Raw genomic sequence first — 114,759 nt, forward strand, 5'->3', positions numbered from 1 at the left:
AGCGAAAGAAGGTGAGCTGCTGATGCAGGTTGAGCCAGAAGATCTGATCAAGTTTGGTCTGATCCCTGAGTTCATTGGTCGTCTGCCGGTTGTGGCCACGCTGACTGAACTGAGCGAAGATGCGCTGATTCAGATCCTGAAAGAGCCGAAAAACGCCCTGACCAAACAGTACCAGGCGTTGTTCAATCTGGAAGGCGTTGAGCTGGAATTCCGTGATGAAGCGCTGGATGCGATTGCCAAGAAAGCAATGGCACGTAAAACCGGTGCGCGTGGCCTGCGTTCTATCGTTGAAGCAGCCCTGCTCGATACCATGTACGACCTTCCTTCAATGGAAGAGGTCGAAAAAGTGGTTATCGATGAGTCCGTCATTGCTGGCCAAACCAAGCCGCTGCTGATTTACAGCACGCCGGAAGCGCAGCAGGCATCTGGCGAATAATTCATCAGATCATACAAGCAGTTAATCAAAAAGGGGGGATTTAATCCCCCCTTTTATTTTTCCGTAAACATGGCGTTGAATGTGTGGGAAACATCCCCATATACTGGATTACATGTTAATGGTTATGTGAAGCACAGTCTCATGACCAGCTTACCTGGCGGACACTAAACTAAGAGAGAGCTCTATGAATCCTGAGCGTTCTGAACGCATTGAAATCCCCGTATTGCCGTTGCGCGATGTGGTGGTTTATCCGCACATGGTCATACCCTTATTTGTAGGGCGGGAAAAATCTATCCGTTGCCTTGAAGCCGCCATGGATCATGATAAAAAAATCATGCTGGTTGCGCAGAAAGAAGCATCAACGGATGAGCCGGGTGTAAACGATCTTTTCACCGTCGGGACCGTGGCCTCTATTTTACAAATGCTGAAGCTGCCTGACGGCACCGTGAAGGTGCTGGTTGAGGGGCTGCAGCGTGCGCGTATTACCACGCTGTCGGATGATGGCGAACACTTTGCAGCAAAAGCGGAATACCTCGACTCGCCTCAGCTTGATGAGCGTGAGCAGGAGGTGCTGGTACGCACCGCGATCAGTCAGTTTGAAGGCTACATCAAGCTGAACAAAAAAATCCCACCAGAAGTGCTGACGTCGCTGAACAGCATCGACGATCCTGCGCGTCTGGCAGACACTATCGCAGCGCACATGCCGCTGAAGCTGGCTGACAAACAGTCCGTGCTGGAGATGTCCGACGTTAACGAGCGTCTGGAATATCTGATGGCGATGATGGAGTCTGAAATCGATCTGCTACAGGTTGAGAAACGCATTCGCAACCGCGTTAAAAAGCAGATGGAAAAATCTCAGCGCGAGTACTATCTGAACGAGCAGATGAAGGCCATTCAGAAAGAGCTCGGCGAGATGGACGACGCGCCGGACGAAAACGAAGCGCTGAAGCGTAAGATCGACGCGGCAAAAATGCCGAAAGAGGCGAAAGAGAAAGCGGAAGCCGAGCTGCAGAAGCTGAAAATGATGTCTCCGATGTCGGCTGAAGCGACCGTCGTGCGCGGCTATATCGAGTGGATGGTGCAGGTTCCGTGGAACGCCCGCAGCAAGGTCAAAAAAGATCTGCGTCAGGCTCAGGAGATCCTGGATACCGACCACTACGGTCTGGAACGTGTGAAAGACCGCATCCTTGAGTATCTCGCGGTTCAGAGCCGTGTTAATAAGCTCAAGGGCCCAATTCTGTGCCTGGTAGGGCCGCCGGGGGTGGGTAAAACCTCTCTGGGACAGTCCATTGCTAAAGCCACCGGACGTAAATACATCCGTATGGCGCTGGGCGGCGTGCGTGACGAAGCGGAAATTCGCGGTCACCGTCGGACCTACATCGGTTCCATGCCGGGCAAACTGATCCAGAAAATGGCGAAAGTGGGCGTTAAAAACCCGCTGTTCCTGCTGGATGAGATCGACAAAATGTCGTCCGATATGCGCGGCGATCCGGCTTCTGCCCTGCTTGAAGTGCTGGATCCAGAGCAGAACGTGGCGTTCAGCGATCACTACCTGGAAGTGGACTACGATCTGAGCGATGTGATGTTCGTGGCGACCTCTAACTCCATGAACATCCCGGCACCGCTGCTGGATCGTATGGAAGTGATCCGTCTTTCTGGCTATACCGAAGACGAAAAACTGAACATCGCCCGTCGTCACCTGCTGTCGAAGCAGATTGAACGTAACGCACTGAAAGAGAGCGAACTGACCGTCGATGACAGCGCGATTATCGGCATCATTCGTTACTACACCCGTGAAGCGGGCGTGCGTAGCCTGGAGCGTGAAATCTCCAAGCTGTGTCGTAAAGCGGTGAAACAGCTGCTGCTCGACAAGACGTTGAAGCATATTGTGATCAATGGCGACAACCTGCACGAGTACCTCGGTGTTCAGCGCTACGACTATGGTCGTGCGGACAGCGAAAACCGCGTAGGCCAGGTGACCGGTCTGGCGTGGACGGAAGTGGGCGGCGATCTGCTGACCATTGAAACCGCCTGCGTACCGGGTAAAGGCAAGCTGACCTACACCGGCTCGCTGGGTGAGGTGATGCAGGAGTCCATTCAGGCTGCGCTGACCGTGGTGCGCGCGCGTGCGGAAAAACTGGGTATTAATCCGGACTTTTACGAAAAACGCGACATTCACGTTCACGTGCCAGAAGGGGCGACGCCGAAAGATGGCCCAAGCGCGGGTATTGCGATGTGTACCGCCCTGGTGTCTTGCCTGACCGGTAACCCGGTGCGTGCCGATGTAGCCATGACCGGTGAAATCACCCTGCGTGGTCAGGTATTGCCGATTGGCGGCTTGAAAGAAAAACTGCTGGCAGCCCACCGCGGTGGCATTAAAACGGTCCTCATCCCGCATGAGAACAAGCGCGATCTGGAAGAGATTCCGGACAACGTTATCGCCGATCTGGAGATCCATCCGGTGAAACGTATTGAGGAAGTTCTGACACTTGCACTGCAGAATGAGCCTTCAGGAATGCAGGTTGTGACCGCAAAATAGTGACCTCGCGCAAAGAGCGTCAATAAAAACAAGGCTGGTGAGCTATTTCGGGCTTGCCAGCCTTTTTTTGTATAGCTAATTTAGATTGCTGATTGGGCCAGCCATCAACAACGGGTGTTGTAAGGTCATGGCAGGCCTGATATAACTGCTGCGCGGTCGCGTTGTGAAGGATTCAGACGCGATATAAATTATAAAGAGAGGAAGAGAAGAGTGAATAAATCTCAACTGATTGACAAAATTGCTGCGGGTGCTGATATCTCCAAAGCTGCGGCTGGACGTGCGTTAGATGCTTTGATTGCTTCTGTTACCGAATCTCTGCAGGCTGGGGACGACGTAGCGCTGGTAGGTTTTGGTACTTTTGCTGTTAAAGAGCGTGCTGCCCGTACTGGCCGCAACCCTCAGACCGGTAAAGAGATCACCATCGCTGCTGCTAAAGTTCCGGGCTTCCGTGCCGGCAAAGCGCTGAAAGACGCGGTAAACTGATCGCTTTCTTACTTCAGGGAAGTTGAAAAGTACAAGGGCGCATCATTTGATGTGCCTTTTTTGTTTGTCCAGACCTGATTTATGTGAGTTTATGCGAGTTGTGGGCTGACAATAGCCCCGGTTTCTTGTCACAATACGCCTTTACGCGCTGCGGTCAGGATTCCCGCCAGCGTCAGGTCACCAGTCACCTACAGCGGAGTGTGGTTACACCATGATGGACAGCTTACGCACGGCTGCTAACAGTCTCGTGCTCAAGATTATTTTCGGTATCATTATCGTGTCGTTCATTTTGACCGGCGTGAGCGGATACCTGATTGGCGGTAGTGCAAACTACGCCGCAAAAGTGAACGACCAGGAAATCAGCCGTGGGCAGTTTGAGAATGCATTTGCCGGTGAACGCAACCGCATGCAGCAACAGCTGGGCGACCAGTTCTCTGAACTGGCGGCGAATGAAGGGTACATGAAAAACCTGCGTCAGCAGACGCTGAACCGTCTTATCGACGAGGCGCTGCTGGATCAGTATGCCCGGGAACTCGGTCTGAGCATCAGCGATGACCAGGTTAAGAAAGCAATTTTCGTCACCCCTGCTTTCCAGAATAACGGCAAATTCGATAACTCCCGTTATACCGCCATCGTTAATCAGATGGGGATGACGCCGGATCAATACGCTCAGGCGCTGCGCAATCAGCTCACCACTCAGCAGCTTATCAACGCTGTCGTGGGCACCGACTTCATGCTCAAAGGCGAAGCGGATGAACTGGCGACGCTGGTTTCTCAGCAGCGCGTCGTGCGCGAAGCCACTTTCGACGTCAATGCTCTGGCTGCTAAACAGCAGGCGAGCGATGAAGAGGTGAAAAGCTACTATGAGCAGAACAAAAACAACTTCACCGCACCGGAGCAGTTCCGCGTGAGCTACATCAAGCTGGATGCGGCTGCGATGCAGGAAAACGCCACCGATGCCGAGATCCAGTCTTACTACGATCAGCATCAGGATCAGTTCACTCAGCCACAGCGTAATCGTTACAGCGTGATTCAGACCAAAACCGAAGCCGACGCTAAAGCGGCGCTGGATGAGCTGAACAAAGGCACCGATTTCGCGACGGTCGCAAAAGAGAAATCCACGGATATCATCTCTGCGAAAAACGGCGGTGATATGGGCTGGCTGGAAGACGCGACCACCCCGGACGAGCTGAAAAATGCCGGCCTGAAAGAGAAAGGCCAGCTTTCTGGCGTCATCAAATCCTCCGTTGGCTTCCTGGTTGCGCGTCTGGATGATGTTACCCCTGCGACCACCAAACCGCTGGCGGATGTCCACGATGAGATCGCCGCGAAAGTGAAGCAGGAGAAAGCGCTGGATGGCTTCTATGCCTTACAGCAGAAAGTGAGCGACGCGGCCAGCAATGACAACGAATCGCTGGCGGGCGCAGAGCAGGCTGCAGGCGCGAAAGCGGTGACCACCGGTTGGTTTGGTCATGACAACCTGCCGGAAGAGCTGAACTTCAAGCCGGTAGCAGATGCCATCTTCAATGGCGGTCTGGTAGGCGAAAATGGCACCCCGGGCAGCAACTCCGACATCATCTCTGTTGACGGCGATCGCGCTTTCGTACTGCGCGTGAGCGAGCATAAGCCAGAAGCGATCAAGCCGCTGGACGAGGTGAAGGATCAGATTACGGCGCTGGTGAAACACAACAAAGCCGTGCAGCAGGCGAAGCTGGATGCTGAAAAGCTGCTGGCTGACCTGAAAGCCGGTAAAGGTGATGAGGCGCTTAAAGCGGCTGGCCTGAGCTTTGGTGAGGCGAAAACCCTGAGCCGTACCGGTCAGGATCCGATTAGCCAGGCGGCATTCGGCCTGAGCCAGCCGGCGAAAGACAAGCCGAGCTTCGGTATCGCCAACGATATGCAGGGCAACGTGGTCATTCTGGCGCTGGACGAAGTGAAAGCGGGCACCATGCCGGAAGCACAGAAGAAAGCGATGGTTCAGGGTATTACCCAGAACAATGCGCAAATTGCTTTCGAGGCGCTGATGAGCAACCTGCGTAAAGAAGCCAAAATTAAGCTGGGCGATATCATGACTCAGCAGTAATTACGGCGCTGCTCGCAAGTTTAAGCAACGTACTGCAATACCAAAAGGCCGCTTTCGCGGCCTTTTCCATTTCTGCAATCTGCTGTTTGTTCCTGAAATGCGGTCCGACTAAGGTGAGGGGGCTGTCAACAAACAAGGAGAAAACAGCATGAAACATGGAATCAAAGCCCTTTTCGTCACGCTTGCCATCGTTACGGCGGGGATGAGCCACAGCGCGCTGGCGGCGACACCGGCGGCCAAAACGCAGGTGTCGCAGAGTAAGGCCGATGCACCACCCGTAGCCACGTCTCCTCAGCAATCTAAGGTGGCGGAAGAGGATAAGACACGGGTTAGCATCAATACCGCATCGGCGGAAGATCTGGCAAAGGTGATGAATGGCGTGGGTATGAAGAAAGCGCAGGCGATTGTCAGCTACCGCGAAGAGTACGGCCCGTTTAAAACGCTGGACGATCTCAGGCAGGTACCGGGTATGGGGGGAGCGCTGGTGGAGCGTAACCTTGCGCATCTGACGCTGTAATAACTTGCACAGTGGCAAAAATTTGCCAGGATAAAGAGGTCATACCAGTTATGACCTCTGAATCTTATAATTAACTACCCTGAAGGCTATTGCGCTATGCAGACCCAAATCAAAGTACGCGGCTACCATCTTGATGTTTACCAGCACGTGAATAACGCCCGCTACCTGGAGTTCCTCGAAGAGGCGCGCTGGGACGGCCTGGAAAACAGCGACAGTTTCCAGTGGATGACCGCACACCGCATCGCTTTTGTGGTGGCGAACATCAATATCAACTATCGCCGTCCCGCAGTGCTCAGCGATTTACTGACCGTGACCAGCCAGTTGCAGCAACTCAATGGTAAAAGTGGCGTGCTGAGTCAGGTGATAACCCTGGAGCCGGAAGGGCAGGTGGTGGCAGATGCGTTAATTACCTTTGTCTGCATCGATCTGAAAACGCAGAAAGCGTTGCCGCTGGAAGGGGAATTACGTGAGAAACTGGAACTATTAATCAAATAACCTGCCGTGTGACGCCGGGCGAAGCAACGCTTTCACCCGGCAGACTGGCGCAGATTATTTCAGGCCGGTTTTCTTTTTCAGGGCCGCCATCACCCCGGCTTTATCCGCCAGATAGTGATTCAGGCCGTTGGCGCGCAGGTTACACGCCGCGCACTGTCCACAGCCATCGCCTTTGATACCGTTATAGCAGGTCAGGGTTTCGGTACGCACCAGATCCAGCTTGCCCCAGTAGTCGGCCAGGGCCCAGGTTTCGGCTTTATCCAGCCACATCAGCGGCGTTTCAAAGCGGATATCTTTGGCCATACCGAGGTTCACGGCGTGGTTGAGGGCTTTAACAAACTCATCGCGACAGTCCGGATAGCCCGAGAAGTCGGTTTCACACACGCCGGTGATCACCGCTTCGGCTTTCACCTGGTACGCGTAGATTGCCGTCAGGGTCAGGAACAGGATGTTACGCCCCGGCACGAAGGTATTGGGAATACCCGCTGCGTCCGGCTCATAGTCGGGTACCGGGATGCTGTCGCGGGTAAGACTGCTCACCGCCAGTTCGTTAAGCAGGGTAACATCCAGCACCTTATGCGCCCGCGCGCCGAGCTTAACGGCCAGTTTCTGCGCCACCTCGATCTCTTCGCTATGGCGCTGGCCATAGTCAAAGGTGACACAATGGACTTCATCATATTGCTGCAGAGCCTGCACCAGACAGGTGGTGGAATCCTGGCCTCCACTGAACACGACAACAGCACGTTTCATAAGACTTCCCAACGTTGAAGATTAAAGACATATGGTAACGTCTGCCCGTGGTGGCGACCAGCTTCTTCACGTTTTTGGTGCGGGTAGCCAGGCCTCGGTAAAATCAAACCAGCCGCGCGGATTCAGCCGGATACCGTTTACCCCCGGCGGGGCGCTGATCTGGTACTGATAGTTGAACAGCGGGGTCAGCACGGCCTGCTCCATCAGGCGGGAGTAAACCTCCTTCAGCGCCAGATGGCGGGCAGAGGCGTCGGGCTGCGTCTGCACAGCATCCAGGGTTGCCATCAGGTGCGCAAACTGCGGCGCGCTGAGCAACCAGGACCACAGCGTGTCGCAGCGCAACCACTGCTCAAGGGTGTACTCTGGCGCCTCGCCAATTAATCTGTCCCCCATCATGATATCGGCGTCCGCGAGCGCGGTGCAGCCATCCCAGGTTTTCGCGTCGTGAAAAATCACCCTGAGCTCGCACCCTTCCTGGGCCAGATAGCGTTTAAGCTGCTCCGCCATGGTATGCAGTTCCACCGGCAGGTGATAAAGCAGGGTTAGCGTCTTCGGCAGAACGGTTTCCTGTTCCCGGGTCCACTGGGGGATCGACCAGCCAGGCAGTAACTCCTGGGTCGGGGTGATGAGATTCTCGTCCAGCGGCAGGGTATGCAGAAGCGATGTGTGATGAATAATATCAATCACCCTGCGGGCCTGCGCTTCGCTTAGCCGGTCACTCTGCTTCAGGGTGAGGTAGCAAAAACCGAGGCTAATACTGTTACTGACCAGCCGCAGGCTGGCAAGCTCCTCCGGCTCGCCAATAGCTATCTGCACCGGATGACGACAGCTGGTGCCTAAATCCTGGTCAAAAAGCTGGGGGGTGATCCAGAATTCGATCGCTTTCAGCAGCGGGTGGCCGAGATGATACTGCTCGTGGCTTTCCAGCCGGACAAGGTCGGGATCGAAGATCGCCAGGCGAAACGGTCCGCTGCCGATTAAAGGCTGTTCAGGATGGGCAAGATGGCTGCAATAGCTTGCCAGACGGTGCGCCAGCCAGTAGTCGGGGTGATGTAACACAATGGTCAGGCACTGGGGATGCGTGACCTCTATCTGCTTCACGCTGTTAAACAGTTTGCGCAGGGCGGGAAGGGTCAGCAGCTTCGCCAGCTGGCTCTGGAGCTGGGCGGCCTCGATTTTATCCCCGTTATGCCAGTGCAGGGTTGAGCGGAGGTAGAAGTGCCAGCGTAATCCGTCAGATGCGATCTCCCAGTGATGCGCCAGATCGCCCGCAGGCTCGCTGCGGGTGTCGTTGAACCGCGTCAGACCGGAAAAGATCTGCCCTACGAGATGCTGTTCAGCGCGGCCCGGTAAAAAGCCCGGCCGGAGCGGATCGAGCGGGCGATAATACGGAATACGCAGCGTCGGGGTATCGTTCTGCCACTGTCCGCCCAAAAAAGGATGCAGCAGGGCACGCAGAGCCTGGGGGGCCAGCTGGGCCAGCGCGAGCGCGTTGTGCTGCTGTCCGCTCTTCAGCGCCTCTTCCATCATCGCGTTACGTAACGACTCCGGCGTGACGTGGAATCGCAGCTCGCCGCGTTTTCCGCGTCCGGATTGCGCGTGCCAGCTCAGCCACCCAGCCTCCTGCGCCTGTCGCAGCAGCGTGCGCACATGCCGTTCACTGCAAAAACAGCGGCTGGCCAGTTCGGCCACGCTCACCTGCTGAGGCGCACCGGCAGAGGGTTGCCACAGGCGCTGGAACTGATTAAGTCGATTAAGCTGGCGCATCGTAAACCCGGAACAATAATTTCCATCTATTCAGTATTACTTCCGTATATAACAGGCAATACTGATGCACAAGTTAATCCCCTTCACATTTTCGGAGTTCCCATGGCGCGGCTGGCTGCATTTGATATGGACGGCACCTTATTAATGCCGGATCACCGTTTAGGTGACAAAACGCTGAGCGTCCTTAAGCGTCTGCACGAACGTGACGTTACGCTCACCTTCGCCACGGGCCGACATGTGCTGGAGATGCGCCATTTAATGGGCGCTCTCTCCCTCGACGCCTTTTTGATTACCGGCAACGGAACGCGTATTCACTCGGTGGAGGGTGATGTGCTTTATCGCCAGGATCTCGCCCCGGATGTGGCTGAACAAGTGCTGCACAGCACCTGGGATACCCAGGCCAGTATCCACGTTTTTAACGACACCGGGTGGCTGACAGGAAAAGAAATCCCGGCGATGCTCGAAGCGCACGTCTACAGCGGCTTTCAGTATCAGCTGACCGATCTGCGCCGCATTCCGGCCCATGCGGTAACCAAAATCTGTTTCTGCAGCGATCATGACGATCTGTGCCGCCTGCGCATTCAGCTCAACGAGGCGCTGGGCAACCGCGCGCATCTCACCTTCTCGGCGATCGATTGCCTGGAGGTGCTGCCGGTCGGATGCAACAAAGGTTCCGCTCTGGCGGTACTGAGCGAGCATCTCGGGCTGAGCATGCAGGAGTGTATGGCGTTTGGCGATGCGATGAACGATCGCGAGATGCTGGGCAGCGTAGGGCGCGGCCTGATTATGGGCAATGCGATGCCGCAGCTGATCGCCGAGCTCTCGCATTTACCCGTTATTGGACACTGCCGCAACGAGGCCGTGTCCCATTTCTTAACCCATTGGCTGGATACACCCGATCTTCCTTATTCCCCCGAATAGTGAGACCCTTCCAGCAAGCCAGACGAAAGTCTGGCTTTTTTTATTTCACCAGCCGGGCAATTTCTGCCAGCCACGGCGCCACATCGCCAATATTCGTTTTTACCCATTCGGCGTTGTAGTAGGTGTCCAGGTAGCGCTCGCCGCTGTCGCACAGCAGAGTAACGATGGAGCCGGTTTGCCCCGCGTCACGCATCCGCGCCGCCAGCTGCAACGCGCCCCACATATTGGTCCCGGTGGAGGCACCCACCTTGCGACCGAGCTGGGTTTCCAGCCAGTGAGCGGTGGCAACGCTGGCGGCATCGGGCACGCGGAGCATCTCGTCCACTACATCCGGGATAAACGAAGGCTCGACGCGCGGGCGGCCAATCCCTTCAATTTTGCTGCCCACCGGGCTGCGCAGGGCCGGATCGCGCTGCTGCCAGTAATCGAGGAACACCGAGCTCTGCGGGTCCACTACCATCAGGCGAGTATCATAACCCTGGCAGCGAATATAGCGGCCAATGGTGGCCGAAGTGCCGCCGGTTCCGGCGCTCATCACGATATGCGTCGGCACCGGGTGGGGTTCATTTTGCATCTGCCGGAAGATACTGTCGGCAATGTTGTTATTGCCGCGCCAGTCGGTTGCCCGCTCCGCGAAGGTAAACTGGTCCATATAATGGCCGTTCAGCTCCCGGGCCAGCATCTCTGACGCGGCATAAATTTCACAGGCGCTTTCCACAAAGTGGCAGCGTCCGCCATAAAATTCGATCTGTTCGATTTTGCGTTTTGCCGTGCAGGAGGGCATAACGGCGATAAACGGCAGTCCAAGCAGGCGGGCAAAATAGGCCTCAGAGACGGCGGTTGAGCCGGAAGAGGATTCAATAATGGTGGTGCCCTCATTGATCCAGCCGTTACAGAGCCCGTACAGGAACAGAGAGCGCGCCAGACGGTGCTTCAGGCTGCCGGTCGGGTGGGTGCTTTCGTCCTTCAGATAGAGCTGGATACCCGGAAAGCCGGGCAGGGCGAGGCGAATAAGGTGTGTATCCGCCGAGCGCTGATAATCGGCGTTAATTTCACTGATGGCGTTTTTAACCCAGGTGCTATTCATCGAAGTAATCCGTTTGTCATTTTGTGCCCAGCATAGCGAAAAGCACAGAAAAAATTGTTGCTATCTGGCCTTTAAAATAGAATGAGAAGAGAAAATTTTTCTCTGCGGGGGTGGGTATGCTAGATAAAATTGACCGTAAGCTGCTGTCCTTACTGCAAAGCGACTGCACCCTCTCTTTGCAGGCGCTGGCGGATGCCGTTAATCTGACCACCACGCCCTGCTGGAAACGCCTTAAGCGACTCGAAGACGAAGGCATTTTGCTGGGACGCGTGGCGCTGCTCGATCCTGAAAAACTGGGGCTTGGCCTGACCGCGTTTGTGCTGATAAAAACGCAGCACCACAGCAGCGACTGGTACTGCGGATTCGTCAGCGTGGTATCACAGATGCCGGAAGTGCTGGGCTTCTGGCGCATGGCGGGCGAATACGACTACCTGATGCGCGTTCAGGTGGCGGACATGAAGCGCTATGATGATTTCTATAAACGGCTGGTCAACAGCGTGCCAGGTCTGTCGAATGTCACCTCCAGCTTCGCGATGGAACAGATAAAATACACCACCGCCTTACCCATTGAATAACTTCCCGGCGCTGCCGGAATACGATCCTCAGGAAAAGACCGCGTGCGATTATTTGCTCAATTAAGCTGGTACTTTCGCCGGGAGTGGCAACGCTATCTCGGTGCAGTGGCCCTGCTTATTATCATTGCCATTCTGCAGCTCATCCCGCCGAAAGTGGTGGGCTACGTCGTGGACGGCGTTACCCAACAGCATTACACCACCGCACGGGTGATGATGTGGATCGGCACGCTGGTGCTGACGGCGGTGGTGGTCTATCTGCTGCGCTATGTCTGGCGCGTGCTGCTGTTCGGCGCGTCATACCAGCTCGCCGTTGAGCTGCGGGAAGATTTTTACCGCCAGCTCAGCCGCCAGCATCCGGAATTTTACCTGCGTCACCGCACCGGGGACCTGATCGCCCGCGCCACTAACGATGTCGATCGCGTGGTCTTTGCCGCCGGGGAAGGGGTGCTGACCCTGGTCGACTCGCTGGTGATGGGGTGTGCGGTGCTGATCGTCATGTCAACGCAAATCAGCTGGCAGCTCACGCTGCTGGCGCTGCTGCCGATGCCGATTATGGCGCTGGCGATCAAGCGCTACGGCGACCAGCTACACCAGCGCTTCAAGCTGGCTCAGGCGGCGTTTTCTACCCTTAACGACCGTACCCAGGAGAGCCTGACCAGCATCCGGATGATCAAAGCCTTCGGCCTGGAAGACCGCCAGTCGTCCCTGTTTGCCGCCGATGCGGCAGATACCGGGGCTAAAAACCTGCGCGTCGCCCGGATCGATGCCCGTTTTGATCCCACGATTTACATCGCCATCGGCACCGCCAACCTGCTGGCCATTGGCGGCGGGAGCTGGATGGTGATTAACGGCTCACTGACGCTCGGGCAACTGACCAGCTTTGCCATGTATCTCGGGCTGATGATCTGGCCGATGCTGGCCCTGGCCTGGATGTTCAACATCGTCGAGCGCGGCAGTGCGGCCTATAGCCGGATCCGCGCCATGCTCGCCGAAGCGCCGGTGGTCAACGATGGCAGCGAGCCTGTGCCGGATGGGCGCGGCGAGCTGAAATTCTCCGTACGGGCCTTTGCCTACCCCCATACGGAAAAAACGACGCTCGAAAATGTCCATTTCACGCTGCAGCCGGGGCAAATGCTGGGCATTTGCGGCCCGACCGGGGCGGGGAAAAGTACCGTGCTCTCGCTGATCCAGCGCCACTTCGATATTGACCAGGGCGAGATCCGCTTCCACGACATCCCGCTGACGCAACTGCAGCTGGATAGCTGGCGCAGCCGCCTGGCGGTCGTCAGCCAGACGCCGTTCCTCTTCTCCGATAGCGTCGCCAACAATATCGCCCTCGGTTGCCCGCATGCGACCCAGGAAGAGATTGAGCACGTCGCCCGTCTCGCCAGCGTTCATGACGACATCCTGCGCCTGCCGCAGGGGTACGAAACCGAAGTGGGCGAACGCGGCGTAATGCTCTCGGGAGGGCAAAAACAGCGCATTTCCATCGCCCGCGCGCTGCTGCTGAATGCCGAGGTTCTGATCCTCGACGATGCCCTTTCTGCGGTCGATGGCCGCACCGAACACCAGATCCTGCACAACCTGCGCCAGTGGGGAGAAGGGCGCACGGTGATCATCAGCGCCCATCGTCTGTCGGCTCTGACCGAGGCGAGCGAAATTCTGGTGATGCAGCACGGGCATATTGCCCAGCGCGGCCAGCATGAACAGCTGGCGGAACAGCCGGGCTGGTATCGCGATATGTATCGTTATCAACAACTGGAAGCGGCACTGGATGACGTGCCGGAAACCGACGAGGAGGCCGCCGATGCGTAGTTTTTCCCAGCTGTGGCCCACCCTTAAGCGCCTGCTGGCGTATGGTTCGCCGTGGCGCAAGCCGCTGTCGCTGGCTGTCGTGCTGCTGTGGATTGCGGCGATTGCCGAAGTAACCGGCCCGCTGCTGATCAGCTATTTCATCGACAACATGGTGGCAAAAAATTATCTCCCGCTCGGTTTAGTCACCGGGCTGGCGGTGGCCTACGTTGGCCTGCAGCTGCTGGCGGCCGGGCTGCACTATGCCCAGTCGCTGCTGTTTAACCAGGCTGCCGTCGGGGTGGTGCAGCAGCTGCGTACCGACGTGATGGATGCCGCCCTGCGCCAGCCCCTGAGCGCGTTTGATACCCAGCCAGTCGGGCAGATCATCTCCCGCGTCACCAACGATACGGAAGTGATCCGCGACCTGTATGTCACCGTGGTGGCTACGGTACTGCGCAGCGCCGCCCTGGTGGGCGCGATGTTGGTGGCGATGTTCAGCCTCGAATGGCGCATGGCGCTGGTGGCGATGGCGATTTTCCCGGCGGTAATGATTGTGATGATCATCTACCAGCGCTACAGCACGCCGATTGTGCGTCGCGTGCGGGCCTATCTGGCGGATATCAACGATGGCTTTAACGAGGTCATCAACGGCATGAGCGTTATCCAGCAGTTCCGCCAGCAGGCGCGTTTTGGCGAGCGGATGGGCGAAGCCAGCCGCTCCCACTATATGGCCCGCATGCAGACCCTGCGTCTGGACGGTTTCCTGCTGCGCCCGCTGTTAAGCCTGTTCTCGGCGCTGGTGCTGTGCGGGCTGCTGATGCAGTTTGGCTTTGCCGCCGGTGGCACCATCGAAGTCGGGGTGCTGTATGCCTTTATCAGCTATCTCGGGCGTCTTAACGAGCCGCTGATCGAACTCACCACCCAGCAGTCGATGCTGCAACAGGCGGTGGTGGCCGGTGAGCGCGTCTTTGAGCTGATGGATCGCCCGCGCCAGGCGTATGGCGATGACGAGTGCGAACTGCAAAGCGGGACAATTGATTTTGACAACGTCTCCTTTGCCTATCGCGACGATCGGCTGGTGCTGCAGGATATCAACCTGACGGTGCCGTCCCGCAGCTTTGTGGCGCTGGTGGGGCATACCGGCAGCGGTAAAAGCACCCTCGCCAGCCTGCTGATGGGCTACTACCCGCTCACCGAAGGGGAAATCCGCCTTGACGGACGTCCGCTGTCGAGCCTGAGCCACAGCGTACTGCGTAAAGGGGTAGCGATGGTGCAGCAGGATCCGGTGGTGCTGGCTGATACCTTCTTTGCCAACGTGACGCTGGGCCGACCGTTCAGCGAGGAGCAGGTCTGGGACGTACTGGAGAAAGTGCAGCTGGCGGAGCTGGCGCGCGGTCTGCACGACGGCATTCATACACGGCTCGGCGAGCAGGGGAATAACCTGTCTGTCGGGCAAAAGCAGCTGCTGGCGCTGGCCCGGGTGCTGATTGATACCCCGCAGGTGTTGATTCTGGATGAAGCTACCGCCAGCATCGATTCCGGTACCGAGCAGGCTATCCAGCAGGCGCTGGCCGCGGTACGCGAACACACCACCCTGGTGGTGATTGCCCACCGTCTTTCGACCATCGTAGAGGCGGATACCATTCTGGTGCTTCATCGCGGCCAGGCGGTTGAGCGCGGCACCCATAAGCAACTGCTTGAAGCAAAAGGGCGTTACTGGCAAATGTATCAGCTGCAGCTGGCCGGGGAAGAGCTGGCCGCCAGCGCCCGTGAGGAATCTCTCAGCGCCTGATGCACTAAAATTAAGCAACCAGCCAGCCGCTGAATCGGTTGGTGCAAAAATGAAACGCACCTTGCACTGTCATGGTGCGTTTTTTTTCGTCACGCCTTCGCCGTGCCTCGTATTCCCTCTCTTTTCACTTTTGGCACACCCCTTGCAATACCTCTTTCGTTGGCTCGCCAAAACCGAATTCTGACTGGAGGGATATATGAAGCTGGTTACCGTGGTAATCAAACCATTCAAACTCGAAGACGTGCGCGAAGCACTCTCTTCAATGGGTATTCAGGGGCTGACCGTTACCGAAGTGAAAGGCTTCGGTCGTCAGAAGGGGCATGCAGAGCTTTACCGTGGTGCGGAATACAGCGTCAACTTCCTGCCAAAAGTGAAGATTGACGTAGCGATTGCCGACGATCAGCTGGATGAAGTCATCGACGTAATTAGCAAAGCAGCCTACACCGGCAAAATTGGCGACGGCAAAATTTTCGTTGCTGAGCTGCAACGCGTTATTCGCATTCGTACAGGCGAAGCCGACGAAGCGGCACTGTAAAACAGCAGGCACACAGTGATAGGGATCGAGAAAATGAACACAACAACACTTAAAGCAGGTCTGGGGTCTCTGGCGCTGTTGCCGGGCCTGGCAATGGCTGCACCCGCGGTAGCAGACAAAGCCGATAACGCCTTTATGATGATTTGCACCGCGCTGGTGCTCTTTATGACCATTCCGGGGATCGCGCTGTTTTACGGCGGCTTGATCCGCGGCAAAAACGTCCTCTCCATGCTCACTCAGGTAACGGTGACCTTTGCGCTGGTTTGCGTGCTGTGGGTGGTCTACGGCTATTCGCTGGCCTTCGGGGAGGGCAACGCCTTCTTCGGCAGCTTTAACTGGGCAATGCTGAAAAATATCGAACTGACCGCGGTGATGGGCAGCTTCTATCAGTACATCCACGTGGCGTTCCAGGGTTCGTTCGCCTGTATCACCGTGGGGCTGATTGTCGGGGCGCTGGCGGAACGTATCCGCTTCTCCGCCGTATTAATCTTCGTGGTGGTGTGGCTGACCCTCTCCTACGTGCCGGTGGCGCATATGGTCTGGGGCGGCGGTCTGCTGGCTTCTCATGGCGCGCTGGACTTTGCGGGCGGTACCGTTGTGCATATCAACGCCGCGGTAGCTGGGCTTGTCGGTGCTTACCTGATTGGCAAACGCGTCGGTTTTGGCAAAGAAGCGTTCAAACCGCACAACCTGCCGATGGTCTTTACCGGTACGGCGATCCTCTACTTTGGCTGGTTTGGCTTCAACGCCGGTTCAGCCAGTGCGGCAAACGAAATCGCGGCCCTGGCCTTCGTGAACACCGTTGTCGCGACGGCGGGAGCCATCCTCTCCTGGATCTTTGGCGAGTGGGCGGTACGCGGTAAGCCTTCTCTGCTGGGCGCCTGTTCCGGTGCGATTGCCGGTCTGGTAGGTATTACCCCTGCCTGTGGTTTTGTTGGTGTCGGTGGCGCGCTGATCGTCGGTATCGTGGCGGGTCTGGCCGGTCTGTGGGGCGTGACGGCGCTGAAACGTGTTCTGCGTGTGGATGACCCTTGTGACGTGTTTGGCGTCCACGGCGTGTGCGGTATTGTCGGCTGCATCATGACCGGCATCTTCGCTTCAACCTCTCTGGGCGGCGTAGGCTACGCAGAAGGCGTGACCATGGGCCATCAGGTTCTGGTGCAGTTGGAAAGTATCGCCATCACGGTAGTCTGGTCGGGCGTGGTTGCCTTTATCGGCTACAAGCTGGCGGACATGACGGTTGGGCTGCGCGTACCGGAAGAGCAGGAGCGCGAAGGTCTGGACGTCAACAGCCACGGCGAGAATGCGTATAACGCGTGATTCGAGAGTCTTGCCCGGTGGCGCTACGCTTACCGGGCCTACAAGAGAGAGTACCGTAGGCCGGGTAAGGCGAAGCCGCCACCCGGCTTTTTACATTATCCCCGATTACGCATCACCCCTTCCTGCACGGTGGATGCCACCAGCACGCCATCCTGGGTATAGAATTCACCGCGCACAAACCCGCGAGCGCTGGATGCCGAAGTGCTCTCCACGCTGTAGAGCAGCCACTCATTCATATTGAACGGACGGTGGAACCACATCGAATGGTCGATCGTCGCAACCTGCATCCCTTTCTCAAGGAAGCCCACGCCGTGCGGCTGCAGGGCAACCGGCAGGAAGTTAAAGTCCGAGGCATAACCCAGCAGATACTGATGCACGCGGAAATCTTCCGGCATGGTGCCGTTGGCGCGGATCCACACCTGACGGGCAGGCTCTGCGATGTGGCCTTTCATCGGGTTATGAAACTCGACCGGGCGGATCTCCAGCGGCTTGTCGCAGAGAAACTTCTCTTTAACCTGCGGGGGCAATAGATGCGCCAGCGCGCGGGCAATGTCGGTCTCGGAACGCAACGCGTCAGGCGCAGGGGCTGGCGGCATCGTCTTCTGATGCTCATAGCCTGGCTCCGGGGCCTGGAACGATGCCGTCATATAGAAAATCGGCTTGCCGTTCTGCACCGCCGCCACGCGACGGGCGCTGAAGCTGTTGCCATCGCGCAGGACTTCAACGTCATATACGATGGGTTTCTGGCTGTCGCCCGGGCGCAAAAAGTAGCTGTGAAAAGAGTGCACAAAGCGCTCCGCAGGTACGGTCTCTTTAGCAGCGTAGAGGGCTTGTCCCACAACCTGGCCGCCGAAAACCTGGCGTAAACCCAGATCTTCGCTTTGTCCCCGAAAGAGTCCTTCTTCTATTTTTTCCAGGTTTAATAATGTCAGCAGATTGCTTAGTGCCTGACTCATAGTCGTCCTCAATTAATACGCCGTGGCGAAAGATACGCAGAGTATAACGCAGAATTGAAAGTGGTCCGATGGGTGCAATAATCTGAATAACAGGGGGATTCCAGGCATAAATAATTGATATGTGCCACACTTAGTCTCGTTATCTTTATGTTAACCACTCATCTGGCGGTATCGATCCCGCTGGTGCATTGATGATAAGGAGAACTCAATGAAACTCGTGCACGTGTTAAGTGGTTTAGCGGTAGCGGTCGCTCTTTCTGCCTGCGCAGACAAAAGCGCAGACATTCAGACGCCAGCGCCGAACCCGAATACTGCTGGCGTAGCCGCTCAGCCGACTATTCAGCAGCCAAATGTCTCTGGTACGATCTGGATCCGCCAGAAAGTTGCTTTACCGCCGGATGCGGTGTTAACCGTTACCCTGTCTGATGCCTCGCTGGCCGATTCGCCATCGAAAGTACTGGCGCAGCAGGCGACGCGTACCGAGGGTAAACAGGCGCCATTCAAATTTGAACTGCCGTTTAACCCGGCGGATGTTCAGCCCAATGCCCGTATTCTGCTGAGTGCGGCGATCACCATTAACGATCAGGTTGTTCTGATGACCGACATCGTGAAGCCGGTAATCAATCAGGGCGGTACGAAAGCCGATCTGGTGTTGGTCCCGGTGCAGCAGACCTCGCTGCCGCTGCAGCCTGGCGGCGGTGCGCCGACCACGGTGCCGTCAACGTCACCAACCCAGGTTAGCCCGTCTACGGCGACCCCGGCGCCAACCCAGCTTTAATGTTCCCTGCCCCTCTCGTCTGAGAGGGGCATTTAGTACCGCCAGCGGTATCGCTGCATATCTATCTCTCCACTGCCTGACACCTGCACCCCTTCACTGAGCAATGCCTGACGCTGACGCTGCAAATCCGGCCCCGTTAAGGAGATCGCCCCGTGGCGGTTGACGACCCGGTGCCAGGGCAGGGTACTGCCTTCCGGCAGCCGTTTGAGAACACCGCCTACCTGCCGGGCTGCGCGGGGAGAGCCCGCCAGTCGTGCCACTTCGCCATAGGTGGTGACACTGCCTTCGGGAATCGAAGCGACTATCTGCCATACCCGCTGGGGAAAAGAGTCGTGCTCGTCCATTTTTTTCTCCTGTGTTGCGGGCATGATAGAGATTAACGGCCAATAGAGGAAGAAAGCGCCCACTCTGTAAACGCTTTGCGCAATAAAACATCACCCGGACGCGGTTAACTTGCAATTGCCATCCGGTACAGTGATAATGCGCCAGCGCGTTGGTTAACAACGCTCTCAATGGGGGCTCTGTTGGTTCTCCCGCAACGCTACTCTGTTCACCAGGTCAGGTCCGGAAGGAAGCAGCCAGGGCAGACGACGTGTGTGCCGGGATGTAGCTGGCAGGGCCCCCACCCATTTCTGATAACGCTATGTTTTCTATAGCTAAAACCCTGTTGTCTTTGCATTGATTTGCTGGTGGTACAACTTTTGTGTATCACTTAGAAGGCTAATCAATGTCACATCTGATGCTTTCCCGTCACGGGATCTGGTACTACCGCAGAGTTTATTCAACACCTCGGAGACGGCGCGAGATTCGTATTTCTCTGCGTACACGTTCAAAGCGTGAAGCTATGAAACGTGCAGAACAATACATCACCTCACAGCCTTTCGCCTGTGTTCCCAAGGCCATCCCGGCACACTCATCTTCTGCCCTGGCTGCACCTGTACTGGTGAACGAGAAGAAATCATTATTTCCGAACCTGAAAAGTGAGCTTGAGAAGTACGCCAATGCGAAAACGGGGTCTGTGGGTGAGCGCGAGATTTTGACGATCAACAGGTGCGTGAATGCGTATTTGGCTGCGACCAAAGAGCCATTTAGCAAGAGAAGCGCAGCGGCGTTTGTTGATAGTTTGGAAGGATCTGCATCTACCAGAAACCGTTACATCAAGAAGAACTCTGCGTTTTTCAAATGGCTTGCCACTCGTACAGATGAAGATATTCGAAACACATTTGAGGGGATGGGTGTTAAGGAAACAACAGCACCGATGGATCGCCGTCCTGCCTACTCGCTCAACGATCTGAAACGATTGCACATTGCTTTGCATGGCGTGAAGGACTGGAAGCGGTGGATCATTCTGATTGGTAGCTATTCGGGGATGAGGCAGAATGAGATTTGCCAGCTTTACCACAATGACGTGATGAGAGTTGAGGGGGGTTGGTGCTTCCGTGTTGATAACTTGAACCCAAATCAGACGATAAAAACGGATAGTTCGCGGCGGTTCGTTCCGATCCATTCGCAGCTTCTTACGCTTGGCCTGCTTGATTTCATCACTGACAGAAAAGGGCATTTGTTCCCTGAGCTTACCTTGCATCTCGGCAGTTATGGGCACTATTTTAGCCGTTGGTTTACGAGATTCAGGGGTAAGCATGATTTGCCTGAGTACCATTCGTTGCGCCACTACGCCGCCACAACATTTAAACAGAATGGTTTCCCTGAGCAGTTCGCTTCCCAAGTTCTCGGTCACTCGAATGCGACGATAACTTATAACCGATACGGGAAGGGCGTTGATGTCTCGCGGTTGGTGCAAGTGATAGAGGCTCTTTGAGCTATGTATCAAGGGAGCCAGCAGTTATGCTGGCGTTAATATAATGAAAAGAGTGTGCATGTTATTTATTGATGCTCTATGATTTGAAAATCAATAGATCGAATATCAAAAAGGAAATAAAGAAAATGATGGCAATGAAAAGTAATAAGAACTTCACTTTCAACCATTTTATCATTTCATTAGGCAAATCTTTAATAAAGTCATAATGTTCTGATTCCATATCTCTAACAATAAAGCTGCCCTTTCTAACAATGAGAGGAAAGAAAAATAATAAATCTTTTTGGAATGTTAAAAATATACCGCCAGCCTGAGCAATAGTTATACCTCTTGGCAGAAAACCAAACTTTTCACGAAATGCATCACAAAGCTGTAGGTGTTGTTTGTTCTTTAGCGTTGAATAACCAAACGCAGCAATAGTAGTAAAGACGAATAAGATAAATAAAATAGCGGTTACGCTTTTCATCTTATTGTCCTACACTGTTATAGATAAACTCACCAACGGCCTCACCACCAGATGATGAAAGTTCACCACCTACATATCCAGCAGAGGTTCCAAGTATTACGCCACAAGCTAATGCACCAGCACCACCTGCTGCCATTGTAGCAGTGCCCAAGACTAACGAGCATATGCCCATGCCTATCGCACCGCCAGCTAAACCACCGGCAAGGCCACCAGAGAAACTACCGATCTCAGTATATTTTTTCTTAGTACATTCAGCCTCTCGACCAGTTGAACAAGCCTCATTTATCTCATTGATTGAGTGAACCGCACTAAATGCTATTCCAACGTAACCAGCATAACGCATCACCTTAGTATATTTAGCCGCTCGCTCGATATGCGTTGCGTAGCCTTCAATATCGCTGATCCCTGTCTCATTCCATTTATGCGTGATTGAACTAGTGGACAAGCCAAGCGCATTTTTTATTTTTGTATACTCGCCAAACTTCATGGCCTTATTCAGGAAGCCAACTTTAAGCACACGATCAAGTTCAGTGAAGAGTTGCGCACGTCTAACATAAAACTGTTCGCCGATTAATGCGCCTCGCGTCATATAGGTATTTTTATAAGTTTCCTGGATTTCTTTAAGAATCTTTTCGATATTCTCAAAATATTTCCCAACTGGATCAGCTGCAAGTCCAATGCCTTTATCCGCAATATTAGAGAAATTGGCAATGGTAGCGTAATGTTTATGCAGGAAGTTAGCTTCCTCGTGCGTTAGCGGTTCCAGTGCTGTATCAATGCGCTGTTTCGCTGCTTTCATGTGGGCGATCTGTTCGCTGTCCTGTTTGTCAGGATCAACCACGAGCATGATAGACCCGGCTTTGTACTCCTTACCTGAACCGTTAAGTGAGCGGTAAAGTTCGCGTGTTCCTTCTGGCTGACCACCAGCGAACAGGATGCTTTCAAAAGATTCGGTTGTAGATGTTTGAGGGACTACGCAAAAACCAGCATCAACACCAATACGTTTCTTTTTAGCCGCTTGTGCGTGTTGTTCCGGTTCAGTTGATGAATTGATCCAAGCGGGTTCTGGCCTTGGAGTGTTCCCCATCCATTGACCTGCTGGGGAGATAAGAATGTTAGACCCAATCGGACAGCCGCAAATAACTTCGGCACCATTTCCTGCTGCGATTTTTCCTTCAAGGTTCATTGTTGGGATGTTACCGATTATTTCCCCAACCTCTCCGCATTTAGGGCAGGGCGCAGTTTTATCGCCGTGTCTCAATGCTCCCAGGTGCGCATTTGAAAAGTTTGGAAGACTACTAAGCCCTTGCGCCCCCGTAGTCGTTTCATCGCCGTGAAGTCCTTCGGGGATTCCATCCCATGTTGAACGGTTACTCATACTGTAGCCTCGTCAGCCAGAAAATCCTTGGCTGATGGCAATCCTTCACGATCTACGCACATTGCCCCAGATTGCGGGGTACTGATGATTTCATCGCCGTTATCAAGTTTGCTGCCTACAACTGCAATACCGACGCCGCCGTAGGTTTTACTTTTTCCGGTGCTGGTGGCAATACGTGCGGTAGTTCCGTCGGGATAAACAACTTCATCACCTTTTAGTGCAATGCTCATCATTTCGCCATTTTCAGCCTGCATCTTAGCTTTGTGATGAGTCTCGCGAACAATACCGCCCTGGCGTGTGAGGCTCCCGACCGTGGCAAAGCGGTAGATTTTGTTTACGGGGTGCCGCCGATTTATCTCTTCTTGTTCAGCAATGATGGCGCGTGCGCTATCTGCCATACCTGCGATTTGTTCTGGGGTGAAGGTCGGTTCGTTAAAAGATGCCAGGATTTCAGCGGTAAGATCGTTGTTATACTGTTTCATAAGTCCCTCTACTTGTTATAGAAATAATCACAGAGGTCATTTTACAAACAATAACCACAGGCGCAACAAGTATTAGATCTAAGTGAAACTACGTTTCGTAACAGAAGGTTAGAGGATAGGACGATGCTTTGCGGCATTGCTTGAACTATTAAGTGCGAACTTTGAGGCACTCCCGGTTGTTACCCCGGAAATCCCCAAGTATCAGGGGCTGGTAGGGCACTGGTGGTCCCGTAACGGATGAGGCTTACGCCGCCAGCACTTTGTTAATGGTGGTTCTTGCTGCACCTGTGAGGCGATGGATCTCGCTCTTCGTCTTACCTGCTCCATGCAATACGCGAATCTGTTCGTGCAGTTTCTTGTCCAATGGACGGCCCTTGTAAGCGCCCTCAGCTTTCGCCTTGCTGATTCCCTCAGCCTGACGGCGGCGGCGGTCTGTGTAGTCTTTACGGGCTTTTGCTGCCAGCATTTCTAACATCATGCCGTTGATAGCTTTCATCATCGACTGCATAAACTCACCCTGTGCGGCTAACACTACGTGGCTGGTAGGCAGGTCGAGAGCTACCACCCGTAAACCTTTACTATCGATCTGAGCTTTAAGTGTCTCCCAATCCTCAGCGTTGAGACGGCTCAGGCGGTCTACTTGTTCGACTAACAGAATGTCTCCGGGCGCGGCTATGTCTATCAGGCGCATAAGCTCTGGGCGCTGTAAGCTGGCTCCGCTTACGTTCTCAATGAAGTATGTGACGTGACCCAAATCATGAGCGGCGGCGAACTCAGCCAATGCTGCTTTGGCGCGTGTAGCATCCTGCTCTTTAGTGGAGGCGCGAAGATAGGCATAAACTCGGCTGGTGGTCATCAGGGTAGTCTTTATGTAGCTTTTGGGTTGTAGTATAATTGCATGTGGCGTTTAAGTGGACAAGCGCTATTTAAGCTACGCCTTTTAGGCTACGCCTTTTAGGCCACTTTCATCACGTAGTGTTAATGTATACTCAAAAGCTACGTTTGTGTGATGGCGTAAGGATTCACGCCACTTAAGTCTGTCGTATCCCCCTTTCTACTATTATCCCCATCAATAGTGCGCATATTTTATATTTTCATATCTGCCTGTCTATTTCGCAAATTGTCATCATACTGAAACGTGACTGTCATTATTCTGTCATAAATTTTCGGCAGGGTAAGTGTGACATTTTTATTATCTATAAGCAGGAAATATATATCTGGATAATAATGTTAACTTCGTGTATTAATTTAAGAAAATAGTGCCAGGGATGTTAAAACCATGACGACTGCTGTCCTGAATGTGAAAATTGACGAAGCGCTGAAAGAGAAGCTTCGTCATTATGCCGAAGTGAATAATGAGAATCTCAGCGTTACCACAGAGAAGCTGCTGCAGATGGCGTTTGCTGTAGCAGATGAGGCGGGAGTAACGGAAGAGGATATCGACAATCAGCATACGGAAGAAGAGAGTGTAGCTCCATTTACTCCTAAAGAAATCAAAGCGTTAAGAAAAATTCTGAAGAAGAAAAAATGAAACAACATCAACAATCAACCGCCAGCAGCTACTCAGAGGCCTGCTCGCTTCTGCGCTCTGGCTATGTCAAACATGTCCGCCTGGGCTGGGACGTTGGCAGTGATGAGTTCTTTCGAATTGCGTCTGACTGGTGTGATACCGGCGCAAAAATAAAGAAAGAAGGCGATAGTTTTGTTATTTCCCTGAAAGGTTTCCCTATCCCGGCTCAGCACTGATCTCCCCATGCTGAAAATGTCTGACTGTAACCATTACAGTCAGACATTTTTAAATCTCGTCTTATTAGCGGCTATTTGTGCGCCCGCTCACTCTTTTTCCGTAATAAATATCACTGTTGCATTCGTTCATTGAGTCAAAGCGATTATACCAGCGTGCGTTTTACACTGTGGCCGCTGTTACTCAGCGCCATCCACAGCGGCTTGATCCGCACCAGCGCGTTTTCCAGCTCGTCAGGTGCCAGGGAAAAGGGCATGCGCAGGTAGCGGTCAAAGGCTCCAGAGAGGCCAAAGCGCGTCCCGGTACCCAGATGAATGCCCGCCGCTTCGGCGCGCGAGGCCAACTGGGTGGCCAGCATATCCGGCAGCTCTACCCAGTAAGAGAGACCCCCTTCCGGCATCCGGAAACGCCAGTCCGGGAAATGTTCCTGCAGCAGCGCCGCACAAGCATCCCGCCGCTCACGCAGCATCTGCCGGCGGGCAGATAAAAATGTTTCGCCATTCTCAATTAGCCACAGGGTTGCCAGCTGTTCCAGCAGCGGCGAGCCAAGATCGAGCGTATCGCGGGTCTGGGCAAGCGTGGCGATGGTGCGTGCCGGGGCGCGAATCCAGCCCAGACGCAGACCTCCCCAGAAACTTTTTCCCGCCGAGCCCAGCGTAATGACATTGCCGTTCGGGCAGAAGGAGGCCAGCGGCGGCGGGGGAGGGGCATCGAACCACAGATCTACCATGGTTTCATCCACTACCAGCGTGGTGCGGGCCCGGGCAGCCACGGCGGCGATGGCCTCCCGGCTCTTCTCGTCCATGCAGCGGCCAGTGGGATTGTGAAAATCGGGCATCAGATACGCCAGGCGCGGCGCGGTCTGGGCGAGGGTGGCGGCAAAGCCGTCGATATCCCAGCCGGTATGCGGCAGCGACACGCCAACCGGCCGACAGGATGCCCCCTGAATAGCCGCGATAGCCAGCGGGTAGGTGGGGTGATCCACCACCACCCGATCGCCCGGGCCGGTGAACATGCGCAGCACCAGCGCCAGCCCGCTGACGGCACCGTTAACCACCATCACCTCTTCAGCCCGGGTAGGTAAACCGCGGCCGGTATAGCGTGCAGCAATGGCTTCGCGCAGCGCCAGCAACCCCAGCTGATCGTAGCCGGTTTGCGTCAGATGCGGGGTAATGGCGGTCAGGGCATGCGTATAGGCCTGATGGATCTCCGGCCCGGCACCCAGCGCGGCAGTAGAGAGATCAAGCGCCGCGCTGGCGTTGGCGCGGGTAGGGGGCGTGCGGCTGTCGGGCAGGATCACCCGCGAGCCACTGCCGTGCCGGCTTTCGAGATAACCTTCGTCCCGCAGATGGGCCAGGGCGCTGCTGACGGTGGTCCGGCTGACCTCGAGGGTTAAGGCCAGTTCCCGTTCCCCGGGCAGGCGCGTATCCAGCGCCAGCCTGCCGTCGAGGATCAGCAGGCGCAGGGCATCGGCCAGCTGCCGCCACAGCGGGGTACGGGAGGCACTCTCCTGCCAGTGACCCAGCAGGCGAACCAATGACTGACTTCCAAATCGACGTGATGACACGGGCAGTCCACTTTTTGAAAACTGGACATTAATCATAGGGCCATTTCAGGCAATGATGAAAGCAGAAACCACCGGAGAAAGATCATGTTGCGTCGATTACTTCAGCTTTACGTCGGATTAAGCCTGTACGGCCTGTCAACGGCGATGTTTGTCCGTGCGGATCTGGGAGCCGATCCGTGGAATGTCTTCCACCTGGGGGTGGCAAAACTGCTGGCAATGGATATTGGCACCGTCATGATCCTCACCGGGGCGCTGGTCCTGCTGGTCTGGATCCCGCTGCGCCAGCGTCCCGGTCTCGGCACGATCAGTAACGTGATTGTGATTGGCCTGGCCGCCGATGCCGCATTGGCGTCTATTCCGGCCATTGATTCGCTGATGGCTCGCAGCCTGCTGCTGGCAAGCGCGGTGATTGTCAATGGGCTGGCGACGGGCATGTATATCGGGGCCGGATTTGGCGCCGGGCCGCGCGACGGCCTGATGACCGGGATCAACGCCCGCACCGGCTGGTCGGTTCGCAGCGTACGCACGGCGATTGAAATTACGGTCCTGCTGATTGGCTGCGTGCTGGGCGGCACCTTTGGTGTAGGAACCATACTCTATGCGCTGAGCATCGGTCCGCTGATCCAGATCTGCCTGCCGTGGTTTCGGCAGAAGCCGCGGATCGTTGCCCCAGAGCCGGGCCGCGTTGTCTGATTTTGCGAAGCGCTCACATGCTTTACGCCAGGCGTTATGACAGAATAGACACATCCGTCACTGCACCCTGAAGCGCATGAAAGCCATAACCCTCTACGATGTCGCCCGCCTGGCGGGCGTCTCCTATCAAACCGTCTCGCGGGTCATTAATGATGCGGCCCACGTCTCCGCCCGTACCCGGGAGAAAGTGCTGCAGGCGATGGCCGAGCTGCACTATGTACCCAATCGCGGCGCCCAGCAGCTGGCAGGCAAACGCACCCGTACGCTGGGGCTTATCACTACCGATCTGGCGCTGCATGCCCCCTCGCAGATCGCGTCGGCGGTAAAAACGCGGGCCGGGGAGCGTGGGGCGAGCGTGCTGATCTCAATGGTCGAGGATCCGCAACAGTGCCTGGCGGCAGTGCAGGAGCTGCTGGCCCAGCGCGTGGAAGGATTGCTGGTCAATGTCCCGCTGGAAGATGCGCTGGCCGAAAGCCTGCAGGCGCAGGCCGTTCCTGTGCCTGTGTTATTTCTTGATGTCACCCCCAACGCCCGGGTACACAGCCTGGTGTTCGATGCAGAGCAAGGGGCGAACCTGGGGGCGCAACACCTGCTGGCGCTGGGCCATCAGCGAATTGCCCTGCTCGGCGGGCCGCAAAGTTCCGTCTCTGCCCGGGCACGGCTTGCGGGCTGGTTATCAGCCTTAGGCGAGGCGGGTCTGGAACCTTGCTCCATCGTTCAGGGTGACTGGAGCGCGGCCTCAGGTTATGAAAAAGGCCATCAGCTGCTGGCCGGGGCGATTCTCCCGCAGGCGATCCTGGTGGCAAACGATCAGATGGCCCTGGGCGTGATGCGTGCCTGCGCCGAAAAAGGGATTGCGGTGCCGGGCCAGATCTCGGTGGTGGGTTTTGACGATACCACCGACAGCGCATGGTTTACCCCGCCGCTGACCACGGTTCGTCAGGCGTTTCGTGAGGCCGGCTTGCGCAGCGTAGAGTGGCTGCTGGCGCAGCAGGGCAGCACAGAAAAGACGCCCTCACAAACCCGGCTGCCGGTAACGCTGATCGAGCGCCATTCCACCGCCCGGGAAGGGATCCCGCAGGGGAGTGACGATCTGGCGCAGCAGCTAAAATCGCTGGCGCTGCTGGCGGAACAGCTGGCGCGCCGATAACGCTTTTGTGATCGCCCTCGCTTCATGACGCTCTCCCGCTTTACCCTGTCTCCCTGACAGGGCATTGTATTTAAAATTGTGAGCGCTTCGCAAAGAGGTAACCATGTCCCATCCTGCTCCGCTGACCCTCAGCACCCTGATCACTCGCCGCGACTGGGAAAACCCCGGCGTCACCCAATGGAATCGACTCCCTGCCCACGTTCCCTTGAGCAGCTGGCGCGACGAACACGCCGCGCGGGATGAGGGTAAGACGCCCAGCGTCCGCTCGCTTAACGGCGACTGGCAGTTCAGCTTTTTTACGGCTCCGGAGCAGGTTCCCGACAGCTGGACGCAACAGGATTGCGCGGATGCGGTGGTGATGCCCGTCCCCTCCAACTGGCAGATGCAGGGCTTTGATACCCCGATCTACACCAACGTCACCTATCCGATTGCGGTGAACCCGCCGTTTGTCCCGGCAGAGAACCCGACCGGTTGTTACTCGCTCACATTCGAGATGGAAGAGCGCTGGCTGGCGAGCGGCCAGACCCGGCTGGTCTTCGAGGGCGTCAACTCGGCCTTTTATCTGTGGTGCAACGGCCAGTGGGTAGGCTACTCCCAGGACAGCCGCCTGCCTGCAGAGTTTGATGTGTCTGCGTTCCTGCGCGCAGGCAGTAACCGCCTGGCGGTGATGGTGCTGCGCTGGTGCGACGGTAGCTATCTCGAAGATCAGGATATGTGGCGGATGAGCGGCATCTTCCGCGACGTCACTCTGCTGCACAAACCGGCTACCCATATCGCCGATTATCACGTCGAGACCGAACTGAATGCCGATTATGACCGTGCCCGGCTTAAGCTGGGGCTGACCCTCGGCGGGAGTGATTACGCCGATTGCGAGGTGAGCGTCAACCTGTGGCGGGAAGGGGAGCTTATCGCCAGCGCCGTCGGCCTGCCGGGCTCGGACATTGTCGATGAGCGGGGTCACTGGCAGGAGAGGGTCAATGTTTCACTGAAGGTGGAACAACCGGCGCTGTGGAGCGCGGAAATCCCCGCTCTCTACCGGCTGACCCTTGCGCTGCGCGACGCTCAGGGCCAGGTTCTGGACATTGAAGCCTGCGACGTCGGCTTCCGCCACGTTGAGATCGCCAACGGGCTGCTGAAGCTCAACGGCAAGCCGCTGCTGATCCGCGGGGTGAACCGTCACGAGCACCATCCCGAGCGCGGGCAAGTGATGGACGAAGCCACCATGCGCCGCGACATTGAGCTGATGAAGCAGCACAACTTTAACGCCGTACGCTGCTCGCACTATCCTAACCATCCGCTGTGGTACCGCCTGTGCGATCGCTACGGGCTCTACGTGGTGGATGAGGCCAATATTGAAACCCACGGTATGGTGCCGATGAGTCGACTGGCCGACGATCCGCGCTGGCTGCCCGCCATGAGCGAACGCGTCACCCGGATGGTGCAGCGCGACAGAAATCACCCGTCGATTATTATCTGGTCCCTGGGCAATGAGTCCGGTCATGGCGCGAACCACGACGCCCTTTACCGCTGGGTGAAGGCCACCGATCCGACCCGCCCGGTACAGTACGAGGGCGGCGGCGCCAATACCGCGGCGACCGACATTATCTGTCCGATGTACGCCCGCGTCGATCAGGATCAGCCTTTCCCGGCAGTACCAAAATGGTCTCTCAAAAAGTGGATTGGCATGCCGGATGAATCCCGCCCGCTGATCCTCTGCGAATACGCCCACGCGATGGGCAACAGCTTCGGCGGGTTCGCGAAATACTGGGAGGCCTTCCGCAAACATCCTCGCCTGCAGGGCGGTTTTGTCTGGGACTGGGTTGACCAGGCGCTGACGAAATACGACGAGCAGGGCAATCCCTTCTGGGCTTACGGCGGCGATTTTGGCGATAAGCCTAACGACCGACAGTTTTGTCTCAACGGGCTGGTGTTCCCGGATCGCACCCCGCATCCGGCCCTGTACGAAGCCCAGCGCGCCCAGCAGTTCTTCACCTTTACCCTGCACAGCCACTCTCCGCTGGTGGTGGAGGTGCAGAGCGATTATCTCTTCCGCACTACGGACAACGAGCAGCTGCGCTGGTCGGTGATGCGCGATGGCGAAGTGCTGGCCTCTGAGGTTGTCGCTCTGAACATTCCGGCGCAAGGGAAGCAACGACTGGAGATTACCCTGCCACAGTGGGCAGCTGCGCCGGGCGATGTCTGGCTGAACGTGGAAGTGTTCCAGCCTGCGGCCACGCCGTGGTCCGGCGAAAATCACCTCTGCGCCTGGGATCAGTGGCCGCTGCCCGCGCCGTTATTCGTCGCAACACCGAAAGCTGTCGGGGAAACACCGCTGCTGACCCGCGCGGATGACGCCCTGGTGGTAACGCATCAGCAGCAGCGCTGGCAGTTTGACCGCGCCAGCGGCGACCTGACCCAGTGGTGGCGCGAGGGAGAGCCAACCCTGTTTTCACCGCTGACCGATAACTTCACCCGCGCCCCGCTGGATAACGATATCGGCGTCAGCGAAGCGACCCGCATCGATCCCAACGCCTGGGTGGAGCGCTGGAAGGCGGCGGGGATGTACAACCTGACGCCGCGTCTGCTGCAGTGCGACGGCGAGCAGCTGGAGCAAGCGGTGACTCTCACCACGCTGCATGCCTGGGAGCATGGCAACCAAGTCCTGTTCCTGAGCCGTAAATACTGGCGTATCGACAGCCAGGGCGTGCTGCATGGCGATATTGAAGTCCAGGTGGCGAGCGATATACCCGAACCTGCGCGTATTGGGCTCTGCTGTCAGCTGGCCCTGACGCCGCAGACTGTAAGCTGGCAGGGACTCGGGCCCTATGAGAACTACCCGGATCGCAAGCTCGCCGCCCGTCAGGGGCGCTGGGAACTGCCGCTGGCTGAGCTGCATACGCCTTACATTTTCCCCACCGACAACGGCCTGCGCTGCGATACGCGTCAGCTGAACCTGGGACAGCATCAGCTGGATGGCGACTTCCACTTCTCGGTAAGCCGCTACAGCCAGACGCAGCTGCGTGAGACGTCGCACCACCACCTGTTACGGGAGGAGTCCGGCTGCTGGCTGAACCTCGATGCCTTCCATATGGGCGTCGGCGGGGATGACTCCTGGAGCCCAAGCGTCTCACCGGAATTTATTCTGCAGGGGAAAAAGGTGCGTTACGCCTTTAGCTGGCAACAGAACTAAACTTAATCGCTGATGCGGCCACAACGCGTGGCCGCACGTTCACTTCGGAGGTTTATCTGATGAAGTATGTCGATGGTTTTGTGGTTGCCGTTCCCGCGGGTAATAAGGAGGCTTATCGCGAGATGGCGGCGAAAGCTGCGCCTTTGTTTAAAGAGTTTGGCGCGCTTCGCATCGTAGAGTGTTGGGCAGATGACGTGCCTGACGGCAAATTAACCGACTTTCGCATGGCGGTGAAGGCGGAAGAGAACGAAGAAGTGGTTTTCAGCTGGATCGAATATCCTTCCAAAGCGGTTCGCGACGAGGCGAATCAGAAGATGATGAACGATCCCAGGATGAAAGAATTTGGCGAAGCCATGCCCTTTGACGGTAAACGGATGATTTATGGAGGCTTCTCGCCTCTGCTGGACGAATAAACCTGCCGCCCGGCGGCGCTCTCCGTCGGGCGCTAAGCGCGACTCTCCGGCTCGAGATTGTTTTCCGCCCACTGAATAAATGCCTCTTTCGGCAGCGCTTTGCTGTAAAACCACCCCTGACCGTACTGCACGCCGTGGCTCCGTAACCATGCCAGCTGGCCTTCGGTTTCAATTCCTTCTGCCACCATATCCAGGTTGAGCGATTTGGCCATCTCGATGATGTGCGAGGTGACGTTTTTGTACTCCAGCGCGTCGACAAAGGACTTATCTATTTTCAGCGTATCGACGTCCAGATCCTGGAGATAGCTGAGGCTGGAATAGCCCGTTCCGAAATCATCGATATAGACCGAGTGGCCTGCACGCCTGAACGCGGCAATGGCCGGAGCGCTGACGGCGGGATCGGCGAACCCGCGCTCGGTGAGCTCCAGCGCAATCTGTGAGGGGGGAAGCTGCCACTGATTCAGCAGGCGGCTCAGCAGCGGAAGCACGTTACCGGAGATCAAATCCTCCGGGGCAAGGTTAATCGAAATATGGTGGCCCGGATGCTGGCGAAGCCACTCGCCCATCTCCTCAAAGACCTTTTCGATGATAAGCGTGGTCAGCTGATTCGTCAGGCCCGTCTGCTCGGCCAGGGAGACAAAAATATCCGGCGACAGGTAACTTCCGTCCGGTTGCGGCCAGCGTGCAAGCGCTTCCGCGCCGGTCAGCCTGCCGCTGTTTAACGCCACAATCGGCTGGAAATGAACCTTAAACTCCCGGGCATTAATGGCATCCAGTAAACGGTACCGGGGCGACTGCAGGCGGCGCAACACGCGCAGGATAAACCAGGCCGTCAGCAGACTGATCAGGACGCCAAAAGGCAGCCAGAAAATAAGCTGGTGGTGCCAGCTCTCTTTTAGAGGTTTGAGGGAGGACCAGGTGACGATGGAAAACCCCAGGTCGGACACGTTATGGACGTTGTACATCGCGCCGTCATGCTGAAAATGGGTGCTGCCGCTGCGCCGCATCTCATTGAATACCTGAATATCCAGGTTATTACTGCTGGCAAAGATCACATTGCGCAGGGTGCCGATCAGGGCCACGTCGATCGGCCAGGAGCCTAAGGGGATCACATCGATCAGCGAGGCCGGGTCAACCAGCACGATATAGTGGTCATTGCCAATTGCAGCCATATAGCGATCGACGGCGAGGTCGTTGTGCGAGGTGATCCAGGCCCGATAGCCATCAGGCGTTACCCGCATTGCAGGCGGAAAGGGGGCGGCATAGCTCTCCTGTTCCAGCGAGGAGCAGCGCGGCTTGAGATCCTCAATGTAGATGACCTCCTGAATATATCGCCAGGAAAAAGAGGTGCGGCGCATGGCCAACGTGTGTTCGTAGCTGCAGGGGATCCCTTTAAACGACGCCATCTCAGTAAGCGCTGACTTTGCCTGGGTAATGACTTTGTCGGTTCGGATCTGCACCCGGGAAGAGTAGTTATTCAGATCGTCAACAAACCGCTGCTCCGCATTGCTATGCGCCAGCCATACGCTCAGACAAACAGGAACAAGCACTGAAATAATTAGCACGCAGGTAACCATGCTCACCAGCTGTCGGGTTGTCATGCTCCTGTTTCCTTTTTATAACGCCGGGCCCGGGGCGTGCAAAACGATGACGTTAAAACGAAAAGTACTGTTGAAGTGTAGCGTTATAGCATGCGGCTGGCATTGATTTCATTCTGCAATTTAGGGGGCCAGAAAAACTCCGGCGGCCTGGCTTCCGGCGTGGGTTGTTTTCCGCTCGCCACTCGGATATGCTAATTGTTATGTTATAACAACTCATATTTGAGGTAAGCATGCAGGTTCTGAATTCATTGCGCAGTGCCAAACAACGTCATCCCGATTGTCAGATCGTCAAACGTAAAGGGCGGCTGTATGTGATATGCAAATCCAATCCGCGCTTTAAGGCGGTGCAGGGGCGGAAGAAGAGACGTTAAGCGGGTAAGGTGCCTGCCGCTGAAAGGTAAACTGTCGGCGGCAGGTCTAAACGGGATCAGGCAGGTGTGCGGGAGAGGGTAAAGACGTCGTAGAAAGAGAGCTCGCCCTTGGTGGCGATCATCTTCTGCAGTTTCTCTTTTTGCTGTAACTCGACGTTGGGCGAGTGCAGAATGTTTTCGATCAGCTGTCCAGGCACAAAGCGTGTGTTGTACCACTCCCCGTTGTAGCAAACGCGAAAATCCAGTACATCAATATCTTCATAGCGGTAGCGCGGATTAACGTCGAAAAAGAAGAAGGCGTTAAAGACGATGAACAACACCACCAGCAACCAGACGGAACCGATCAGGGTTTCCGATTGCAGCATCACCACCAGCGTCGCCAGCCACGCCGCATACATGGCGACAAACAGACCAGGATGTTTGCGAATAAAGCTGATGCTGAAACGCGGTTTATTGTCACGCTTTTCGCGAACATTGAGATCGTCAATGGTTTCGGTAAGCAGGCGTTGTATTTCGGTCATCTTCTGCCCTTTGTGAATTCAACTCAATACGAAGGATCCGTATATTTTAAGTGACCACAATGTTTGTGGAAAGTAACAGTTAGACTAAGAAAAATCATAACAGTTACCTGAAAAGGGCGGGTGAGATGAAGTGACCAGTCTGTTCCCTACGACGCAAAATCCCCTGGACGATAGCATGAGCCTAACCGGATGAAGAGCTGCCAGTAACGCAAATTTGAAGCGCCGGAGAGTCGCGCAACACCTCTGGCATCTGTAAACAGAATCAGCGTACAAACTTCCATACTGCGGTAGGAATTTTATCATACAGCTTATTCATCGTCAGTTCGGCCAGGCGATGGTCGGCCGCAGAATAGAATACTGCCAGTTCATTATCAGAAAGCTCGTATTTATTTTTTTCAATCACGCGCTCAAGGGTGTCAATTGACTGACAACGTCGCAGACGCATCAAATAATCAGTCTTGGTTAATGGTTTATCAGACATAAATTCACCTAATTGTTTGTAATAGTTTTAACCGGAGAAGCTAACGGATTAGCTCTGCTTGCCGTAACAAAACAACGAAAAAGCCGATTGCCCGATTTACGCCATTTTTGCAAATCCTGTGCGTTAATGCCGTAGCTGCTGAATAACATAAAAGTGTCATCCAGGTATTCGTCAATTTGCTCAATCAACTTATTATCTTCGTTATACTTAATTTTATAATTAAGGGCGAAGGTAGCAATATGTTCAATCAACTCGTTTAACTGCAAATTAATGGCAGAAGTAGGGTCATTTACCCAGCCATGATTGCTCTCATCGAGATTGGTCAGGCAGTCATGGTACAGGGATTCACAAAGGAATTTCAACTGTGCAATATCTTGCCTTTTGGGCGAGTATTCGTCCATAGCGCATCCCCTTTTTGAGTGATTCTTTACTCACCGAACATCGCTGTCGGGAAGGGTACAACTGGCTTAGCGTCAACGGCTACTGTTATGCCTCTTGCTTTAACTATAATCTACTCTAATCAGGATTTCACCGCGCTATTACGAAAAATTACAATTACGCAGCGCTTTACCGTCTTTGACCTTCACTATGTTATATATTTTTTTCTCCTGATACCGAACTTTACTTATCACCACATGTGATTTCTCAAGCCCGTTTAAAATCAAAAAACACCAGGAATACTCTTAATACCTAAGAAGCAACGCATGAAATTGAGAATTTCTGTAAAAGAACCAGGCTAAATATGATATGTGGTTTAAGCGTTACATTAAATATATAAACCCTCAATAAGCTAATTTTATGATTTTCAATTGCTAAAAAAAAGGCCGCATATGCGGCCTTTTTAACGGTTAAACCCGAATCTGTGTCATCACACCGGGTGATTGTGTTCCACATCATCGCTCTTACGGCTAAAACGACGACGTACAACCACGAAGAACACCGGAACGAAGAAGATCGCCAGGACGGTCGCGGTCACCATCCCACCCATTACGCCGGTACCTACGGCGTTCTGCGCACCGGAACCTGCACCCGAGCTAATAACCAGCGGCATAACGCCGAGGATAAAGGCGAGGGAGGTCATCAGAATCGGACGCAGACGCATACGGACTGCTTCCAGCGTTGCTTCAATCAGGCCTTTGCCTTCTTTATCCATCAGATCTTTGGCGAATTCGACGATTAATATCGCGTTCTTCGCCGACAAGCCAATGGTTGTCAGCAGGCCCACCTGGAAGTACACGTCATTACCCAGCCCGCGGAACGTCGCCGCCAGCAGGGCACCAATGACCCCCAGCGGTACAACCAGCATAACCGAGAACGGAATCGACCAGCTCTCGTACAGCGCCGCCAGACACAGGAACACCACAATCAGTGAGATGGCATACAGGGCAGGGGCCTGGTTACCGGACAGACGTTCCTGATAGGACATCCCCGTCCAGTCGTAGCCAATACCCGCAGGCAGTTTACCCGCCAGCTCTTCCATCAGGTTCATGGCTTCACCGGTACTTCTGCCCGGTGCCGCCTGGCCCAGGATCTCCATGGATGGCAGACCGTTGTAACGTTCCAGACGCGGTGAACCGTATTCCCAGCGAGAGGTAGAGAAGGCTGAGAACGGCACCATCTGCCCGTTGCTGCCGCGCACATACCAGTTATTGATATCGCTTGGCAACATACGGTATTGCGCTTCAGACATTACGTACACCTTCTTCACACGACCGCGGTCGATGAAGTCGTTGACGTAGCTCCCGCCCCAGGCTGCGCCCAGTGTGGTGTTGATGTCGCTGATAGATACGCCCAGCGCCTGGGCTTTTTCCTGATCGATATCCACTTTGAACTGCGGGGTATCTTCCAGGCCGTTTGGACGAACGCCAACCAGCAGGTCAGGGTGCTTGGCCACTTCGCCGAACAGCTGGTTACGCGCCTGAGTCAGTTTTTCATGGCCCAAACCACCCTGGTCGATAAGCTGGAAGTCAAAGCCGGTCGCCGTACCCAACTCAACGATCGCTGGCAGGTTAAAGGCGAAGACCATCGCATCTTTAATCTGCGAGAAGGTGCCCATGGCGCGACCGGTAATGGCTTCTACCTTATTCTCGTCACCCGGACGGTCAGCCCAGTCTTTCAATGAGACGAAGGCAATACCGGTGTTCTGACCACGACCTGCAAAGCCAAAGCCGTTAACCGCAAACACCGATTCAACGTTGGCTTTCTCTTTATTGAGGTAATAATCAGTGACTTCATCCAGCACTTTCTGGGTACGCTCTTGCGATGCACCCGCCGGGAGCTGGGCCATCGTCAGGAACACGCCCTGGTCTTCATCCGGCAGGAAGGAGCTTGGCAGACGAACGAACAGGTAGGCCATGCCGACCACGATGATGATATAGAGCAGCAGGTAACGACCGGTGCTGCGCAGGATATTGCCTATGCTGTCGGTGTAGTGGTGCGTGCTCTTATCGAACATGCGGTTAAACCAGCCGAAGAAGCCTTTTTTGTTTTCTCCGTGATCGCCTTTAGCCACCGGTTTCAGCATGGTGGCGCACAGCGCAGGGGTCAGGATCAGAGCGACCAGTACCGACAGGGCCATCGCGGAAACGATGGTGATCGAGAACTGGCGATAAATCGCACCGGTAGAACCACCGAAGAAGGCCATCGGGATAAATACCGCCGACAGAACCATAGCGATACCGACCAGCGCGCCCTGAATCTGACCCATGGATTTACGGGTCGCTTCTTTCGGCGGCAGTCCCTCTTCGGACATCACACGCTCGACGTTTTCGACCACCACGATGGCGTCATCCACGAGCAGGCCGATGGCCAGCACCATCCCGAACATCGTCAGGGTGTTTATCGAGAAGCCGAAGGCCGCCAGGATAGCAAAGGTCCCGAGCAGAACCACCGGTACGGCGATGGTTGGAATCAGCGTCGCACGGAAGTTTTGCAGGAACAGATACATCACCAGGAATACCAGGATGATCGCTTCTACCAGCGTTTTCACTACTTCGTGGATAGAGATCTTAACGAACGGCGTGGTGTCATACGGGTAAACGATCTTCAGGCCTGACGGGAAGAAAGGTTCCATTTTCTTCAGTTCAGCACGGATCGCGGTCGCCGTATCAAGGGCGTTAGCACCGGTCGCCAGTTTAATACCCAGACCGGATGCCGGCTGGCCGTTAAACTTGGCGATAACGTCGTAGTTCTCACCACCCAGTTCCACCTTCGCAACGTCGCGCAGGCGAACCTGTGAACCGTCCGGATTCACCTTCAGCAGAATCTTACTGAACTCATCTGCGGAGGTCAGTCGGGTCTGTGCGATGATTGAGGCGTTCAGCTGCTGGCCTTTCACCGGCGGCGTACCGCCTAACTGACCGGCTGCAACCTGGGCGTTCTGCGCTTTAATGGCGGTGATCACGTCCACTGGCGTCAGCTGGAAGTTGTTCAGCTTGTTCGGGTCCATCCAGATACGCATCGCGTACTGAGAACCGAACAGCTGTACGTCACCCACACCAGAAGTACGGCTGATGGCGTCCTTCATGTTGGCGCCCACGTAGTCGGAAATATCCTCCTGCGTCATGGTGCCGTTGGTGTTGATAACGCCGACAACCATCAGGAAGCTACTGGAGGATTTCTCCACGCTCACACCCTGTTGCTGTACTTCCTGCGGCAGTAACGGCATCGCCAGCTGCAGTTTGTTCTGCACCTGTACCTGGGCGATGTCCGCATCCGTACCGGATTCGAAGGTCAGCGTGATCTGCACCGTACCGGTGGAGTCACTGTTGGAGGACATGTACATCAGGTTATCGATACCGTTCATGTTCTGTTCGATAACCTGCGTCACGGTGTCCTGCACCGTTTTCGCATCAGCCCCTGGGTAGGTTGCGGCGATTGAAATTGCTGGCGGCGCAATGGTTGGATATTGCGCGACAGGCAGCTTCAGGATCGCGAGTCCCCCGGCTAGCATGATGATTATGGCGATCACCCACGCGAAAATGGGGCGATCGATAAAGAAATTAGGCATGTCTTAACGGCTCCTGTTTAAGTTAAGACTTAGGTTGTTCTGACTGACCGCCTGCTGAGGCTTGTTGTTGATTGTCAGACGTGACCTCTTGCGCTTTTACCTTGGCGCCTGGGCGAACTTTTTGTAATCCGGTAATAATGACGCGATCGCCATCTTTCAGACCGTCGGTCACCAGCCATTTATCACCAATGGCCTGGGTTGCCGTGATCTGACGAACTTCGACTTTGTCTTCAGCGCCAATCACCATCGCACTGGCATCGCCGCGCGGTGTGCGGGTCACGCCCTGCTGTGGAACCAGCAGTGCGGTTGGGTTGGTCCCTTCTTCCAGGCTGGCGCGGACGAACATGCCCGGTAACAGCGTATGGTTCGGGTTCGGGAAAATTGCGCGCAGGGTGATGGAACCGGTGGTCTGATCGACCGTGACGTCAGAGAACTCAAGGCTGCCGGCCTCAGGGAACTTAATGCCGTCGCTGGTAACCAGTTCAACTTTCGCTTTGCCGTTTTCCTGCTTCAGCGTGCCGTTCTCCAGCTCCTGTTTCAGGCGCAGGAAATCATTGCTCGACTGGGTAACATCGACATAGATCGGGTCGAGCTGCTGCACGGTTGCCAGCGCGTTAGTCTGGCCGTTCTGCACCAGCGCACCTTCAGTCACGGACGATTTACCAATGCGGCCGCTGATAGGGGAGGTCACTTTGGTATAGGCCAGGTTAATGCGTGCGGTTTCAACTGCGGCTTTTGCCGCGATGACGGCAGCATTAGCCTGCTGTGCGTCAGCCTGGGCGCTATCGTATTCCTGTTGGCTGATGTACTGAGTACCCAGCAGTTTCTGATAACGGCTGACCGTCAACTGGGCAATTTTTGCTGCAGCCTGCGCTTTGGCCAGATCGCCTTTCGCGCTTTCGTAATTAGCCTGGTAGGTCGCGGGATCAATCTGATACAGAGAATCACCCGCTTTAACATCACCCCCTTCCGTAAAATTACGTTTCAGGATGATGCCACTCACCTGTGGACGCACTTCCGCAATGCGGTAAGCACTGGTACGGCCGGGTAATTCAGTTTTGATCTGGAGAGGTTCGGTTTTGAGCGTCACGACGCCAACTTCTGGCACCTGCTGAGCTCCTTGTTGAGCCTGTTTCTCGTCACATCCTGTAAGCGCTAAGCTGCCTGAGAGCATCAGAACGATCGCCAGAGGCGTTAACCCTCTGTTTTTGTTCATATGTAAACCTCGAGTTTCCGATTTCAAATTGATCAATGGATCACGCGTCCACAAACCCATTGCTGCGTTTATATTATCGTCGTGCTATGGTACATACATTCATAAATGTATGTAAATCTGACTCCTGTAAATTCACCTGCGCATGGCACGAAAAACCAAACAACAAGCACTTGCAACACGCCAACACATCCTTGATGTCGCTTTACGCTTGTTTTCGCAACAGGGGGTTTCATCTACCTCTCTGGCACAGATAGCTCAGGCGGCTGGGGTAACCCGGGGAGCGATTTACTGGCATTTCAAAAATAAGTCAGATTTATTTGGTGAAATTTGGGAGTTGTCAGAGTCCAGTATTGGGGATCTCGAGACTGAGTATCGGGCAAAATTCCCTGACGATCCACTCTCAGTTTTAAGAGAGATTCTGGTTTATATTCTTGAGGCGACAGTTATTGAAGAGCGACGCCGTCTTATGATGGAGATCATCTTCCATAAATGTGAATTCGTTGGGGAAATGGCGATCGTGCAACAGGCGCAGCGCAGCCTCTGCCTGGCCAGTTACGACCGTATTGAACAGACCTTGATTCACTGTATTAAAGCAAAAATGCTTCCCGCCAATCTGCTCACCCGTCGCGCCGCTATTCTGATGCGCAGCTATATTTCCGGACTGATGGAAAACTGGCTCTTTGCGCCGCAGTCTTTTGATCTGCAACGTGAAGCCCGTGATTACGTCGCCATTCTGCTGGAAATGTACCAGCTCTGCCCTACGCTCCGCGCCCAGCCTGAGCCCCTGCAGGCCTGACTCCCAGGAATTATCCGGGAGCCAACAGTTCACGCTATTTTGCTTTCAACCGCCGTGATATTCTTCACGCCGGTCAATTGGGTCATTCATCACACAAATTACACACTACTATGTCGCACTACACACGCAAACAGCATCCTGTTTTTGCCTTTATTCTGGTTTTCTTTCTCGCCTTTCTGGCTTCGCCGGTTGCATTTGCGCGTGGTGATAACACCAGCGACATGCCAACCCGCGCCGATGTCCAGAGTCAGCTCGATGCCCTGAGCAAACAAAAAGAGCTTACTCCGCAGGATAAGCTGGTGCAGAAGGATCTGACGGAAACTCTGGAAACCATCGATAAGATCGAGCGGGTCAAGGCCGAAACCACACAATTACGTCAGAAGGTGGCGCAGGCGCCGGAAGCGATGCGCAAGGCGACAGAGAGCCTGAACGCGCTGGGCGATATCGATAATGATGACGAAACCCGCAAGACGCTGGCGACCCTGTCATTGCGGCAGCTGGAACTGCGCGTGTCGCAGCTGCTGGACGACTTACAAACTGCCCAGAGCGATCTCGCCACCTACAACAGCCAGCTGGTCTCCCTGCAAACTCAGCCGGAGCGCGTGCAGAATGCGATGTATACCGCGTCTCAGGAGCTGCAGCAGATCCGCAATCGCCTGAATGGCACCTCCGCGGGAGAGGCTGCGTTACGCCCTACCCAGCAGACGCTACTCCTGACGCAGCAGCTTTTGCTGAATGCCCAGATCGAGCAGCAGCGTAAGAGCCTGGAAGGCAACACCGTGCTGCAGGATACCCTGCAAAAACAGCGCGACTATGTCACCGCTAACATCAACCGTCTGGAGCACCAGCTGCAGCTGCTGCAGGAGGCGGTGAACAGCAAACGGCTGACCCTGACCGAGAAAACTGCCCAGGAAGCTGTCAACCCGGACGAAACCGCCCGTATCCAGGAAAATCCGCTGGTAAAGCAGGAGCTGGATATCAACCATCAGCTCAGCCAGCGTTTGATCAAAGCGACCGAAAACGGCAACTCGCTGGTTCAGCAGAATATTAAAGTGAAAAACTGGCTGGATCGCGCCCTGCAGTCGGAACGCAATATTAAAGAGCAGATTGCCGTCCTGAAAGGCAGCCTGCTGCTGTCGCGTATCCTTTATCAGCAACAGCAGACCTTACCTTCCGCCGATGAGCTGGAAGACATGACCAACCGCATTGCGGATCTGCGTCTGGAGCAGTTTGAGGTCAACCAGCAGCGTGACGCCCTGTTCCAGAGCGATGCCTTCGTCGCCAAACTGGAAGAAGGCCACAGCAGCGACGTCAATGACGAAGTTCATGATGCCCTGCTGCAGGTGGTGGATATGCGCCGCGAGCTGCTGGATCAGATGAACAAACAGCTGGGCAATCAGCTGATGATGGCCATTAACCTGCAGATCAACCAGCAGCAGCTGGTGAGCGTCTCTAAAAGCCTGCAGGAGATGCTCACCCAGCAAATCTTCTGGGTAAACAGCAACAAACCGATGGACTGGGACTGGATCAAATCCTTCCCGGGCATGCTTAAAGATCAGATTAAGGCGATGAAAATCACCGTTAACTGGGAAAAAGCAGGCCCTGCGGTGGCCTTTGCTTTCCTGGCGGGCCTGCCGCTATTACTGATTGCCGGTTTAATTCGCTGGCGTCTCGGCTGGCTGAAAAAATACCAGGCGAAGCTGGCACAGGAAGTGGGGCAGCTGCGTAATGACAGCCAGCTTCACACCCCGAAAGCGATTCTTATCGATCTGATCCGCGCTCTGCCGGTCTGTCTGCTGATCCTCGCCGCCGGACTGATCCTGCTGACCATGCAGCTCAATATCAGCGATCTGCTGTGGGCTTTCAGCAAAAAGCTGGCCCTCTTCTGGCTGGTCTTTGGCCTGTGCTGGAAGGTGCTGGAGAAAGACGGCGTGGCGGTGAGTCACTTTAATATGCCTGCGCAGCTGACCAGCCACTGGCGCCGCCAGATTGTGCGCGTCAGTCTGGCGCTGTTGCCGCTGCACTTCTGGTCCGTGGTGGCGGAACTCTCTCCGCTACATCTGATGGATGATGTGCTGGGGCAGTTCGTTATCCTGCTTAACCTGCTGCTGATCAGCGTGCTGATGTGGCCGATGTGCCGTGACAGCTGGCGCGACAAAGAGTCGCACACCATCCGTCTGGTGACGGTCACCGTGCTCTCTATTATTCCCGTCGCGCTGATGGTGCTGACGGCAACCGGCTACTTCTATACCACCCTGCGTCTGTCAGGGCGCTGGATTGAAACCGTCTATCTGGTGATCTTCTGGAACCTGCTCTACCAGACCGTGCTGCGCGGGCTGAGCGTTGCAGCTCGTCGAATTGCCTATCGCCGTGCCCTGGCGCGTCGACAGAATATGGTGAAAGAGGGGGCCGAAGGCGCCGAACCGCAGGAAGAGCCGACCATCGCTCTGGAGCAGGTAAACCAGCAGACGCTGCGTATCACCATGCTGGTGATGATTGCCCTGTTCGGCGTGATGTTCTGGGCGATCTGGTCTGATTTAATCACCGTCTTTGCTTATCTCGACAGCATTACGCTGTGGCACTACAACGGCACCGAAGCGGGTGCGGCGGTGGTGAAAAACGTCACCATGGGCAGCCTGCTGTTTGCGCTGGTCTCATCGGTGGTGGCCTGGGCCTTGATTCGCAACTTGCCAGGCCTGCTGGAAGTGCTGGTGCTCTCGCGCCTGAACATGCGCCAGGGTGCCTCCTACGCCATTACCACCATCCTGAACTACGTGATTCTGGTGGCGGGTGCCATGACGGTCTTCGGGTCGCTCGGGGTGTCGTGGGATAAACTGCAGTGGCTGGCGGCGGCGCTGTCGGTCGGTCTTGGTTTTGGTTTGCAGGAGATCTTCGGTAACTTCGTCTCGGGTCTGATCATCCTGTTCGAACGTCCGGTACGTATCGGCGATACCGTCACCATCGGCACCTTCTCGGGTACCGTCAGCAAGATCCGTATTCGTGCCACCACCATCACCGACTTCGATCGCAAAGAGGTGATCATCCCGAACAAAGCGTTCGTGACCGAGCGACTGATCAACTGGTCGCTCTCGGACACCATCACCCGCGTGGTGATCCGCCTCGGCGTGGCCTACGGCTCCGATCTGGACGCGGTGAAAAAAGTACTGCTGAAAGCGGCGATGGATCATCCGAAAGTGATGCACGATCCGGAGCCATCAGTATTCTTCACCACCTTCGGACCAAGCACTCTGGATCATGAACTGCGTCTGTACGTACGTGAACTGCGTGACCGCAGCTACACCGTAGATGAGCTGAACCGCACCATCGAACGCCTGTGCCGCGAGAACAATATCAATATTGCGTTCAACCAGCTTGAAGTTCATCTGCGCAATGAGAAGGGCGACGAGCACACCGAAGTGAAACGTGACATTAAGGGTGACGATCCGACTCCAGCGTAACGTTACCCCTCACCTTAACCCTCTCCCCAAAGGGGCGAGGGAATGGTTTGCTCCCTCTCCCTTTCAGGGAGAGGGCAGGGGTGAGGGTCTTTTTCCTTCGAAATCCCGCTTCACAATTTCCAGTGCTTTCAGCACCGTGTCGATCGGCAATTCATGATTCTCCAGCAACATAATCAGGTCGACGGCCAGCTTGACTTCATCGGGGGCGTTTTCCAGTGACACACACTACTCCTGTTAACGGGTCAGACGCGCGATAACGCGTTCAATATCATCCAGTGCCTTGCGGCAGCGTTCAAGCCGCCCCTCCAGCGCGGTAATTTCGCGCATCAGCATCTGCTGCTCTTCCAGCGTTTCGGCCTGGTTCAGCCGGGACTCGCGTTCATTTTTCATCTCGCATAGCCGACGTTCAAACTCCTGGTGCTCCAGGCGTTTGCGCTGCCATTTTGTGGTGCCCGCAGAGGCACCGTCCCAGACGCGTAGCGGCCAGGCGGCTATCTCCCGGTGCAGGGCGGCGATCTGTTCCGCCAGATGAGCGGCCAGCCAGGCGACCTGCTCAGCCTGCGCGTTATCCACGGCGTGACGCAGCTCGTCAAGATGGTGCTGGGCTTCATCGAGATAATCTTTCATTACGGTGCTGCGGGTGCGGAACAGCTGCCGGTCAAAACGCGGCTTCAGGGTGGCGTGCTGCATCAACGGGGCGGCCTGCTCGCGCAGGGTCGTCAGTTGATTTTGCAACGTCTGTAAAAGCAAGGCTGTTTTCAATCCGCACTCCAGTGGTACAGTAGCCGTTCAGTTTGATAACGATTCGCATTATGCAGCGTACTATTCTAATCATCATTGGCTGGCTTGCGGTAGTGCTCGGCACGCTGGGCGTTGTTTTACCTCTTTTACCCACCACGCCCTTTATATTGCTGGCGGCGTGGTGCTTTGCCCGTTCTTCGCCGCGTTTTCACCACTGGCTGCTCTACCGCTCCTGGTTTGGCGGCTACCTGCGCCACTGGCAACAGCACCGTGCCATGCCGCCCGGCGCTAAGCCACGGGCCGTTGCGGTGATCCTCGTGACCTTCGCCTTTTCATTATGGATGGTAAAAATGATGTGGGTGCGGATCCTGCTGCTGGCAATCCTCACCTGCCTGCTGATTTTCATGTGGCGGATCCCCGTCGTTGATGAAAAGCAACAAAAGCAATAATCATGAGTATGGCTGTTGCAATTCTTGCGCGCAGCCAGTAAATTCGACCGTTTTCGAGCACGGGCAGAGCTGGTCAAAGGTTAAACAATTGTTACTTTGACCGACCATTCATCCGCTCCGTGAGTAACACCGTTTTCATCAGGCATCCATTTATGACCGCAACTGCGCAGCAGCTTGAATTTCTTAAAAACAGCATCAAAAGCATCCAGGATTATCCGAAGCCTGGCATTCTTTTCCGTGATGTCACCAGCTTGCTGGAAGACCCGAAAGCGTATGCTCTCAGCATTGAACTGCTGGTTGAGCGCTATAAAAACGCCGGGATCACCAAAGTTGTAGGCACCGAAGCCCGTGGCTTCCTGTTTGGCGCGCCGGTTGCGCTGGCAATGGGCGTGGGTTTTGTGCCGGTACGTAAACCGCGCAAACTGCCTCGCGAAACCATCGCCGAGAGCTACGAGCTGGAATACGGCACCGACCAGCTTGAGATCCACGTTGATGCGATCAAGCCTGGCGACAAAGTGCTGGTGGTTGACGATCTGCTGGCAACCGGCGGCACCATTGAAGCCACCGTGAAGCTGATCCGTCGTCTGGGTGGTGAAGTGACCGATGCGGCCTTCATCATCAACCTGTTCGATCTGGGCGGCGAACAGCGCCTCGAAAAACAGGGCATCACCAGCTACAGCCTCGTGCCTTTCCCGGGACATTAATCCTCCCGCCCGCAACCTCGCCCAACGGGTGAGGTTGTGTTAGCATTACCCCCCTGAATATCCACCTTCCAGCGTTGCAGAGCCTGCCCATGAGTTATCAGGTGTTAGCCCGAAAATGGCGACCCCAAACCTTTGCTGACGTTGTCGGCCAGGAACATGTGCTGACCGCCCTGGCGAACAGCTTATCGCTAGGACGTATCCATCACGCCTGGCTTTTTTCCGGCACCCGTGGCGTCGGTAAAACCTCTATTGCCCGTTTGCTGGCGAAAGGTCTTAACTGCGAAAGCGGGATCACCGCCACGCCGTGCGGCGTCTGCGATAACTGCCGTGAAATCGAGCAGGGGCGCTTTGTCGATCTGATTGAGATCGATGCCGCCTCGCGCACCAAAGTCGAAGATACCCGCGATCTGCTGGATAACGTCCAGTACGCTCCGGCGCGTGGCCGCTTCAAGGTCTATCTGATCGATGAAGTGCACATGCTCTCGCGCCACAGCTTTAACGCCCTGCTGAAAACGCTGGAAGAGCCGCCCGCACACGTTAAGTTCCTGCTGGCGACCACCGATCCGCAAAAGCTGCCGGTCACTATCTTATCCCGCTGCCTGCAGTTCCACCTGAAGGCGCTGGACGTTACCCAGATCCGCGATCGGCTCGAATACATTCTCAACGAAGAGCAGGTTGCCCATGAGCCGCGTGCGCTGCAGCTGCTGGCGCGTGCTGCCGATGGCAGCCTGCGCGATGCCCTCAGCCTCACCGATCAGGCGATTGCCAGCGGGGAAGGTAAGCTGACGACCCAGGCGGTGAGCACCATGCTCGGCACGCTGGATGACGATCAGGCCTTGTCGCTGATTGAAGCGGTGGTCGAGGCCAACGGCGAGCGGGTGATGGAGCTGGTGAACGCCTCCGCATCACGCGGCGTCGAGTGGGAAGCCCTGCTGGTTGAAATGCTCAGCCTGCTGCACCGCATTGCTATGGTGCAACTCTCCCCGGCGGCGCTGGGCCCGGATATGGCGGCTATCGAACAGCGGATGCGCGAGCTGGCGCGTACCATTCCGCCAACGGATGTACAGCTCTACTATCAAACCCTGTTAATTGGCCGTAAGGAACTGCCGTTCGCGCCCGACAGACGTATGGGGGTCGAGATGACCCTACTGCGCGCGCTGGCGTTCCATCCGCGCATGCCGCTGCCAGAACCTGAGGTGCAGCCGCAGTCGTTCGCGCCGGTGGCACCGACGGCAGTGCTCACGCCGCCGCAGGTGCCCGCGCAGCAGAGTGCGCCACCGCCGCGACAGGACGTGCCGCTGTCGGATGCCACCAGTTCGGTGCTTGCTGCCCGTAGCCAGCTACAGCGTGCTCAGGGAGCAACCAAACCAAAAAAGAGTGAACCGGCAGCGCCTGCAAGAGCGCGGCCGGTAAATAACGCCGCGCTTGAACGTCTGGCTTCGGTCACGGATCGCGTCCAGTCGCGTTCGGCAACGGTCACCTCTGAGCCAAAGGCGCCGGTTAAGCAAGAGGCGTATCGCTGGAAAGCGACCACCGTCACCGAAGAGGTAAAGGTGGAGGTTGCCACGCCGAAGGCGCTGAAAAAGGCGCTGGAGCACGAGAAAACGCCGGAGCTCTCCGCCAAACTCGCCGAGGAGTCGCTTGAGCGCGATCCCTGGGCGGCAGAGGTCAGCAAACTCAAGCTGCCGAAACTGGTGGAGCAGGTCGCGCTCAACGCCTGGCGCGAGCAGGACGGCAACCGCATCTGTCTGCATCTGCGCCCGGGCCAGCGTCACCTGAATTCGGCGAGCGCGCAGCAGGTGCTGACTGAGGCGCTCTCCACATTACAGGGTGCGCCGGTTGAATTGACCATCATTGAAGATGATAATCCGGCGGTGCGAACGCCGCTGGAGTGGCGTCAGGCCATTTATGAAGAGAAACTCGCGCAGGCGCGTGAGTCGATTATCGCGGATAATAACATTCAGACCCTGCAGCGTTACTTTGATGCAGACCTGGATGAAGAGAGTATTCGACCCATTTGATCGTGAGTCTGACTTACGGTTGTTATCTTTAACGTGAAAGAAGAGAGAAGCCTATGTTTGGTGGTAAAGGCGGTCTGGGTGGTCTGATGAAGCAGGCCCAGCAGATGCAGGAAAAAATGCAGAAGATGCAGGAAGAGATCGCGCAGATGGAAGTCACTGGCGAATCTGGCGCAGGTCTGGTCAAAGTGACCATCAACGGCGCACATAACTGCCGTCGCGTGGAGATCGACCCAAGCCTGCTCGAAGACGACAAAGATATGCTGGAAGATCTGGTCGCCGCTGCATTTAACGATGCTGCGCGCCGTATCGACGAAACTCAGAAAGAAAAAATGGCCTCTGTATCCTCCGGAATGCAGCTGCCACCGGGCTTTAAGATGCCGTTCTGATGCAAACCAGTCCGCTGCTTACGCAGTTAATGGAAGCGCTGCGCTGCCTGCCGGGCGTAGGCCCGAAGTCGGCGCAGCGCATGGCGTTTACCCTGCTGCAACGCGATCGCAGCGGCGGAATGCGCCTGGCGCAGGCTCTGACCCGCGCCATGTCGGAAATTGGTCACTGTGCCGATTGCCGCACCTTTACCGAGCAGGACGTGTGTAACATCTGCGCCAACCCGCGTCGTCAGGAAAACGGTCAGATTTGCGTGGTGGAGAGTCCTGCGGACATCTACGCCATCGAACAGACCGGGCAATTTTCTGGCCGCTACTTTGTGTTGATGGGCCACCTTTCACCGCTGGACGGTATTGGTCCGGATGATATCGGCCTGGACCGCCTGGAACAGCGCCTGAAATCGGAAACGATCTCTGAGGTGATCCTCGCCACCAACCCAACGGTGGAAGGGGAGGCGACAGCCAACTATATCGCCGAGCTGTGCGCGGAGTCGGGCGTCGACGCCAGCCGTATCGCCCATGGTGTCCCGGTTGGCGGTGAGCTGGAGATGGTGGACGGCACCACGCTGTCGCACTCTCTGGCAGGTCGTCACAAGATTATTTTCTGACCAAACGGAGGCTGCAGCCGTGGCCTCCGCTTGAAAACTTACCCGCTTATCCCCATCTCTCCCTCAACGCTTTTAAACCCCATTAAATGGCATTGTTGAGGTCGACTTAGTATGAAAGGACAAGAAACCCGTGGTTTCCAGTCAGAAGTAAAACAACTTCTGCATCTGATGATCCATTCTCTTTATTCCAATAAAGAAATTTTCCTGCGCGAGCTTATCTCTAACGCCTCTGATGCGGCAGACAAGCTGCGTTTTCGTGCACTCTCGAAGCCAGAGCTGTATGAAGGTGACGGCGAACTGCGCGTGCGCGTCTCCTTTGATAAAGAGAACCGCACCCTGACTATCGCGGATAACGGCATCGGGATGACCCGCGATGAAGCCATCGATCATCTTGGCACCATCGCCAAATCCGGCACCAAAGCCTTCCTGCAGTCAATGGGCTCCGATCAGGCAAAAGACAGCCAGCTGATTGGCCAGTTCGGCGTGGGCTTCTACTCCGCCTTCATCGTGGCGGATAAAGTCACCGTGCGCACCCGTGCGGCAGGCGAAAGCGCCGAAAGCGGAGTGTTCTGGGAATCACACGGCGAAGGTGAATACACCGTTGCCGACATCACCAAAGCCGATCGCGGGACCGAAATCACCCTGCACCTGCGCGAAGGGGAAGATGATTTCCTCAACGACTGGCGCGTACGCTCCATCATCAGCAAATATTCCGACCATATCGCGCTGCCGGTAGAGATCGAAAAACAGGAAGAGCAGGACGGCGAAACCGTTATCTCCTGGGAGAAGATCAACAAGGCGCAGGCGCTGTGGACGCGCAACAAGTCTGAAATCAAAGACGAAGAGTACACCGAGTTCTACAAGCACATCGCCCACGACTTTACCGATCCGCTGACCTGGAGCCACAACCGCGTGGAAGGTAAGCAGGAGTACACCAGCCTGCTGTACATCCCGGCGCAGGCCCCGTGGGATATGTGGAACCGCGATCACAAGCACGGCCTGAAGCTGTACGTGCAGCGCGTGTTCATCATGGACGAAGCCGAGCAGTTCATGCCGAACTACCTGCGCTTTGTGCGTGGCCTGATTGACTCAAACGATCTGCCGCTGAACGTTTCCCGTGAGATCCTTCAGGACAGCACCGTGACCCGCAATCTGCGCACCGCGCTGAGCAAGCGTGCGCTGCAGATGCTGGACAAGCTGGCGAAAGACGACGCGGAAAAATACCAGACCTTCTGGAAACAGTTCGGCCTGGTGCTGAAAGAGGGCCCGGCGGAAGACACCTCCAACGTCGAAGCCATTGCTAAGCTGCTGCGCTTCGCCTCTACCCATACCGACTCTTCCGAACAGACCGTGTCGCTGGAAGAGTACATCTCCCGCATGAAAGAAGGGCAGGAGAAGATCTACTACATCACCGCCGACAGCTATGCCGCGGCGAAGAGCAGCCCGCACCTGGAGCTGCTGCGTAAGAAAGGCATCGAAGTGCTGCTGCTTTCCGATCGCATCGATGAGTGGATGATGAACTACCTGACCGAGTTCAGCGGCAAAGCGTTCCAGTCCGTTGCCAAAGCCGATGAGTCTATCGACAAGCTGGCGGATGAGGTGGACGAAACCGCGAAAGAGGCGGAGAAGGCGCTGGAGCCGTTCGTTGAGCGCGTGAAAACCCATCTGGGCGATCGCGTGAAAGAGGTGCGTTTCACCCACCGTCTGACCGATACCCCGGCCATCGTCACCACCGAAGCCGACGAGATGAGCACTCAAATGGCGAAGCTGTTCGCCGCTGCGGGCCAGAGCGTACCGGAAGTGAAGTACATCTTTGAACTGAACCCGGATCACGCCCTGGTGAAACGTGCGGCCGAGACCCAGGACGAAGCGCGCTTCGCCGAGTGGGTTGAACTGCTGCTGGATCAGTCCCTGCTGGCCGAACGCGGCACGCTGGAAGATCCAAACCAGTTCATCAAGCGCGTGAATGCGTTGCTGTTAGCTTAATACAATTACCCCTCACCCCAGCCCTCTCCCCAAAGGGGAGAGGGTGTAATAGTTCCCTCTCCCCTCTGGGGAGAGGGTCAGGGTGAGGGGAGCCGTTACCGCACCCTCTACGATATTCTACGCATTAACCGTTTCAGCCGCCCCGCCTTCCTTGAGCGATACCCGTTCTGATGGTATTGTTTAGCGCTTTTTGAAAAATTGAATCGACTTTTGAGGGGATTTTCGCAATGCGTATTATTCTGCTTGGCGCTCCGGGCGCGGGTAAAGGAACTCAGGCTCAGTTCATCATGGAGAAATACGGTATTCCGCAAATCTCTACCGGTGACATGCTGCGTGCCGCTGTTAAATCTGGCTCCGAGCTGGGTAAACAGGCGAAAGACATTATGGACGCCGGCAAGCTGGTGACCGACGAGCTGGTTATCGCTCTGGTTAAAGAACGCATTTCCCAGGAAGACTGCCGTAACGGTTTCCTGCTGGACGGCTTCCCGCGCACCATTCCTCAGGCTGATGCTATGAAAGAAGCGGGCATCAACGTGGACTACGTGCTGGAGTTCGACGTACCTGACGAACTGATCGTTGACCGTATCATCGGTCGTCGCGTACACGCCGCTTCCGGCCGCGTTTACCACGTCAAGTTCAACCCACCTCAGGTGGAAGGTAAAGACGACGTGACCGGCGAAGAGCTGACCACCCGTAAAGACGATCAGGAAGAGACCGTGCGTAAGCGCCTGGTGGAATACCATCAGATGACCGCGCCGCTGATCGGCTACTACACCAAAGAAGCGCAGGCGGGTAACACCAAATACGCGAAAGTTGACGGCACCAAAGCCGTTGCTGATGTTCGTGCAGAGCTGGAAAAGATCCTCGGCTAATCGCGCGTCTCTCACCCGGGTCCTCCGGGTGAGAAAATTTCTCATTTCGTCTATCGCAGCAATGGGTTCCGTTTACGCGCTTTTCAGATACACTTATCAGCCAGTTAAATGGTTATGAGGCGTGAATGAGTCAGGCGAAAACCGGCATCCTGCTTGCCAATCTAGGTACCCCCGAAGCCCCAACACCCGCAGCGGTCAGCCGTTATCTGCGCCAGTTTCTGAGCGATACACGCGTTGTGGATACCCCGCGCCTGCTGTGGTGGCCGCTGCTGCGCGGCGTGATTTTACCGATCCGTTCTCCACGTGTGTCAAAACTCTATCAGTCCGTCTGGATGGAGGAGGGCTCGCCGCTAATGGTCTACAGCCGTCGCCAGGAGAAAGCGCTGGCCGCCCGTCTGCCGGATATGCCGGTGGCGCTGGGCATGAGCTACGGTAAACCATCCCTGAAAAGCGCCGTCGATGACCTGCTGGCGCAGGGCGTTGACCACATCAAAGTGCTGACGCTCTATCCGCAATACTCCTGCTCCACCGTGGCCGCGGTCTGGGATGAACTGGCCCGCATTCTGGCAACACGCCGCCGTATTCCAGGCGTGACCTTTATTCGCGACTACGCGGATAACGAGCTCTACATCAAGGCCCTCGCCAGCAGCGCCCGCGCGTCCTTTGAGAAACACGGCGAGCCGGATCTGCTGCTGCTCTCCTACCACGGTATTCCGCAGCGATTCGCCGACGAAGGGGATGATTACCCGCAACGCTGTCGCGACACCACCCGGGAGCTGGTTTCCGCCCTCGGCCTGCCGCCGGAGAAGGTGATGATGACCTTCCAGTCGCGCTTTGGCCGCGAGCCGTGGCTTACCCCCTATACCGATGAAACCCTCAAAATGCTGGGCGAGAAGGGAGTGAAGCATATTCAGGTGATGTCGCCGGGCTTTGCGGCGGACTGCCTGGAAACCCTGGAAGAGATCGCGGTGCAAAACCGTGAGTTTTTCCTCGAAGCGGGCGGCACAAAGTATGAGTATATTCCGGCGCTTAACGACGACCCGGAGCATATCGATATGATGGTCTCTCTGCTGACCAACAGCCGCTGATCGCACTCTGCGCCGGGTTTGTGCTACCATTCCCGGCCCATCCGTCACTCATAGCCCAGAACATGAAATTTCCCGGTAAACGTAAATCTAAACACTACTTTCCCGTTAACGCCCGCGATCCGCTGCTGCAGCAAATTCAGCCGGAAAATGAGACCAGTGCCGCCTGGGTGGTAGGCATCGATCAGACGCTGGTGGATATTGAAGCTAAAGTGGACGATGCGTTTGTCGCGCGTTACGGCCTGAGCGCCGGGCACTCTCTGGTTATTGAAGACGATGTGGCGGAAGCGCTGTATCAGGAGCTGGTGCGGGAGAACCTCATCACCCACCAGTTTGCCGGTGGCACCATCGGCAACACCATGCACAACTACTCCGTGCTGGCGGACGACCGCTCCGTCCTGCTGGGCGTGATGTGCAGCAATATCGAAATTGGTAGCTACGCCTACCGCTATCTCTGCAACACTTCCAGCCGTACCGATCTGAACTACCTGCAGGGCGTGGACGGGGCGATTGGCCGCTGCTTCACGCTGATCGGGGAATCCGGCGAACGTACCTTTGCCATCAGCCCGGGGCACATGAACAAACTACGCGCCGAGAGCATTCCGGAAGAGGTGATTGCCGGGGCGTCAGCGCTGGTGCTGACCTCCTACCTGGTGCGCTGCAAGCCGGGCGAGCCGATGCCGGAAGCGACCATGAAGGCCGTGGAGTACGCGAAGAAATACAACGTACCGGTGGTTCTGACCCTGGGCACTAAATTCGTTATCGCCGACAACCCGGAGTGGTGGCAGGCGTTCCTGAAAGAGCACGTCTCGATTCTGGCGATGAACGAAGAAGAGGCCGAAGCCCTGACCGGGGAGAGCGATCCGCTGCTGGCCTCTGACAAGGCGCTGGACTGGGTCGACCTGGTGCTTTGCACCGCCGGACCGGTAGGCTTGTATATGGCCGGTTTCACCGAAGAAGAGGCGAAGCGCAAAACCCAGCATCCGCTGCTGCCGGGGGCGATTGCCGAGTTCAACCAGTTTGAGTTCAGCCGCGCCATGCGCCATAAAGACTGCGTCACTCCCCTGCGTATCTTCTCCCATATCGCCCCGTACATGGGCGGCCCGGAGAAGATCATGAACACCAACGGCGCAGGCGACGGCGCGCTGGCCGCGCTGCTGCACGATATCACCGCTAACGCCTTCCACCGCACCAACGTGCCGAACTCCAGCAAGCATAAATTCAACTGGCTGACCTACTCGTCGCTGGCGCAGGTATGTAAGTACGCGAACCGCGTGAGCTATCAGGTGCTGAACCAGCACTCACCGCGCTTAACGCGCGGCCTGCCGGAGCGGGAAGATAGCCTGGAAGAGTCGTACTGGGATCGGTAAAAGAAAACCCCTCACCCTAACCCTCTCCCCATAGGGGAGAGGGAACTCAAACACCCTCTCCCCTATGGGGAGAGGGCCGGGGTGAGGGGCCCAGGCCGCACAAGTTTTACCCCGTCACCGTCGCTTCAACCGGCGGTTTCTCCAGCAGCGACAGCATGGTATTGGCAATCTCGCGTTCGCCCATCACCACCTGATTCGCGCCGCGCTCCATAATGTAATCCACTTCGTCGTCGTAATGCGCCCGGGCGATAATCTCCAGGTGCGGGTATTTTTCACGGGCGGAGACCACGATCTCACCCGCCTCGTAACCGTTAGGGATAGTCAACAGCAGCCAGCGGGCGCAATCCAGATGCGCCAGATTCATAATCTCTTCGTTAGCCGCGTTCCCCAGCACCGCGCGGATCCCGCGCTCGCGCAGCTCATCCACGCGGGTGCGGGAGGTTTCAATCACCACCAGCGGAATGCCCTGGGCCATCAGCTTCTCGCCCAGCAGGCTCCCGACGCGGCCAAAACCGACCAGCAGGGCGTGGTTGCAGATATCCACCGGGATCTGCTTCTCTTCTTCGATCGCCTCTTCCAGGGTCTGCTCTTCGAGGGTTTCGGTTTTATCGAGGTATTTTTCCAGCAGCGCGAACAGCACCGGGTTCAGCATAATGGAGAGGATTGCCCCTGCCAGCACCAGGTTTTGCCCGGCCTGCGGCAGCAGATCCAGCGCCATGCCCAGTCCGGCGAGGATAAAGGCAAACTCACCAATCTGCGCAAGGCTGGCGGCGATGGTCAGCGCAGTACGCGGCGAGTGACCAAACATGCGCACCAGGAAGAAAGCCGCCACCGACTTACCAAAAATAATGATCGCCAGGGTGCCCAGCACCGCCAGCGGCTGCTCAATCAGCACCAGCGGATTGAACAGCATCCCGACCGAGACAAAGAACAGCACCGCAAAGGCATCGCGCAGGGGCAGGGTATCGTGGGCAGCACGGTGGCTCAGTTCCGATTCGTTCAGCACCATCCCGGCAAAGAAGGCGCCCAGCGCGAAGGAGACGTCGAAGAGTTCCACGGCGCCAAAGGCAATCCCCAGCGCCAGCGCCAGTACCGCGAGGGTAAACAGCTCGCGCGAGCCGGTCGCCGCGCTGCGGGAGAGGATCCACGGCACCAGGCGGCGGCCCACCAGCATCATAATGGCGATAAAGGCCACCACTTTGCCGATGGTGATACTCATATCCAGCGCCAGGGAGGCGAACCCGACGTTCTCTTTTTCGAGCATTCCGGCGACAGCAGGCAGCAACACCAGGGTTAAGACCATCACCAGATCTTCAACAATCAGCCAGCCAATGGCGATCTGCCCCCGCTGGCTGTCAATCAGCTGTCTCTCTTCAAGCGCGCGCAGCAGCACCACGGTACTGGCGGTGGAAAGACACAGGCCGAACACGATGCCGGTCATTAGCGGCCAGCCCAGCATCGCTGAAAGCGCCATACCCAGCAACGTCGCCACGGCTATCTGGGCGATCGCGCCAGGAATGGCGATGGACTTTACCGCCATCAAATCCTTCAGGGAGAAATGCAAACCCACACCGAACATCAGCAGGATCACCCCAAGCTCCGCCAGCTCGGGGGCAAGTTTCGTATCAGCAACAAAACCAGGGGTAAACGGACCAGCTAACACGCCCGCCACTAAATAGCCCACCAGAGGGGAAATACGCAGTTTGTTGGCAATCATGCCGAGTATAAAAGCGAGTACAAGTCCACCAACAATGGTGGTGATAAGCGGTGTGGCGTGGTGCATTCCGTCTCCTTTCGTTGCTGTATGACTCCATTTTTGGTTCGTAAACCAAAAAGCCGTGTAATAGTTTATGACAAAATTAATGATTACGTTTATGAATAATTATTGAATTTTAATGAAAACAGCAATAAGGGTTAAACGGACGTACATCCGGACGATTTATCAGAGGTGTGGTGAAGAAAGGCTGATGGCAGAAGGGAAGGGCGCGGCCAAAGCTGTAGTTTGGCCGCAGATAAATCAGGATTTATGCCGGTTATCAGGCAGGAATATAGTCAACATCCCAAGAAGTGGCAGGAAAGCGCAGATTTTGTAGACCAGGAAGATGCTGGTATGGTCTGCAATCAGCCCTAATACCGCCGCGCCAAGGCCGCCCATCCCGAAGGCAAAACCAAAAAACAGCCCGGAAACCATGCCGATACGCCCCGGAAGCAGCTCCTGAGCGTACACCAGAATGGCAGAAAAAGCGGATGCGAGGATAAAACCAATGATCACGGTTAAAACGCCCGTCCACCACAGGGTTGCGTAGGGTAAAATAAGCGTGAAGGGCGCAACACCGAGGATAGAGCCCCAAATCACATATTTACGTCCGATTTTGTCCCCCAGCGGCCCACCAATAAAGGTTCCGGCTGCAACGGCAAACAGGAACGCGAACAGATGAAACTGGGCGTTTTGTACCGATAGTCCGAATTTTTCCATCAGATAAAAGGTGTAATAGCTGCTGATACTCGCCATATAGAAGTATTTGGAGAAAATCAGCATCAGCAGGATGCTGACGGCCAGAATCACCTTGTTGCGCGGCAGGGGATTTATCACCGGCGCTTTTGGTTTGCCTTTATTGACCCGATGCTGAGCCGCATACCAGCGGCTGATTTGCGCCAGCACCACAATCGCTAATAGCGCCGCCAGCACAAACCAGGCCACGTTCCCTTTGCCGTACGGGGCGATAATCACCGCCGCCAGCAGCGGACCGAGGGAGCTGCCGAAGTTGCCGCCCACCTGGAACAGCGACTGTGCCAGACCGTGACGGCCACCGGAGGCCATTCGCGCCACGCGGGACGACTCCGGATGGAAGACCGACGAGCCGGTGCCCACCAGGGCGGCTGCCACCAGCACCCCTTCAAAGCTGCCCGCCATCGCCAGCAGGATCAGGCCGCTCAGGGTAAAGCACATGCCAATCGGCAGCGACCACGGCATCGGATATTTATCCGTCCAGTAACCCACCACCGGTTGCAGCAGCGACGACGCCAGCTGGAAGGTGAGGGTGATCATGCCGATCTGCACGAAGGTGAGAGAGAACTCGGACTGCAGTAACGGGTAGATCGCCAGAATAAGCGACTGGATCATATCGTTAAGCAGATGCGAAAGACTGATTGCACCGAGAATACCGAATGAGGTGCGGGCCTTAGCCGCCGACACCGGAGGAGTAGATTCGCTGATTGCCATAAATACCACGTCGATTGTTATTGGAAGTGCAGGGAGTAATTATTATCCGACTAACATACCTGTCCCTGACATTTGAGGAAAGTCGCAATTCTGAAAACATATTTGTCTATTCTGATGACTCATTGTAATTTTTGCGTTTGTCTAAGATCAGGGAGTGAAGAAATGAAGTTAATGAAGCGAGGCGTCGCGCTGGCAATAATAGCGGCGTGCGGTCTGCTCAGCCTGCCAGCCCAGGCCTGGGAAAAAGATAAAACCTATAACATCACCATCCTGCATACTAACGACCATCACGGCCACTTCTGGCGCAGCGAATACGGCGAATATGGCCTCTCGGCGCAGAAAACGCTGGTGGACGGGATCCGTAAAGAGGTGGCGGCAAAAGGCGGCAGCGTGCTGCTGCTCTCCGGCGGCGATATTAATACCGGCGTGCCGGAATCCGATCTACAGGACGCAGAACCCGACTTTCGCGGCATGAATCTGATTGGCTACGATGCGATGGCCGTCGGCAACCATGAGTTTGATAATCCCATCGAAGTATTACGCCAGCAGGAGAAGTGGGCCAAATTCCCGTTCCTATCCGCCAATATTTACCAGAAAAGCACCGGCGAGCGCTTATTTAAGCCCTGGGCCATTTTCAAACGCCAGGATATTAAAATTGCGGTGGTGGGGCTGACCACCGATGACACGGCGAAAATCGGCAACCCGGAATATTTTACCGACATCGAATTCCGTAAACCGGCCGACGAAGCGAAGCTGGTGATCCAGGAGCTGCAGCAGAACGAAAAACCGGACGTGATTATCGCCACCACCCACATGGGGCACTACGATAACGGCGAGCACGGCTCGAACGCGCCGGGTGATGTTGAGATGGCGCGCAGCCTGCCGGCGGGCTCGCTGGCGATGATTGTGGGCGGTCACTCCCAGGATCCGGTCTGTATGGCCTCGGAAAATAAAAAGCAGGTGGATTACGTGCCAGGCACGCCGTGCGCGCCGGACAAGCAGAACGGGATCTGGATTGTGCAGGCCCACGAGTGGGGCAAATATGTGGGCCGCGCGGACTTCGAATTCCGCAACGGCGAGATGAAGCTGGTGCACTACCAGCTGATCCCGGTCAACCTGAAGAAGAAGGTCACTTACGATAACGGCCAGAGCGAGCGCGTGCTCTATACCCCGGAAATCGCGGAAAACCCACAGATGCTCTCCCTGCTGACGCCGTTCCAGAATAAAGGCAAGGCGCAGCTGGACGTGAAGATTGGCACGCTCAACGGCCGACTGGAAGGCGATCGCAGCAAGGTGCGCTTCGTGCAGACCAACATGGGGCATCTGATCCTGGCCGCGCAGATGGCGCGCACCGGTGCCGATTTTGCGGTGATGAGCGGCGGCGGGATCCGCGACTCCATCGAAGGCGGGGACATCACCTATAAAGATGTGCTGAAGGTGCAGCCGTTCGGCAACGTGCTGGTGTATGTCGATATGAGCGGCAAAGAGGTGACAGACTATCTGACGGCGGTGGCGCAGATGAAACCGGACTCCGGAGCCTATCCACAGTTTGCCAACGTGAGCTTTGTGGCGAAGGGCGGGGTGCTGAGCGACCTGAAGATCAAGGGCGAACCGGTCGATCCGGCCAAAACCTACCGGATGGCGACGTTAAGCTTTAACGCCACCGGCGGCGATGGTTATCCGCATATCGATAATAAACCGGGCTATGTGAATACCGGCTTTATCGACGCCGAGGTGCTCAAGCAGTATATCCAGCAGAATTCACCGCTGGATGTGAATGCCTATGAACCGCAGGGTGAGGTGAGCTGGCAGTAACCGCCGTAAGTGCCGGGTGGCGGCTTCGCCTTACCCGGCCTACGAGGTAAAAGCAAAACGGTAACGCCCGTTACCGTTTTTAATGTTTGCGCCCTCTCCCGGTGGGAGAGGGACGGGGTGAGGGCACCAGGCCGCACAGCGCCACCCGGCGTTTTTCTAATCCCGGCGCGCAATATCCGCGAACTGCGCATCCAGCATTTTCGCCAGATCGCCCGCCGAAAGTTCAATGTCCAGCCCGCGCTTGCCGCCGGATATATAGATCGTGTCAAACTCCTGCGAGGGCGCATCAATCAGCGTCGGCAGGCGCTTCTTCTGCCCCAGCGGGCTGATCCCACCCACCAGGTACCCCGTGGTGCGTTGCGCAACCATCGGGTCCGCCATATCCACTTTTTTCGCACCCAGCGCTTTGGCGACCTTCTTGAGATCCAGCTGGCTGGCAACCGGCGTCACCGCCACGGCGAGGTGTTTCATATCGCCATTGACCGCGACCAGCAACGTTTTATAAACCTGGTCCGCATTCAGACCCAGTTTACGCACCACTTCATCACCAAAATTGGTTTCAGCCGGATCGTGGTCGTAGCTGTGGATCCGAAACGCAATCTTGTTTTTTTCGAGTAATTTAACGGCGGGAGTCATAGCAATCCTTCTTAGCCCGGACAATAAACGCCTTAAGAATACGCCTCAAAAGAGGCTAAAAAATAGCACCATCTTGCGCATATAGTGTTGGCAGTGATGGTCACTTTGAGCGACAATCTTCTGAACCGGAGGTCTCCTCCGGCATAATAACAATGATGAAATTCCTCTTTGACGGGCCAATAGAAATATTGGCCACTTTTTTATCTCAGCAACGACGGCAAATTCCCCTCGCCGTACAGATGCAATGCCCCAACCGCCACCACATACCGTCCGGCAGGCAGCGCGTGCAGCTTTTCGCACCACGCCTGATTGCGCTCGTGCATCAGCACGTCATACAGCGATTCGCTGAACGTGGCCGGAAGCGCCAGCCGGTCAACGGCAGGGGGCGAATCCAGCCACCAGCTCACCATGGTTTGCAGCAGCCGGGCATTGGTGTGCCAGTGGGTTAGCGTATCTTCCAGCAGCAGCAAACCGTCGTTTGGCATCTGGCGCAGCAGTGCAATCTGGCTGGCGGCACCCTCCAGTTCGATAACCGGCAACTGCTGCGCGCGTGCGGCATTCAGCAATTGATAGTCGATGCCGTAATCGCCCCGTAATCCCAGCCGCTGCGCCTGGGTGGCCTGCAACACCATCGCGATCTGCCATAGCGGCTGGCTCTCGAGCATCGAGACAGATAAGCCAAGCTCGTCGGCAACCCGCTGCAGTTCAGCCAGCTGCGTCTCGCTGAGACGCTCCTCCAGCGGAGGTGGTATCGCAAGCCCGGCGAAAGGCGACTCGTCCCCGGAGATATCCGCTTCGACGATCAGCGCGTCGGCCTGACGCAGTCGGCTAATCAGCCCCTCGGGCAACGGAGACATATCTCGCGTCCCCATATGGATGCTGCCAACCAGATGCAGATGCTGTCCGCCGGGAAGGGTGATATCGAGTCCAGGCCAGCGATAGCGGCGGGGAAAAAGGGCGCGAAACGATGCTTTCAGACGTTGAAACAGACCCATACGCGCTCCCTGAATGAAAAATTCATGCTAGCGCGTGGGGCAGGGCGGTGCAAGACGTCCTTGTCCTGCAACCGCCTCAGGCTTTAGGTTTAAAGCGCAACAGGCGGTTAGCGTTGCTCACCACGGTAATAGAGGAGAGGGCCATGGCGGCACCCGCCACTACCGGGTTCAGCAGCGTGCCGGTCAGCGGCCATAAGATCCCGGCGGCGATGGGAATACCAAAGGCGTTATAGATAAAGGCCCCCAGCAGGTTTTGCTTCATGTTGCGCAACGTCGCTTTCGAGATGGCAAGCGCGTCGGCCACTCCGGTCAGGCTGTGGCGCATCAGGGTGATGGCTGCCGTTTCGATGGCGACATCGCTCCCGCCGCCCATGGCGATGCCCACATCCGCCTGCGCCAGCGCCGGGGCGTCGTTGATGCCGTCGCCAATCATCGCCACGCGGCGTCCCTGGCCCTGCAGTTTGATAATCGCATCCGCTTTGCCATCCGGCAGCACGCCGGCGATCACCTCATCGATACCCGCTTCCCGGGCGATAGCCTGGGCGGTGGTGGCGTTATCGCCGGTGAGCATCACCAGACGATAGCCTTCCCGGTGCAGGCGTTGCAGGGCAGCCACGCTGTCAGCGCGTAATGGATCGCGAATGGCAAACAGCGCCGCAGCCTGTCCGTCGACCGCCAGAAGCACCGGGGTTGCCCCCTGTGAAGCCCAGGTTTGCAGCTGCTCGTCCAGCGCACGGGTATCAATGCCGTTTTCTGCGAGCAGCGCCTGGTTACCCAGCAGCAGGGTGCGATTATCCACCTCACCGCTGACCCCAAGCCCGCGCAGGGTGCGGAAGTTATTCATCTGCGGTAATGCGTTGCCCGCTTTCTCCAGAATCGCCCGGGCCAGCGGATGGCTGGAGCCCTGCTCCAGTGCGCCCGCCAGGCTCAGGGCCTCGGCTTCGCTCATCCCCCCCAGGGTATGGACGGCAACCACCTGCGGTTTACCCTCGGTGAGGGTCCCGGTTTTATCAAACACCAGGGTGTCTAAGGTGCTGGCGCGCTGCAGGGCGTCGGCATCACGTACCAGCACGCCCGATTCTGCGGCACGCCCGACGCCGGAGATAATCGACATCGGCGTCGCCAGTCCCAGGGCACAAGGACAGGCGATGATCAGCACCGTGGTGGCGATCACCAGGGTATAGACAATCTGCGGCGCGGGGCCGAAGAAGTACCAGATAGCGGCGCTGAACAGGGCGATACCCACCACCACCGGCACGAAGATGGCAGAGATTTTATCGGCCATTTTGCCGATCTCCGGCTTGCTGCTCTGGGCCTGGCGCACCATTCGAATAATGCGCGACAGCGTGGTGTGGCTGCCGACGGCACTGGCGCGGAACAGCACGCTGCCATCCTGCACGACGGTACCGGCATGAACGCTTTCCCCGTCGCTTTTCTGCTGCGGCACCGGCTCGCCGGTGAGCATCGCTTCGTCAAACCAGGCTTCGCCCTGGGTGATCTCCCCGTCCACCGGCACGCGATCTCCGGTGGTCAGGCGCAGGATCATGCCTTCCTGAACCTCTGCCAGCGGCACGCTCTGTTCGCCGTTTTCGGTCACAACCCGGGCGGTAGGCGGCGTTAAGTCGAGTAATCTTTCCAGCGCTTTCGACGAGCGCTGACGGGCCCGGGCTTCCAGCATATGGCCGAGGTTAATCAGGCCGATAATCATCGCGCTGGCTTCGTAATAGAGGTGGCGCGCTTCCATCGGAAACCACTGCGGCCAGACGTTGACGCTCATTGAGTAGAGCCACGCCGCGCCGGTACCCAGCGCCACCAGCGTGTCCATGGTGGCGGTGCGGTTTTTCAGGCTCTTCCAGGCGCTGGTATAGAAGTGGCCGCCTGCGAAGATCATCACCCCAAGGGTGAGCACGCCAATTGCCAGCCACAGCGTGCGGTTGTCGTCGGTGACCATCATGTTGTCGCCGAGCATTCCCCAGCCCATCACCGGGATACCTACCAGCAGGGCGACAATCGCCTGCCAGCGAAAACGTTTCATGGTGGCGATGGCGGTCTCCTGCTGGCGCGTCCGGCGTTCGAGGTCATCCTCAATCGCCTCGGCGCCATAGCCTGCTTTTTCAACCGCCTGCACTAAATCAGCGGCGGAGGCGCTGCCCATGACCAGCGCAGTGCGCTCCGCCAGATTGACCCGTGCCTGTGCCACACCCGGAACCGCCTGCAGGGCATCCTGGACGCGGGTGACGCAGCTGGCGCAGCTCATGCCATTGATCAACAGCTGCTGGCTGTCATCGCTATCGTGAGCTGCCGGAAGCTCAGAGGGGGCCGCTGTCAGTGCTTCCGACGGAGTTGTTGACGCTGTCAGCGGATCAGCCTTTGGGTGGCTTAACGCCGCACCGTAACCGGCCTGTTTGATGGTGTCGATCAGGGCATCGGCGCTTGCGCTGCCGGTGACGACCGCGTGCTCGATGGTCACATCTGCACTCTCAACGTCCGGGCGTTGCTCCAGACTCTCTTTAACGCGTTTGACACAGTGGCCGCAGGAGAGGCCATCCAGTGTCAGGTCGATGGTTTGAGACATAGGTAAACTCCTTCTAAACCTCCAGCCAGATATTGACCGGAGAGACACTTTCATCTAACTGTTATGAAGGTTAAACCTTCCATCAAGGGGAAGGTCAAGGGGGAAACGTGAATATCAGTGATGTTGCCAAAAAAACCGGCTTAACCAGCAAAGCGATTCGTTTTTACGAAGAGAAAGGGCTGGTGACGCCGCCGCTGCGCAGTGAGAACGGCTACCGGAGCTATACCCAGAAGCACCTCGATGAACTGACGCTGCTGCGCCAGGCGCGACAGGTGGGTTTCAATCTGGAGGAGTGCGGCGACCTGGTGAACCTGTTCAACGATCCCGCGCGCCATAGCGCCGACGTTAAAAGCCGGACGCTGGAGAAGGTGGCGGAGATTGAACGTCATATTGTGGAACTACAGGCGATGCGCGATCAATTGCTGGCCCTGGCGGAGAGCTGTCCGGGGGATGACGGCGCCGACTGTCCGATCATTGATAATCTGTCCGGCTGCTGTCATCGCAAGGCGAAGGCCTAACCGCGGGCCGGGTTGAGCATAAATACCACCGTACCGCGATACCACGGGGATTGTTGCAGCTGCGCTTCGGCCTGCCGATCCCGCTGGCCGTTCTGGACCAGCCCGAGCTTGAATGGAATGCGCAGCCGGGCAAGCGCGGGCAGATAGGCCTGATAGTTGGCCACCGTATGGCGGCCCTGATAGCTCTGGATCACCAGTTCATCCACCGCCAGCGCGTTCAGCGTGGCGACATCCCCGGTTTTTGCCCAGTCCAGCAGCCCGGTGACCCCCAGCGAAAATTCGGCCGGCAGCTGCTGGCGCAACGCCTGCAAAAAGCGGGCGTAGTCCGCCAGCTGGTGGGTGGCCGCATCAAAATCAACCTGCAAACCCACCACCTGATTACCGGCCGCCTGCCAGCGCTGCATCAGGCGGACTATTCTCGGGAAGATCTCAGGCGGTACGTCGAGGGTGGTAAAGCGCACGGTCAGCCAGATTGAGGGAAAGGTCAGGCGGCTGACGGGCAGTCCGAGGCGCTGGAACACCACCTCATTCGGGCGGGCCAGCACCTCTCCCTGATGCAGATAGACCGTTTGCGCCTCCTTCAGCGCATCGCTGGCCTTAACCCCCGACCAGAGCCAGAAGGCCGGGTGCTCGTGGGCGGTAACGATCTCCTGCGCCTGCGCCTGTCCGGCCAGCAGCGCGGCTACCAGTAGTATTTGAGTTTTTGTGCCCACGGGCTGCCCGGATACTGCGTTTTTAACTGCGTGAACCAGCCTTTGCGCTGGGCTTTGTCCACCTCTGCTCCACCACATTCGTTATAGCCGGACGGGGCATAGCACATGATGGCCCGATAGAGCGCGTAGCTTTTATCTTCATGCTCCGCCTTTGGCGAGGTGATGACCTGCTGATAGTAACCCTGCCTGTCAAACTGGCCGTAAGGTTCCTTGCGTTGGATCGCCGCGCCAAGCAGGCCGTTGCCCGTGCTGTCTTTCCACAGATCGACATGGGTACTGGTCGTGCGGAAGAACTCGCCCAGACAGTTCAGGGCATGGGCATCATTGGCGTTCTGGCTGAGTACCTGCACCGTGTTGTCCAGACTTCGACAGACGTAACCGGCTTCGGCGGCATCGCCGTTCCAGTCGAAAACGCTCAGGTTAACATCGTCAAACGCTTTGCCCACGACCGGAGGCGCTATGGCGCTGGCGAGCTTCCTGTCGGTTAACCAGTCGCTGAAGCGGTTTTCGGTTAAATCACGCACCAACAGCGTGTGCAGCGCAATGGTGCGCTCCTCGTTGTTCGGCCCCTGGCTGGCCTGCTGGCGTAACCGCTCAGGCGAGGCCACCGCTTTCAGCACCTGTGAGCGAAGCCGCAGGTTGGTGACGGCGCTGTCAGGAGCAAAAATTGCTTCTGCGTTGCCGCTAAACACCAGCGTGGCGGCCAGCCTGGCCTGCACATACTGCTGCTGTTCGACATCCTTGCTCAGCTTCAGCAACGTCAGCCAGAAATCACCTGCCGCCAGCCACTGCTTTTGCGCCATCAGCGCGTCGCCGTACAGCACCTGTTCGCTAAAGGCGAGAATGTCGTGCGCCGGGAGTTTTTCCGCTGGCTTAACGGCCTGCAAAATGGCGGCATCGTTGTTTGTCGCCCGCCACAGGTTCAACTGCAGATTACGCCACAGCGCCAGCTTGCCGCTTTTTTCAAACACCGGTTTGCTGCTGTCGAGCACCTGCTGCGTCAGGGTCGGTTTCTCGTCGCTGTTCAGGCGAAGGGCGCGCAGCATTTCGGTATAGCTGACCAGCGGCGCGTCGGGGAATGCCTCCTGCACGGCGCTTACATAGAACTGCATGCCAAAGACATTATCGTATTCGATCACCAGCCCGCGCAGCGCCCCGGCGTCACTGGCCTGCTGGAACCGCTGCTCATACAGCCCCGCCAGCTGCGGCCAGGCCTGCAGATACCAGTTGATACGGCGCAACATGCCGCGCGCGGAATCGGCATAACGCCCCTCCGGCCAGCGCTGAAGATAGACCTGGGCAGCTTTCTGCGCCTGTTCGGCTGCAGAGCGATCGATGCGATCGAGAGTGAAATCGCCGTACTCCCCCGTGCTGTTCTGGCTGCTTTTGTTCAGCGCCGTACGCATCAGCATATAGTGCGCGGTTTCCGCCAGCCACGGGCGATTGCTGTCGATCAATGCGCTAAATGCGCGATCCGCCCCGGCGTAATCCCCGGCATAAAAAAGGGCTGCCCCTGACAGATAGGTTTTGTACTGCACGGCTGTCGATTGTGCCGGAAGAGTCTCCAGAGATGCCGCCAGCTGCTCGTCGGTCGCGCCGGAATAGAGCCCTGAACGCGCCCGGGCCAGGGCATGGCGCTGTTCGGCCGTGAGCGTGTCATCGGCCAGCAGGACGGCAAAAAACTGGCTCACGCTGTCGGCACTGTTCGAGACGAAGCGGTTTTCCAGCTCACCGTCGTTGCGGATCTCAACGGGGTCAAGCTGCAGAGCGGCGAGCTGTTTGCTGAGCGAACTCTCTTCAACCGGTGCTTCCCCTGCGGCGGTGGCAGGTGTCGTTGCGGCATCCCACTCCGGATGATAAGCAAAATAGAAGTCTCGGGAGCGGGTGATATCCGCAGGCGTGGCCTGCACGGGCAGGGCAAAGGATTTTGCTTCGCTCAGCAGGCGCAGCAGGTTGTCGCGGGAATCATTGCCGGGTGTCAGCACCGGGTCGCCTTTCAGCAGGCAATGGTCATCGCTCCATTTACAGTCTTCAATATCAAACGAGGCGTATGCCGGTACGGCACTTGCCAGTAATGCGCTAACGCTCATTGCCAGCGTTGTCTTCCTGACCATTCTGTTAATCCTGTTCTTATCGGGAGAGGGCGCGGATGCGAAGGGTGATCCCCTCGACGGCCACCACTTCAACTTTTGTACCGGCGACAAAGTCGGCATCGGCAATCACCGGCCATGAGCTGTCGCCGACGCGCATATGGCCGCGTCCGTTCACCAGGGCGGTATCCAGCGTAAACTGCATCCCCACCAGCTGTTGTCCACGCTGGTTGAGCCGGGCATCGGCGGGTTTCTGCCCGCGCACCTGGCGTGAGAGCCAGCGCCACCAGAGCCAGGCGGCAATCAGGGTGAGTACCGCGAAAAGCACCCCCTGCCAGGCCCAGTCGAAGGGTAAGATCCACACCAGCAGGCCGGTGATAACGGCCGCCACGCCGCTCCACAGCAGATAGCCGTTGCCGCCAAGCATCTCTGCCGCCAGCAGCAGGCCGCCGAGACTCAGCCAGAAGACGTGCGGATGTGCAGCAATTAACGCGATCATAATTTGCGCTCGTTGCCGCTGTTTTTAATCAGCTCCGCGATCCCGCCGATCGAGCCCATCAGGCTGCTGGCATCCAGCGGCATCATTACCACCTTGCTGTTATCCGCCGAGCCAATGGCCTGTAGCGCTTCAGTGTACTTCTGCGCCACAAAGTAGTTCACCGCCTGGATATCCCCGGCAGCGATGGCCTCCGAAACCATTTTGGTGGCGCGGGCTTCTGCTTCCGCCGAACGTTCACGGGCTTCGGCCTGCAGGAAGGCAGACTGGCGTTCGCCTTCGGCTTTAAGGATCTGCGACTGTTTTTCCCCTTCGGCTTTGAGGATCTCCGCCTGGCGCACCCCTTCGGCCTCCAGAATGTAGGCGCGCTTGGTTCGCTCAGCCTTCATCTGGGCGTTCATCGAGGTGATCAACTCTGCTGGCGGGCGCACGTCGCGGATCTCAATACGCGTGACTTTAATGCCCCACGGGTTGGTGGCTTCGTCGACGATGTGCAGCAGGCGGGTATTGATGCTGTCGCGCTGGGAGAGCATTTCGTCCAGCTCCATCGAGCCCAGCACGGTTCGGATATTGGTCATCGTGAGGTTGATGATGGCTAACTCAAGGTTGCTCACCTCGTAGGCGGCTTTCGGGGCGTCAATCACCTGAATAAAGCACACCGCGTCGATGGTGACATTGGCGTTATCCCGGGAGATGACCTCCTGCGACGGGATATCGAGCACCTGTTCCATCATATTGATCTTGCGGCCAATGCGGTCCATAAACGGCACGACCAGGCTTAACCCCGGCTGCAGCGTATTGGTGTAACGACCAAAACGCTCAACCGTCCACTGGTAGCCCTGCGGAACAATTTTGACGCCAGCGGCGACGATCACCAGCGCCACGAAGATGAGAATAGGGATGACGATGAACATGTAAAACCTCCTGTTTTGTATTCCATGTTGCGATAACAATTGTTCGTTTGTTGCCCATTAGTATATCGGCAAACAGGGGGAAATTCGCCTTGAATCAACGAGCCGGGCAGGGTCCAGACATAAAAAAGCCCCGCTAAAAATAGCAGGGCGACGGGACTTTTAGTCGACAGCGGCAGGTCAGGCATCGGGATGGGTGTAAGCGAAGTCAGAGATGTACTGCTCGCCCGCTTCGTTGATCGCCCGTGACAGTCCGGCATAGTATTTTTCCAGGCCAATCGCTTCAATCTGCTGCAGCTGTTCGCGCACCGGGGCGCAGAACAGGCTGGCATTACCGGCTTCGACGCGCTTATTGTTAGGCGGCAGATCGCCGGTGATCGCTTTGAACCAGGTGCGGATCCCCTGTTTGAGGTTATTTGGCGCTTTTGACAGGTTATCGATACCGGTCAGCACTTGCAGGGTCGGGAACTGATCCTCTGCCACGGCGCTTTTCAGGCGGTCAAAGAACTGGCTGAACAGCTCAAAGGAGCCCAGTTCGATGATTTTCGGCTTCGTTGTTTTACCGTTTTTATTGCCGATTTTGTTCGCGGCAGGAGTCGTGGACGGCACGATACCTGTCTTATGCAAGTCTAATCCGAACAGCAGATTGCAGTGGGCACGACGCTCTTTCAGCGGGTAAGACATCAGCACTTCAATAAACTTCGTCGCCATCACATCCGACAGCTTATGGTTGATCAGCCACTGCGAGCGGGAAAAGTCTGCCGGGGAGACAAACCATTCCGGAACCTCGTCGTAACGCTTTGATTTACCTTTCCCATCAAATTCAATGAAGTGCGTGCCGTTGTCGAAAGCGAATTTGCAATTTTTAAAGCTGCCAATAGTGGTATTAACGATCAACGCTTTTTTTACGAAATCAACGACTTCAGGGCCAATAACAAAACTGGTTTCTGCCGAGGAGTGGATGACTTGCATTAATGTTTCTACATTAGGAACACCCGGCTTAAGGGAGGTGAACTCATAAAAGATATGTGTCATGCCGCATACTTCCTATAGTTAAAAGCGAGCCATTTTTATCGCGAAAAAGTTTAACATCTCCCGCAAGATGAGGCTATTAGCACCGCGTGCGGGAGTTTTGCGCCGATCACAAATGGAAGATAAAGGTTACTACAGGCGGGCTATCCGTTCAGAAGCGTGGACATGCTAAAGACTATATTTTACATCGTTAAAGACTCATTAACTTTTTTTCAAAATAAAACATTAGAAAGACTTAATGAACGCTAGCGGCAGATATAAAAAAAGCCGCCATAACGGCGGCTCCAGTATTTTCTAAACGATCAGTACAGCAGAGCGTAAAGCTTACGGCGATAGGAGGAGGCCAGAGAGTCACCCGTGCCGAGTGCCGCCAGAATGTCCTGGAACGTTTTACGCGCCTGGCCGTCAGCGGCAGCCAGATCGGTTTTCAGGTGGCTGAACAGCAGTTCCAGCGCTTCTTCGTTGCGCCCCACCTGATGCAGCTGCAGTGCCAGCTGGCTGGCCAGCGCCGCGTCGGCAGGGCTATTGGCCACCTGCTGTTGCAGTTGCTGAATTTCCGGCGTATCCGCGGCTTTCTTCAGCAGTTCAATCTGCGCCATCAGCCCCTGGTAGCGGGTATCCTGATCCTGAAGTGGGATAGTTTTCAGCACCACTTCGGCGTCTTCAGAACGTTTTAAGACAATCAGCGTTTCCGCCAGCAGCAGGCCGGTTTCGCTGTTCTGACCGGAAAGCTGCCACGCCTCTTTCAGCAGCGGCAGGGCGTCGTCATGTTTGCCTTCGGCCATCAGGGCCGCCGCCTGCTGCGCTTTCAGCTCATCTTCGCGCGGTAGCACTTTATCCAGCAGGGCGCGGATCGCCTCTTCCGGCTGCGGGCCCTGGAAGCCGTCCACCGGCTGACCGTTCTGGAACAGATAGACCGTCGGAATGGCGCGCAGGCCAAACTGCGAGGCGATCATCTGCTCGGCGTCGCAGTCGAGCTTCGCCAGAATAAACTGACCGTTGTACTGGGCGGCCAGCTTCTCAAGGACCGGGGTCAGTTCCAGACAGTGCTGACTCCGCTCAGACCAGAAGTAGAACAGCACCGGTTTGGTCATCGACTGTTCAAGGGTCTGGTGCAGGTTTGCTTCGGTAATGTTGACAATATTCTGTACGGACATGCGGCATTCTCGATTATGAGTTTCTGTTTACATGGGGGCGTGACGCGTGGCTTCAACTCAGCCCTGTAAAATTTTGTCCATCATCCGGCCCGGCAGCAGGCGCTTCAGCAGGCCGACGGCGTGGGTCACCAGCGTGACCGGATAACGCATTTTGGGGTTTTTGCTCTCAAAAGCATGGCGCACTTTGGCGACCACCGCCTCCGGCCCCAGCGTAAAACGTGCGGCAATGCCGGGATTTTCCACCGGCTTGTCGGCCTGGGTTTGATTGACGTTGTCGGTAAAGCGGGTGCGGATAGGGCCCGGTTCAATCAGGCTCACCTTGATTCCGCTGTGGCGCAGCTCCATGCGCAGTGCATCCGACCAGGCTTCCAGCGCATATTTGCTGGCGGCGTATGCCCCGCGACCCGGCGTGGAGATGAGCCCCATCACCGAGGAGGTCATCACAATCCGGCCCTCGCCGTGCGGCAACATGGCGGGCAGCAGGCGCATGGTCAGCTGATGGACGCCAAAAAAATTGGCCGAAAACTGCTGTTCAAGCTGCTGGCGCGTAATAGTCTGCAGCGGGCCGTAAACGCCAAATCCGGCGTTGTTGAACAGCCCATACAGGCGATTACCGGTCAGGGCGATCACTTCATCGGCGGCGCGTTCAATGCTTTCTGCACAATCCAGATCCAGCAGCACGCCGGCAAAACCCATGTTGTTCATACGTTCAACGTCTTCGGGTTTGCGGCAGGCGGCCAGCACCCAGAATCCCTGACGCTTCAGTTCAAGGGCGCTGTCAAAGCCAATTCCGCTGGAACATCCTGTTATTAAGACCGATTTTTGCATAACTTTACCTGTCAGGATCTCCGCTGAATTACGAGTCATGTTTAACTAAAGGAGCCAGCCGGGTTGCCATCCAGTCTGCGATAAACGGCTGGGCGTCCCGATTGGGGTGAATACCGTCGTCCTGCATCCACTGCGGTTTCAGGTAGACCTCTTCCATAAAAAAGGGCAGCAGCGGAACATCGAACTCTTTGGCGAGCTTCGGATATATCGCGCTGAAGGCTTCATTATACCGACGACCATAGTTAGCAGGCAGGCGAATTTGCATCAGCATCGGCTGGGCGTTGGCGGCGCGGATATCCTGCAAAATTTTGCGCAGGGTTTGCTCCGTCTGCTGCGGCTGGAAACCGCGCAGGCCGTCATTGCCGCCAAGCTCCACCAGCACCCAGCGCGGCTGATGCTGTTTCAACAGGGCAGGCAGACGGGAAAGTCCCTGCTGGGAGGTGTCGCCGCTGATGCTGCCGTTGACGACCGTCGTTTTGCTCTGCCATTTATCGTTCAGCAGCGCAGGCCAGGCGGCACTGGCCGCCATCCGGTAGCCAGCGCTCAGACTGTCACCCAGAATTAATAGCGTGTCCGCCGCCGCGGCGCGAAATGAGAACAGAATCAAAAACAGGAAGGGCAAATGCCAGCGGAAAACATTGTTGAAGTTCATCATCTTAAGAAGTCCGTGGGTCAGGGGGAGCACGAGCTTTCCATCCTTACCGGAGTTGAACTCATTGTCAAACGCGGGCAGAGCATCGCCCTGATTGGTGAATCGGGTTCGGGCAAATCCACGCTGCTGGCGATCCTCGCCGGTCTGGATGACGGCAGCAGCGGTGAGGTCAACCTGGTCGGCCAGCCCCTGCATGCGTTGGATGAAGAGGCGCGCGCCGCCCTGCGGGCAAAGCACATTGGTTTTGTTTTTCAGTCGTTTATGCTGATCCCGACCCTTAACGCGCTGGAGAACGTTGAGCTGCCGGGGCTGCTGCGCGGCGAGAATACCGCCCACAGCCGGGAGAGCGCCAGGGCGCTGCTGGAACAGCTGGGGCTGGGTAAACGCCTCGATCACCTTCCGGCGCAGCTCTCCGGCGGCGAGCAGCAGCGCGTGGCGCTGGCCCGTGCGTTCAATGGCCGCCCGGATGTGCTGTTTGCCGACGAACCCACCGGTAACCTCGATCGCCAGACCGGGGACAAAATTGCCGATCTGCTGTTCTCGCTTAACCGCGAGCACGGCACCACGCTGATCCTCGTCACCCACGATCCGCAACTGGCTGCACGCTGCGATCGCCGCCTGCGCCTGGTGAACGGCGAACTGCTGGAGGAAGCATGATTACCCGCTGGTTCTGGCGCGAATGGCGCTCCCCCTCGCTGCTGATCGTCTGGCTGGCGTTAAGCCTGGCGGTGGCCTGCGTGCTGGCGCTCGGCAGCGTCAGCGATCGCATGGAAAAGGGGCTCAGCCAGCAAAGCCGTGAGTTTATGGCCGGGGACCGCACGCTGCGCAGCTCCCGCGAGGTGCCCCAGGCGTGGCTTGAGGAGGCGAGAAAAGAGGGGCTGAAGGTCAGCGAGCAGTTGAGCTTCCAGACCATGACCTTTGCCGCCGATACGCCACAGCTGGCAAGCGTAAAGGCCGTCGATGATATTTACCCGATGTACGGCGAGCTACAAACCAACCCGCCGGGCCTCAAGCCCGCGCCGGGGACGGTGTTGCTGGCCTCGCGCCTGATGGCGCTGCTGAATCTGAAAACCGGCGACAGCATTGACGTCGGGGATGCCACACTGAAAATCGCCGGAGAGGTGATTCAGGAGCCGGATTCCGGCTTCAACCCCTTCCAGATGGCGCCGCGCCTGCTGATGAACACCGCAGATGTCGCCAAAACCGCGGCGGTACAGCCCGGGAGCCGCGTCACCTGGCGCATTAAGTTTGGCGGCACGCCCGCCCAGTTGAGCACCTATGAAAAATGGCTGCTGCCGCAGCTGAAGGCGGAGCACCGCTGGTCCGGCATGGAGCAGGAGGATGGCGCGCTCGGCAAGTCGCTTGAGCGTTCCCAGCAGTTCCTGCTGCTTTCGGCACTGCTAACGCTGCTGCTGGCTGTCGCGGCGGTGGCGGTGGCCATGGGCCACTACTGCCGCAGTCGCTACGACCTGGTGGCGATCCTCAAAACCCTCGGCGCGGGCAGGGCACAGCTGCGCAAACTGATCGTCGGCCAGTGGTTGATGGTGCTTACCCTTTCAGCTGTCACCGGCGGGGCGATGGGGCTGCTGTTTGAGAAGGTGCTGATGGTGCTGCTCAAACCGGTGCTGCCCGCCGCGCTGCCGCCAGCCAGCCTGTGGCCGTGGCTGTGGGCGATCGGGGCCATGACCGTCATCTCGCTGCTGGTGGGGCTGCGGCCTTATCGCCTGCTGCTGGCGACGCAGCCGCTTCGCGTCCTGCGTCGCGACGTGGTGGCCAGCGTCTGGCCGCTGAAATATTACATTCCGGCGATTGTGGTGCTGGTGGTGGTGCTCCTCGCCTGGCTGATGGGCGGCAGCATGCTGCTGTGGGCGGTGCTGGCCGGGGCCGTGGTGCTGGCGCTGCTCTGCGGCGTGCTGGGCTGGATGCTGCTCAGCGTGCTTAAGGGGCTGACGGTAAAATCCCTGCCGGTGCGTCTGGCGGTGAATCGCCTGCTGCGCCAGCCGTGGTCAACCCTCAGCCAGCTGTCGGCCTTCTCGCTGTCGTTTATGCTGCTGGCTTTGCTGCTGGTGCTGCGCGGCGACCTGCTGGATCGCTGGCAACAGCAGCTCCCGCCCGAAAGCCCGAACTACTTTCTGATTAACATCGCCCCGGAGCAGGTGACGCCGCTGAAGACGTTCCTCTCGGAGCATCAGATTATCCCCGAGTCCTACTATCCCATCGTGCGGGCGCGTCTGACCCAGATTAACGGCCAGTCTACCGAGGGTAATAAAGATGAATCCCTTAACCGCGAGCTGAACCTGACCTGGCAGGATAAACGCCCGGATCATAACCCGATCACCGCCGGAACCTGGCCGCCAGGCGCGGGGGAAGTGTCGATGGAAGAGGGGCTGGCAAAACGCCTGAACGTCGCCCTGGGAGATACGGTGACCTTTACCGGCGATACCCAGGACTTCAGCGCTAAAGTCACCAGCCTGCGCAAGGTTGACTGGGAGAGCCTGCGGCCAAACTTCTTCTTCATCTTCCCTTCCGGGGCGCTGGACGGACAGCCCCAGAGCTGGCTGACCAGCTTCCGCTGGGAGAACGGCAACGGCATGCTCACCCAGCTTAACCGCGAGTTCCCGACCATCAGCCTGTTGGATATCGGCGCGATCCTCAAGCAGGTCGGGCAGGTGCTGGAGCAGGTAAGTCGGGCGCTGGAGGTGATGGTGGTTCTGGTGACGATCTGCGGCGTGCTGCTTTTGCTGGCGCAGGTGCAGGTCGGGATGCGTCAGCGCCATCAGGAGCTGGTGGTTTATCGTACCCTGGGCGCAGGTAAAAAACTGCTGCGCACCACGCTCTGGAGCGAGTTCGCCCTGCTGGGACTGGTGGCTGGCCTGGTGGCGGCCATCGGGGCCGAAACCGCGCTGGCGGTGCTGCAAACCCGGGTGTTCGACTTCCCGTGGGAGCCTGACTGGCGGCTGTGGGTGATCCTGCCGCTCAGCGGCGCGGTGATGCTCTCGCTGTGCGGCGGCTGGCTGGGGGCCCGGCTACTTAAGGGCAAAGCCCTGTTCCGCCAGTTCTCCGGTTAATCCCTTTTCGTAACCATCACGCACCGGTTTTTATATCGGTGCGTGATGTCTTAGCAGCATAAAAAGATAAAACACTGAGTGTTAGTGGCACAAATCATTAAAAACCGGACAACACGGACAGATAAATTCTGGTTAATATTCACCTGCTAAATAAATGGCAGTGTGTCTATCAAGGAAAAACAGTGACAATAAATAAAAAAGCGCTGGCAGTCGCTATTGGCGCTGCAGTGGCATTGACGTCTTTTGCATCCCAGGCTGAAATCACCGTTCTGAAACAAGATCCGCAGGCGGGCAACCCGCTGAGCCGCCTCAACTTTACCGTTGGCGGCAGTATTCGTCCCCAGTTCCAGAATATGACCGGCGACGACGGCAAAAACAGCTACAAGCGTAACGGCTTTGACGGCGGCACCCGCTTCCGTTTCGCGGCAGATTACTACCTGTTTGATGACATCAGTTGGGTGAGCTACTACGAGCTGGGTGTGAACATTCCGGCCCAGTTCAACTGGGATAACCACCATGCAGACGGCGCGCGTGATACCTCCCGTCGTATGCTCTACACCGGCCTGAAAAGCGATACCTGGGGTACCCTGACCTTCGGTCAGCAGAACAGCGTTTACTACGATGTGGTTGGTGCGAAAACCGATATCTGGGACTACGACATGATCGGCCAGGCGCCGGGTAACGGTATCAACGGCGACTACGACGGCTCTTACCGTTCACGCCAGATGCTGAAGTACAAGAAAACCCTTGGCGATGCGGACATCTACGCCTCTTACCTGTTCGAAGACAGCGAATACCTGCCGGGCAACGGCCTGCGCTACAAGCGTAAAGGCGGCGGTTCACTGGGTCTGGATTATCGCCTGACCACCGACCTGACCTGGGGCGCGGCGTGGAACTACACCCGTGCGGACATGCGTAATCCGGATAACGGCGACAGCAAAACCTGGGATCAGAATATCCTTGGTACCGCGCTGAGCTGGACCCCGGACAACTGGACCTTCTCCGCAGGCGGCGGCTGGTATCAGAACTTCATGACCAGCAAAAAAGTGTCGGTAAACGACTACTTCGCGGGTGACGCGTGGGGTATTGAGTACTTTGCGGGTTATAAATTCCCGATTGGTCAGTATGCTGTGAAATCCATCCAGCCTTACTTCATGGGCGACCGCATCGAGACCATGAATGGCCGCAACTACCAGCGCATCGACAACGGCGTGGGTATCAGCTTCCAGCTGGATTACGGTTTCCGCGTGGATTACGAGCACGTGTTCACCTCCAGCACCGACGATCTGGGCGATATGAACCTGGTGCGTCTGCGTTACGACTTCTAAATCGTCTGTTCCCCGGTGGCGCTGCGCTTACCGGGGCTACGTGGGGTGCGGTCTGTTCCCCGGAGGCGGGGTTACAAAAACGCGCCGAACCTGTAGGCCGGGTAAGGCGTAGCCGCCACCCGGCTTTTTTTCAGCAGCTCAGCCACTCTGAAACATCCCCGTACGTCCCGCGATACACAATCTTCTCCGCTTTTTTCTCCAGCTGATAACGGTACATCGGGTCGTAATAGTCATTCAGCAGCGGCGCAAGCCAGCTGAAATGCGCTTCGGTGCTGCCGGTACGCTGCTGATCGTCCAGAGCGCTATCCAGCAGGGCGGTAAATTCTGCATAACGCTGCAACCCCAGACGGCGGCGGATGGCAAACAGGCCGTGGTGCAGATAGTCGCGATACTCCAGCCAGCCCGCTTCTTCTCCCCGCGCCTCTCGAAAGGCCTGCCACATCTGCGCGAAATACTCTTCCCGCAGCCGCTCAAGACGCACTTCAAACGGATCCTCGACCACCACAATCGGCGACTGCGTCATGCGATCGCGCAGGCATTCCGGCAGGTGGTTGGAGCCGATCATCCGGCCTTCGTCTTCCAGTACCCAGCGCGTGGCGTCTTTTTTTAACAGCTCAACCGCCAGATGGTTTTCAAAACTCGCCTGGGAGAGCTGCGGGGCCAGCGTGCGGCCAAAGGAGGAGCCGCGATGGTGCGCCAGCCCTTCGAGATCCACGCCCTCAGGATGCGCCTTCACTAACAGCGTTTTGCCGCTCCCGGTGCAGCCGCCAATCAGCACGCTGGGTTTTTGCGCCTGCTCGACGGTCGCCTGCATTGCCGCCTGACGTAGCGCTTTATAGCCGCCCCGGATCAGCGGGTAGTCCACGCCTGCCTCTTTCAGCCAGGCCTGCACGATATGCGAGCGCTGCCCGCCCCGGGCGCAGCAGATGTAGCCCTGCGGCCGGGCAAGGCAGGCGGCGCGCCGCCTCCGGCGCTGTTCGCGCGTCTCGCCGCTCACCAGACGGTGGCCGAGCGCGAGCGCGGCTTCCGGCCCCTGGCGCTTATAGCAGGTGCCCACGGCGGCGCGTTCGTCGTCGTTCATTAAAGGCAGGTTGATTGCCGCAGGCATGGCGCCCTGAGCAAATTCCACGGGCGCACGCACGTCAATCAATGGCGTGTCGGCGGTAAGAATGGCGCGGTAGTCCGTCCCATCGTTCATAAGGATCCCTCAAAACAGCGATGGGCAGGATTTTACGCCGGGGAAGGGGAAGGTCAACTCCCCGGCGGTGAGGCTTAGCTGAGTGCGGACTGCGCCCAGGCAATACCGCTGGCGTACTCTGGCGGCAGCAGCGGCACGATAGCGTCCAGCGCGGCGCTCAGGCGCGCGGTGTCGGTATCGTTCAGGTTCAGGTGGCCGACCTTACGACCCGGGCGCACCTCTTTGTCGTACCAGTGCAGGTGCACCAGCGGCAGGTTCAGCCAGTCGTAGTTCAGATCGGTGCCGATCAGGTTGATCATCACCGACGGGCTGTTCACCACCGGCTTCGGCAGCGGCAGCCCGGTGATGGCGCGCAGATGCAGCTCAAACTGGCTGATGGACGCCCCGTTTTGCGTCCAGTGACCGCTGTTGTGCACGCGCGGTGCCAGCTCGTTGATCAGCAGACCTTCCGGCGTGACGAAACACTCCATCGCCATCACACCCACGTAGCCCAGCTCCTGCATGATGGCAGAGAGCATGCTTTCAGCCTGCGCCTGCTGGGCTGCGTCCGCCTGCGGGAAGACTACGCTGGTGCGCAGAATGCCGTCCTGATGCAGGTTGTGGGTCAGGGGATAGAAAACCGTGCTGCCGTCGTGGGCGCGGGCACCGACCAGCGACACTTCGCCGCTGAAATTGATGCCCTGCTCAACGATGCACTCGCCGTAGCACTCGTCCGGCAGCTGGTCGGTTTCACCGGCGCGCAGACGCCACTGGCCGCGGCCGTCGTAGCCGCCCACGCGACGCTTGACGATCGCCAGCTCGCCCAGCGTGTCAAACACGCCCGGCCACTGGCCTTTTTCGGTCAGCAGCTGCCACGGCGCGGTGGCGAGATGCAGATCGTCAAACAGCTGTTTTTGCGTCAGGCGGTCGGCGATGATCGGAAAGACGTCGCGGTTGACGAAGGCGTTGTGACGCGCCAGCTCGCGGGTTAAGGCGGTTTCAGGCCAGCGCTCAATCTCTGCGGTGATGACGCTTTGCTGAAACGGCACGGCTTCAGGTTCATCGTCCAGCCCAACCGGCCAGACGGTGATCCCCAACGGTTCACCGGCCTGACGCAGCATACGGCCTAACTGGCCGTTACCAAGGACGCAAACCTGCTTCATGCCGCACCTCGCGGGTCGGGATTGTCCAGCACCTCGTCGGTCTGGGCTTTACGCCAGTCCGCCAGGCGCTGATGGAGTGCTTTATCGTGGGTTGCGAGGATCTGTGCGGCCAGCAGGGCGGCGTTGGCAGCGCCCGCTTTACCGATGGCCAGCGTACCAACAGGAATGCCGCGCGGCATCTGCACGATGGAGTAGAGGCTGTCGACGCCGCTCAGTGCTGCGCTTTGAACCGGGACGCCGAGCACCGGCACCAGGGTTTTGGCAGCAATCATGCCGGGCAGATGCGCGGCACCGCCGGCACCGGCAATAATCACCTGATAGCCGTTCTCTTCTGCGCCTTCGGCGAAGCTGAACAGTTTATCGGGGGTGCGGTGCGCGGAGACCACTTCAACGTGGTGAGGAACGTTCAGGATGTCAAAGATTTCGGCGGCGAACTGCATGGTAGCCCAGTCGCTTTTGGACCCCATTACGATGGCGACACGCGCCGGATTATTGCTGGAAGACATGCGTCTTAAAACTCCTGTGGTGCACAACTCTCGGCTTTTGAGGTGACAGAGAATAGCACGATCTACAGGCAAGGAAAACGGTTGCGCGGCTAAAACTTCCGCCAAAGTCTGTCGCTTTATGCAATAAAAAAACCGCCAAAAGGCGGTCTTTTTACAGTCTGCTTTACGGCTTACAGCAGATTGCCTGCGGTCAGGTTCTCTTTGTCGAAAGCATGGTTCACATCAATATGATTCTGATGCACCGCCGTGTCGATATTCGAACCCGCTTCCGGGGCGGAGAAGTGGTGCTCTGCAGCCATCGCGCCAGAGGACAGTGAAGCGGCCAGCAGCAGGGCGCTGACGATACTGATAGTTTTCATTCTCTTTTCCTTTTTCATCGTATTGTCGCTGTCGCTGGGCTCTTATCTGGCGGCACGGCAATCGGGCAAATTATTTAGTCAGTTCAGCGGTCATGTGCACGCGGTTGTCGAACTGGGCGCTGGTGATTTTGTAAGCAGCACCTTCTTTTGCGGCCTGAGCGGCAATATTCGCTTCTGCACGGTCAAGGGTAGAGGCGGTAGCGCTCACGCTCTGGGCAAAAGAACCGAAAGAGATCAGAGACAGAGCGGCAACTGCAACGAAAGTTTTGATGGATTTCATGGTCGTGTTCCTTAAGCTGTTTTGTTTGGAATAGGGCGTTGTTGCCCTGATGTGAGTAATCATAGGCCGACCAGAGTGTGATTAAAATCAAAACAATTTGCTGAGATAGTCCAAAAAATTTGAATGATTTCTGGGCAGGGATTTCAGAACGGGAAGGCGATAAGCTCCACATCTTCAGGCGTGACTTTGACCATCGAGCCTTCGGTGTGCCAGGCCCCTAACACCACGCGCTTAGCGGGTTCACCGTTTACGGTCAGTCTATGGACGTCCGGGCGATGGGTATGGCCGTGGATCAGCCACTGCACATGGTGCTTTTCCATCACGCTGACCACCGCCTGCGGGTTCACGTCCATGATGGTCATTGATTTGCTGCTGTTAGCGGCTTTGCTGCCGGCACGCATTTTTGCGGCGATACGGCTGCGGATAAACAGCGGCAGGGCGAGAAACAGCGTCTGGATCCAGGGGGTGTGCACTTTGGCGCGAAACGCCAGATAGCCGGTATCGTCGGTGCAGAGCGTATCGCCATGCATGATCAGGACTTTACGGCCATACAGGTCGAGGACGGTCTCTTCCGCCAGCAGGGTCATGCCGCAATCACGGGCGAAGCGTTTGCCCAGCAGAAAGTCGCGGTTACCGTGGATAAAGAAGCAGGGGACGCCGGAGTTGACCAGCGCTTTAAGCGCACTCGCTATGTCGCGGTGCAGCGGGTTCGGATCGTCATCGCCAATCCAGGCTTCAAACAGATCGCCCAGGATGTAAAGCGCGTCGGCGTGGCGGGCTTCGCCCTGTAAAAAACGCAGAAAACCGGCGGTGATCGCCGGTTCTTCTGTTTGCAGATGCAGATCTGCAATAAAGAGTGTCGCCACGAATTATTCGCTGACGGTCACGCTTGTGATCACAACGTCTTCTTTTGGAACGTCCTGGTGCATGCCGCTGCGGCCGGTAGAAACGCCTTTGATCTTGTCAACCACGTCCATACCCTCAACCACTTCTGCAAACACACAGTAGCCCCAACCCTGCAGGCTTTCGCCGGAGAAGTTCAGGAAGTCGTTGTCTGCTACGTTGATGAAGAACTGCGCGGTGGCAGAGTGTGGCGCCTGAGTACGGGCCATTGCCAGGGTACCGCGGGTGTTTTTCAGACCGTTGTTCGCTTCGTTTTTGATCGCCGCTTTGGTCTCTTTCTGGTTCATGCCAGGTTCAAAACCGCCGCCCTGGATCATAAAGCCGTTAATGACACGGTGGAAAATAGTGTTGTCGTAGAAACCTTCGCGGCAGTAGTCCAGGAAGTTTTTGACTGTTTCAGGCGCTTTGTCATCAAAGGTTTTGATTACGATATCGCCATGATTAGTGTGGAAAGTAACCATTTTTGCATCCTGTTCCGTTATAGTGGTGCTTCGACCCCGCCAGGGGCCACAATAAGCGCTTGTTATAGCATAACCGCAACGCGCGATCACCTTGCATTACTTGCTGCTTCCGGTTTGAATTACCATTAGAATATGCCGTTTTCACCCACACACGTCTCACATGGAATCTTCGATGTTAAAAATCTTCAACACACTGACGCGCCAAAAAGAGGAATTCAAACCTATTCATGCCGGGGAAGTCGGCATGTACGTGTGTGGTATTACCGTTTACGATCTCTGTCATATCGGCCATGGCCGTACCTTTGTCGCCTTCGACGTGGTTTCACGCTACCTGCGTTTCCTCGGGTACAACCTTAAGTATGTACGCAATATCACCGATATTGACGACAAAATTATTAAGCGCGCTAACGAAAATGGCGAAAATTTCGTCGCCTTAGTCGATCGCATGATCGGTGAAATGCACAAGGATTTTGACGCGCTGAATATCCTGCGCCCGGACCTTGAGCCGCGCGCAACGCACCATATTCCGGAGATCATCGAGATCACCGAACAGCTGATTGCCAAAGGCCATGCCTACGTGGCGGACAACGGTGACGTGATGTTCGACGTGCCGACAGACCCGCACTACGGCCAGCTCTCCCGTCAGGATCTGGATCAGCTCCAGGCCGGGGCGCGCGTGGACGTGGTTGACGTGAAGCGCAACCCGATGGACTTCGTGCTGTGGAAGATGTCCAAAGAGGGCGAGCCAAGCTGGCCATCCCCGTGGGGCGCGGGCCGTCCAGGCTGGCACATTGAATGTTCGGCCATGAACTGCAAACAGCTGGGTAACCACTTCGATATTCACGGCGGCGGTTCTGACCTGATGTTCCCGCACCATGAAAACGAAATCGCCCAGTCCACCTGTGCGCATGACGGTGAATACGTGAACTACTGGATGCACTCCGGCATGGTGATGATTGACCGCGAGAAGATGTCTAAATCGCTGGGCAACTTCTTCACCGTGCGCGACGTGCTGAAGTATTACGATGCCGAAACTATCCGCTACTTCCTGATGTCCGGCCACTATCGCAGCCAGCTGAACTACAGCGAAGAGAACCTCAAGCAGGCGCGTTCTGCTCTGGAGCGTCTGTACACCGCGCTGCGCGGCACCGACACCTCCGTGCCAGCGGCCGGCGGCGAGGCGTTTGAAGCCCGCTTCGTCGAGGCGATGAACGACGACTTCAACACCCCGGAAGCCTACTCTGCACTGTTCGATATGGCCCGTGAAGTGAACCGCCTGAAAGGGGAAGATGCCCACGCCGCCAACGCGCTGGCTTCCCATATGCGTAAACTCTCTGGCGTGCTGGGCCTGCTGGAGCAGGAGCCAGAAGCGTTCCTGCAGAGCGGTGCGCAGTCGGATGACGGCGAAGTGGCGGAGATTGAAGCGTTAATCAAAGCGCGTCTGGAAGCGCGTCAGGCGAAAGACTGGGCCGATGCCGATGCCGCGCGTAACCGTCTGACCGAGATGGGTATTATCCTGGAAGATGGCCCGCAGGGTACGACCTGGCGCCGTAAGTAAATCTGCTGCGCGCTGATGCCCTCACCCCAACCCTCTCCCACAGGGAGAGGGTGCAAACACTAAAAACGGCAACCTGGTTGCCGTTTTGCTTTTACCTCCGCCGCCACCACAACATCCCCATCACAACCACCCCCGGCAGCCACACCCACAGCAGTTCCGAGATAATCACCTGATGCCCGTACGGCGTGGTATAGCGTGAGAGGGCAAAGGGCGCGACCTTAATCACCTGCCAGGGCGCGAAGAAGCGTTCATCCGACCACGGCCACAGCCAGCCGACCCCTTTCCCGCCTGTCGTCACCGAATCCAGCAGGCTGTGCGACAGCAGCGACACGGTTAAAAACAGCCAGCAGCGCATCAGCCCCGCCCGGAACCATCGTCGCCCGGCCAGCACGCAGAGTAACGGCACCACAAAGGCAAACAGCAGCGAGTGGGTAAATCCGCGATGACCAAAAATATTGCCGTAGGCGACGCCAAACTTAAATGACAGCACGTCGGCATCCGGTAGCATGGCGAGAACGATCCCGGCGAACAGCAGGCGAGGGGGAATAACCCGGGTGCCCAGCCCCAGACCTAAGCAGATCGGTACGGCGGCGTGAGTAATGATGGTTGGCATAATGATTATCCATGGCAAATCATGGAAATATAGCAGAGCGCCGCTGAACTCAGGGCCGGGCGGAAATCTGAATTATGCCGATTCCCGCGCGACGAGCTGTCCGGAGAGGGTAATGCGCTGGGTTTGCAGCTCGGGCTCTTTCAGCTGGCGGATCATCAGCCCCGCCGCCTGACGCCCGGTCTCTTCGCTGGCGGAGGAGACATAGGTAAACGACGGGGAGGTGAGATTAACGTGCAGCATATCCTCAAACCCCACCAGCGCTACCTGCTGGGTAAGAAAGACATCTTTCCCCACCGTGCGGCCAACGTGATGAATACCGGAGATAGAGCCGATCATCGCATCCGGGGAGTGGCAGAGCAGGGCGGTGATGGTGTTGTTTTTCTCCAGCAGCTGGCGGGTGGCGAAGCTCACCGCCTGGGTATCGTCGCTGCATGCGGGGGCGGATTCGTCGCGGAACACCAGCCCGTTCTGCGTCATCGCGCTGCGAAAACCCAGCAGGCGCTGCTCGCGGATCAGATCTCCCTCCCTGCCGCCGATATAGGCGATATTGCGATGGCCGCGCTCAATCAGATAGCGGGTAGCCAGATGCGCCGCCTGGCGATTATCCCGCATCACCAGATTGCAGGTTTCGTTGAGCAGCGACTGCGACACCGCCACCAGCGGCAGCGGGCACTGGCGGATCAGCGCCGGCAGGGCGGCATGACGCGTATCGGAAGCCAGATAGATCACCCCGGCGACGCCCTGCTGTTTGAAGGAGAGCAGGCAGCGCTCGAGGTGCTCACCGTCGTTCAGCGGCTGGCCGAGAAAGACCATATACCCTTGCTTTTCCAGCTCCTGGACGATGCTGGCCATCACTTTGATGGAAAAGCTGTCGCTGAAATCGCGCAGGATCAGGCCGATAAGATTGGAGGTGTTGGCGCGAAGATTGGCGGCGGCCACGTTATGCACGTAGCCCAGGGCAGTGATGGCGGCGTGGACTTTTTCAATCGTCGCCTCTGAGATCTTTCCTTTTTGACGCAGAACCAGCGAGACGGTAGAAACAGATACCCCTGCCTCTCTGGCGACATCTATGATGCTGACCTTCTTCACATCTTCTCCCTGAAATGCCTGATAAGACAACGCCTCCCGTAAGAGTACAGGAGACGTGTCGGTCAGGCAGCTTATTATTTACCGATCATGGTCGACATCGTCTGGGCGATAAACTGCGCCCGGGCGCCAAAGATAACCTGAATACCGGAGTCGCCGACAAAGACCACGCCGCGGGCGCCGAGGCCGTTCAGACCGTCCTTATCCACCATGTCGCTCTTCGCCACTTCCAGACGCAGACGGGTGATGCAGGAGCCCACAGAGTCGATGTTCTGCGCCCCGCCCAGCAGGCCGATGATCTCGGTGGCGATTTCGGTGTCGGTTTTATCATCCGCGTTGGCCGTCACGTCGGTGCGGCCCGGCGTTTTCACGTCGAAACGACGGATCACGAAGCGGAAGGTGAAGTAGTAAATCAGCGCCATCGGAATACCGATGATAATGGCGTTCAGGAAGTTGGTCTGATAGCCGTTAAACGACGGCAGGATCCCGAACGACAGGTAGTCGATAAAGCCAGCGGAGAAGGATTTGGCGATGTGCGCATGCAGCAGGTACATGGTCATGTACGCCAGGCCCGCCATAATGGCGTTAAAGACATACAGGATTGGCGCCACGAAGATAAAGGTGAACTCGACCGGCTCGGTGATCCCCGTCAGGAAGCAGGTCAGCGCCGCAGAGAACAGGATACCGGCGGCAATCTTTTTGTTTTTGGTGTGCGCTTCGTGGTACATCGCCAGACAGGCCGCAGGCAGGGCAAACAGCATCAGCGGGAATTCGCCCTGCATGAACTTACCGGCGTTCTGATAGGTGTCGCTGCTGAAGGATTTCACCCCTTCTTCCAGCATCTTGAACCAGATGGTCTGGTCGCCGTGGATCACCTGGCCCGCCTGGGTGGTGTAATCCCCGAACGAGTACCAGAAGGAGGGATACCAGATGTGGTGCAGACCCAGCGGGATCAGCGCGCGTTCCACCAGACCGAAGATAAAGGTCGAGGCTGCCTGGTTATCGCCGTTCACAATCACCGACAGCGCGTCGATACCGGCCTGGATATGCTGCCAGACGTACGGCAGCAGCAGACCCATCACAAACGCCAGGAACGCCGTGGCAATGGCGACAAAACGCTTCCCGGAGAAGAAGCCGAGGAACTCCGGCAGCTGCATGGTGTGGAAGCGGTTATAACACCACGCGGCGAGGATCCCGCACAGCAGGCCGCCAAAGACGCCCATCTGCAGCGTCGGGATGCCCACCACCATGGCGTATTTCCCGCCCTGGGAGGCCATCTCCGGCGTGATGCCGAGTACGGTGCCGATGGTGATGTTGGTGACGAACACCGCCACCGCCGCCGACAGCGCCGCAATACCGGATTCAGATGCCAGACCGACGGCCGAGCCGATGGCGAACAGCATCGGCAGGTTATCAAAAATAACGCCGCCCGCGTTCATCATCAGCGGCAGATGGAATTTATCGCCGAAAGCCAACAACAGGCCCGCAGCGGGAAGCAGCGAGATCGGCAGCATTAACGCGCGACCAATCATCGACAGTTTTGACAACGATTTAACAAACCCTGACATCAGACCCATGCTGATTTCCCCCGAGTACGCTCTGTGAGCGCTATTATAGTGAGTAGAACGTTTTAGTAGAACGTTCTACTTATCGTGAGGAAAGCCTGAAATTCGCGCAACTTAATTTTCACATTTCAACAGATGAAATAGTGATTATTTGAAGTTGATCGATAATTAACCGCGATAGGGGTGGGGGAATGTTGAGGAAAATTGCCGGGTGGCGGCTGGCGCCTTACCCGGCCTACCGACTCATGTAGGCCCGGCAAGCGAAGCACCGCCGGGCGTGCCAGATCGCTCAGGCAGTAACCGTAACGCTCTGACCTTCAAAACTCACGGTCTGCCCGGCAACGATTTTGCAGCGCTTACGGGTTTCTACCACGCCATCAACCTTGACCAGACCGTCGGCAATAACGATCTTGGCCTGGGCGCCGCTTTCGCTCCAGCCTTCGAGCTTCAGCAGATCGCACAGCTCAACGTGCGGATGTTTACCTAATGAAAATGTCGCCATCTTACGCTTCCTCTACGTCGTGATACTCAACGCATGCCTGCAAAGTATTCTGAATCAGTGTTGCTACGGTCATCGGGCCTACGCCGCCCGGAACCGGAGTGATATAAGAGGCACGTGCGGCGGCATCTTCATACACCACGTCGCCGACCACTTTGCCGCTCTCGAGACGGTTAATCCCCACGTCCACGACAATTGCCCCTTCCTTAATCCACTCACCCGGAATAAAGCCCGGCTTACCGACCGCCACGATCAGCAGGTCGGCATTTTCGACGTGCTGGCGCAGATTCTTGGTAAAGCGGTGGGTGACCGTAGTGGTGCAGCCAGCGAGCAGCAGTTCCATGCTCATCGGGCGACCGACGATATTGGAGGCGCCAATGACCACGGCGTTCAGGCCGTAGGTGTCGATATTGTAACGCTCCAGCAGGGTGACGATGCCGCGCGGCGTACACGGACGCAGGCGAGGCGCACGCTGGCACAGGCGGCCCACGTTATACGGGTGGAAACCGTCGACGTCTTTGTCTGGCGCAATACGTTCCAGCACCTTCACGTTGTCGATGCCCGCAGGCAGCGGCAGCTGAACCAGAATGCCGTCGATCTCTTTGTCGGCGTTCAGGGTATCAATCAGCTCAAGCAGCTCTGCTTCTGAGGTGGTTTCCGGCAGATCGTAAGAGCGGGAGAGGAAGCCCACCTCTTCGCACGCTTTACGTTTGCTGCCGACATAAATTTGTGAAGCCGGGTTGCTGCCGACCAGCACAACGGCCAGCCCAGGAGCGCGTTTTCCAGCGGCCCGACGTGCTGCCACTTTTTCCGCAACCTCAGAGCGCACCTGCTGCGCAATCGTTTTACCGTCAATAATCTTTGCTGCCATCAGAGAGAAGATTCCGTCTGTAAGGAGTGAAAGGGGGGATGAGCATATTTTGTCAGAAGCGCGCGCTGCTGTCAGTCACACTTTGCGGATTTTCCTGTTAAGCGATGCTGTTGCAGGGCATGGGTATGAACTACAAGAGGATTGTACTAAAATGCATTGACTCAACCTGAGTTGACCGTATAATTCCACGCGCTTCACCACTGCGAAGTTTCTTCTTCTCCGTGCGCCCTTAGCTCAGTTGGATAGAGCAACGGCCTTCTAAGCCGTAGGTCAAAGGTTCGAATCCTTTAGGGCGTGCCATTCAAACACCGTTTTCTCCCCCAGACTTTTCACTTTTATTGATTCTGCGTCATGTGCTTTTTCACATCTCTGCGTTAAACTATCTCAAATATTGGATATTTTGAGATAGTTTAATCATGGCCATTAAACGTCCTCCCGGTCTGATACCTCTGGAATTTCTGACGGGAGCCGATATTGCTGCCCATCAGCAATATGCACGCACCACTGACGACAAAGGCCGGTATCTTCCCTTTGATGCATTCAGACACCGGGTATCCCAGCGCGAGAACGTGGCGCTTGCCTGGACCCTGACGCGTCGCGCCCGCGATGCCGCGCTGCAGCGAATCGATTACCGTAACCAGGCGGGTGATCAGGCCGGATTCGTGCTCACCTCCGCCCTCTTCGCCACCTGCGAAAGGGTAGATAAACAGGCCACCGGTCTGGCGCTGGATAGCCTGATAAACCGCCTGCGTGGCGCGGGAGCGGCGTTGATCCAGCTCCAGCTCGATGAACCGATCACCAGCTCGCAGCTGGAGGGGGCTAATACCACCACGCTGGTGGCCAGAAACATGCTGGGCTCCGGTCGTGCACCGCGTACCGAAGGCGAGCATATGATCGTCGGTAATGCGCGGCTGATGGCAGCAATCCCTGAATGGTTGAATGAGCCCCTTACACCAGAGCTTATCCGCCGTATGCATGCGACAGGGATGGAGGGGATTAACGATGCGAAGTATCAGCCCGGCGAGTTCCGCACGACAAACGATGTTGTGATTGCCGATTACGACGGCAACGTGATCCATCAGCCGCCAGCGGCAGACCAACTCCCGGCCCGCCTGCAGGGCATTTGTGACTGGGTGAACAGCAGCACGGACTATGTACACCCTCTGGTGAAAGCCTGCGTCCTGCATTTCATGATCGCCCACGAGCATCCTTTCCGGGACGGAAACGGGCGCACCAGCCGGGCGCTGTTTTACTGGTTTATGCTGAAATCGGGTTACGAGGCGTTTAAATACATCTCGGTAAGCAGCCTGCTGCATGCCGCCCCGGTGAAATATGCCCAGAGTTACCAGTACACGGAAACGGACGGCATGGATCTGACCTATTTTCTGGAGTACCAGACCGGCATCGTCCGCCGCGCGCTGGACCGGCTTCTGCAGCATGTTGATGGCCTGGTCACCCGGGCGGCAAACATTGAGCGGTTCCTGTTCGAATCGCGGGCCTTATCGCGCCTGACGTCCCGCCAGATTACGCTGCTGAATATCATGCTGGCAACATCGACAACGGCCTATACCGCCGCAGACGTCAGCGAGGCGCTGGGGATATCCGATAATACCGCTCGTAAAGATTTACGCGCCCTGGTGCGTGAAGGGCTGGCTGAGGAAACCGCGGCAAACGATCAGAAAACGGTTTACAAAATCGCGCGAAACCTCGTTTAACCTTCGGTTCCATTCTGCGATATAGTAGGGGCATTCTCGTCTCCTTCTGACAGGTAACACCGGCAATGGCTCTGATCCCAAAAAACTACGCGCGGCTGGAAAGCGGCTACCGTGAAAAAGCCCTTAAAATTTATCCATGGGTATGCGGACGCTGCTCGCGGGAGTTTGTTTACTCAAACCTGCGCGAGCTGACGGTTCACCATATCGATCATGACCATACCAACAACCCGGAAGATGGCAGTAACTGGGAGCTGTTGTGTCTGTTCTGTCACGATCACGAGCATTCGAAGTACACCGAGGCCGACATCTACGGCACCACCGTGGTGGCGGGTGAAGATGCGCAAAAAGATGTAGGTGAAGCCACCTATAACCCCTTTGCCGATCTGAAATCGATGTTGAATAAGAAGAAGTAAATCAAGCCGGGCTGAAAACGGATAAGTATGTTGAGGGAATGATGTCCGGTATTGCGCATTACTATGTACAGCAGCAGAGCGTGAACACCCAGCAGGTGGCGACGCTATCGGCTCAGGTCTCATCTTCCGGGGCGTCCCAGACCAGCGTCCCGGCCTCCTTTCAGCAGATGTCCAGTGCGTCGCAACCGATCGTAACGCAGCCTGCGATCCCGACGCTGCACGCTGCCGATACCCGCCAGACAGCCGTTGCCGCCACGCCAGCCTCGTTTGGCCAGCTGGATCAGTACGCCCGCATCCAGGGCTGGAGCGAAAATCAACTCGCGCTGATGAACCGCCTGTCGCAGTACAAAAAGGGTCGCTCTGGTCCGTCGTGGACGGCACCGGGCGGAAGCGTTCGCGGTATTCGCAATAACAACCCGGGTAATCTCGAAGCCAGCTGGGCATTCAGCTGGCAGGGTCAGAATGGCACCGACGGGCGCTTTGCCACCTTCGCCACGCCGGAGCACGGCATCCGCGCGCTGGGCGTTAACCTGCTCTCCTACCAGCGACGTGGTCTGGATACCATCAGTAAAATTATCTCGCGATGGGCGCCCCCGCAGGATAACAACGATACCACCGCCTATATTCAGAATGTCAGCCAGGCCCTCGGCGTCTCGCCCACGACCCACCTGGATGTGACCTCTCCGCCGGTCCTGCTTGCGCTAAGCAAGGCGATCATTCGTCAGGAAAATGGGAACGTGCCTTTTACGGATGAGGTCATCAACAGCGGTGTCTTCTCCGCGCTGGGGATGGCGGAGCTGTCCGGCGTTGAGCCTTCGGTGCTGAAAAGCGCGCCGGTTGAACAAGAACACGCCCCGTTTGTGCTGCAGGCCCGCCAAAATTAAACCGCCAGTTAACGCGGATTATCCGTATTTGTGAAGCAACACTCTGTTATAAAAGAAACTCCCCGGAAACGTGGCTTTTCCTGCGCTTGTTCACCATGCTGATTAAACCTCACGCTATAGAGTGAGGCGATCGCTGCTCGTTTACTCATCACAAGGGATCAGGTTATGAAAAAGACGATTGCTGTTCTGCTGGGTACCGCCGTGTTGTTCACCTCCAGCGCTTTCGCTGCTGAATTGCTGACGCGGGAAGACTTTAAAAAAGTCGAAACGCAGTACACGAAAATTGGCACGGTTTCGACCTCTAACAAGGTGTCGGTTTCAGATGCAAAAAAGGAGTTGACGGAAAAAGCGGATAAAAAAGGTGCAGACGTACTGGTACTGACGTCGGGGCACACGGAAAACAAAATCCACGGCACCGCGGATATCTACAAGAAAAAATAATTCTGACGCCACCCCGTAGCGGGGTGGCGCAGCGCACACCCCGTATCTGGCGACCGTCCATGCTTTACTGGCTGGCAGGGGCGATTTTTTTACTCTCCTGCGCCGTGCTCTTTCCTGAAATAAAACAGGCTGAACCGGTATTTGTTGGCTATCACCTGACAGGTACGATTGACGGATGTGAGGTCTACCGATAAAAGCCAAAGAGCGTGGGCCTCGCTGTCGCAGCGCTATCCATTAAACTGCAAGAAAGGCAATGTGACCTATATCACCCTCAATCATGCTCAGCTTGGAATATCGGTGATTATCTTCGATCGCGCGCCGGAAAAACGCGAGGCGCGCTGCGAGTCTATTTTTTACAGGCAGCCCTATTATGATAATGAATAACAAAGCAATGCGCTGGAGCATTATTTTTCTGCTGGCCGTTTCCCCGCTGTTTGTTGCCGGGTATCTGCATTATTAGCGCAATAATTTTAGCTGCGAGACGCATGTGATTATTGTTGAACAGGGTGCGGTAATCGATACGGTAATGAACTTTTCGTTTAATAATGGGGGCGGGAGTTACGACGCATCAGGAGAGTATATCGAAGAGAATGCCCAGCCGGTGGCGATCAGTAATAAGGTAGGATTCAGTTACTGGCGCGAAGGAGACGAAACGATCATGGTCTCTGACGAAACCAACGTGCTGCCGAAGAAAAAATTAAATTACCTTTCTTATGTCCCGGATTTCTTTCAGCACCGGGAGCGGGGAATAAGACTGAATATCCTGCCTGCCAATGCGGACAGCTATTACTTTATCTACAGTAATTCCCCCGTCATATATTGCACCAGAGGATAATATCCCGCCATTAAAGGGTAATTTCTCACCCTTTTTTTACTTTGTTGCCCCTATTTACACTTGATCACAGATAGATAATGCGTATAGTTCTCATTCTCTTTAGTGTTTGTGGGCGCGAATGGACTTTCCCGCAGCAACAGTGAATGCATTTTTCACACGGAACACTGAGCGTTACGGGAGACGCTGCTCTGGCCTGACGGCCTGAATCCACAAACCTAATCGCAAAACATAAGCGACGCAGGCGTCCTCCTCACATTTTGCACGGTAAAGGATGTTCCTGATGACCAAAAAATTGTCCGCCCTGGCGCTGCTCGTGGCCGTCTCACTCAGCGGCTGCGCTGCACAGCACACCGCGACAACCGCACCCGCCGCTGACGCTCCGAAACCGGCCGCCCCTGCCCAGACCAACGTTGTAAAACGCGATCTGGCTGACGGCCTGTACGAAATGGTCCTGAGCCCGAAAGGGGACGCGCTGTACGTTGCCAGCTCGGAAGGCTTTAAGGATGTGCAGGGCGGGGTGGTGTATAAGCTCGATCCGGCGACCCTTAAAACCATTGGTCGCAGCCATACCGATCTAAAAAACTTCGCCCTCGCTATCTCCCCGGACGGTAAAACCGTTTATGCCACCAACTCGCTGGACGGCGGGATCAGCGCCATCAGCACCGAAGACGGCAAAATCAAAAAGCGCCTGCTGTTTACCGAGCGCAACAAAGAGGGCTACCCGTACGGCGCGCGTCAGGTTCTGCTGCATAACGACGTCCTGTACATCGGCGGCGTAGCCGATCCGGCGGTGATTTGGGTAGTGGATGCCAAAACCCTGACGCTGAAAAAAACCATCAAAAACGCGGGGCAGTGGGTCACCGGCCTGATGTGGTCTGAACAGACTCAGCGTATCTATGTGGCAAACGGCGGCGGTGAAATTCTGATTGTTAATCCTGAGCGCAACCGCATCGAAAAACGCTGGAAGCCGCTCGGGGATAAACCGGCCCTGCTGCTGAACCTGGCGGAAGATCCGGCCACCGGTCGCCTGTTCGTCACCGACAACTCAAAAGCCAAAACCACGCTGGTGCTGGATATCCACACCGGGGCGCTCGTTAAACAGCTCGATGTGGGCGATTCGCTGGCGGTGAAGTTCAACGCTAAGCGCAACGAGCTGTACATCACCCAGCGCGAAAGCGGCAAGCTGCTGAGCCTGGATGCCACGACCTATGCCGTGAAGCAGAGCTGGGATCTGCCGCCGAATCCGAACAGCCTGCTACTGTCGGCGGACGGTCAGACGTTGTACGTCACCGTGAAACAGGCGTTCAACAAAGATCACTCCACCAACGGGCCGGACAGCGTTGTCCGTATCGCCCTGAAATAGACGTTTTTATAACAATTAAGGCCCGGCAACGGGCCATTTTGCGCGAACTTTGAACGAGTTAATCATGAACAACACCGGAAAAATGAACAAAACGCTGCTGGCCCTCGCCATCGGCACGATCGCTCATTCCGCCGTCGCGGCGGAGAGCAAAAAAGAAGAGACCATCGTGGTGCAGTCCGCTGCCAGCGACTTCAAACCCGGCGGCGACCAGCTGGTACCGGCCTTCCTGGACGGCCAGGTTGCAAACGGCGGACGCATGGGGATGCTCGGTCAGCAAAATGCGATGGACGTGCCGTTTAATATCATCAGCTACACCTCTAAGCTGGTGGAAGATCAGCAGGCCCGCACCATTGCTGACGTGGTCGCAAACGATGCGGGCGTGCAGTCCGTGCAGGGCTACGGCAACAGCGCGGAGAGCTATCGCATTCGCGGTCTGAAGTTCGACGGAGACGACATGACCTTCGGCGGACTCTCCGGCGTGCTGCCGCGCCAGGTAGTGGACGCCCAGATGGTGGATCGCATTGAGATCTTCAAAGGCGCCAACTCCCTGATGAACGGCGCAGCCAGCTCCGGCGTGGGCGGGATGATCAACCTTGAGCCGAAACATGCGGGCGCTACGCCGCAGGCGAAAGTGGGCGTGGACTACACCTCCGATTCGCAGATTGGCACCACCCTGGATGCCGGTCGTCGCTTCGGCGATAACGACCAGTTTGGCGCCCGCGTCAACGTGGTTCACCGTGAAGGCGAGGCCCCGGTAGCCAACGATCGCCGCCGCACCACGCTGCTCTCCACCGGCCTGGACTATGCGGGCGATAAGTTCCGCAGCTCCGTGGACCTGGGTTATCAGATGAAAACCTTCCACGGCTCAGAAACCGGGGTCAATATCTCCGGCGTTGATTTCGTGCCCGAGCCGCCGAAAAACGATCGTAACTACTCGCAGAAATGGGCCTACAGCAACATCGAAAACGAATTCGGCATGTGGCGCAGCGAGTACGACATCACCGACAACTGGACGGCTTACACCGGTCTGGGTGCCCAGCACGCCCATGAAGAGGGGCTTTACAGCGGTGCGAAGCTGGTGGACAAGAGCGGCAAAGCCACCGCGTCGCGTCTCGATACCAACCGCATCAGCGACAGCGTGAGCGGCATGGCGGGCATCCGCGGTAACTTCGATACCGGTTTTGTGTCGCACAAGGTGAACGTCGGCTACTCAGCGATGAGCAAAAACGAGAAAATCGCCTGGAAGATGTCGGCCGCGAAGGATAACCCGGTCACCAACATTTATCACAATACCGGCGTGGATGCGCCGCCAAGCACTAACTTAAACGGCTCCGGCGGTAACTACAGCGATCCGCTGACCAGCGGCCGCACCCGCACTCAGGGCTGGCTGCTGAGCGACACCCTCGGGGTGCTGGATGACACCCTGCTGTTCACCGTTGGGGCCCGTCATCAGAAGGTGGTGATCCGCGGCTATAACAAAATCACCGGTCACGAAAACGAGGCGGACAGCTTCGACGGCAGCCGCTGGATGCCGACCTATGGCGTGGTCTACAAACCGTGGGAGACGGTATCGCTGTACGCCAACCACACCGAGGCGCTGCAGCCGGGTAAAACCGCGCCAAACACCGCCACCAACTACGGCCAGAGCACCGGGATCGTCCACTCTAAGCAGAACGAAGTGGGCGTGAAGGCCGATTTCGGTCGCGTTGGCGGCTCGCTGGCGCTGTTTGAGATCAAAATGCCGTTCGCCATTCTCGACAGCCAGACCAAACACTACGGTCTGGATGCCGAGCAGCGTAACCGCGGCGTGGAGCTGAACGTCTTTGGCGAGCCGGTGCTGGGCCTGCGTCTGAACGCCAGCGCCACCTGGCTGCAGGCGGAGCTGACCAAAACCAACAACGGCGTTAACCAGGGCAATGACGCCATTGGCGTCCCGAGCTTCTACGGCGTGCTGGGGGCAGAGTATGACATCAAGCCTGTCGACGGCCTGACCGCCACAGCCCGCGTAAACCACTCCGGCTCGCAGTATGCGGATCTCGCCAACAGCAAGAAACTGGACAGCTACACCACCCTGGATCTGGGCATGCGTTACCGCTTCGCGGTCAACAATGACCAGAACCAGATGACCGTTCGCGCCGGGATCGAAAACATCACCGACGAAAACTACTGGTCAAGCGTGGACGACGGCGGCACCTACCTGTTCCAGGGGGAGCCGCGCACCTTTAAGGTCTCTGTAGGCTACGAGTTCTGAGTTCGACCCTCGTTATCGGGGCAGGGATGCCCCCCTTCTGACTGTTATAAAAATGTAATCAATTGTACTTATAGTGTTCCCACTTTATCGTTTCTTAGCCTGAAGAAAGGAAGCCATTGTGGGTAAACCTCTTAAGTCCGTATTCAAAAAAGAACATCGCGACGATGTCAGCAATTCCAGCGCTAACCCGGTCTTTTCCAGCGTGCTCTCCCGCCGCCGTTTCCTGCAGATGGGCGCCATTGCCGGTGCCGCCGCCTCTTTCCCGTTCCTGCTTAAGTCTGAAAACGCCCTGGCCGCGGTTTCCCGGCCTTCAGCCCTGAGCAAGGCGGTCGCGCTCGGCTTTACCAGCATTCCGGTGTCGACTGACGATACGGTCAGGGTGCCCGAGGGCTACGTCGCGCGTCCTTTCTACCGCTGGGGTGATGCCACCGGCATTAAGGGCGCAATGCCGGACTTCAAATTTGACGCCAGCAACACCACCGACGAACAGGCAGCACAGGCGGGCATGCACCATGACGGCATGGCGTGGTTTAGCCTGCCGCAGGGGGAAGAGAACCCCGGCCACGGCCTGCTGGCGATGAACCATGAGTACATCGACAACGGCATGCTCTTTAGCGACGGCACCGCCAACTGGAGCCTGGATAAAGCGCGTAAAGGCCAGAACGCCATGGGCGTGTCGGTTATCGAAGTGAAAAAGAACGGCAGCGACTGGGAGGTGGTGCGTCCTTCCGGCTTTGCCCGCCGCATCACGGTCAACACACCGATGCAGCTCACCGGTCCGGCGCGTCAGCAGGACTTAATGAAAACCGCCGCCGATCCGCAGGGTGAGCGGGTGCTCGGCACCATGCAAAACTGCGCCAACGGCCACACGCCGTGGGGCACCTACCTGACCTGCGAAGAGAACTGGTCGGATATTTTCGTCAAGAAAGGCGAACGTAACGCGCTGGAGAAGCGCTATGGCATCAGCGACAGCGATGAGTCCTACCGCTGGAGCGAAGTGGACGACAGGTTCAGCGTCGATAAAACCCCTAACGAGCCGAACCGCTTTGGCTGGGTAGTGGAAATCGATCCCTACAACCCGGACTCCACGCCGCGCAAACACACCGCGCTGGGGCGCTTCAAGCATGAAGGCGCCGCCGTCACCCTGGCCGCCGACAAGCGCGTGGTCACCTACATGGGCGACGACCAGAAGTTTGAGTACATCTACAAATTTGTCTCCGACAACAAATACAATCCGGCCGATCGCGCCGCCAATATGCAGCTGCTGACCGCCGGCACGCTCTACGTCGCCCGATTCAACGACGACGGCTCCGGCGAGTGGCTGCCGCTGGTCTTCGGCCAGAACGGGCTGGACAAGAGCAAAGGCTTCGAAAGCCAGGGCGATCTGCTGATCAAAACCCGCCTGGCGGCCGATGCGGTGGGGGCCACCAAAATGGACAGGCCGGAGTGGATTGCGGTCGATCCGCACGCCAGCGGCAGCGTTTACTGCACTCTGACCAACAACAGCGATCGCGGCAAAGAGGGCAAAGCGCCGGTGGACGCGGCCAACCCGCGAGCCAGTAATGCCTTCGGCCACATCATGCACTGGCACGAAGAGGGTGAAGATCCGGCGGCGTTACGCTTCAAATGGGACATCCTGGTGCTGGCCGGGCGCACGGACACCGCGGATGAGAAGGCGAAGGGCAGCATGAAGGGGGCCGAATTTGGCAGCCCGGACGGCCTGTCGTTCGACCATCAGGGCGTGCTGTGGATCCAGACCGACGTCTCCTCCAGCACCATTAATAAGAAAGCCTACGAGGGAATGGGCAATAACCAGATGGTGGCGACCATTCCGGGCACCAACGAGTACCGCCGTTTCCTGACGGGCCCGCGCGGGTGCGAAATCACCGGCATCGCGTTCACGCCGGACAACCGCACGCTGTTTATCAACATTCAGCATCCGGGCGAGGGTGGGGACGACATTACCGACCCGGCAAACCCGCGCGTCGTCTCCAACTGGCCGGACAATAACCCGAACGGACGCCCCCGCGCCTCGACGGTGGTCATCACCAGAGCGGACGGCGGCATTATCGGGTCGTGATCCGCTCGCACCGGGCAGCAACCGCTGCCCGGCGTTTAACTTGCTCCCGTCTGTCTGAAGTGTTAAAAGGTGCCCCTTCCATAGAAAGAGACAGGGCCAGGCCGTGAGAAACGCCTCATCCGCTTCAGATAAAAGTGTTGCTGAAGCCGCGTCGGAACAGACACCGACGCTCCACCGTGGTTTACAGAACCGCCATATTCAACTTATCGCCCTCGGCGGCGCAATTGGTACCGGGCTGTTCCTCGGTATCGGGCCCGCCATTCAGATGGCCGGTCCCGCCGTGCTGCTGGGTTATGCCATTGCGGGCATTATTGCCTTTCTGATCATGCGCCAGCTCGGGGAGATGGTGGTTGAAGAGCCGGTGTCCGGCTCCTTCGCCCATTTCGCCTACAAATACTGGGGCCCGTTCGCCGGGTTCCTCTCCGGCTGGAACTACTGGGTGATGTTCGTGCTGGTGGGGATGGCGGAGCTGACCGCCGCAGGGATCTACATGCAGTACTGGCTGCCGGACGTACCGACCTGGGTCTGGGCGGCGGTGTTCTTCATCATCATCAACGCCGTTAACCTGGTGAACGTGCGCCTGTACGGTGAGACGGAGTTCTGGTTTGCCCTGATCAAGGTGCTGGCGATTATCGGCATGATCGGCTTTGGCCTGTGGATGCTCTTCACCGACCACGGCGGCGAGCGGGCGACCATCGACAACCTGTGGCAGCACGGCGGCTTCCTCGCTACCGGCTGGAAAGGGCTGGTGCTCTCCCTGGCGGTGATCATGTTCTCCTTTGGCGGGCTGGAGCTTATCGGTATTACCGCCGCCGAAGCCCGGGATCCGCATAAAAGCATCCCGAAAGCGGTCAACCAGGTGGTGTACCGTATTCTGCTGTTCTATATCGGTTCGCTGGTGGTTCTGCTGGCGCTCTACCCGTGGGTGGAAGTGAAATCTGACAGCAGTCCGTTTGTGATGATTTTCCACGATCTGAACAGCAACCTGGTGGCCTCTGCGCTGAACTTCGTGATTCTGGTGGCGTCGCTGTCGGTCTATAACAGCGGCGTCTACTCCAACAGCCGGATGCTGTTTGGCCTCTCCGTGCAGGGCAACGCACCGAAGTTTCTGACCCGCGTCAGCCGTCGCGGCGTGCCGGTGAACTCGCTCCTGCTCTCCGGGGGCATTACCTCGCTGGTGGTGCTGATCAACTACCTGCTGCCGCACGAAGCCTTTGGCCTGCTGATGGCGCTGGTGGTAGCAACATTGCTGCTGAACTGGATCATGATCTGCCTGGCACACCTGCGTTTTCGCGCTGCGATGCGCCGCAAAGGGCGCGAGACGCAGTTCAAAGCGCTGCTCTATCCGGCGGGTAACTACCTCTGTATCGCTTTCCTGGCGATGATCCTGGTGCTGATGTGCACCATGGACGGCATGCGCACCTCGGCAATTCTGCTTCCGGTGTGGATTCTGTTCCTGTTTGCGGCGTTTAAGCTGTCGCGCAAGAAGTAGTCGGCTATTGCCCGGTGGCGCAGCGCTTACCGGGCATAAATGCGAGCACAATGCCGCACATTGTTCAAAAATGAAACGCGACCCGCTTTCCTGTTGGAAGGATCACATCAATGCTCACTTCACCGCCCAAAGCCGTGACATAGCGCTTAAGGGTGGAGAGGCGCGGATCGTTATCCGGTTGCTCAATCTTCGCAACGGTAGGCTGTTTAACCCCCATCGCGGCGGCAAGCTCCGTTTGCGAAATATTGAGCTCTTCGCGAAGTTGATTCAGCGCGACAATAATTCGCAGTTCCTCAACCTTTGCGGCTATCCGCTCCTGACTCTCTTCACTCTGCTGGGCCATGAGTTCTTTTAACGTTGCCATTTGGCCTCCTGATTTGCCAGATATTTGCTGAATTCAGCGTCAGCTATGGCGATCATCTGTTTGTAGAATCGCTTTTCAACTTTATAGCCTTTTGGCTATAGGGAATACAGCTTAAAGATTAGAATTACAACCGCCCGGCGGCGCTGCGCTTGCACGGGCCTACGGTTTGTGCGGTTTGATGCCCGGTGGCGCTCTAAATATTCGCACGGACGATCCCCTCGCCCCTTTGGGGAGAGGGTTAGGGTGAGGGGAAGCACCACCCGGCATCTCCCCGCACCCAACTTCACCTTTATCGTGACCCCCCTCCCACTTCTTAATCGATCCCCAGGATCTTTGTTTTGTAATCGATTACTTTTCATTTGATACGGTTTGTAATCGATTACTTTTTAAGGGTGGGGCTGATCATGGTGTCAACAACTGAAAGTAGTGGAAAGGTGATAGGGCAGCACCGGATGCTGGTGCCGCGCCTGTCGCTGATGATGTTTCTGCAGTTCTTTATCTGGGGGAGCTGGTCGGTCACCCTCGGTCTGGTGATGACCCAGCACAACATGTCATTGCTGATTGGCGATGCGTTCTCCGCCGGGCCAATCGCCTCTATTTTATCGCCATTTGTGCTCGGCATGCTGGTGGACCGCTTCTTCGCCTCGCAAAAGGTGATGGCGGTGATGCACCTTGCAGGGGCTGCGATCCTCTGGTTCGTTCCGGGCGCGCTGATGGCGGAAAACGGCGCGCTGCTGATCGGCCTGCTGTTTGGCTACACCCTCTGCTACATGCCGACCCTGGCGCTGACCAACAATATCGCCTTCCACAGCCTGGCGAATGTCGATAAAACCTTCCCGGTGGTTCGCGTGTTCGGCACCATCGGCTGGATTGTGGCGGGGATTTTTATCGGCGTCACCGGTGTCGCCGCAAGCGTCACCATCTTCCACGTCGCAGCGGCCAGCTCCGTCCTGCTGGCGCTCTATAGCCTGACGCTGCCGCACACGCCAGCGCTCGCCAAAGGCATGCCGGTTAAGATGCGCGATCTCTTCTGCGCCGACGCCTTTGCTCTGCTGAAAACCCGGCACTTCTTTATCTTCTGCCTGTGCGCGATGCTGATCTCCGTCCCGCTGGGCACCTACTACGCTTACACCGCGTCCTACCTGGCGGATGCCGGGATCGCGGATGTCAGTACCGCCATGTCCTTCGGCCAGATGTCCGAAATCTTCTTTATGCTGGTGATCCCGCTGCTGTTCCGCCGCCTGGGCGTGAAGTACATGCTGCTGATCGGCATGCTGGCGTGGTTTGTCCGTTACGCGATGTTTGCCCTCGGCGTGAGCGAAGAGGGACGCATTCTGCTCTATCTCGGCATCCTGCTGCACGGCGTGTGCTATGACTTCTTCTTTGTGGTGGGCTTTATCTACACCGACCGCGTCGCGGGCGATAAGGTAAAAGGCCAGGCGCAGAGCATGATCGTGATGTTCACCTACGGCATCGGCATGCTGCTGGGCTCACAGATTTCTGGCGCGCTGTACAACCGCCTGGTGGCGGGGCAGACCGTTCCTCAGGCCTGGGTCACCTTCTGGTGGATCCCGGCGGTGGCGGCTGCGGTCATCGCGCTTGTTTTCCTCGTCTCGTTCAAATATGACGACGACAAGGCGTAATTACTGGAGGTGGTATGAGGACGATTAAAGGCCCGGGCATTTTTCTGTCGCAGTTTATCGGCGGGCAACCGCCGTTTAACACCCTCGACGGGCTGGCAGGCTGGGCGGCGGAAAAGGGCTATAAAGCGCTGCAAATTCCCTGCAACCATAAAGCGATTTTTGACGTGGAGCAGGCGGCGGAAAGCCAGACCTACTGCGATGAGATAAGCGGCAGGCTGGCGGAGAAGGGGCTGGTCATCAGCGAGCTCTCCACCCATCTTGAAGGGCAGCTGATCGCCGTCAATCCGGCCTACGACGACGCCTTTGATAACTTCGCCCCGCAGGCGGTGCGCGGCAACGCGGCCGCCCGCCAGGCATGGGCTACCGATATCGTGAAAAAGGCGGCGCTGGCCTCGGCCCGCCTCGGGCTCACCGCCCACGCCACCTTCTCCGGATCGCTGGCCTGGCCGTTTATGTACCCCTGGCCGCCGCATAACGAGGCGCGTTTCGAGGAGGCGTTCAGCGAACTGGCCCGCCGCTGGCGGCCGGTTCTGGATATCTTCGACGAGCAGGGGGTGAACGTCTGCTATGAGATCCACCCCGGGGAAGATCTGCACGACGGCGTCACCTTTGAGCGTTTCCTGGCGCTGGTGGGCAACCACCCGCGCTGCAACATCCTCTACGATCCGAGCCACCTGCTGCTGCAGCAGATCGATTATCTGAGCTATATCGATCACTACCACACCCGCATCAAGGCGTTTCACGTGAAGGATGCCGAGTACCGCCCCAACGGGCGTAGCGGAGTCTATGGCGGGTATCAGAGCTGGATCAACCGCGCCGGACGCTTCCGCTCGCCGGGCGACGGGCAGATCGACTTCAAGGGCATCTTCAGCAAGCTGACCCAGTACGACTACGACGGCTGGGCAGTGCTGGAGTGGGAGTGTTGCCTGAAGGATGGCGACACCGGGGCGCGGGAAGGGCGCGAGTTTATCTCCCGCCACATTATTCCGGTCTCCGATCGGGCGTTTGACGATTTCGCCGCAGGAGAACTTCATGATTAACGTCGGCATTATCGGCAGCGGCTTTATCGGCCCGGCGCACATCGAAGCCCTGCGCCGTCTCGGCTTTGTGCAGGTCGTCGCCCTGTGCGACGGCTCGCTGGAACAGGCGCAAGAGAAGGCCCGGGCGCTCAATATTCCCCACGCTTACGGCAGCGTGGACGAGCTGCTGGCCCACCCGGATCTGCACGTGGTGCATAACTGCACCCCGAACCATCTGCATGCGGCGATCAACCGCCAGATCCTGCGAGCCGGGAAGCATCTCTTCTCTGAAAAGCCGCTGTGCATGACCCCGGACGAGGCGCGGGAGCTGGTGGCGCTGGCGGAGCAGGCGGGGGTGGTACACGGCGTAAGCTTTGTTTATCGCCAGTTTGCGATGGTTCGCCAGGCGGCGAGCATGGTGGAGGCGGGCAGCCTCGGACGGCTGTTTGCCGCCCACGGCAGCTATCTTCAGGACTGGATGCTGCTGGAAACCGACTACAACTGGCGGGTCGACGCCGCGCTCGGAGGGGCATCGCGGGCGGTGGCCGATATCGGCTCCCACTGGTGCGACACTATCCAGTTTATAACCGGGCGGCGCATCGTCGAGGTGATGGCCGATCTCTCGGTCGTCTGGCCGACCCGCAAGGCCAACGTGGCCGGGAATCAGACCTTCAGCCAGGCGGGCGAGGCGGTGTATGAGGACAAACCGGTCACCACCGAGGATTTCGGCTCGGTGCTGTTCCGCTTTGAGGATGGCAGCAAGGGCAGCTTTAACGTCTCGCAGGTGAGCGCCGGACGTAAAAACCGCCTCAGCCTTGAGGTGAACGGCAGCGACTGTTCCCTGGCCTGGGATCAGGAGGTGCCGCAGCAGCTGTGGGTGGGCCATCGGGCGCAGGCCAATCAGACGCTGACGGACGATCCGGGCCTGATGAACCAAGATGTGGCATACAGCGCCCACTTCCCCGGCGGACACATTGAAGGCTGGCCGGATGCCTTCAAAAACATGATGGCGCAGTTCTATCGCGCGGTGCAGGCGGGCAGGATGCCGGAGAAGCCGGTGTTTGCCACCTTCCATGACGGGGCGAACGTGATGTACATCATTGATGCCATTGTGAAAAGCCATCAGCAGCAGCGCTGGGTCGCCGTCGCGCAGTAACACCTTGCCCGGTGCGCCGGGCAACGCATTTATGGTAGCCTGCTGCTAACGCAAAATGCAGGATCACTCGTCGCTATGTCAATTCAGAAAATCGCCCAACTGGCGGGCGTCTCGGTGGCGACGGTATCGCGCGTGCTGAATAACAGCGATACCGTCAAAGCCAAAAACCGCGATCGCGTCTTGCAGGCGATTAAAGAGGCTAACTATCAGCCCAATCTTCTGGCCCGTCAGCTGCGAACGTCGCGCAGCTATATGGTGCTGGTGATGGTCTCCAACATTGCCAACCCGTTCTGCGCCGAAGTGGTGAAGGGCATTGAGGAGCAGGCGGAGAAAAACGGCTACCGCATCCTGCTGTGTAATTCCGGCTCCGACATTGAACGCTCCCGCTCGGGGCTCAGCCTGCTCACCGGCAAAATGGTCGACGGCATTATCACCATGGACGCCTTCTCCCGGCTCACCGAACTGGCGGCGCTGATTGGCGATGCCCCCTGGGTGCAGTGCGCCGAATACGCCGACGCGGGCGCGGTCTCCTGCGTCGGGATTAACGACGTCGATGCTTCCCAGCATGTGGTCAGCCACCTGGCGGACGGCGGGCGTCAGCGGATCGCGCTGATCAACCATGACCTGAGCTACAAATATGCCCGTCTGCGCGAGCGGGGGTATAAAAGCGTGCTGCACCTGCGCGACCTGTCATATCAGGCGGTGGAGTATGCCAGCGATCTGAGCGCCGCCGCAGGCAAAGCGGCGATGCGCAAACTGCTGGCCGCCGAACCGCGCCCGGATGCGGTCTTTGCCGTCTCCGATACCCTGGCCGCGGGCGCGCTGCGCGCGATTGAAGAGGCGGGGCTGCGCGTGCCGCAGGATATTGCCGTAGCCGGGTTCGACGGCACGGAGCTCTCCGGGATGGTTTCGCCGCCGCTCAGCACCATCGAGCAGCCGTCGCGGGATATCGGGCGCAAGGCGGTCGATCTGCTGCTGAATAAAATCGACAACCCCGACGCCCCTGCCGAGCGGGTAATGATGAACTGGCGCTTTATTTCCCGCGCCAGCACCTGATTATTTCGCCAGCGCGCCTGCCAGGGAGCGAATATCGTTCCCGGTTGGCGACTGGTGAATACGCAGGCCGAATTCATCGATCACCGCAAAAATATGATCGAAGATATCGGCCTGAATCTCCTCATATTCCGCCCAGATCACCGTGTTGGTAAAGGCATATATTTCTATCGGCAGACCGTTGGCGTCTGGCGCTAACTGGCGCACCATTAAGGTCATATCCTTGCGGATATTCGGATGGTTGCGCAGATATTCATTCAGGTAAGCGCGGAAGGTGCCAATATTGGTCATCTTACGCAGGTTCAGCACCGATTCCCCTTCACCATTCTGCTGATTCCACAGCGTAATTTCCTCATGGCGTGTGACCATATAAGGTTTAAGCAGCTTCGCCTGAATCAGCTGCCGCTGCTCCTGTTCGTCGAGAAAATGAACGCTGGTGGTGTCGATATTCAGGCTGCGCTTGATGCGCCGACCGCCGGAGGCCGACATCCCGCTCCAGTTAATAAAAGCATCGGACACCAGCGCCCAGGTGGGAATGGTGGTGATGGTATTATCAAAATTGCGCACCTTTACGGTGGTCAGGCCAATGTCAGTTACCGTGCCGTTAGCGCCGTATTTCGGCATCTCCAGCCAGTCGCCGAGCTTGAGCATATCGTTTGCCGACAGCTGGATACCGGCGACCAGCCCCAGAACCGGGTCTTTGAATACCAGCATTAACACCGCCGCCATCGCACCCAGGCCGCTAATCAGAATGGCAGGGGACTGACCAATCAGCAGGGAGATAATCAGGATGCCAACCAGAATGGCGCTCACCAGCTTAATGCCCTGGAAAATCCCTTTCAGCGGCAGCTGCGAGGCGGTAGCCATCTTTTGTGACAGATTGAAAACGACGTCCAGCAGCGAGAAAAAGGTGAGCAGGGCATATACCATCGTCCACAGTTTCGCGCAGGTGGTTAATAATTCCGCCGCGTCGCTGCCGCTTTGCAGCCACAGCTTCGCCTGGATGTTGACGATTATCCCCTGCAGCGTAAAGGCCAGACGGTAAAATAATTTATTCTGGGTAATGATCTGTAGCCATAAATGGCTACTGGCGCGGGCGCGTTTTTCAAATGCCCGCAAAACGACTTTATGTAATATAAAATGAATAATGAGTGCAGTCAGAAAGATAAGTCCAAAAATAATCACCAGGCTGGTAGTGTGATTAATTTCAATACCTGACTCTTCGACCAGGGAAATAAACTCCTGCATAACGTCTCCTGTATTAAAGCAGCCGCCATAATGGCGACTGCGGAACCGTTTTGCAAATTCGCGAGGCTTATTTAGCGGCCTGACAGGCCTTCACCACCGGCAGGCTCAGGCGATGGCGCAGCCGCAGGGTGGCCAGCGCCAGCACGATCATCATCCCCGTTTCCACCCCCAGGAAGACGTTGATCGCCCGGGCGTAATCCCCGTGATGGCTGTGCAGGGCGTGGAGCAAAATCGCGCCAAATATTGCCGGACCAAGGCCGAGCGCCGCCTGCTGCAGGGTGCTGAGGATCGCGCTGGCGGCCCCGGCGTCGTCGGGCTGAATATCGCGCATCCCGATACGGTAGAAGCTGTTCACAATCAACGCCTGGCCGTAGCCCACCAGCCCGGTGGCCGGGGCCAGGGTCAGGGCGGTGTTGTCCATTCCCCAGACGCGGAAGGTGGCGATCAGCGCCAGCAGGCCGGTTATCTGGATTGCCAGCCCGGTCAGCAAAATGGTGCTGGTGCTGTAGCGGGCAATCAGGCGCGGAGCGAACCATGCCGAGACGAAATAGGTTACGCCGAGGGCAATAAAACTGTTCCCGGACTGCCACGGGGCCATTCCCAGCCCGGTTTGCATGGTCAGCGCCATGCAGAACATAAACCCGGACCAGACGCTGAAAAAGAGCATCGCAATCAGCACGCCGAAACGGATGCTGCCGAGCTGCATTAAGCGCGGCGGGATCAGCGGGTGGGCACCCTCCCGCTCTTTTTTACGCGCGTTCAGCGCCATTAACCAGGCCAGCGGGATAATGGCGAGCAGCATTACCTGCAGCGGCCACGACCAGTGCCACTGCGGCCCCAGCGCCATCGGGAACAGCAGGCAGCAGAGGATCGCCGCCAGCAGCGCGGTACCCTGCCAGTCAATGCGCGACGGGGTATCGCGACGGGTCTCCGGCACAAAGCGGCGGCTCAGGGTCAGCACCAGCAGACAGATCGGCACGTTGATAAAGAAGGCGTTGCGCCAGCCCAGCCCGGCGATATCCGCTGATACCAGCCAGCCGCCGCCCATCTGCCCGACGATAAAGGCAATCCCGCCGATACCGCCAAACAGGCTGATGGCTTTGGCATGGGCGGTGCCTTTCAGGGTGACGTGAAGGGTGGCAAGAATTTGCGGCACGATCAGCGCTGCCCCGGCCCCCTGCACGATGCGCGCGGCCAGCAGTTGCTCGATGTTGCCCGCCATTCCGCACAGCAGCGAGGCCAGACCAAAGCTCGCGACGCCCCACATAAACAGACGACGGCGACCGAGGTTATCCCCCAGCTTGCTGCCGAGCGCCAGGCAGACGGCGAAGGCCACGCCGTAAAGGGCCACAATCAGCTCCAGCTCGGTGGCGGTGGAATGCAGCGAATGGGTGATGGAATCCAGCGCCACGTTGGTGATCGAGGTATCAATCAGCGGCAGCATCTGGCCGGTTAACAGCAATATCAGGCCTGCTCGGCCCGGTGAAACAACTGACGTATTCATGGTGACTCCATTGCGTCAAACAGCGGATGGCCGTAGCATCAACCATCTGATAAACGGGTACCAGTTCTTGCTTATACTGGTACTGGCACTACCATGCAGGGGGCAATATGGCGCTGATGTCTGAACCCGTCACCTCACTCCAGGATGACCCCGTAAACAGCTGGGCGCATTTTTACGCGCGCGGCGTGAAAGTCTCGATCCCCAGCGCCTCGGCCTGCCGCGCAGCGGCCGACGCCGCACGCCGGGCCTGCGCCGTGAGGAGGTGGCCCTGCTGGCGGATGTCGGCGTCACCTGGTACACCTGGCTGGAGCAGGGCAGGGACGTGAACCCGTCCAGCGCGGTGATGGCGGCGGTGGCGAAAGCGCTGCAGTGTACCCCAACCGAATCCCGCCACCTGTTCCTGCTGGCCGGATTGCCGCCGGGCGAAGCGCCGCAGGGGGCGGTCTGCTGCGAAGGCATCAGCGAAGGCACCCGCCGTCTGCTGGATACCCTGATGCCAAAACCTGCCAGCATCCAGAAGCCGAATTTCGATATCGTGGCGTGGAACGACAGCTTCTGCCATCTGATGGGCGTCGACTTTAACGACATCCCGCCGGAAGACCGCAACTGTACCTATCTCTATCTCACGCATCCGGCGTGGCGCGCCCGGCTTGGCAGACGTGACGACGTGCTGGCGATTTTTGTCTCCTATTTTCGCGCGGCGATGGCCGAGCACCGGGGCGATCCGCAGTGGGAGGCGAAACTGGCGCGCTTCTTTGCCGTCTCGGAAGAGTTCAAAACCCTGTGGCACCAGCGCTACGACGTGCGCGGCGTAGAAAACCAGCTGAAGCTGTTCACCCATCCTGAGCTCGGGGATTTTACTCTCCAGCAGATGTACTGGTACTCCGCCCCGCGCAACGGCTCGCGACTGCTGGTCTATCTGCCGGTGGATGAGGCAGGGGAAAGGGTAATGGCGTGGCTGGCTGCACAAAAATAATTTCTGCGAGGCGGTTTCAGGGAATGAGTTCCCGTTCTGTTTAGCTAACTCAACAGGCGTAAGCTAAAACAACTTGCTGAATTTTCATCATTTAGATGAGAAGCCAGGTGGACTATACTTACGCCATGAGAAACAATCCATGTCACCGCTGATGATTGATAATGCTGATTTCAGCCAGAAGTTAGGTCTTGTCTCCCGAAACGTAGAACATACCGAAGCCTTTCTTGCACGCGGTACGGCGGACTTTCATCTGCCGGGATTTGTCTTGCCTGTGGGTTATCGCCTCTTAAAATCCCTTTCAAGCGATGAATACCGGATTGTGACCACGGACGAAGGCAAGCCCTACACGGCCTATGCTGTTAAGCTGCAGTTTCATAAAGAGATTACTTTTCCTCACGGGGCGGCGACACAGGTCATGGTCTGGCGTACCCCGCGTACCGTACACCAGCGCGTCGTTAGCGGCTTTCCGCAACTCTTTTTCCAGTGGCTGTTAAGCGAGTACGACATTGTGGTTTCAGATAGCGAGCAAACCGGTGACGGCCAGCGGTTTTGGCTGCGGATGATCGACTGGGCGTTTACCATGAATTATCAGATCAGTGTGGCAGACGGAACGGTTGGGGAAGAGTGGGCCTTAACGCCAGTCAGCTCTTACGCTGAGCTGGAGGCTCGCTGGATAGCGTTCGCCTGGGGATACGATCGTGACGTGCATCCGCATCGCCGGTTAGTCATCACTAAAACGTAATGGGCCGCTGAGAGCGGCCCATTTGCTTTTAGCACTCAGTCACAACCGTGCTCAGCGGCAGACGTGATTTCGGCAGCGTGGCGTTGAAATCTTCCACGCTGTGATGCCCCACCGGCACCACCACCAGGCTGGTGAAGCCTTTCTCTTTCAGGCCGAACTCCTCGTCGAGGATAGCGGCGTCGAAGCCTTCAATCGGCACCGCGTCCAGGCCCATCGCGCCGATGCCCAGCAGGAAGTTGCCGACGTTCAGGTAAACCTGTTTTGCCATCCACTGGTGGTCATCTTTCAGCTCGACACGGTGCAGATCGGCAAAGAAGGTGCGGCCCTTGTGGTTAGCGGCTTTCGCTTCCGGGGTGGCGAAACGGCCATCGGCCTCTTCCTGATCCACCACGCGCGTCAGCCAGGCGTCGTCCATCGCGGTTTTGGCGCAGAACACCACCACGTGAGAAGCATCCAGCATTTTGCGTTCGTTGAACACAAAGCCACCGGCCGCGGATTTCGCCACGCGGGCTTTACCTTCCTCGGTGCTGGCGACGATAAAGTGCCACGGCTGCGAGTTGGTGCTGGACGGGCTGTACTGCAGCAGGGTTTTAATCTGTTCCGCCTGGTCGGCAGTCAGTTTTTTGCTCGGGTCAAAGGCCTTTGTTGAGTGACGCTTTAAGGCAACAGAGATGATATCCATTACGACTCCTGGGGTTCAGTTCAAAAGGGAAAAGGGTACAAGAGGAAAGGGGCAAAGATAAGGGCATTCCGGGCCTTTAAACGCCCGGACGCAGCCGTTTCTGATCTTTTTTCGGCAGCTTATCCACCACCAGATGCCATGAATCATTCACCAGATCGGTCACCAGTTCCGGGGTGATATCGTCCACCCCATACACCGAGATCCAGTGCTTTTTATTCAGGTGATATCCGGGCTCGATCCCCCGGTAGATCTGCTGGTTAAGCAGCGATTTTTGCGGATCGGACTTCAGGCTGACGTGCAGACGCCCGTGCGCCACGCCCATCAGCATAAAAATTTTACCGCCGACTTTAAACACGTCGTACTCCGGGCCAAACGGCCAGCAGTGCTCGGTAAAGGGCAGATCCAGCGCCACCTGCTTTGCGCAGGCCGCGAGCGTCTTACTGTCCATCTGAATCCTCTTCGGCCAGCGCGCGCCACATGGCTTCAAAACCCAGCGCTTTGAATTCGGCGGCGCGGGCCGGTTCGCGGGTGGCGAAGGCCATGGTGGTCTCCGCCAGGGATAAAAACAGGGCGTCGCCAAACAGACGGAATTCTTCCGACATAAACACCGTGCGAATCGAGCGGCGGCACAGCTCGTGCAGCTCCGGGAACATCTCGTGCACCGCCTGTTCGGTTTCGGCGTTGATCTTCTCGCTCACCCCAAGCTGGCGGATGGCGCCGTGAGCCACCGGGTTGCGAATACCCCAGTCAACGTAGCTGTTCCAGATATTGCGGGTATGCTCTTTCGGCTGGGTGAGGGCCCTGTCCATATTCGCCAGCATGGTCTGGCACAGATCCTGTTTCAGATGCAGATAGAGGGCGTTAAGCAGATCGTCTTTGGTAGCGAAATAGCGAAACAGGGTGCCTTCAGCCACCCCCGCGCTGCGGGCGATTAACGCGGTAGAAGCCGCAATGCCCGACTGGGCAAAGGCGCTGGTTGCCGCGTCCAGCAACGCCAGTTTTTTATCTTCACTTTTCGGACGAGCCACTACATTTCCTCCAGGTAACGTGCAAAAACCCCGATTGAATCATGCCCTTTGTGGGGCTGCAACGCGGAATGTCAAAGATCTTAAAACGTCTTGACGACTTTCGCATCACTTCTATAATGAGTGCTTACTCACTCATAATCAAGTTTTGCCCGCGCAGGCCATCGGATGGGGCGCGAATTCGGGTCGGGATATGAAAAAGCGTTTTATTGTTAGCCTGGTGGTAGTGATGATTATTGCATCCGCGGCAACCTTGCCGTTCGTACTGAATGCCGGATTCGGCCAGCCGCCGCAGGGCGAGCAACTGAGTGAGTTTGCCGCCTCGCCGCAGTATCGCGACGGCCAGTTCCATAACACCCTGCCGACCCCCGGATTTACCGGCAACAAGAACATGCTGGCGGCGTGGTGGGATTTTCTGGTGACGAAGCGCGAGAACGCGCGCCCTGCAGCGCCGCTGCCGCTGGTGAAAACCGATCTGGCGCAGCTGCCGCTGGATCAGGAGACCCTGGTCTGGCTCGGCCACTCCTCGTGGTATCTGCAGCTGGTGGGTAAACGCATTCTGATCGACCCGGTGTTCAGCAACTACGCCGCGCCGTTCTCCTTCCTTAACAAAGCCTTTGCCGGGGAGTACCCGTGGCGTGCTGAAGAGATGCCTGAGATCGATCTGCTGATCATTTCGCACGATCACTACGATCATCTTGACTACGCCACCATCAAAGCGCTGATACCGAAAGTGAAGCGGGTGGTCACGCCGCTGGGAGTGGGATCGCATCTGCGCTACTGGGGCATGGATCCGTCGATCATTGAGGAGCGGGACTGGGATCAATCGGTGCGCATCAGCGATGATCTGACCGTTCACGTCCTGCCGGCGCGTCACTTCTCCGGGCGCGGGCTGAAGCGCAACCAGACCCTGTGGGGCAGCTTTATGTTCGTTACCCCGCAGAAAAAGGTGTTCTACAGCGGTGACTCCGGCTACGGCCCGCACTTTAGCGCCATCGGCGAGCAGTTCGGCAAAGTCGATCTGGCGATCATGGAGAACGGCCAGTACGACCAGGACTGGAAGTACATCCACATGCACCCTGCCGAAACGGCGCAGGCGGCTGCGGATCTGAATGCCAGCGCGGTGGTTCCGGGCCACTCCGGACGCTTTGTGCTGGCAAAACACACCTGGAACGACCCACTGATCCAGCTTACGCAGGCCAGCAAGGATAAAAACTATCGCCTGCTGACCCCTGAGCTCGGGGAGCCGGTGAGGGTGGATGATGCCTCGCAACAATTTCGTGCGTGGTGGGAATAATGTTAAATCGAAGAGCAGAGGGGGAGAGCAGCATGACTATTTCCGCTCAGGTTATCGACACTATCGTCGACTGGATTGACGACAATCTTCATCAGCCGTTGCGCATTGAGGATATTGCCCGGCATGCGGGCTACTCCAAATGGCACCTGCAGCGGCTGTTTATGCAGTACAAAGGGGAAAGCCTGGGGCGTTATATTCGTGAACGCAAGCTGCGGCTGGCGGCGCGGGATCTGCGTGAATCGGATGAAAAGGTGTACGACATCTGCCTGCGCTACGGCTTTGACTCCCAGCAGACTTTTACCCGCGTCTTCACCCGCACCTTCAACCAGCCGCCCGGGGCGTATCGCAAGGATAACCACAGCCGGGCGCACTGAGCGCAACGAACCCGGATTTTTGTTTGCCCGGCGGCGCTACGCTTACCGGTCCTGGAAGTGGAAACGTAGGCCGGGTAAGGCGTAGCCGCCACCCGGCATTTTTTGCCAGGCACATTACCAGCGGTAATTCACCGTCGCCGTCACCGTGCGGCCAATGCCGTAAAAGCACGCCGTATCGCTTGCGCAGGAGGCAACGTACTTCGTATCCGCCAGGTTGTTGACGTTGAACTGCACGCTTGCCCCTTTCAGGCTGCTGTTCATCTCGCCCAGATCGTAGCTCAGCATGGCGTCATACAGATCCACCGACGGCACTTTGAAGGTGTTCTTCGCATCGCCGTAGCTGGTGCCGATATAGCGCATGCCCACGCCTGCGGTCAGGCTCTTCAGCGCGCCGCCGGGCAGGGTGTAGCTGGCGAACGCGGAGGCCATATGCGCCGGGATGCGCGCAGGCGTTTTGCCTTCCGTTCCCGCCACCGTTGTGCTCTCGGTTTTCGCATCCGTGTAAGTGTAAGAGCCAATCAGGTTGATGTTGTCCAGCAGCGTGGAGTGGATCTCCGCCTCAACGCCTTTCGAACGCACTTTGCCCGCGTTTTCGAACCAGCCTTCGGCGCTGTTGTAGGTCGCCACGTTATCCTGGGTTAAATCGTACAGCGCCAGGGTCATCAGGGTGGTACCGACCGGCTGATACTTCAGGCCGATTTCGGTCTGCTCGCCGGTGGTAGGTTTAAACGGCCCGACGCCCGGTGCCCGGTTGGTTTGCAGGTTCGGTTCAAACGAGGTGCTGTAGCTGATGTACGGCGACAGACCAACGTCGAAGGCGTACAGCAGGCCGGTACGCCAGGTAAATTTACTGTCGTTCTGCTGGGTGAAGCTGCTATCGGTGAAGTCGTTGGTACGCACTTCGCTCCAGTCGTAACGCCCGGAGAGCAGCCACTCCCAGTTATGCCAGCTCATCTGATCCTGCAGATACAGCCCCATCTGATCGAGATTTTGCTGCTCGTCGCTGGCGGTCCGGAAGCTGCTTTCATCCACATTCACCCCGTAAACCGGATTTTGCCAGTCGAGGTCGTACTGTGAACCGCTCCCGCGTTCCAGCAGCTGTTTATCTTTGCTGGTTTTGTAGTCAAAACCGCCGAGCAGGGTGTGGCTGACAGCACCGGTGTTCGCCAGATACTCCAGCTGATTATCCAGACCAAACTCATCCGTGGTACGTTCTTCATGCTGAGCGCGGCGGGTCAGTACCGAGCTGTTGGCGGCGCTGGTGGCGTAGACCAGATAACGATACTTCTGCTTGATGGTGGCGTAACGCGCGTTCTGGCGGAAGGTGAGGTTATCGGCGAACTGATGCTCCAGCTCGTAGCCGATCATCGTCTGCTCACGCCAGGATTGATCGTAATCCGGATCGCTGACGTTAAAGTCGCGCGGAATGTATTTGCCGTCGACGCTTTTTACCGTGCCGTACGCGGGCAGGAAGTTGCGGTATCCCGCATCGGGATCTTTCTGGTAGCTGGTCAACAGCGTAAAGCGGGTCTGATCGTTGGGATACCAGGTGATCGCCGGCGCAATCGCCATGCGCGTCTCTTTATAATCCTCCACCTGATTATGCTGGGTGCGGGCGATGCCGTTAACGCGATAGAGCACCCGGCCGTCATCGCTGAGCTTGCCGCCGAAATCAAACGCGCCTTCCGCGAGGTCGTTATTGCCGGTGCGGAACTGAACGTTGTGAATGGATTCAGAGGTCGGGCGCTTGCTGGTCATGCTGATTAACCCACCCGGATTGACCTGGCCAAACAGGACCGAGGCCGGGCCGCGCACCAGCTCCACACGCTCCAGCAACCAGGGGTCAACCGTTCCCGTCTGTGACGAGGCGGTGGCGCCGAAACTTAACCCGTCGAGGAATTTCGGCACATAGCTAAAGCCACGCACAAACACTTCATCGTTACGGTTTGACGATCCGCGGTATTCGGTAAACACCCCCGCCGAGTAGCGCAGCGCCTGGGATACGGAGGTCACATCCTGCATGTTCATCTGATCGCGAGTGATCACCGAGACCGACTGCGGCGTCCTCACGATCTCCGCGCTGGTTTTGGTGGCGGAGAGGGTTTTGGTGGCCACGATGCCCTTCACCGGGGCGGTAGGTTCTTCACTCGTTCCCTGCGTCACCGTAATGGTTTCTTCTCCGTTTTCTGCCTGAGCCGCCACGCTAACCGTGGCCAGACTCAGGAGCCATGCCTGCATTATCTTATTATTTTTAAACATTTTTATTTAACATCCTTGGTTGCTATCGCCATATAAACACCGATCAATTCGCCCAAATGATATTGCAAACTATTACCATTTGCATTAGCGTTGTTAACAAATTTTGGGGGGACACGCGGTAATGAAGAGGGCATGGAGTGGTTTGTTATTAGGGATCGGGGCGCTGCCCGCCGTGGCGGCGACGTGCGAACCCTCGTCCCTGCAAGGGGAGGTTCAGGGAAAGTTTGATGCCAGCGGTGAAGTCTGTTTTAGCCTGCCAGAGTTGGGTGAAAACTATGTTTCGGCCACGCTGAACGGCGTAACCGATGCCCGCCAGCTGGACGGCCAGAACCGCCGTATCCGCACCCTGGTTGAAAATGGCCCTGCCGACGGGGAACACACCCTGCTGTTTGCCCTGCCGGTGAAGCAGAACAGCTCCCTGGTGCTGCATGGCGAAGCCGGCAAGCCCTGGCGTTTTCAGTGGCGG

General features: G+C 57.1%; 107 protein-coding genes, 1 tRNA gene, 1 other RNA gene, 1 pseudogene and 1 other annotated feature (2 of these 111 only partly in view). Of the genes and pseudogenes, 60 read left to right on the forward strand and 50 right to left on the reverse strand.

Annotated elements, in window-relative coordinates:
* The 6 genes from clpX to FHN83_RS16880 all read left to right on the forward strand — a co-directional run.
* Positions 1 to 436, forward strand: partial view of an ATP-dependent protease ATP-binding subunit ClpX gene (clpX, locus tag FHN83_RS16855; RefSeq protein WP_139564434.1) — the end only. The gene continues 839 nt to the left of window position 1, outside the view; 436 of the gene's 1,275 nt are visible here — the last part of the coding sequence; the start codon falls outside the window, past its left edge; its stop codon occupies positions 434 to 436.
* 184 nt (positions 437 to 620) lie between these two features.
* Positions 621 to 2,975: an endopeptidase La gene (gene lon / locus FHN83_RS16860; protein ID WP_039032381.1), complete on the forward strand. Its 2,355-nt coding sequence runs from the start codon at positions 621 to 623 to the stop codon at positions 2,973 to 2,975.
* A 210-nt stretch (positions 2,976 to 3,185) separates the two neighbouring features.
* Positions 3,186 to 3,458, forward strand: a complete 273-nt coding sequence (gene hupB, locus FHN83_RS16865; protein WP_002444653.1) for a nucleoid-associated protein HU-beta — start codon at positions 3,186 to 3,188, stop codon at positions 3,456 to 3,458.
* A gap of 211 nt (positions 3,459 to 3,669) precedes the next feature.
* On the forward strand, positions 3,670 to 5,541 hold the full coding sequence (gene ppiD / locus FHN83_RS16870; RefSeq protein WP_039032382.1) for a peptidylprolyl isomerase: 1,872 nt from the start codon (positions 3,670 to 3,672) through the stop codon (positions 5,539 to 5,541).
* Between the two features lie 148 nt (positions 5,542 to 5,689).
* Positions 5,690 to 6,058, forward strand: coding sequence for a helix-hairpin-helix domain-containing protein (locus FHN83_RS16875; protein ID WP_139564435.1), 369 nt, complete (start codon positions 5,690 to 5,692; stop codon positions 6,056 to 6,058).
* A 96-nt stretch (positions 6,059 to 6,154) separates the two neighbouring features.
* Positions 6,155 to 6,553, forward strand: coding sequence for a YbgC/FadM family acyl-CoA thioesterase (locus FHN83_RS16880; protein WP_039032384.1), 399 nt, complete (start codon positions 6,155 to 6,157; stop codon positions 6,551 to 6,553).
* A 54-nt stretch (positions 6,554 to 6,607) separates the two neighbouring features.
* Here FHN83_RS16880 and queC read toward each other — a convergent pair whose 3' ends face one another.
* The gene (gene queC / locus FHN83_RS16885; RefSeq protein ID WP_139564436.1) at positions 6,608 to 7,303 is read right to left on the reverse strand and encodes a 7-cyano-7-deazaguanine synthase QueC; all 696 of its coding nucleotides are present in this window, start codon (positions 7,301 to 7,303) and stop codon (positions 6,608 to 6,610) included.
* Positions 7,304 to 7,369: 66 nt separating this feature from the next.
* Positions 7,370 to 9,070, reverse strand: coding sequence for an SgrR family transcriptional regulator (locus FHN83_RS16890; RefSeq protein ID WP_039032386.1), 1,701 nt, complete (start codon positions 9,068 to 9,070; stop codon positions 7,370 to 7,372).
* A 102-nt stretch (positions 9,071 to 9,172) separates the two neighbouring features.
* Between FHN83_RS16890 and cof the strand changes: the two genes are divergently transcribed.
* Positions 9,173 to 9,991, forward strand: coding sequence for an HMP-PP phosphatase (gene cof, locus FHN83_RS16895; RefSeq protein ID WP_139564437.1), 819 nt, complete (start codon positions 9,173 to 9,175; stop codon positions 9,989 to 9,991).
* 40 nt (positions 9,992 to 10,031) lie between these two features.
* On the opposite strand, the gene FHN83_RS16900 is transcribed toward cof, so the two are convergent.
* Positions 10,032 to 11,078 (reverse strand): PLP-dependent cysteine synthase family protein, encoded by a 1,047-nt coding sequence (locus FHN83_RS16900; RefSeq protein WP_139564438.1) that lies wholly within the window; start codon positions 11,076 to 11,078, stop codon positions 10,032 to 10,034.
* Between the two features lie 116 nt (positions 11,079 to 11,194).
* On the opposite strand from FHN83_RS16900, the gene FHN83_RS16905 reads away from it, so the two are divergent.
* The 5 genes from FHN83_RS16905 (at position 11,195) to amtB (ending at position 17,094) form a co-directional block, all read left to right on the forward strand.
* Complete coding sequence (locus FHN83_RS16905; protein WP_039032389.1) at positions 11,195 to 11,653, forward strand: Lrp/AsnC family transcriptional regulator; 459 nt, start codon at positions 11,195 to 11,197, stop codon at positions 11,651 to 11,653.
* Between the two features lie 42 nt (positions 11,654 to 11,695).
* Entirely contained in the window at positions 11,696 to 13,468 is a 1,773-nt protein-coding gene (locus FHN83_RS16910; protein ID WP_139564439.1) for a SmdA family multidrug ABC transporter permease/ATP-binding protein, read from the forward strand.
* A complete protein-coding gene (locus FHN83_RS16915) occupies positions 13,461 to 15,239 on the forward strand; it encodes a SmdB family multidrug efflux ABC transporter permease/ATP-binding protein (RefSeq protein ID WP_139564440.1) in 1,779 nt (592 codons plus the stop codon). The genes FHN83_RS16910 and FHN83_RS16915 overlap by 8 nt, the downstream gene beginning before the upstream one ends.
* A 196-nt stretch (positions 15,240 to 15,435) precedes the next feature.
* Positions 15,436 to 15,774: a P-II family nitrogen regulator gene (gene glnK, locus FHN83_RS16920; protein ID WP_032616849.1), complete on the forward strand. Its 339-nt coding sequence runs from the start codon at positions 15,436 to 15,438 to the stop codon at positions 15,772 to 15,774.
* 33 nt (positions 15,775 to 15,807) lie between these two features.
* Positions 15,808 to 17,094: an ammonium transporter AmtB gene (amtB, locus tag FHN83_RS16925; protein ID WP_039032392.1), complete on the forward strand. Its 1,287-nt coding sequence runs from the start codon at positions 15,808 to 15,810 to the stop codon at positions 17,092 to 17,094.
* 95 nt (positions 17,095 to 17,189) lie between these two features.
* Here amtB and tesB read toward each other — a convergent pair whose 3' ends face one another.
* On the reverse strand, positions 17,190 to 18,050 hold the full coding sequence (gene tesB, locus FHN83_RS16935) for an acyl-CoA thioesterase II (protein WP_039032393.1): 861 nt from the start codon (positions 18,048 to 18,050) through the stop codon (positions 17,190 to 17,192).
* Positions 18,051 to 18,258: 208 nt separating this feature from the next.
* Here tesB and FHN83_RS16940 point away from each other — a divergent pair, with 208 nt between their 5' ends.
* Positions 18,259 to 18,828, forward strand: a complete 570-nt coding sequence (locus FHN83_RS16940; RefSeq protein WP_039032394.1) for a YbaY family lipoprotein — start codon at positions 18,259 to 18,261, stop codon at positions 18,826 to 18,828.
* 32 nt (positions 18,829 to 18,860) lie between these two features.
* Here the strand turns inward: FHN83_RS16940 and FHN83_RS16945 are convergent.
* Positions 18,861 to 19,184, reverse strand: a pseudogene (locus FHN83_RS16945) (MGMT family protein); the annotation flags it as partial.
* Between the two features lie 166 nt (positions 19,185 to 19,350).
* Here FHN83_RS16945 and ffs point away from each other — a divergent pair.
* An RNA gene (gene ffs / locus FHN83_RS16950) (signal recognition particle sRNA small type) lies at positions 19,351 to 19,447 on the forward strand.
* A 225-nt stretch (positions 19,448 to 19,672) separates the two neighbouring features.
* Entirely contained in the window at positions 19,673 to 20,647 is a 975-nt protein-coding gene (locus FHN83_RS16955) for a site-specific integrase (protein ID WP_255296436.1), read from the forward strand.
* A 76-nt stretch (positions 20,648 to 20,723) separates the two neighbouring features.
* Here FHN83_RS16955 and FHN83_RS16960 read toward each other — a convergent pair whose 3' ends face one another.
* The 4 genes from FHN83_RS16960 to FHN83_RS16975 all read right to left on the reverse strand — a co-directional run bounded on the left by FHN83_RS16960 (position 20,724) and on the right by FHN83_RS16975 (position 23,826).
* Positions 20,724 to 21,110, reverse strand: coding sequence for a hypothetical protein (locus FHN83_RS16960; protein WP_176556500.1), 387 nt, complete (start codon positions 21,108 to 21,110; stop codon positions 20,724 to 20,726).
* A 1-nt stretch (position 21,111) separates the two neighbouring features.
* Positions 21,112 to 22,488 (reverse strand): PAAR domain-containing protein, encoded by a 1,377-nt coding sequence (locus FHN83_RS16965; protein WP_139564442.1) that lies wholly within the window; start codon positions 22,486 to 22,488, stop codon positions 21,112 to 21,114.
* Positions 22,485 to 22,970, reverse strand: coding sequence for a hypothetical protein (locus FHN83_RS16970; protein ID WP_139564443.1), 486 nt, complete (start codon positions 22,968 to 22,970; stop codon positions 22,485 to 22,487). Before FHN83_RS16970 ends, FHN83_RS16965 begins: the two co-directional genes overlap by 4 nt.
* A gap of 244 nt (positions 22,971 to 23,214) precedes the next feature.
* Positions 23,215 to 23,826, reverse strand: coding sequence for a recombinase family protein (locus FHN83_RS16975; protein ID WP_139564444.1), 612 nt, complete (start codon positions 23,824 to 23,826; stop codon positions 23,215 to 23,217).
* 423 nt (positions 23,827 to 24,249) lie between these two features.
* On the opposite strand from FHN83_RS16975, the gene FHN83_RS16980 reads away from it, so the two are divergent.
* Complete coding sequence (locus FHN83_RS16980) at positions 24,250 to 24,501, forward strand: hypothetical protein (RefSeq protein WP_039032396.1); 252 nt, start codon at positions 24,250 to 24,252, stop codon at positions 24,499 to 24,501.
* Positions 24,498 to 24,716: a hypothetical protein gene (locus tag FHN83_RS16985; RefSeq protein WP_039032397.1), complete on the forward strand. Its 219-nt coding sequence runs from the start codon at positions 24,498 to 24,500 to the stop codon at positions 24,714 to 24,716. The genes FHN83_RS16980 and FHN83_RS16985 overlap by 4 nt, the downstream gene beginning before the upstream one ends.
* Before the next feature lie 143 nt (positions 24,717 to 24,859).
* Here the strand turns inward: FHN83_RS16985 and FHN83_RS16990 are convergent, their stop codons facing one another.
* Positions 24,860 to 26,281, reverse strand: coding sequence for a PLP-dependent aminotransferase family protein (locus FHN83_RS16990; protein WP_139564445.1), 1,422 nt, complete (start codon positions 26,279 to 26,281; stop codon positions 24,860 to 24,862).
* An 84-nt stretch (positions 26,282 to 26,365) separates the two neighbouring features.
* Here FHN83_RS16990 and FHN83_RS16995 point away from each other — a divergent pair, with 84 nt between their 5' ends.
* The 4 genes from FHN83_RS16995 to FHN83_RS17010 all read left to right on the forward strand — a co-directional run bounded on the left by FHN83_RS16995 (position 26,366) and on the right by FHN83_RS17010 (position 31,727).
* Positions 26,366 to 26,974, forward strand: a complete 609-nt coding sequence (locus FHN83_RS16995) for a YczE/YyaS/YitT family protein (protein ID WP_139564446.1) — start codon at positions 26,366 to 26,368, stop codon at positions 26,972 to 26,974.
* Positions 26,975 to 27,050: 76 nt separating this feature from the next.
* Entirely contained in the window at positions 27,051 to 28,124 is a 1,074-nt protein-coding gene (locus FHN83_RS17000; RefSeq protein WP_139564447.1) for a LacI family DNA-binding transcriptional regulator, read from the forward strand.
* Positions 28,125 to 28,227: 103 nt separating this feature from the next.
* Positions 28,228 to 31,314 (forward strand): beta-galactosidase, encoded by a 3,087-nt coding sequence (locus FHN83_RS17005; RefSeq protein ID WP_139564448.1) that lies wholly within the window; start codon positions 28,228 to 28,230, stop codon positions 31,312 to 31,314.
* A 59-nt stretch (positions 31,315 to 31,373) separates the two neighbouring features.
* Positions 31,374 to 31,727, forward strand: a complete 354-nt coding sequence (locus FHN83_RS17010) for a DUF1428 domain-containing protein (protein ID WP_039032401.1) — start codon at positions 31,374 to 31,376, stop codon at positions 31,725 to 31,727.
* 32 nt (positions 31,728 to 31,759) lie between these two features.
* On the opposite strand, the gene FHN83_RS17015 is transcribed toward FHN83_RS17010, so the two are convergent.
* Complete coding sequence (locus tag FHN83_RS17015; protein WP_139564449.1) at positions 31,760 to 33,328, reverse strand: EAL domain-containing protein; 1,569 nt, start codon at positions 33,326 to 33,328, stop codon at positions 31,760 to 31,762.
* A 230-nt stretch (positions 33,329 to 33,558) separates the two neighbouring features.
* Between FHN83_RS17015 and ykgO the strand changes: the two genes are divergently transcribed.
* Entirely contained in the window at positions 33,559 to 33,699 is a 141-nt protein-coding gene (gene ykgO, locus FHN83_RS17020; protein WP_003859006.1) for a type B 50S ribosomal protein L36, read from the forward strand.
* 56 nt (positions 33,700 to 33,755) lie between these two features.
* Here the strand turns inward: ykgO and FHN83_RS17025 are convergent, their stop codons facing one another.
* The 5 genes from FHN83_RS17025 to acrA all read right to left on the reverse strand — a co-directional run bounded on the left by FHN83_RS17025 (position 33,756) and on the right by acrA (position 39,926).
* Entirely contained in the window at positions 33,756 to 34,220 is a 465-nt protein-coding gene (locus FHN83_RS17025; RefSeq protein WP_039032403.1) for a YlaC family protein, read from the reverse strand.
* Positions 34,221 to 34,482: 262 nt separating this feature from the next.
* Positions 34,483 to 34,701 carry an HHA domain-containing protein gene (locus FHN83_RS17030; protein ID WP_032616864.1) on the reverse strand — a complete coding sequence of 73 codons (219 nt, stop codon included), beginning with the start codon at positions 34,699 to 34,701 and terminating at the stop codon, positions 34,483 to 34,485.
* 8 nt (positions 34,702 to 34,709) lie between these two features.
* Positions 34,710 to 35,102 carry an Hha toxicity modulator TomB gene (gene tomB / locus FHN83_RS17035; protein ID WP_039032404.1) on the reverse strand — a complete coding sequence of 131 codons (393 nt, stop codon included), beginning with the start codon at positions 35,100 to 35,102 and terminating at the stop codon, positions 34,710 to 34,712.
* Between the two features lie 467 nt (positions 35,103 to 35,569).
* On the reverse strand, positions 35,570 to 38,710 hold the full coding sequence (gene acrB / locus FHN83_RS17040; protein WP_039032405.1) for a multidrug efflux RND transporter permease subunit AcrB: 3,141 nt from the start codon (positions 38,708 to 38,710) through the stop codon (positions 35,570 to 35,572).
* Between the two features lie 22 nt (positions 38,711 to 38,732).
* Complete coding sequence (gene acrA / locus FHN83_RS17045) at positions 38,733 to 39,926, reverse strand: multidrug efflux RND transporter periplasmic adaptor subunit AcrA (protein ID WP_039032406.1); 1,194 nt, start codon at positions 39,924 to 39,926, stop codon at positions 38,733 to 38,735.
* A 142-nt stretch (positions 39,927 to 40,068) separates the two neighbouring features.
* Here acrA and acrR point away from each other — a divergent pair, with 142 nt between their 5' ends.
* Together acrR and mscK are read left to right on the forward strand one after the other, a co-directional pair.
* The gene (gene acrR, locus FHN83_RS17050; protein ID WP_139564450.1) at positions 40,069 to 40,722 is read left to right on the forward strand and encodes a multidrug efflux transporter transcriptional repressor AcrR; all 654 of its coding nucleotides are present in this window, start codon (positions 40,069 to 40,071) and stop codon (positions 40,720 to 40,722) included.
* A 110-nt stretch (positions 40,723 to 40,832) separates the two neighbouring features.
* Entirely contained in the window at positions 40,833 to 44,180 is a 3,348-nt protein-coding gene (gene mscK / locus FHN83_RS17055) for a mechanosensitive channel MscK (protein ID WP_139564451.1), read from the forward strand.
* 63 nt (positions 44,181 to 44,243) lie between these two features.
* Here the strand turns inward: mscK and rsmS are convergent, their stop codons facing one another.
* Both rsmS and priC read right to left on the reverse strand, forming a co-directional pair.
* Positions 44,244 to 44,402: a pleiotropic regulatory protein RsmS gene (rsmS, locus tag FHN83_RS17060; RefSeq protein WP_138369710.1), complete on the reverse strand. Its 159-nt coding sequence runs from the start codon at positions 44,400 to 44,402 to the stop codon at positions 44,244 to 44,246.
* Between the two features lie 12 nt (positions 44,403 to 44,414).
* Entirely contained in the window at positions 44,415 to 44,942 is a 528-nt protein-coding gene (priC, locus tag FHN83_RS17065; RefSeq protein ID WP_139564452.1) for a primosomal replication protein N'', read from the reverse strand.
* A 50-nt stretch (positions 44,943 to 44,992) separates the two neighbouring features.
* Between priC and FHN83_RS17070 the strand changes: the two genes are divergently transcribed.
* The 9 genes from FHN83_RS17070 (at position 44,993) to FHN83_RS17110 (ending at position 54,399) form a co-directional block, all read left to right on the forward strand.
* Positions 44,993 to 45,370 (forward strand): DUF454 family protein, encoded by a 378-nt coding sequence (locus FHN83_RS17070; protein ID WP_039032410.1) that lies wholly within the window; start codon positions 44,993 to 44,995, stop codon positions 45,368 to 45,370.
* A gap of 152 nt (positions 45,371 to 45,522) precedes the next feature.
* A complete protein-coding gene (gene apt, locus FHN83_RS17075; protein ID WP_010428187.1) occupies positions 45,523 to 46,074 on the forward strand; it encodes an adenine phosphoribosyltransferase in 552 nt (183 codons plus the stop codon).
* An 89-nt stretch (positions 46,075 to 46,163) separates the two neighbouring features.
* Positions 46,164 to 48,095: a DNA polymerase III subunit gamma/tau gene (gene dnaX, locus FHN83_RS17080; protein ID WP_139564453.1), complete on the forward strand. Its 1,932-nt coding sequence runs from the start codon at positions 46,164 to 46,166 to the stop codon at positions 48,093 to 48,095.
* Positions 47,425 to 47,489 (forward strand) — a sequence feature (DnaX frameshifting element). It overlaps the preceding gene by 65 nt.
* A 53-nt stretch (positions 48,096 to 48,148) precedes the next feature.
* A complete protein-coding gene (locus FHN83_RS17085) occupies positions 48,149 to 48,481 on the forward strand; it encodes a YbaB/EbfC family nucleoid-associated protein (RefSeq protein ID WP_032616874.1) in 333 nt (110 codons plus the stop codon).
* Positions 48,481 to 49,086 carry a recombination mediator RecR gene (gene recR, locus FHN83_RS17090; protein WP_039032412.1) on the forward strand — a complete coding sequence of 202 codons (606 nt, stop codon included), beginning with the start codon at positions 48,481 to 48,483 and terminating at the stop codon, positions 49,084 to 49,086. The genes FHN83_RS17085 and recR overlap by 1 nt, the downstream gene beginning before the upstream one ends.
* A 111-nt stretch (positions 49,087 to 49,197) precedes the next feature.
* Positions 49,198 to 51,072 carry a molecular chaperone HtpG gene (htpG, locus tag FHN83_RS17095; protein WP_039032413.1) on the forward strand — a complete coding sequence of 625 codons (1,875 nt, stop codon included), beginning with the start codon at positions 49,198 to 49,200 and terminating at the stop codon, positions 51,070 to 51,072.
* 227 nt (positions 51,073 to 51,299) lie between these two features.
* On the forward strand, positions 51,300 to 51,944 hold the full coding sequence (gene adk / locus FHN83_RS17100) for an adenylate kinase (RefSeq protein WP_039032414.1): 645 nt from the start codon (positions 51,300 to 51,302) through the stop codon (positions 51,942 to 51,944).
* Between the two features lie 125 nt (positions 51,945 to 52,069).
* Entirely contained in the window at positions 52,070 to 53,032 is a 963-nt protein-coding gene (gene hemH / locus FHN83_RS17105; protein ID WP_039032415.1) for a ferrochelatase, read from the forward strand.
* A 62-nt stretch (positions 53,033 to 53,094) separates the two neighbouring features.
* On the forward strand, positions 53,095 to 54,399 hold the full coding sequence (locus tag FHN83_RS17110) for an inosine/guanosine kinase (protein WP_039032416.1): 1,305 nt from the start codon (positions 53,095 to 53,097) through the stop codon (positions 54,397 to 54,399).
* Between the two features lie 106 nt (positions 54,400 to 54,505).
* Here the strand turns inward: FHN83_RS17110 and ybaL are convergent, their stop codons facing one another.
* Both ybaL and FHN83_RS17120 read right to left on the reverse strand, forming a co-directional pair.
* Complete coding sequence (ybaL, locus tag FHN83_RS17115) at positions 54,506 to 56,182, reverse strand: YbaL family putative K(+) efflux transporter (protein ID WP_039032417.1); 1,677 nt, start codon at positions 56,180 to 56,182, stop codon at positions 54,506 to 54,508.
* A gap of 234 nt (positions 56,183 to 56,416) precedes the next feature.
* Positions 56,417 to 57,622 (reverse strand): MFS transporter, encoded by a 1,206-nt coding sequence (locus tag FHN83_RS17120; protein ID WP_039032418.1) that lies wholly within the window; start codon positions 57,620 to 57,622, stop codon positions 56,417 to 56,419.
* A gap of 162 nt (positions 57,623 to 57,784) precedes the next feature.
* Here FHN83_RS17120 and ushA point away from each other — a divergent pair, with 162 nt between their 5' ends.
* On the forward strand, positions 57,785 to 59,437 hold the full coding sequence (ushA, locus tag FHN83_RS17125; protein ID WP_139564454.1) for a bifunctional UDP-sugar hydrolase/5'-nucleotidase UshA: 1,653 nt from the start codon (positions 57,785 to 57,787) through the stop codon (positions 59,435 to 59,437).
* Positions 59,438 to 59,593: 156 nt separating this feature from the next.
* On the opposite strand, the gene ybaK is transcribed toward ushA, so the two are convergent.
* The 3 genes from ybaK to copA all read right to left on the reverse strand — a co-directional run bounded on the left by ybaK (position 59,594) and on the right by copA (position 63,643).
* Positions 59,594 to 60,073, reverse strand: coding sequence for a Cys-tRNA(Pro)/Cys-tRNA(Cys) deacylase YbaK (gene ybaK / locus FHN83_RS17130; protein WP_139564455.1), 480 nt, complete (start codon positions 60,071 to 60,073; stop codon positions 59,594 to 59,596).
* A 200-nt stretch (positions 60,074 to 60,273) separates the two neighbouring features.
* A complete protein-coding gene (locus FHN83_RS17135) occupies positions 60,274 to 61,068 on the reverse strand; it encodes a TraB/GumN family protein (protein WP_139564456.1) in 795 nt (264 codons plus the stop codon).
* A gap of 76 nt (positions 61,069 to 61,144) precedes the next feature.
* The gene (gene copA, locus FHN83_RS17140) at positions 61,145 to 63,643 is read right to left on the reverse strand and encodes a copper-exporting P-type ATPase CopA (protein ID WP_139564457.1); all 2,499 of its coding nucleotides are present in this window, start codon (positions 63,641 to 63,643) and stop codon (positions 61,145 to 61,147) included.
* Positions 63,644 to 63,750: 107 nt separating this feature from the next.
* On the opposite strand from copA, the gene cueR reads away from it, so the two are divergent.
* On the forward strand, positions 63,751 to 64,161 hold the full coding sequence (cueR, locus tag FHN83_RS17145; protein ID WP_039032423.1) for a Cu(I)-responsive transcriptional regulator: 411 nt from the start codon (positions 63,751 to 63,753) through the stop codon (positions 64,159 to 64,161).
* Here cueR and FHN83_RS17150 read toward each other — a convergent pair.
* The 8 genes from FHN83_RS17150 to tesA all read right to left on the reverse strand — a co-directional run bounded on the left by FHN83_RS17150 (position 64,158) and on the right by tesA (position 72,040).
* Positions 64,158 to 64,874: a DUF3142 domain-containing protein gene (locus tag FHN83_RS17150; protein WP_139564458.1), complete on the reverse strand. Its 717-nt coding sequence runs from the start codon at positions 64,872 to 64,874 to the stop codon at positions 64,158 to 64,160. The genes cueR and FHN83_RS17150 overlap by 4 nt on opposite strands.
* The gene (locus tag FHN83_RS17155; protein WP_139564459.1) at positions 64,844 to 66,988 is read right to left on the reverse strand and encodes a hypothetical protein; all 2,145 of its coding nucleotides are present in this window, start codon (positions 66,986 to 66,988) and stop codon (positions 64,844 to 64,846) included. The genes FHN83_RS17150 and FHN83_RS17155 overlap by 31 nt, the downstream gene beginning before the upstream one ends.
* Positions 66,989 to 67,004: 16 nt before the next feature.
* Positions 67,005 to 67,463: an NfeD family protein gene (locus FHN83_RS17160; RefSeq protein WP_139564460.1), complete on the reverse strand. Its 459-nt coding sequence runs from the start codon at positions 67,461 to 67,463 to the stop codon at positions 67,005 to 67,007.
* Positions 67,460 to 68,374, reverse strand: a complete 915-nt coding sequence (locus tag FHN83_RS17165) for an SPFH domain-containing protein (RefSeq protein WP_039032427.1) — start codon at positions 68,372 to 68,374, stop codon at positions 67,460 to 67,462. Before FHN83_RS17165 ends, FHN83_RS17160 begins: the two co-directional genes overlap by 4 nt.
* Positions 68,375 to 68,551: 177 nt before the next feature.
* Positions 68,552 to 69,406, reverse strand: coding sequence for a hypothetical protein (locus FHN83_RS17170; RefSeq protein WP_139564461.1), 855 nt, complete (start codon positions 69,404 to 69,406; stop codon positions 68,552 to 68,554).
* A 299-nt stretch (positions 69,407 to 69,705) separates the two neighbouring features.
* The gene (locus tag FHN83_RS17175; protein ID WP_139564462.1) at positions 69,706 to 70,560 is read right to left on the reverse strand and encodes a co-chaperone YbbN; all 855 of its coding nucleotides are present in this window, start codon (positions 70,558 to 70,560) and stop codon (positions 69,706 to 69,708) included.
* Positions 70,561 to 70,617: 57 nt separating this feature from the next.
* Positions 70,618 to 71,427, reverse strand: a complete 810-nt coding sequence (locus tag FHN83_RS17180; RefSeq protein ID WP_139564463.1) for an SDR family oxidoreductase — start codon at positions 71,425 to 71,427, stop codon at positions 70,618 to 70,620.
* Positions 71,417 to 72,040 carry a multifunctional acyl-CoA thioesterase I/protease I/lysophospholipase L1 gene (gene tesA / locus FHN83_RS17185; protein WP_176556541.1) on the reverse strand — a complete coding sequence of 208 codons (624 nt, stop codon included), beginning with the start codon at positions 72,038 to 72,040 and terminating at the stop codon, positions 71,417 to 71,419. The genes FHN83_RS17180 and tesA overlap by 11 nt, the downstream gene beginning before the upstream one ends.
* Between tesA and ybbA the strand changes: the two genes are divergently transcribed.
* The 3 genes from ybbA to FHN83_RS17200 all read left to right on the forward strand — a co-directional run bounded on the left by ybbA (position 72,011) and on the right by FHN83_RS17200 (position 76,436).
* Positions 72,011 to 72,697, forward strand: coding sequence for a putative ABC transporter ATP-binding protein YbbA (gene ybbA, locus FHN83_RS17190; RefSeq protein WP_139564465.1), 687 nt, complete (start codon positions 72,011 to 72,013; stop codon positions 72,695 to 72,697). The two genes, tesA and ybbA, sit on opposite strands and share 30 nt — an antisense overlap.
* Positions 72,694 to 75,108: a putative ABC transporter permease subunit YbbP gene (ybbP, locus tag FHN83_RS17195; protein WP_139564466.1), complete on the forward strand. Its 2,415-nt coding sequence runs from the start codon at positions 72,694 to 72,696 to the stop codon at positions 75,106 to 75,108. Before ybbA ends, ybbP begins: the two co-directional genes overlap by 4 nt.
* Positions 75,109 to 75,290: 182 nt before the next feature.
* Positions 75,291 to 76,436: a porin gene (locus FHN83_RS17200; protein WP_039032589.1), complete on the forward strand. Its 1,146-nt coding sequence runs from the start codon at positions 75,291 to 75,293 to the stop codon at positions 76,434 to 76,436.
* Between the two features lie 130 nt (positions 76,437 to 76,566).
* Here FHN83_RS17200 and mnmH read toward each other — a convergent pair whose 3' ends face one another.
* The 7 genes from mnmH to ppiB form a co-directional block, all read right to left on the reverse strand.
* On the reverse strand, positions 76,567 to 77,634 hold the full coding sequence (gene mnmH, locus FHN83_RS17205; RefSeq protein ID WP_139564467.1) for a tRNA 2-selenouridine(34) synthase MnmH: 1,068 nt from the start codon (positions 77,632 to 77,634) through the stop codon (positions 76,567 to 76,569).
* Positions 77,635 to 77,708: 74 nt separating this feature from the next.
* Entirely contained in the window at positions 77,709 to 78,776 is a 1,068-nt protein-coding gene (purK, locus tag FHN83_RS17210; RefSeq protein ID WP_039032587.1) for a 5-(carboxyamino)imidazole ribonucleotide synthase, read from the reverse strand.
* The gene (gene purE / locus FHN83_RS17215) at positions 78,773 to 79,282 is read right to left on the reverse strand and encodes a 5-(carboxyamino)imidazole ribonucleotide mutase (RefSeq protein ID WP_039032586.1); all 510 of its coding nucleotides are present in this window, start codon (positions 79,280 to 79,282) and stop codon (positions 78,773 to 78,775) included. The genes purK and purE overlap by 4 nt, the downstream gene beginning before the upstream one ends.
* Before the next feature lie 170 nt (positions 79,283 to 79,452).
* Positions 79,453 to 79,641: a hypothetical protein gene (locus FHN83_RS17220; protein WP_139564468.1), complete on the reverse strand. Its 189-nt coding sequence runs from the start codon at positions 79,639 to 79,641 to the stop codon at positions 79,453 to 79,455.
* A gap of 70 nt (positions 79,642 to 79,711) precedes the next feature.
* Positions 79,712 to 79,921 (reverse strand): YdgH/BhsA/McbA-like domain containing protein, encoded by a 210-nt coding sequence (locus FHN83_RS17225; RefSeq protein WP_139564469.1) that lies wholly within the window; start codon positions 79,919 to 79,921, stop codon positions 79,712 to 79,714.
* Between the two features lie 143 nt (positions 79,922 to 80,064).
* Positions 80,065 to 80,787 (reverse strand): UDP-2,3-diacylglucosamine diphosphatase, encoded by a 723-nt coding sequence (lpxH, locus tag FHN83_RS17230; RefSeq protein WP_139564470.1) that lies wholly within the window; start codon positions 80,785 to 80,787, stop codon positions 80,065 to 80,067.
* Positions 80,788 to 80,790: 3 nt separating this feature from the next.
* On the reverse strand, positions 80,791 to 81,285 hold the full coding sequence (gene ppiB, locus FHN83_RS17235) for a peptidylprolyl isomerase B (RefSeq protein ID WP_039032582.1): 495 nt from the start codon (positions 81,283 to 81,285) through the stop codon (positions 80,791 to 80,793).
* A gap of 172 nt (positions 81,286 to 81,457) precedes the next feature.
* Here ppiB and cysS point away from each other — a divergent pair, with 172 nt between their 5' ends.
* The gene (gene cysS, locus FHN83_RS17240; RefSeq protein WP_139564471.1) at positions 81,458 to 82,843 is read left to right on the forward strand and encodes a cysteine--tRNA ligase; all 1,386 of its coding nucleotides are present in this window, start codon (positions 81,458 to 81,460) and stop codon (positions 82,841 to 82,843) included.
* 91 nt (positions 82,844 to 82,934) lie between these two features.
* On the opposite strand, the gene FHN83_RS17245 is transcribed toward cysS, so the two are convergent.
* The 5 genes from FHN83_RS17245 to folD form a co-directional block, all read right to left on the reverse strand.
* On the reverse strand, positions 82,935 to 83,456 hold the full coding sequence (locus tag FHN83_RS17245; protein ID WP_039032580.1) for a metal-dependent hydrolase: 522 nt from the start codon (positions 83,454 to 83,456) through the stop codon (positions 82,935 to 82,937).
* Between the two features lie 72 nt (positions 83,457 to 83,528).
* A complete protein-coding gene (gene malI / locus FHN83_RS17250) occupies positions 83,529 to 84,545 on the reverse strand; it encodes a Mal regulon transcriptional regulator MalI (protein WP_039032579.1) in 1,017 nt (338 codons plus the stop codon).
* 74 nt (positions 84,546 to 84,619) lie between these two features.
* A complete protein-coding gene (locus FHN83_RS17255) occupies positions 84,620 to 86,119 on the reverse strand; it encodes a PTS transporter subunit EIIC (protein WP_039032578.1) in 1,500 nt (499 codons plus the stop codon).
* 277 nt (positions 86,120 to 86,396) lie between these two features.
* Positions 86,397 to 86,609, reverse strand: a complete 213-nt coding sequence (ybcJ, locus tag FHN83_RS17260) for a ribosome-associated protein YbcJ (RefSeq protein WP_023334767.1) — start codon at positions 86,607 to 86,609, stop codon at positions 86,397 to 86,399.
* A gap of 1 nt (position 86,610) precedes the next feature.
* Positions 86,611 to 87,477 carry a bifunctional methylenetetrahydrofolate dehydrogenase/methenyltetrahydrofolate cyclohydrolase FolD gene (gene folD, locus FHN83_RS17265; protein WP_039032577.1) on the reverse strand — a complete coding sequence of 289 codons (867 nt, stop codon included), beginning with the start codon at positions 87,475 to 87,477 and terminating at the stop codon, positions 86,611 to 86,613.
* 223 nt (positions 87,478 to 87,700) lie between these two features.
* On the opposite strand from folD, the gene FHN83_RS17270 reads away from it, so the two are divergent.
* The 12 genes from FHN83_RS17270 (at position 87,701) to pheP (ending at position 98,951) form a co-directional block, all read left to right on the forward strand.
* Positions 87,701 to 87,777: transfer RNA gene (locus tag FHN83_RS17270), tRNA-Arg, on the forward strand.
* Between the two features lie 116 nt (positions 87,778 to 87,893).
* Positions 87,894 to 89,192: a Fic family protein gene (locus tag FHN83_RS17275; RefSeq protein WP_139564472.1), complete on the forward strand. Its 1,299-nt coding sequence runs from the start codon at positions 87,894 to 87,896 to the stop codon at positions 89,190 to 89,192.
* A 65-nt stretch (positions 89,193 to 89,257) separates the two neighbouring features.
* Positions 89,258 to 89,605 (forward strand): HNH nuclease YajD, encoded by a 348-nt coding sequence (gene yajD / locus FHN83_RS17280; protein WP_039032575.1) that lies wholly within the window; start codon positions 89,258 to 89,260, stop codon positions 89,603 to 89,605.
* Positions 89,606 to 89,646: 41 nt separating this feature from the next.
* Complete coding sequence (locus tag FHN83_RS17285; protein WP_139564473.1) at positions 89,647 to 90,489, forward strand: hypothetical protein; 843 nt, start codon at positions 89,647 to 89,649, stop codon at positions 90,487 to 90,489.
* Between the two features lie 165 nt (positions 90,490 to 90,654).
* Positions 90,655 to 90,930: a DUF1471 family periplasmic protein YahO gene (yahO, locus tag FHN83_RS17290; protein WP_039032574.1), complete on the forward strand. Its 276-nt coding sequence runs from the start codon at positions 90,655 to 90,657 to the stop codon at positions 90,928 to 90,930.
* Positions 90,931 to 90,989: 59 nt separating this feature from the next.
* The gene (locus FHN83_RS28625; RefSeq protein WP_255296437.1) at positions 90,990 to 91,124 is read left to right on the forward strand and encodes a hypothetical protein; all 135 of its coding nucleotides are present in this window, start codon (positions 90,990 to 90,992) and stop codon (positions 91,122 to 91,124) included.
* A gap of 61 nt (positions 91,125 to 91,185) precedes the next feature.
* A complete protein-coding gene (locus FHN83_RS28630) occupies positions 91,186 to 91,314 on the forward strand; it encodes a hypothetical protein (RefSeq protein WP_255296438.1) in 129 nt (42 codons plus the stop codon).
* Between the two features lie 103 nt (positions 91,315 to 91,417).
* Positions 91,418 to 91,765, forward strand: coding sequence for a hypothetical protein (locus FHN83_RS17295; protein WP_039032573.1), 348 nt, complete (start codon positions 91,418 to 91,420; stop codon positions 91,763 to 91,765).
* 280 nt (positions 91,766 to 92,045) lie between these two features.
* A complete protein-coding gene (locus FHN83_RS17300) occupies positions 92,046 to 93,128 on the forward strand; it encodes a YncE family protein (protein ID WP_139564474.1) in 1,083 nt (360 codons plus the stop codon).
* A 64-nt stretch (positions 93,129 to 93,192) separates the two neighbouring features.
* Positions 93,193 to 95,379, forward strand: a complete 2,187-nt coding sequence (locus tag FHN83_RS17305) for a TonB-dependent receptor (protein ID WP_139564475.1) — start codon at positions 93,193 to 93,195, stop codon at positions 95,377 to 95,379.
* Between the two features lie 118 nt (positions 95,380 to 95,497).
* Positions 95,498 to 97,459, forward strand: a complete 1,962-nt coding sequence (locus FHN83_RS17310) for a PhoX family protein (RefSeq protein ID WP_139564476.1) — start codon at positions 95,498 to 95,500, stop codon at positions 97,457 to 97,459.
* A gap of 103 nt (positions 97,460 to 97,562) precedes the next feature.
* The gene (gene pheP, locus FHN83_RS17315) at positions 97,563 to 98,951 is read left to right on the forward strand and encodes a phenylalanine transporter (protein ID WP_039032570.1); all 1,389 of its coding nucleotides are present in this window, start codon (positions 97,563 to 97,565) and stop codon (positions 98,949 to 98,951) included.
* 64 nt (positions 98,952 to 99,015) lie between these two features.
* On the opposite strand, the gene FHN83_RS17320 is transcribed toward pheP, so the two are convergent.
* Positions 99,016 to 99,315 (reverse strand): helix-turn-helix domain-containing protein, encoded by a 300-nt coding sequence (locus FHN83_RS17320; protein ID WP_139564477.1) that lies wholly within the window; start codon positions 99,313 to 99,315, stop codon positions 99,016 to 99,018.
* A gap of 404 nt (positions 99,316 to 99,719) precedes the next feature.
* On the opposite strand from FHN83_RS17320, the gene FHN83_RS17325 reads away from it, so the two are divergent.
* The 4 genes from FHN83_RS17325 to FHN83_RS17340 all read left to right on the forward strand — a co-directional run bounded on the left by FHN83_RS17325 (position 99,720) and on the right by FHN83_RS17340 (position 104,189).
* Positions 99,720 to 100,958 (forward strand): MFS transporter, encoded by a 1,239-nt coding sequence (locus FHN83_RS17325; RefSeq protein WP_139564478.1) that lies wholly within the window; start codon positions 99,720 to 99,722, stop codon positions 100,956 to 100,958.
* Positions 100,959 to 100,972: 14 nt separating this feature from the next.
* A complete protein-coding gene (locus FHN83_RS17330; protein ID WP_139564479.1) occupies positions 100,973 to 101,998 on the forward strand; it encodes a sugar phosphate isomerase/epimerase family protein in 1,026 nt (341 codons plus the stop codon).
* Positions 101,991 to 103,133, forward strand: a complete 1,143-nt coding sequence (locus FHN83_RS17335; RefSeq protein WP_139564480.1) for a Gfo/Idh/MocA family protein — start codon at positions 101,991 to 101,993, stop codon at positions 103,131 to 103,133. The genes FHN83_RS17330 and FHN83_RS17335 overlap by 8 nt, the downstream gene beginning before the upstream one ends.
* A 75-nt stretch (positions 103,134 to 103,208) precedes the next feature.
* Complete coding sequence (locus FHN83_RS17340) at positions 103,209 to 104,189, forward strand: LacI family DNA-binding transcriptional regulator (protein ID WP_138369673.1); 981 nt, start codon at positions 103,209 to 103,211, stop codon at positions 104,187 to 104,189.
* Here FHN83_RS17340 and FHN83_RS17345 read toward each other — a convergent pair whose 3' ends face one another.
* On the reverse strand, positions 104,190 to 105,434 hold the full coding sequence (locus FHN83_RS17345) for a mechanosensitive ion channel family protein (RefSeq protein WP_039031570.1): 1,245 nt from the start codon (positions 105,432 to 105,434) through the stop codon (positions 104,190 to 104,192).
* Between the two features lie 67 nt (positions 105,435 to 105,501).
* Complete coding sequence (locus FHN83_RS17350; protein ID WP_139564481.1) at positions 105,502 to 106,938, reverse strand: MFS transporter; 1,437 nt, start codon at positions 106,936 to 106,938, stop codon at positions 105,502 to 105,504.
* A 160-nt stretch (positions 106,939 to 107,098) separates the two neighbouring features.
* Between FHN83_RS17350 and FHN83_RS17355 the strand changes: the two genes are divergently transcribed.
* The gene (locus FHN83_RS17355; RefSeq protein WP_176556542.1) at positions 107,099 to 107,914 is read left to right on the forward strand and encodes a helix-turn-helix transcriptional regulator; all 816 of its coding nucleotides are present in this window, start codon (positions 107,099 to 107,101) and stop codon (positions 107,912 to 107,914) included.
* Between the two features lie 139 nt (positions 107,915 to 108,053).
* Complete coding sequence (locus FHN83_RS17360) at positions 108,054 to 108,656, forward strand: hypothetical protein (RefSeq protein WP_039031573.1); 603 nt, start codon at positions 108,054 to 108,056, stop codon at positions 108,654 to 108,656.
* Positions 108,657 to 108,684: 28 nt separating this feature from the next.
* Here the strand turns inward: FHN83_RS17360 and nfsB are convergent, their stop codons facing one another.
* The 3 genes from nfsB to FHN83_RS17375 all read right to left on the reverse strand — a co-directional run bounded on the left by nfsB (position 108,685) and on the right by FHN83_RS17375 (position 110,366).
* Positions 108,685 to 109,338, reverse strand: coding sequence for an oxygen-insensitive NAD(P)H nitroreductase (gene nfsB, locus FHN83_RS17365; RefSeq protein ID WP_139564482.1), 654 nt, complete (start codon positions 109,336 to 109,338; stop codon positions 108,685 to 108,687).
* Positions 109,339 to 109,414: 76 nt separating this feature from the next.
* Positions 109,415 to 109,786, reverse strand: coding sequence for an MmcQ/YjbR family DNA-binding protein (locus FHN83_RS17370; RefSeq protein ID WP_039031575.1), 372 nt, complete (start codon positions 109,784 to 109,786; stop codon positions 109,415 to 109,417).
* Entirely contained in the window at positions 109,776 to 110,366 is a 591-nt protein-coding gene (locus FHN83_RS17375; RefSeq protein ID WP_039031576.1) for a TetR/AcrR family transcriptional regulator, read from the reverse strand. The genes FHN83_RS17370 and FHN83_RS17375 overlap by 11 nt, the downstream gene beginning before the upstream one ends.
* 190 nt (positions 110,367 to 110,556) lie before the next feature.
* On the opposite strand from FHN83_RS17375, the gene FHN83_RS17380 reads away from it, so the two are divergent.
* Positions 110,557 to 111,660, forward strand: a complete 1,104-nt coding sequence (locus tag FHN83_RS17380; protein ID WP_139564483.1) for an MBL fold metallo-hydrolase — start codon at positions 110,557 to 110,559, stop codon at positions 111,658 to 111,660.
* A 32-nt stretch (positions 111,661 to 111,692) separates the two neighbouring features.
* Positions 111,693 to 112,034, forward strand: a complete 342-nt coding sequence (locus tag FHN83_RS17385; RefSeq protein WP_039031578.1) for a RamA family antibiotic efflux transcriptional regulator — start codon at positions 111,693 to 111,695, stop codon at positions 112,032 to 112,034.
* A 114-nt stretch (positions 112,035 to 112,148) separates the two neighbouring features.
* Here the strand turns inward: FHN83_RS17385 and FHN83_RS17395 are convergent, their stop codons facing one another.
* Entirely contained in the window at positions 112,149 to 114,293 is a 2,145-nt protein-coding gene (locus tag FHN83_RS17395; protein WP_139564484.1) for a TonB-dependent siderophore receptor, read from the reverse strand.
* Between the two features lie 121 nt (positions 114,294 to 114,414).
* Between FHN83_RS17395 and FHN83_RS17400 the strand changes: the two genes are divergently transcribed.
* A protein-coding gene (locus tag FHN83_RS17400) for an alpha/beta hydrolase-fold protein (protein ID WP_139564485.1) crosses the window boundary here: on the forward strand, positions 114,415 to 114,759 show its 5' end (the start). Its footprint extends 1,224 nt past the window's final position; 345 of the gene's 1,569 nt are visible here — the first part of the coding sequence; its start codon is at positions 114,415 to 114,417; its stop codon lies off the right edge, out of view.

The organism is Leclercia adecarboxylata, assembly GCF_006171285.1.
In the GTDB taxonomy this organism is placed as follows: domain Bacteria; phylum Pseudomonadota; class Gammaproteobacteria; order Enterobacterales; family Enterobacteriaceae; genus Enterobacter; species Enterobacter barmai.

Coding starts and splice junctions, on each gene's coding strand:
- FHN83_RS16915 (WP_139564440.1), top strand. CDS start 13,461: ATGCGTAGTTTTTCCCAGCTGTGGCCCACCCTTAAGCGCCTGCTGGCG.
- FHN83_RS17030 (WP_032616864.1), bottom strand. CDS start 34,701: ATGTCTGATAAACCATTAACCAAGACTGATTATTTGATGCGTCTGCGA.
- FHN83_RS17085 (WP_032616874.1), top strand. CDS start 48,149: ATGTTTGGTGGTAAAGGCGGTCTGGGTGGTCTGATGAAGCAGGCCCAG.
- FHN83_RS16975 (WP_139564444.1), bottom strand. CDS start 23,826: ATGACCACCAGCCGAGTTTATGCCTATCTTCGCGCCTCCACTAAAGAG.
- FHN83_RS17135 (WP_139564456.1), bottom strand. CDS start 61,068: ATGGGTCTGTTTCAACGTCTGAAAGCATCGTTTCGCGCCCTTTTTCCC.
- FHN83_RS16890 (WP_039032386.1), bottom strand. CDS start 9,070: ATGCGCCAGCTTAATCGACTTAATCAGTTCCAGCGCCTGTGGCAACCC.
- cysS (WP_139564471.1), top strand. CDS start 81,458: ATGTTAAAAATCTTCAACACACTGACGCGCCAAAAAGAGGAATTCAAA.
- FHN83_RS17340 (WP_138369673.1), top strand. CDS start 103,209: ATGTCAATTCAGAAAATCGCCCAACTGGCGGGCGTCTCGGTGGCGACG.
- FHN83_RS16940 (WP_039032394.1), top strand. CDS start 18,259: ATGAAACTCGTGCACGTGTTAAGTGGTTTAGCGGTAGCGGTCGCTCTT.
- acrA (WP_039032406.1), bottom strand. CDS start 39,926: ATGAACAAAAACAGAGGGTTAACGCCTCTGGCGATCGTTCTGATGCTC.
- FHN83_RS17005 (WP_139564448.1), top strand. CDS start 28,228: ATGTCCCATCCTGCTCCGCTGACCCTCAGCACCCTGATCACTCGCCGC.
- FHN83_RS16880 (WP_039032384.1), top strand. CDS start 6,155: ATGCAGACCCAAATCAAAGTACGCGGCTACCATCTTGATGTTTACCAG.
- FHN83_RS16900 (WP_139564438.1), bottom strand. CDS start 11,078: ATGAATAGCACCTGGGTTAAAAACGCCATCAGTGAAATTAACGCCGAT.
- FHN83_RS17160 (WP_139564460.1), bottom strand. CDS start 67,463: ATGATCGCGTTAATTGCTGCACATCCGCACGTCTTCTGGCTGAGTCTC.
- nfsB (WP_139564482.1), bottom strand. CDS start 109,338: ATGGATATCATCTCTGTTGCCTTAAAGCGTCACTCAACAAAGGCCTTT.
- hemH (WP_039032415.1), top strand. CDS start 52,070: ATGAGTCAGGCGAAAACCGGCATCCTGCTTGCCAATCTAGGTACCCCC.
- FHN83_RS17305 (WP_139564475.1), top strand. CDS start 93,193: ATGAACAACACCGGAAAAATGAACAAAACGCTGCTGGCCCTCGCCATC.
- FHN83_RS17220 (WP_139564468.1), bottom strand. CDS start 79,641: ATGAAAACTATCAGTATCGTCAGCGCCCTGCTGCTGGCCGCTTCACTG.
- acrB (WP_039032405.1), bottom strand. CDS start 38,710: ATGCCTAATTTCTTTATCGATCGCCCCATTTTCGCGTGGGTGATCGCC.
- ybbA (WP_139564465.1), top strand. CDS start 72,011: ATGCCAGCGGAAAACATTGTTGAAGTTCATCATCTTAAGAAGTCCGTG.
- FHN83_RS17015 (WP_139564449.1), bottom strand. CDS start 33,328: ATGACAACCCGACAGCTGGTGAGCATGGTTACCTGCGTGCTAATTATT.
- recR (WP_039032412.1), top strand. CDS start 48,481: ATGCAAACCAGTCCGCTGCTTACGCAGTTAATGGAAGCGCTGCGCTGC.
- FHN83_RS17330 (WP_139564479.1), top strand. CDS start 100,973: ATGAGGACGATTAAAGGCCCGGGCATTTTTCTGTCGCAGTTTATCGGC.
- FHN83_RS17170 (WP_139564461.1), bottom strand. CDS start 69,406: ATGACACATATCTTTTATGAGTTCACCTCCCTTAAGCCGGGTGTTCCT.
- FHN83_RS17395 (WP_139564484.1), bottom strand. CDS start 114,293: ATGTTTAAAAATAATAAGATAATGCAGGCATGGCTCCTGAGTCTGGCC.
- purK (WP_039032587.1), bottom strand. CDS start 78,776: ATGAAGCAGGTTTGCGTCCTTGGTAACGGCCAGTTAGGCCGTATGCTG.
- glnK (WP_032616849.1), top strand. CDS start 15,436: ATGAAGCTGGTTACCGTGGTAATCAAACCATTCAAACTCGAAGACGTG.
- FHN83_RS16875 (WP_139564435.1), top strand. CDS start 5,690: ATGAAACATGGAATCAAAGCCCTTTTCGTCACGCTTGCCATCGTTACG.
- mscK (WP_139564451.1), top strand. CDS start 40,833: ATGTCGCACTACACACGCAAACAGCATCCTGTTTTTGCCTTTATTCTG.
- FHN83_RS17360 (WP_039031573.1), top strand. CDS start 108,054: ATGTCACCGCTGATGATTGATAATGCTGATTTCAGCCAGAAGTTAGGT.
- htpG (WP_039032413.1), top strand. CDS start 49,198: ATGAAAGGACAAGAAACCCGTGGTTTCCAGTCAGAAGTAAAACAACTT.
- FHN83_RS17165 (WP_039032427.1), bottom strand. CDS start 68,374: ATGTTCATCGTCATCCCTATTCTCATCTTCGTGGCGCTGGTGATCGTC.
- FHN83_RS16955 (WP_255296436.1), top strand. CDS start 19,673: ATGAAACGTGCAGAACAATACATCACCTCACAGCCTTTCGCCTGTGTT.
- FHN83_RS17255 (WP_039032578.1), bottom strand. CDS start 86,119: ATGGGTCTGATGTCAGGGTTTGTTAAATCGTTGTCAAAACTGTCGATG.
- acrR (WP_139564450.1), top strand. CDS start 40,069: ATGGCACGAAAAACCAAACAACAAGCACTTGCAACACGCCAACACATC.
- FHN83_RS16965 (WP_139564442.1), bottom strand. CDS start 22,488: ATGAGTAACCGTTCAACATGGGATGGAATCCCCGAAGGACTTCACGGC.
- FHN83_RS17275 (WP_139564472.1), top strand. CDS start 87,894: ATGGCCATTAAACGTCCTCCCGGTCTGATACCTCTGGAATTTCTGACG.
- lon (WP_039032381.1), top strand. CDS start 621: ATGAATCCTGAGCGTTCTGAACGCATTGAAATCCCCGTATTGCCGTTG.
- purE (WP_039032586.1), bottom strand. CDS start 79,282: ATGTCTTCCAGCAATAATCCGGCGCGTGTCGCCATCGTAATGGGGTCC.
- FHN83_RS17175 (WP_139564462.1), bottom strand. CDS start 70,560: ATGTCCGTACAGAATATTGTCAACATTACCGAAGCAAACCTGCACCAG.
- ppiD (WP_039032382.1), top strand. CDS start 3,670: ATGATGGACAGCTTACGCACGGCTGCTAACAGTCTCGTGCTCAAGATT.
- FHN83_RS16960 (WP_176556500.1), bottom strand. CDS start 21,110: ATGAAAAGCGTAACCGCTATTTTATTTATCTTATTCGTCTTTACTACT.
- copA (WP_139564457.1), bottom strand. CDS start 63,643: ATGTCTCAAACCATCGACCTGACACTGGATGGCCTCTCCTGCGGCCAC.
- adk (WP_039032414.1), top strand. CDS start 51,300: ATGCGTATTATTCTGCTTGGCGCTCCGGGCGCGGGTAAAGGAACTCAG.
- FHN83_RS17325 (WP_139564478.1), top strand. CDS start 99,720: ATGGTGTCAACAACTGAAAGTAGTGGAAAGGTGATAGGGCAGCACCGG.
- cof (WP_139564437.1), top strand. CDS start 9,173: ATGGCGCGGCTGGCTGCATTTGATATGGACGGCACCTTATTAATGCCG.
- FHN83_RS17245 (WP_039032580.1), bottom strand. CDS start 83,456: ATGCCAACCATCATTACTCACGCCGCCGTACCGATCTGCTTAGGTCTG.
- ybbP (WP_139564466.1), top strand. CDS start 72,694: ATGATTACCCGCTGGTTCTGGCGCGAATGGCGCTCCCCCTCGCTGCTG.
- ybaK (WP_139564455.1), bottom strand. CDS start 60,073: ATGACTCCCGCCGTTAAATTACTCGAAAAAAACAAGATTGCGTTTCGG.
- yahO (WP_039032574.1), top strand. CDS start 90,655: ATGAAAAAGACGATTGCTGTTCTGCTGGGTACCGCCGTGTTGTTCACC.
- FHN83_RS16905 (WP_039032389.1), top strand. CDS start 11,195: ATGCTAGATAAAATTGACCGTAAGCTGCTGTCCTTACTGCAAAGCGAC.
- apt (WP_010428187.1), top strand. CDS start 45,523: ATGACCGCAACTGCGCAGCAGCTTGAATTTCTTAAAAACAGCATCAAA.
- FHN83_RS17110 (WP_039032416.1), top strand. CDS start 53,095: ATGAAATTTCCCGGTAAACGTAAATCTAAACACTACTTTCCCGTTAAC.
- FHN83_RS16985 (WP_039032397.1), top strand. CDS start 24,498: ATGAAACAACATCAACAATCAACCGCCAGCAGCTACTCAGAGGCCTGC.
- yajD (WP_039032575.1), top strand. CDS start 89,258: ATGGCTCTGATCCCAAAAAACTACGCGCGGCTGGAAAGCGGCTACCGT.
- FHN83_RS17225 (WP_139564469.1), bottom strand. CDS start 79,921: ATGAAATCCATCAAAACTTTCGTTGCAGTTGCCGCTCTGTCTCTGATC.
- FHN83_RS17120 (WP_039032418.1), bottom strand. CDS start 57,622: ATGGCAATCAGCGAATCTACTCCTCCGGTGTCGGCGGCTAAGGCCCGC.
- FHN83_RS17385 (WP_039031578.1), top strand. CDS start 111,693: ATGACTATTTCCGCTCAGGTTATCGACACTATCGTCGACTGGATTGAC.
- FHN83_RS17285 (WP_139564473.1), top strand. CDS start 89,647: ATGTCCGGTATTGCGCATTACTATGTACAGCAGCAGAGCGTGAACACC.
- tomB (WP_039032404.1), bottom strand. CDS start 35,102: ATGGACGAATACTCGCCCAAAAGGCAAGATATTGCACAGTTGAAATTC.
- FHN83_RS17370 (WP_039031575.1), bottom strand. CDS start 109,786: ATGGACAGTAAGACGCTCGCGGCCTGCGCAAAGCAGGTGGCGCTGGAT.
- FHN83_RS17000 (WP_139564447.1), top strand. CDS start 27,051: ATGAAAGCCATAACCCTCTACGATGTCGCCCGCCTGGCGGGCGTCTCC.
- mnmH (WP_139564467.1), bottom strand. CDS start 77,634: ATGAACGATGGGACGGACTACCGCGCCATTCTTACCGCCGACACGCCA.
- FHN83_RS17300 (WP_139564474.1), top strand. CDS start 92,046: ATGACCAAAAAATTGTCCGCCCTGGCGCTGCTCGTGGCCGTCTCACTC.
- ykgO (WP_003859006.1), top strand. CDS start 33,559: ATGCAGGTTCTGAATTCATTGCGCAGTGCCAAACAACGTCATCCCGAT.
- FHN83_RS17180 (WP_139564463.1), bottom strand. CDS start 71,427: ATGACTCGTAATTCAGCGGAGATCCTGACAGGTAAAGTTATGCAAAAA.
- FHN83_RS17345 (WP_039031570.1), bottom strand. CDS start 105,434: ATGCAGGAGTTTATTTCCCTGGTCGAAGAGTCAGGTATTGAAATTAAT.
- FHN83_RS17155 (WP_139564459.1), bottom strand. CDS start 66,988: ATGGTCAGGAAGACAACGCTGGCAATGAGCGTTAGCGCATTACTGGCA.
- ybcJ (WP_023334767.1), bottom strand. CDS start 86,609: ATGGCGACATTTTCATTAGGTAAACATCCGCACGTTGAGCTGTGCGAT.
- ushA (WP_139564454.1), top strand. CDS start 57,785: ATGAAGTTAATGAAGCGAGGCGTCGCGCTGGCAATAATAGCGGCGTGC.
- FHN83_RS17335 (WP_139564480.1), top strand. CDS start 101,991: ATGATTAACGTCGGCATTATCGGCAGCGGCTTTATCGGCCCGGCGCAC.
- dnaX (WP_139564453.1), top strand. CDS start 46,164: ATGAGTTATCAGGTGTTAGCCCGAAAATGGCGACCCCAAACCTTTGCT.
- FHN83_RS16980 (WP_039032396.1), top strand. CDS start 24,250: ATGACGACTGCTGTCCTGAATGTGAAAATTGACGAAGCGCTGAAAGAG.
- FHN83_RS16995 (WP_139564446.1), top strand. CDS start 26,366: ATGTTGCGTCGATTACTTCAGCTTTACGTCGGATTAAGCCTGTACGGC.
- FHN83_RS17350 (WP_139564481.1), bottom strand. CDS start 106,938: ATGAATACGTCAGTTGTTTCACCGGGCCGAGCAGGCCTGATATTGCTG.
- FHN83_RS28625 (WP_255296437.1), top strand. CDS start 90,990: ATGCTTTACTGGCTGGCAGGGGCGATTTTTTTACTCTCCTGCGCCGTG.
- ppiB (WP_039032582.1), bottom strand. CDS start 81,285: ATGGTTACTTTCCACACTAATCATGGCGATATCGTAATCAAAACCTTT.
- FHN83_RS17320 (WP_139564477.1), bottom strand. CDS start 99,315: ATGGCAACGTTAAAAGAACTCATGGCCCAGCAGAGTGAAGAGAGTCAG.
- FHN83_RS17070 (WP_039032410.1), top strand. CDS start 44,993: ATGCAGCGTACTATTCTAATCATCATTGGCTGGCTTGCGGTAGTGCTC.
- FHN83_RS16970 (WP_139564443.1), bottom strand. CDS start 22,970: ATGAAACAGTATAACAACGATCTTACCGCTGAAATCCTGGCATCTTTT.
- queC (WP_139564436.1), bottom strand. CDS start 7,303: ATGAAACGTGCTGTTGTCGTGTTCAGTGGAGGCCAGGATTCCACCACC.
- folD (WP_039032577.1), bottom strand. CDS start 87,477: ATGGCAGCAAAGATTATTGACGGTAAAACGATTGCGCAGCAGGTGCGC.
- tesA (WP_176556541.1), bottom strand. CDS start 72,040: ATGAACTTCAACAATGTTTTCCGCTGGCATTTGCCCTTCCTGTTTTTG.
- amtB (WP_039032392.1), top strand. CDS start 15,808: ATGAACACAACAACACTTAAAGCAGGTCTGGGGTCTCTGGCGCTGTTG.
- tesB (WP_039032393.1), bottom strand. CDS start 18,050: ATGAGTCAGGCACTAAGCAATCTGCTGACATTATTAAACCTGGAAAAA.
- FHN83_RS17010 (WP_039032401.1), top strand. CDS start 31,374: ATGAAGTATGTCGATGGTTTTGTGGTTGCCGTTCCCGCGGGTAATAAG.
- FHN83_RS17380 (WP_139564483.1), top strand. CDS start 110,557: ATGAAAAAGCGTTTTATTGTTAGCCTGGTGGTAGTGATGATTATTGCA.
- ybaL (WP_039032417.1), bottom strand. CDS start 56,182: ATGCACCACGCCACACCGCTTATCACCACCATTGTTGGTGGACTTGTA.
- FHN83_RS17025 (WP_039032403.1), bottom strand. CDS start 34,220: ATGACCGAAATACAACGCCTGCTTACCGAAACCATTGACGATCTCAAT.